Annotated in this window: 107 protein-coding genes, 1 tRNA gene, 12 pseudogenes and 1 riboswitch (1 of these 121 only partly in view); of the genes and pseudogenes, 50 read left to right on the top strand and 70 right to left on the bottom strand. The window is 60.7% G+C overall.

What is annotated here, in order from left to right:
* From A9K71_RS12745 to A9K71_RS30320, 6 genes are all read right to left on the bottom strand, one after another.
* On the bottom strand, positions 1–154 hold the 5' portion of the coding sequence (locus A9K71_RS12745) for a DUF982 domain-containing protein (protein WP_066995584.1). 98 nt of this gene lie to the left of the window's left edge; only the first 154 of its 252 coding nucleotides appear in the window; it begins with the start codon at positions 152–154; its stop codon lies off the left edge, out of view.
* Positions 155–234: 80 nt separating this feature from the next.
* Complete coding sequence (locus A9K71_RS12740; protein ID WP_066995581.1) at positions 235–510, bottom strand: DUF1488 domain-containing protein; 276 nt, start codon at positions 508–510, stop codon at positions 235–237.
* Positions 507–827, bottom strand: a complete 321-nt coding sequence (locus A9K71_RS12735; protein ID WP_066995579.1) for a hypothetical protein — start codon at positions 825–827, stop codon at positions 507–509. The genes A9K71_RS12740 and A9K71_RS12735 overlap by 4 nt, the downstream gene beginning before the upstream one ends.
* Entirely contained in the window at positions 778–1,065 is a 288-nt protein-coding gene (locus A9K71_RS30330) for a hypothetical protein (protein WP_343221323.1), read from the bottom strand. The genes A9K71_RS12735 and A9K71_RS30330 overlap by 50 nt, the downstream gene beginning before the upstream one ends.
* A 30-nt stretch (positions 1,066–1,095) precedes the next feature.
* Entirely contained in the window at positions 1,096–1,233 is a 138-nt protein-coding gene (locus A9K71_RS32045) for a hypothetical protein (protein WP_197092118.1), read from the bottom strand.
* Positions 1,234–1,513: 280 nt separating this feature from the next.
* Positions 1,514–1,777 carry a hypothetical protein gene (locus A9K71_RS30320; protein WP_082980486.1) on the bottom strand — a complete coding sequence of 88 codons (264 nt, stop codon included), beginning with the start codon at positions 1,775–1,777 and terminating at the stop codon, positions 1,514–1,516.
* 26 nt (positions 1,778–1,803) lie between these two features.
* Here A9K71_RS30320 and A9K71_RS31410 point away from each other — a divergent pair, with 26 nt between their 5' ends.
* The 4 genes from A9K71_RS31410 (at position 1,804) to A9K71_RS30315 (ending at position 3,061) form a co-directional block, all read left to right on the top strand.
* Positions 1,804–2,178: a hypothetical protein gene (locus A9K71_RS31410; protein WP_156319993.1), complete on the top strand. Its 375-nt coding sequence runs from the start codon at positions 1,804–1,806 to the stop codon at positions 2,176–2,178.
* A 146-nt stretch (positions 2,179–2,324) separates the two neighbouring features.
* On the top strand, positions 2,325–2,537 hold the full coding sequence (locus A9K71_RS12725) for a hypothetical protein (protein WP_156319992.1): 213 nt from the start codon (positions 2,325–2,327) through the stop codon (positions 2,535–2,537).
* 46 nt (positions 2,538–2,583) lie between these two features.
* Positions 2,584–2,775: a hypothetical protein gene (locus A9K71_RS12720; RefSeq protein ID WP_066995571.1), complete on the top strand. Its 192-nt coding sequence runs from the start codon at positions 2,584–2,586 to the stop codon at positions 2,773–2,775.
* Positions 2,776–2,878: 103 nt separating this feature from the next.
* A complete protein-coding gene (locus A9K71_RS30315; protein WP_082980485.1) occupies positions 2,879–3,061 on the top strand; it encodes a hypothetical protein in 183 nt (60 codons plus the stop codon).
* Positions 3,062–3,525: 464 nt separating this feature from the next.
* On the opposite strand, the gene A9K71_RS12715 is transcribed toward A9K71_RS30315, so the two are convergent.
* The 4 genes from A9K71_RS12715 to A9K71_RS12700 form a co-directional block, all read right to left on the bottom strand.
* Positions 3,526–4,098 (bottom strand): hypothetical protein, encoded by a 573-nt coding sequence (locus A9K71_RS12715; protein WP_245299607.1) that lies wholly within the window; start codon positions 4,096–4,098, stop codon positions 3,526–3,528.
* Positions 4,099–4,286: 188 nt separating this feature from the next.
* Complete coding sequence (gene istB / locus A9K71_RS12710; protein ID WP_066995568.1) at positions 4,287–5,015, bottom strand: IS21-like element helper ATPase IstB; 729 nt, start codon at positions 5,013–5,015, stop codon at positions 4,287–4,289.
* 200 nt (positions 5,016–5,215) lie between these two features.
* Entirely contained in the window at positions 5,216–6,520 is a 1,305-nt protein-coding gene (locus tag A9K71_RS12705; protein WP_082980484.1) for a three-Cys-motif partner protein TcmP, read from the bottom strand.
* A gap of 30 nt (positions 6,521–6,550) precedes the next feature.
* Positions 6,551–7,306, bottom strand: coding sequence for a DUF5131 family protein (locus A9K71_RS12700; protein ID WP_066995561.1), 756 nt, complete (start codon positions 7,304–7,306; stop codon positions 6,551–6,553).
* A gap of 104 nt (positions 7,307–7,410) precedes the next feature.
* On the opposite strand from A9K71_RS12700, the gene A9K71_RS12695 reads away from it, so the two are divergent.
* Complete coding sequence (locus tag A9K71_RS12695; protein WP_066995559.1) at positions 7,411–7,998, top strand: hypothetical protein; 588 nt, start codon at positions 7,411–7,413, stop codon at positions 7,996–7,998.
* A gap of 160 nt (positions 7,999–8,158) precedes the next feature.
* Here the strand turns inward: A9K71_RS12695 and A9K71_RS12690 are convergent, their stop codons facing one another.
* The 3 genes from A9K71_RS12690 to A9K71_RS12680 form a co-directional block, all read right to left on the bottom strand.
* Entirely contained in the window at positions 8,159–8,788 is a 630-nt protein-coding gene (locus A9K71_RS12690; protein WP_245299606.1) for a hypothetical protein, read from the bottom strand.
* 553 nt (positions 8,789–9,341) lie between these two features.
* Positions 9,342–10,232 (bottom strand): ImmA/IrrE family metallo-endopeptidase, encoded by an 891-nt coding sequence (locus tag A9K71_RS12685; RefSeq protein WP_197092117.1) that lies wholly within the window; start codon positions 10,230–10,232, stop codon positions 9,342–9,344.
* Between the two features lie 11 nt (positions 10,233–10,243).
* Positions 10,244–10,570, bottom strand: coding sequence for a helix-turn-helix transcriptional regulator (locus A9K71_RS12680; RefSeq protein ID WP_066995555.1), 327 nt, complete (start codon positions 10,568–10,570; stop codon positions 10,244–10,246).
* Positions 10,571–10,706: 136 nt separating this feature from the next.
* Between A9K71_RS12680 and A9K71_RS12675 the strand changes: the two genes are divergently transcribed.
* From A9K71_RS12675 to A9K71_RS12650, 7 genes are all read left to right on the top strand, one after another.
* Entirely contained in the window at positions 10,707–10,928 is a 222-nt protein-coding gene (locus A9K71_RS12675; protein WP_066995618.1) for a DUF2188 domain-containing protein, read from the top strand.
* Between the two features lie 17 nt (positions 10,929–10,945).
* Positions 10,946–11,218, top strand: coding sequence for a multiubiquitin domain-containing protein (locus A9K71_RS12670; protein WP_082980491.1), 273 nt, complete (start codon positions 10,946–10,948; stop codon positions 11,216–11,218).
* Positions 11,178–12,368, top strand: a complete 1,191-nt coding sequence (locus tag A9K71_RS12665; protein ID WP_245299605.1) for a ThiF family adenylyltransferase — start codon at positions 11,178–11,180, stop codon at positions 12,366–12,368. Before A9K71_RS12670 ends, A9K71_RS12665 begins: the two co-directional genes overlap by 41 nt.
* A complete protein-coding gene (locus tag A9K71_RS12660; protein ID WP_066995548.1) occupies positions 12,365–12,766 on the top strand; it encodes a DUF6527 family protein in 402 nt (133 codons plus the stop codon). Before A9K71_RS12665 ends, A9K71_RS12660 begins: the two co-directional genes overlap by 4 nt.
* 171 nt (positions 12,767–12,937) lie before the next feature.
* Entirely contained in the window at positions 12,938–13,204 is a 267-nt protein-coding gene (locus tag A9K71_RS12655; protein WP_156319991.1) for a hypothetical protein, read from the top strand.
* Positions 13,205–13,278: 74 nt separating this feature from the next.
* Positions 13,279–13,446, top strand: a complete 168-nt coding sequence (locus tag A9K71_RS31405) for a hypothetical protein (RefSeq protein WP_156319990.1) — start codon at positions 13,279–13,281, stop codon at positions 13,444–13,446.
* Between the two features lie 23 nt (positions 13,447–13,469).
* Complete coding sequence (locus A9K71_RS12650) at positions 13,470–14,075, top strand: hypothetical protein (protein ID WP_156319989.1); 606 nt, start codon at positions 13,470–13,472, stop codon at positions 14,073–14,075.
* Positions 14,076–14,104: 29 nt separating this feature from the next.
* Here A9K71_RS12650 and A9K71_RS12645 read toward each other — a convergent pair whose 3' ends face one another.
* A complete protein-coding gene (locus A9K71_RS12645) occupies positions 14,105–14,305 on the bottom strand; it encodes a hypothetical protein (protein WP_066995541.1) in 201 nt (66 codons plus the stop codon).
* Positions 14,306–14,734: 429 nt separating this feature from the next.
* On the opposite strand from A9K71_RS12645, the gene A9K71_RS12640 reads away from it, so the two are divergent.
* On the top strand, positions 14,735–15,322 hold the full coding sequence (locus tag A9K71_RS12640; RefSeq protein ID WP_197092116.1) for a helix-turn-helix domain-containing protein: 588 nt from the start codon (positions 14,735–14,737) through the stop codon (positions 15,320–15,322).
* Between the two features lie 6 nt (positions 15,323–15,328).
* Positions 15,329–15,436, top strand: a tRNA-OTHER gene (locus tag A9K71_RS12635).
* A gap of 6 nt (positions 15,437–15,442) precedes the next feature.
* Here the strand turns inward: A9K71_RS12635 and A9K71_RS12630 are convergent.
* From A9K71_RS12630 to A9K71_RS12580, 11 genes are all read right to left on the bottom strand, one after another.
* Positions 15,443–16,714, bottom strand: a complete 1,272-nt coding sequence (locus A9K71_RS12630; protein ID WP_156319988.1) for a hypothetical protein — start codon at positions 16,712–16,714, stop codon at positions 15,443–15,445.
* Positions 16,715–16,725: 11 nt separating this feature from the next.
* Positions 16,726–17,433 (bottom strand): hypothetical protein, encoded by a 708-nt coding sequence (locus A9K71_RS12625; protein ID WP_066995531.1) that lies wholly within the window; start codon positions 17,431–17,433, stop codon positions 16,726–16,728.
* Between the two features lie 2 nt (positions 17,434–17,435).
* Positions 17,436–17,903: a DUF1403 family protein gene (locus A9K71_RS12620; protein ID WP_343221320.1), complete on the bottom strand. Its 468-nt coding sequence runs from the start codon at positions 17,901–17,903 to the stop codon at positions 17,436–17,438.
* Between the two features lie 61 nt (positions 17,904–17,964).
* Positions 17,965–19,923, bottom strand: coding sequence for a relaxase/mobilization nuclease RlxS (gene rlxS / locus A9K71_RS12615; protein ID WP_066995616.1), 1,959 nt, complete (start codon positions 19,921–19,923; stop codon positions 17,965–17,967).
* A 179-nt stretch (positions 19,924–20,102) separates the two neighbouring features.
* The gene (locus A9K71_RS12610; RefSeq protein ID WP_066995527.1) at positions 20,103–20,786 is read right to left on the bottom strand and encodes a lytic transglycosylase domain-containing protein; all 684 of its coding nucleotides are present in this window, start codon (positions 20,784–20,786) and stop codon (positions 20,103–20,105) included.
* Positions 20,774–21,322 carry a S26 family signal peptidase gene (locus tag A9K71_RS12605; protein WP_066995524.1) on the bottom strand — a complete coding sequence of 183 codons (549 nt, stop codon included), beginning with the start codon at positions 21,320–21,322 and terminating at the stop codon, positions 20,774–20,776. The genes A9K71_RS12610 and A9K71_RS12605 overlap by 13 nt, the downstream gene beginning before the upstream one ends.
* Positions 21,319–21,579: a helix-turn-helix domain-containing protein gene (locus tag A9K71_RS12600; protein WP_066995517.1), complete on the bottom strand. Its 261-nt coding sequence runs from the start codon at positions 21,577–21,579 to the stop codon at positions 21,319–21,321. Before A9K71_RS12600 ends, A9K71_RS12605 begins: the two co-directional genes overlap by 4 nt.
* Positions 21,580–21,731: 152 nt before the next feature.
* On the bottom strand, positions 21,732–22,055 hold the full coding sequence (locus tag A9K71_RS12595) for a DUF736 domain-containing protein (RefSeq protein ID WP_066995514.1): 324 nt from the start codon (positions 22,053–22,055) through the stop codon (positions 21,732–21,734).
* A 537-nt stretch (positions 22,056–22,592) separates the two neighbouring features.
* Positions 22,593–24,323: a ParB/RepB/Spo0J family partition protein gene (locus A9K71_RS12590; protein WP_066995512.1), complete on the bottom strand. Its 1,731-nt coding sequence runs from the start codon at positions 24,321–24,323 to the stop codon at positions 22,593–22,595.
* A gap of 78 nt (positions 24,324–24,401) precedes the next feature.
* Complete coding sequence (locus A9K71_RS12585; RefSeq protein WP_066995510.1) at positions 24,402–24,821, bottom strand: DUF2958 domain-containing protein; 420 nt, start codon at positions 24,819–24,821, stop codon at positions 24,402–24,404.
* A 143-nt stretch (positions 24,822–24,964) separates the two neighbouring features.
* Positions 24,965–25,927: a zincin-like metallopeptidase domain-containing protein gene (locus A9K71_RS12580; RefSeq protein WP_066995507.1), complete on the bottom strand. Its 963-nt coding sequence runs from the start codon at positions 25,925–25,927 to the stop codon at positions 24,965–24,967.
* Between the two features lie 1,379 nt (positions 25,928–27,306).
* On the opposite strand from A9K71_RS12580, the gene A9K71_RS12575 reads away from it, so the two are divergent.
* Positions 27,307–30,132, top strand: a complete 2,826-nt coding sequence (locus tag A9K71_RS12575; RefSeq protein ID WP_066995613.1) for a molybdopterin cofactor-binding domain-containing protein — start codon at positions 27,307–27,309, stop codon at positions 30,130–30,132.
* A 23-nt stretch (positions 30,133–30,155) separates the two neighbouring features.
* Positions 30,156–30,674, top strand: coding sequence for a (2Fe-2S)-binding protein (locus A9K71_RS12570; RefSeq protein WP_066995504.1), 519 nt, complete (start codon positions 30,156–30,158; stop codon positions 30,672–30,674).
* 422 nt (positions 30,675–31,096) lie between these two features.
* Here A9K71_RS12570 and A9K71_RS12565 read toward each other — a convergent pair whose 3' ends face one another.
* From A9K71_RS12565 to A9K71_RS32890, 5 genes are all read right to left on the bottom strand, one after another.
* Positions 31,097–32,185, bottom strand: a complete 1,089-nt coding sequence (locus A9K71_RS12565) for a low specificity L-threonine aldolase (RefSeq protein WP_156319987.1) — start codon at positions 32,183–32,185, stop codon at positions 31,097–31,099.
* Between the two features lie 71 nt (positions 32,186–32,256).
* Positions 32,257–33,132 (bottom strand): AraC family transcriptional regulator, encoded by an 876-nt coding sequence (locus A9K71_RS12560; RefSeq protein WP_066995501.1) that lies wholly within the window; start codon positions 33,130–33,132, stop codon positions 32,257–32,259.
* Between the two features lie 875 nt (positions 33,133–34,007).
* Positions 34,008–34,913 (bottom strand): LysR family transcriptional regulator, encoded by a 906-nt coding sequence (locus A9K71_RS12555; protein WP_066995498.1) that lies wholly within the window; start codon positions 34,911–34,913, stop codon positions 34,008–34,010.
* A gap of 119 nt (positions 34,914–35,032) precedes the next feature.
* A complete protein-coding gene (locus A9K71_RS30300; RefSeq protein WP_280940550.1) occupies positions 35,033–35,437 on the bottom strand; it encodes a hypothetical protein in 405 nt (134 codons plus the stop codon).
* 17 nt (positions 35,438–35,454) lie between these two features.
* Positions 35,455–35,598 carry a hypothetical protein gene (locus A9K71_RS32890; RefSeq protein WP_280940549.1) on the bottom strand — a complete coding sequence of 48 codons (144 nt, stop codon included), beginning with the start codon at positions 35,596–35,598 and terminating at the stop codon, positions 35,455–35,457.
* A gap of 123 nt (positions 35,599–35,721) precedes the next feature.
* Between A9K71_RS32890 and A9K71_RS12545 the strand changes: the two genes are divergently transcribed.
* The gene (locus A9K71_RS12545) at positions 35,722–36,669 is read left to right on the top strand and encodes a LysR family transcriptional regulator (RefSeq protein ID WP_066995491.1); all 948 of its coding nucleotides are present in this window, start codon (positions 35,722–35,724) and stop codon (positions 36,667–36,669) included.
* A gap of 14 nt (positions 36,670–36,683) precedes the next feature.
* Here A9K71_RS12545 and A9K71_RS12540 read toward each other — a convergent pair whose 3' ends face one another.
* From A9K71_RS12540 to A9K71_RS32530, 3 genes are all read right to left on the bottom strand, one after another.
* A complete protein-coding gene (locus A9K71_RS12540; RefSeq protein ID WP_066995488.1) occupies positions 36,684–37,496 on the bottom strand; it encodes a TIM barrel protein in 813 nt (270 codons plus the stop codon).
* Between the two features lie 811 nt (positions 37,497–38,307).
* Positions 38,308–38,967 carry a chitooligosaccharide deacetylase NodB gene (gene nodB / locus A9K71_RS12535; RefSeq protein WP_066995485.1) on the bottom strand — a complete coding sequence of 220 codons (660 nt, stop codon included), beginning with the start codon at positions 38,965–38,967 and terminating at the stop codon, positions 38,308–38,310.
* Positions 38,964–39,305, bottom strand: a complete 342-nt coding sequence (locus A9K71_RS32530) for a hypothetical protein (protein ID WP_245299604.1) — start codon at positions 39,303–39,305, stop codon at positions 38,964–38,966. The genes nodB and A9K71_RS32530 overlap by 4 nt, the downstream gene beginning before the upstream one ends.
* Positions 39,306–39,795: 490 nt before the next feature.
* On the opposite strand from A9K71_RS32530, the pseudogene A9K71_RS32525 reads away from it, so the two are divergent.
* Positions 39,796–39,965: pseudogene (locus tag A9K71_RS32525) on the top strand (LysR family transcriptional regulator); the annotation flags it as partial.
* A 16-nt stretch (positions 39,966–39,981) separates the two neighbouring features.
* On the opposite strand, the gene A9K71_RS12530 reads toward A9K71_RS32525, so the two are convergent.
* The 7 genes from A9K71_RS12530 to A9K71_RS12500 all read right to left on the bottom strand — a co-directional run bounded on the left by A9K71_RS12530 (position 39,982) and on the right by A9K71_RS12500 (position 48,585).
* Entirely contained in the window at positions 39,982–41,451 is a 1,470-nt protein-coding gene (locus tag A9K71_RS12530) for a PLP-dependent aminotransferase family protein (RefSeq protein WP_066995481.1), read from the bottom strand.
* A 973-nt stretch (positions 41,452–42,424) separates the two neighbouring features.
* On the bottom strand, positions 42,425–44,464 hold the full coding sequence (locus tag A9K71_RS12520; RefSeq protein WP_066995610.1) for a carbamoyltransferase: 2,040 nt from the start codon (positions 44,462–44,464) through the stop codon (positions 42,425–42,427).
* Between the two features lie 274 nt (positions 44,465–44,738).
* Positions 44,739–45,527 (bottom strand): ABC transporter permease, encoded by a 789-nt coding sequence (locus A9K71_RS12515; protein WP_066995475.1) that lies wholly within the window; start codon positions 45,525–45,527, stop codon positions 44,739–44,741.
* 2 nt (positions 45,528–45,529) lie between these two features.
* Entirely contained in the window at positions 45,530–46,522 is a 993-nt protein-coding gene (gene nodI, locus A9K71_RS12510) for a nodulation factor ABC transporter ATP-binding protein NodI (protein ID WP_082980490.1), read from the bottom strand.
* A 67-nt stretch (positions 46,523–46,589) separates the two neighbouring features.
* Positions 46,590–47,864: a chitooligosaccharide synthase NodC gene (gene nodC / locus A9K71_RS12505; RefSeq protein WP_066995472.1), complete on the bottom strand. Its 1,275-nt coding sequence runs from the start codon at positions 47,862–47,864 to the stop codon at positions 46,590–46,592.
* Positions 47,861–47,995 carry a hypothetical protein gene (locus tag A9K71_RS32885; RefSeq protein WP_280940548.1) on the bottom strand — a complete coding sequence of 45 codons (135 nt, stop codon included), beginning with the start codon at positions 47,993–47,995 and terminating at the stop codon, positions 47,861–47,863. Before A9K71_RS32885 ends, nodC begins: the two co-directional genes overlap by 4 nt.
* A complete protein-coding gene (locus tag A9K71_RS12500; RefSeq protein ID WP_066995469.1) occupies positions 47,992–48,585 on the bottom strand; it encodes a NodA family N-acyltransferase in 594 nt (197 codons plus the stop codon). Before A9K71_RS12500 ends, A9K71_RS32885 begins: the two co-directional genes overlap by 4 nt.
* A 392-nt stretch (positions 48,586–48,977) precedes the next feature.
* Here A9K71_RS12500 and A9K71_RS30285 point away from each other — a divergent pair.
* Positions 48,978–49,371 (top strand): annotated as a pseudogene (locus A9K71_RS30285) (transposase); the annotation flags it as partial.
* Between the two features lie 383 nt (positions 49,372–49,754).
* Here the strand turns inward: A9K71_RS30285 and nifH are convergent.
* Positions 49,755–49,930: pseudogene (nifH, locus tag A9K71_RS12490) on the bottom strand (nitrogenase reductase); the annotation flags it as partial.
* Between the two features lie 72 nt (positions 49,931–50,002).
* Here nifH and A9K71_RS12485 point away from each other — a divergent pair.
* Positions 50,003–50,770 (top strand): annotated as a pseudogene (locus tag A9K71_RS12485) (FAD-dependent monooxygenase); the annotation flags it as partial.
* Here the strand turns inward: A9K71_RS12485 and A9K71_RS31400 are convergent.
* From A9K71_RS31400 to A9K71_RS12475, 4 genes and pseudogenes are all read right to left on the bottom strand, one after another.
* Positions 50,766–50,861: pseudogene (locus A9K71_RS31400) on the bottom strand (transposase); the annotation flags it as partial. The pseudogenes A9K71_RS12485 and A9K71_RS31400 overlap by 5 nt on opposite strands.
* A gap of 84 nt (positions 50,862–50,945) precedes the next feature.
* Positions 50,946–52,118, bottom strand: coding sequence for an MFS transporter (locus A9K71_RS12480; RefSeq protein WP_066995461.1), 1,173 nt, complete (start codon positions 52,116–52,118; stop codon positions 50,946–50,948).
* Between the two features lie 419 nt (positions 52,119–52,537).
* Entirely contained in the window at positions 52,538–52,651 is a 114-nt protein-coding gene (locus tag A9K71_RS32520; protein ID WP_245299603.1) for a transposase, read from the bottom strand.
* A 397-nt stretch (positions 52,652–53,048) separates the two neighbouring features.
* On the bottom strand, positions 53,049–53,831 hold the full coding sequence (locus A9K71_RS12475) for a sulfotransferase domain-containing protein (RefSeq protein ID WP_066995460.1): 783 nt from the start codon (positions 53,829–53,831) through the stop codon (positions 53,049–53,051).
* A 575-nt stretch (positions 53,832–54,406) separates the two neighbouring features.
* On the opposite strand from A9K71_RS12475, the pseudogene A9K71_RS32515 reads away from it, so the two are divergent.
* A pseudogene (locus A9K71_RS32515) lies at positions 54,407–54,633 on the top strand (LysR family transcriptional regulator); the annotation flags it as partial.
* A gap of 92 nt (positions 54,634–54,725) precedes the next feature.
* Here the strand turns inward: A9K71_RS32515 and ubiM are convergent.
* The 3 genes from ubiM to A9K71_RS32510 form a co-directional block, all read right to left on the bottom strand.
* A complete protein-coding gene (gene ubiM / locus A9K71_RS12470) occupies positions 54,726–55,907 on the bottom strand; it encodes a 5-demethoxyubiquinol-8 5-hydroxylase UbiM (RefSeq protein WP_066995459.1) in 1,182 nt (393 codons plus the stop codon).
* Positions 55,908–56,324: 417 nt separating this feature from the next.
* Positions 56,325–57,299, bottom strand: coding sequence for a hypothetical protein (locus A9K71_RS12465; RefSeq protein ID WP_066995452.1), 975 nt, complete (start codon positions 57,297–57,299; stop codon positions 56,325–56,327).
* 328 nt (positions 57,300–57,627) lie between these two features.
* Positions 57,628–57,837 carry a hypothetical protein gene (locus tag A9K71_RS32510; RefSeq protein ID WP_245299602.1) on the bottom strand — a complete coding sequence of 70 codons (210 nt, stop codon included), beginning with the start codon at positions 57,835–57,837 and terminating at the stop codon, positions 57,628–57,630.
* 113 nt (positions 57,838–57,950) lie between these two features.
* Between A9K71_RS32510 and A9K71_RS12455 the strand changes: the two genes are divergently transcribed.
* Positions 57,951–58,193, top strand: coding sequence for an aldehyde dehydrogenase family protein (locus A9K71_RS12455; RefSeq protein WP_066995446.1), 243 nt, complete (start codon positions 57,951–57,953; stop codon positions 58,191–58,193).
* Here the strand turns inward: A9K71_RS12455 and A9K71_RS32880 are convergent.
* Positions 58,174–58,308: a hypothetical protein gene (locus tag A9K71_RS32880; protein WP_280940547.1), complete on the bottom strand. Its 135-nt coding sequence runs from the start codon at positions 58,306–58,308 to the stop codon at positions 58,174–58,176. The two genes, A9K71_RS12455 and A9K71_RS32880, sit on opposite strands and share 20 nt — an antisense overlap.
* Before the next feature lie 55 nt (positions 58,309–58,363).
* On the opposite strand from A9K71_RS32880, the pseudogene A9K71_RS12445 reads away from it, so the two are divergent.
* Positions 58,364–58,873, top strand: a pseudogene (locus A9K71_RS12445) (transposase); the annotation flags it as partial.
* Between the two features lie 893 nt (positions 58,874–59,766).
* A complete protein-coding gene (locus A9K71_RS12435) occupies positions 59,767–60,534 on the top strand; it encodes a hypothetical protein (RefSeq protein WP_343221330.1) in 768 nt (255 codons plus the stop codon).
* Here A9K71_RS12435 and A9K71_RS12430 read toward each other — a convergent pair.
* Positions 60,509–61,153 (bottom strand): sce7726 family protein, encoded by a 645-nt coding sequence (locus A9K71_RS12430; protein ID WP_066995438.1) that lies wholly within the window; start codon positions 61,151–61,153, stop codon positions 60,509–60,511. The two genes, A9K71_RS12435 and A9K71_RS12430, sit on opposite strands and share 26 nt — an antisense overlap.
* 376 nt (positions 61,154–61,529) lie before the next feature.
* A pseudogene (locus A9K71_RS32505) lies at positions 61,530–61,677 on the bottom strand (IS481 family transposase); the annotation flags it as partial.
* Between the two features lie 258 nt (positions 61,678–61,935).
* On the opposite strand from A9K71_RS32505, the pseudogene A9K71_RS12425 reads away from it, so the two are divergent.
* Positions 61,936–63,164: pseudogene (locus tag A9K71_RS12425) on the top strand (IS110 family transposase).
* A 95-nt stretch (positions 63,165–63,259) separates the two neighbouring features.
* Here A9K71_RS12425 and A9K71_RS12420 read toward each other — a convergent pair.
* Positions 63,260–63,961: pseudogene (locus A9K71_RS12420) on the bottom strand (DDE-type integrase/transposase/recombinase); the annotation flags it as partial.
* A 91-nt stretch (positions 63,962–64,052) separates the two neighbouring features.
* On the opposite strand from A9K71_RS12420, the pseudogene A9K71_RS12415 reads away from it, so the two are divergent.
* Positions 64,053–65,088: pseudogene (locus tag A9K71_RS12415) on the top strand (IS110 family transposase).
* Positions 65,089–65,953: 865 nt separating this feature from the next.
* On the opposite strand, the gene A9K71_RS12410 reads toward A9K71_RS12415, so the two are convergent.
* The gene (locus tag A9K71_RS12410; protein ID WP_066995432.1) at positions 65,954–67,549 is read right to left on the bottom strand and encodes a hypothetical protein; all 1,596 of its coding nucleotides are present in this window, start codon (positions 67,547–67,549) and stop codon (positions 65,954–65,956) included.
* A 184-nt stretch (positions 67,550–67,733) separates the two neighbouring features.
* Here A9K71_RS12410 and A9K71_RS12405 point away from each other — a divergent pair, with 184 nt between their 5' ends.
* The 4 genes from A9K71_RS12405 to A9K71_RS12390 all read left to right on the top strand — a co-directional run bounded on the left by A9K71_RS12405 (position 67,734) and on the right by A9K71_RS12390 (position 69,210).
* On the top strand, positions 67,734–68,066 hold the full coding sequence (locus tag A9K71_RS12405) for a hypothetical protein (protein WP_066995429.1): 333 nt from the start codon (positions 67,734–67,736) through the stop codon (positions 68,064–68,066).
* A gap of 385 nt (positions 68,067–68,451) precedes the next feature.
* The gene (locus tag A9K71_RS12400) at positions 68,452–68,625 is read left to right on the top strand and encodes a hypothetical protein (RefSeq protein WP_156319984.1); all 174 of its coding nucleotides are present in this window, start codon (positions 68,452–68,454) and stop codon (positions 68,623–68,625) included.
* A 45-nt stretch (positions 68,626–68,670) separates the two neighbouring features.
* Entirely contained in the window at positions 68,671–68,883 is a 213-nt protein-coding gene (locus A9K71_RS12395; protein WP_066995425.1) for a hypothetical protein, read from the top strand.
* Between the two features lie 21 nt (positions 68,884–68,904).
* Entirely contained in the window at positions 68,905–69,210 is a 306-nt protein-coding gene (locus A9K71_RS12390; protein WP_156319983.1) for a hypothetical protein, read from the top strand.
* Positions 69,211–69,240: 30 nt separating this feature from the next.
* On the opposite strand, the gene A9K71_RS12385 is transcribed toward A9K71_RS12390, so the two are convergent.
* The 6 genes from A9K71_RS12385 to A9K71_RS12355 form a co-directional block, all read right to left on the bottom strand.
* Positions 69,241–69,453, bottom strand: coding sequence for a hypothetical protein (locus A9K71_RS12385; protein ID WP_066995421.1), 213 nt, complete (start codon positions 69,451–69,453; stop codon positions 69,241–69,243).
* Between the two features lie 503 nt (positions 69,454–69,956).
* Complete coding sequence (locus A9K71_RS12375; protein WP_082980480.1) at positions 69,957–71,633, bottom strand: RecQ family ATP-dependent DNA helicase; 1,677 nt, start codon at positions 71,631–71,633, stop codon at positions 69,957–69,959.
* A 42-nt stretch (positions 71,634–71,675) separates the two neighbouring features.
* Complete coding sequence (locus A9K71_RS12370; RefSeq protein WP_066995419.1) at positions 71,676–72,200, bottom strand: M48 family metalloprotease; 525 nt, start codon at positions 72,198–72,200, stop codon at positions 71,676–71,678.
* A gap of 72 nt (positions 72,201–72,272) precedes the next feature.
* Positions 72,273–72,797: a hypothetical protein gene (locus tag A9K71_RS12365; RefSeq protein WP_066995409.1), complete on the bottom strand. Its 525-nt coding sequence runs from the start codon at positions 72,795–72,797 to the stop codon at positions 72,273–72,275.
* Positions 72,798–73,154: 357 nt separating this feature from the next.
* Entirely contained in the window at positions 73,155–73,943 is a 789-nt protein-coding gene (locus tag A9K71_RS12360) for a UDP-N-acetylmuramyl pentapeptide phosphotransferase (RefSeq protein ID WP_066995406.1), read from the bottom strand.
* Complete coding sequence (locus A9K71_RS12355) at positions 73,940–74,953, bottom strand: NAD-dependent epimerase/dehydratase family protein (RefSeq protein ID WP_197092114.1); 1,014 nt, start codon at positions 74,951–74,953, stop codon at positions 73,940–73,942. Before A9K71_RS12355 ends, A9K71_RS12360 begins: the two co-directional genes overlap by 4 nt.
* A 404-nt stretch (positions 74,954–75,357) precedes the next feature.
* Here A9K71_RS12355 and A9K71_RS12350 point away from each other — a divergent pair, with 404 nt between their 5' ends.
* Together A9K71_RS12350 and A9K71_RS12345 are read left to right on the top strand one after the other, a co-directional pair.
* The gene (locus A9K71_RS12350) at positions 75,358–77,370 is read left to right on the top strand and encodes an acyltransferase family protein (RefSeq protein WP_156319982.1); all 2,013 of its coding nucleotides are present in this window, start codon (positions 75,358–75,360) and stop codon (positions 77,368–77,370) included.
* 52 nt (positions 77,371–77,422) lie between these two features.
* The gene (locus tag A9K71_RS12345; RefSeq protein WP_082980476.1) at positions 77,423–79,432 is read left to right on the top strand and encodes an acyltransferase family protein; all 2,010 of its coding nucleotides are present in this window, start codon (positions 77,423–77,425) and stop codon (positions 79,430–79,432) included.
* A 19-nt stretch (positions 79,433–79,451) separates the two neighbouring features.
* Here the strand turns inward: A9K71_RS12345 and A9K71_RS12340 are convergent, their stop codons facing one another.
* From A9K71_RS12340 to A9K71_RS12330, 3 genes are all read right to left on the bottom strand, one after another.
* On the bottom strand, positions 79,452–81,482 hold the full coding sequence (locus A9K71_RS12340; protein WP_066995385.1) for a hypothetical protein: 2,031 nt from the start codon (positions 81,480–81,482) through the stop codon (positions 79,452–79,454).
* Positions 81,483–82,745 (bottom strand): glycosyltransferase, encoded by a 1,263-nt coding sequence (locus A9K71_RS12335; protein ID WP_197092113.1) that lies wholly within the window; start codon positions 82,743–82,745, stop codon positions 81,483–81,485.
* A 140-nt stretch (positions 82,746–82,885) separates the two neighbouring features.
* Complete coding sequence (locus A9K71_RS12330; protein ID WP_156319980.1) at positions 82,886–83,644, bottom strand: hypothetical protein; 759 nt, start codon at positions 83,642–83,644, stop codon at positions 82,886–82,888.
* 191 nt (positions 83,645–83,835) lie between these two features.
* Between A9K71_RS12330 and A9K71_RS12325 the strand changes: the two genes are divergently transcribed.
* Positions 83,836–85,698 (top strand): ABC transporter ATP-binding protein, encoded by a 1,863-nt coding sequence (locus A9K71_RS12325; RefSeq protein ID WP_245299601.1) that lies wholly within the window; start codon positions 83,836–83,838, stop codon positions 85,696–85,698.
* Here A9K71_RS12325 and A9K71_RS12320 read toward each other — a convergent pair.
* A complete protein-coding gene (locus A9K71_RS12320; RefSeq protein ID WP_066995377.1) occupies positions 85,695–86,534 on the bottom strand; it encodes a class I SAM-dependent methyltransferase in 840 nt (279 codons plus the stop codon). The two genes, A9K71_RS12325 and A9K71_RS12320, sit on opposite strands and share 4 nt — an antisense overlap.
* Positions 86,531–87,775: a glycosyltransferase family 4 protein gene (locus A9K71_RS12315; protein WP_197504225.1), complete on the bottom strand. Its 1,245-nt coding sequence runs from the start codon at positions 87,773–87,775 to the stop codon at positions 86,531–86,533. The genes A9K71_RS12320 and A9K71_RS12315 overlap by 4 nt, the downstream gene beginning before the upstream one ends.
* A gap of 122 nt (positions 87,776–87,897) precedes the next feature.
* Here A9K71_RS12315 and A9K71_RS12310 point away from each other — a divergent pair, with 122 nt between their 5' ends.
* From A9K71_RS12310 to A9K71_RS12290, 5 genes are all read left to right on the top strand, one after another.
* The gene (locus A9K71_RS12310) at positions 87,898–89,175 is read left to right on the top strand and encodes a nucleotide sugar dehydrogenase (protein ID WP_066995367.1); all 1,278 of its coding nucleotides are present in this window, start codon (positions 87,898–87,900) and stop codon (positions 89,173–89,175) included.
* A gap of 32 nt (positions 89,176–89,207) precedes the next feature.
* Positions 89,208–90,227 (top strand): NAD-dependent epimerase, encoded by a 1,020-nt coding sequence (locus tag A9K71_RS12305; protein ID WP_082980474.1) that lies wholly within the window; start codon positions 89,208–89,210, stop codon positions 90,225–90,227.
* A 50-nt stretch (positions 90,228–90,277) separates the two neighbouring features.
* Complete coding sequence (locus A9K71_RS12300) at positions 90,278–91,072, top strand: class I SAM-dependent methyltransferase (RefSeq protein WP_066995361.1); 795 nt, start codon at positions 90,278–90,280, stop codon at positions 91,070–91,072.
* Positions 91,073–91,160: 88 nt separating this feature from the next.
* Positions 91,161–93,131 (top strand): asparagine synthase (glutamine-hydrolyzing), encoded by a 1,971-nt coding sequence (asnB, locus tag A9K71_RS12295; RefSeq protein WP_066995359.1) that lies wholly within the window; start codon positions 91,161–91,163, stop codon positions 93,129–93,131.
* Positions 93,132–93,390: 259 nt separating this feature from the next.
* Positions 93,391–94,599 carry an O-antigen ligase family protein gene (locus A9K71_RS12290; protein WP_245299600.1) on the top strand — a complete coding sequence of 403 codons (1,209 nt, stop codon included), beginning with the start codon at positions 93,391–93,393 and terminating at the stop codon, positions 94,597–94,599.
* 680 nt (positions 94,600–95,279) lie between these two features.
* On the opposite strand, the pseudogene A9K71_RS12285 reads toward A9K71_RS12290, so the two are convergent.
* Positions 95,280–95,510 (bottom strand): annotated as a pseudogene (locus tag A9K71_RS12285) (FMN reductase); the annotation flags it as partial.
* Between the two features lie 110 nt (positions 95,511–95,620).
* Between A9K71_RS12285 and A9K71_RS12280 the strand changes: the two are divergent.
* Together A9K71_RS12280 and A9K71_RS31395 are read left to right on the top strand one after the other, a co-directional pair.
* Positions 95,621–96,172, top strand: a complete 552-nt coding sequence (locus A9K71_RS12280) for a hypothetical protein (RefSeq protein ID WP_156319979.1) — start codon at positions 95,621–95,623, stop codon at positions 96,170–96,172.
* Positions 96,169–96,429 (top strand): hypothetical protein, encoded by a 261-nt coding sequence (locus tag A9K71_RS31395; protein WP_156319978.1) that lies wholly within the window; start codon positions 96,169–96,171, stop codon positions 96,427–96,429. Before A9K71_RS12280 ends, A9K71_RS31395 begins: the two co-directional genes overlap by 4 nt.
* A 132-nt stretch (positions 96,430–96,561) precedes the next feature.
* Here A9K71_RS31395 and A9K71_RS12270 read toward each other — a convergent pair whose 3' ends face one another.
* Positions 96,562–96,924 (bottom strand): hypothetical protein, encoded by a 363-nt coding sequence (locus A9K71_RS12270; protein WP_066995352.1) that lies wholly within the window; start codon positions 96,922–96,924, stop codon positions 96,562–96,564.
* A 292-nt stretch (positions 96,925–97,216) separates the two neighbouring features.
* Between A9K71_RS12270 and A9K71_RS12265 the strand changes: the two genes are divergently transcribed.
* The 7 genes from A9K71_RS12265 to metE all read left to right on the top strand — a co-directional run bounded on the left by A9K71_RS12265 (position 97,217) and on the right by metE (position 106,445).
* Entirely contained in the window at positions 97,217–97,477 is a 261-nt protein-coding gene (locus A9K71_RS12265; protein ID WP_245299599.1) for a hypothetical protein, read from the top strand.
* Positions 97,478–97,989: 512 nt separating this feature from the next.
* Positions 97,990–98,682 (top strand): OmpW family protein, encoded by a 693-nt coding sequence (locus A9K71_RS12260; RefSeq protein ID WP_066995348.1) that lies wholly within the window; start codon positions 97,990–97,992, stop codon positions 98,680–98,682.
* A 199-nt stretch (positions 98,683–98,881) separates the two neighbouring features.
* A complete protein-coding gene (locus A9K71_RS32500; protein WP_245299598.1) occupies positions 98,882–99,022 on the top strand; it encodes a cytochrome P450 in 141 nt (46 codons plus the stop codon).
* A gap of 56 nt (positions 99,023–99,078) precedes the next feature.
* Positions 99,079–100,005, top strand: coding sequence for a cytochrome P450 (locus tag A9K71_RS12255; RefSeq protein ID WP_245299597.1), 927 nt, complete (start codon positions 99,079–99,081; stop codon positions 100,003–100,005).
* A 286-nt stretch (positions 100,006–100,291) separates the two neighbouring features.
* A complete protein-coding gene (locus A9K71_RS12250) occupies positions 100,292–101,767 on the top strand; it encodes an NAD-dependent succinate-semialdehyde dehydrogenase (protein ID WP_066995346.1) in 1,476 nt (491 codons plus the stop codon).
* Positions 101,768–102,263: 496 nt separating this feature from the next.
* Positions 102,264–103,037, top strand: a complete 774-nt coding sequence (locus A9K71_RS12245; protein WP_066995345.1) for an HAD-IIA family hydrolase — start codon at positions 102,264–102,266, stop codon at positions 103,035–103,037.
* 764 nt (positions 103,038–103,801) lie between these two features.
* A riboswitch (cobalamin riboswitch) is annotated at positions 103,802–104,002 on the top strand.
* Positions 104,003–104,090: 88 nt separating this feature from the next.
* Positions 104,091–106,445 (top strand): 5-methyltetrahydropteroyltriglutamate--homocysteine S-methyltransferase, encoded by a 2,355-nt coding sequence (gene metE, locus A9K71_RS12240; RefSeq protein ID WP_066995344.1) that lies wholly within the window; start codon positions 104,091–104,093, stop codon positions 106,443–106,445.
* Positions 106,446–107,157: 712 nt separating this feature from the next.
* On the opposite strand, the gene A9K71_RS12235 is transcribed toward metE, so the two are convergent.
* Positions 107,158–107,406 (bottom strand): DUF982 domain-containing protein, encoded by a 249-nt coding sequence (locus A9K71_RS12235; protein WP_066995338.1) that lies wholly within the window; start codon positions 107,404–107,406, stop codon positions 107,158–107,160.
* Positions 107,407–107,681: 275 nt separating this feature from the next.
* Complete coding sequence (locus A9K71_RS12230; RefSeq protein ID WP_066995336.1) at positions 107,682–107,984, bottom strand: DUF982 domain-containing protein; 303 nt, start codon at positions 107,982–107,984, stop codon at positions 107,682–107,684.
* A 246-nt stretch (positions 107,985–108,230) separates the two neighbouring features.
* On the opposite strand from A9K71_RS12230, the gene A9K71_RS12225 reads away from it, so the two are divergent.
* Positions 108,231–108,695, top strand: a complete 465-nt coding sequence (locus tag A9K71_RS12225) for a MucR family transcriptional regulator (RefSeq protein ID WP_066995333.1) — start codon at positions 108,231–108,233, stop codon at positions 108,693–108,695.
* Between the two features lie 163 nt (positions 108,696–108,858).
* Here A9K71_RS12225 and A9K71_RS32875 read toward each other — a convergent pair whose 3' ends face one another.
* Positions 108,859–109,527, bottom strand: coding sequence for a cold-shock protein (locus A9K71_RS32875; protein ID WP_280940546.1), 669 nt, complete (start codon positions 109,525–109,527; stop codon positions 108,859–108,861).
* A gap of 88 nt (positions 109,528–109,615) precedes the next feature.
* The gene (locus A9K71_RS31385) at positions 109,616–109,786 is read right to left on the bottom strand and encodes a hypothetical protein (RefSeq protein ID WP_156319977.1); all 171 of its coding nucleotides are present in this window, start codon (positions 109,784–109,786) and stop codon (positions 109,616–109,618) included.
* A 599-nt stretch (positions 109,787–110,385) separates the two neighbouring features.
* Between A9K71_RS31385 and A9K71_RS12210 the strand changes: the two genes are divergently transcribed.
* Entirely contained in the window at positions 110,386–110,976 is a 591-nt protein-coding gene (locus A9K71_RS12210; RefSeq protein ID WP_066995332.1) for a NodA family N-acyltransferase, read from the top strand.
* A 224-nt stretch (positions 110,977–111,200) separates the two neighbouring features.
* On the top strand, positions 111,201–111,447 hold a 247-nt coding region (locus A9K71_RS12205), incomplete at its 3' end, for an acyl carrier protein (protein WP_066995331.1).

Here is a 111,447-nt window from a genome sequence, read left to right as displayed (position 1 = left end):
AGCACTTCATCGCGTCAGTCCACGCCGGGCTGTCATTTCCAGGCCAATGGTCAAACAGGAAATCCGAGGCCTGTGCAACGGATTCAATCAGAGTGAAGCCGATCGGACCGGCGACATAGACAACCACGGGAACCCGGAATTTTTTGCCAGCCATCGTGCACCCTACGCCCAATTGTATGGAAAGACGAGCGCGGCGGGTCGATTGTTCACCCGCTTTGACCGCAACCGATGCTGCTACCTGAAATCGGCGGCGGTCAAAGTGTAGGAGTCGCGGCGGTGGCGCGCATAAACCTTGCCTGCCACGTGCTGGATGGAGGTTCGCAGGCCATCGAATGCCGAAAGATAGGCCGTCTCCACGCTAGCCTTCCCACCCAGGACAATGCCGTTTTTGGCCAGAGCCTCGGCCTCGATGAAGAAACGGATTTGAAACATGCCGTCATGACCGATGAAGTAGACGCCGTTACGCTCCTGATCGAAACTTCGGGTGGGGTTCGGGAACGCGAGCGTCATGACTGATCTGCCGGTGTCTCGGGAGCAACGAAGAAGCGCGCGGCGATCCTCTGCTTGCGGCGCTCCCTGTTGCAAAAGTTGAGGGACAGCATGCTTCTCGTCGCTTCCGAACGGCTGAGCCCGATCATGGAGGCGCCGTTCACATGCGCTGGAATGCCCGTGAAGACGTGATAGACGGTCCAGGAACGATCGACTTCGACGCGGCGGCCATATTGATGATCCCCAAAGTCGCATGCCTGCGCGCCGGCCGCATTGTCCTCGCCTGGATTAGCGGATAATTCGCGAGCTGCATCGGTGCGATGGTTGCTGGCGTTCATGATGCCGGCCCTTTGTCCATGTCACCCTGCGCAGCAATAACGCTGGAATAGACCGTCGCACCCTCGGCGTCGGCAATGGCGACGGCATCTGGCCATTGGGCATGTTCAGTGTCCTCGCCAGAAGCCGCGCGATCTCGATCGCCGCGTCGAGGTCGGCCGCGTCCACGGTCTCACGGCCGACAACGGCGTGCGCGTCGTCGGCAACGCGCGTGCGATAGAATTGGATCACGACCTTCATCCGAGTTCGTCGCGCACGATCATCCTGCCGTCAGCCCTTGCTCTTGCTTTGGGCGTGGGTGCCGCCGGCGCCCTTGATTTGGCCGAACGCACTCTCAGGCTTCAGCGGAAGCTTTTCCTGCTTCGGCTTCCTGATCTCTCTGTTCGAGCGTTTCTGTCCCTTGGCCATGTCCGAACGTCCTTTTGATGAGTTATGCCGCCGTGCGATACTTCGGCGACCGGTTCCAGCCTGTCCTCCGTGACAACCCGCTCGTGCGGTTCGGCGTCGCTGCGGATGCGATATTGCGGCGAGTTTCCCCTCGGAGGCAGGGTACGAGTGACACGGTAGACTTCGCCGGTCTTTGGACCGACGCCGAGACCGCCCTTCAACCGGACCGCCTGTCCGATGTCAAAAAGGCGCGCCGGGGCTCCGTGCTGGATGGGTCGTGCTTTGCGTTGCATGAGGGTGGTCATGGTTGTCTCCGGTCCTTGTCGAGCGCCGCCTCGAGTAATGCCGGCTCAATCTGCACCATTTGTTCCTTGGACCCCCTCAAGGAGATCGCTGGCAGGTGAATGAACGCGGCCACGCGGCACCAAGCGGTGTGGGAAGCGCTTTCGAGAGCCTCCTCATCAAGATCGACACGATACTCTCTAGCCGGTTGCGGCGCATCGAAGCCGGGCAGCAAAAACGCTGCATTGAAGCGAACGACGGTCGACGTAGTGCGAGTGGTCACTTGCGGCTCTCTGCGGAAACGTGCGCATGCGCCGACTGCTTCAGTTCCAGCCAACCGGCGAAACAATCTCGGATGCCGCTCGTACATCCTTGGTCAGCGCGGGATCATCTTCAGGGTACGAACGTAGCGAGATGCCGCGCCGGGAGCAGCGCAATGCATTCGCTATCGAAAATTCGGATACGGATGGCGAGGCTTCACGCATGACCTCGACAAAAATCAACGGACTTATATATGCGCCCCAATTGCGCTGGGAACAAGGTGCTTCCGCGTCTTTATTTTATTGGTCAAATAAAAACTCAAATGCATCGCTCAAAAAGCGGCAGAATTTTTCCTCGTTCCACGCAAAATTTTCCCCGTTTCCGCAATTATTTCGACGAATTATCTGCGGGGTTGGCAAATAATTTCGCTTCTCCTATCTATCGCTAGGAAAGCAGTCTATAGAAAGGGTATGCGAACCCGTTCCGCCACGCGAAAGAAATTGCCGTTAAGGCTTGGTCGCCCGACAGCCGCGCCAACCACCAAGCCTGGCATGTTGAGCACATCCGGAGTGTCCTCCAAGCATGAACTGCACCGCGGTTTCGGCAAGCTTGGCACCAAGGCGCAGCTGAGTGTGGCGACGGCGCGGACTAGCGCAAATTTGATGATGGGGACGCGCATGGGTGCGGCACTCTCTTCATATGGTCCATTCGCCTTAAAGGTGTGTGTCGCGCTCTGGATTACCGCTTTGCTGGCCTCGGTTTTTGTCATCTTAAAAGCCTGAACTCGGTCGGCATTCGTGGAGAGGCGAAAACGAGAAGGATGCGAGCATGGCAAACCGCTACGCGCTTCGGATGGACGAGCCGAACAGCTGGACCGTTTTCGACATCTTCACCGGCCAGCCCGCCGAGTTCGAGAAGAAGATGATGGTCGGCATCAAGACGCGCCGGGCGGAAAAGATTGTTGGCGAAATGAACATTCAGGACGCCAAGCGGCGGGAAGTGGCCGGCCGGGAATCCTAATTGGCAGGCCCACAATACGGTTCAGGGCTTCTGGGCCGGTCATGTGGAGCAACCGCCGAATGTCGACTGCTCCTGCAGTCATTCAGTTGAAAGGATAATACCAATGAGAACCTTGAAAACACCGGATGCACCGCCCCTGGTGATCGAGGCGGTCACCAAGTCACCCAAGATTATCTCAGCTCGGCTGACGATTAGAACCGACGAAGCAACAAGGCGCAGGATCGCTGACACCGACGGCACTCTGAGGCGGGCACGCGAACTCGCGGAACGCAATCGCCTGATTTGAACGAGCCCCTCGTTGGCCCAAGGTATCGACCGAACTAGAGCCGAAAAACTGCAATTCCCAGCCAACCGAGGTGAGGGATTCGGGTGACGAGTGGGAGAGTAACAATGGCAACTGTCGAATTGATAACAGTTGAGGAGCGGCCCGGTGGCCAGCTTTTATTTAATGCTCGCGTGACCTCACCCGCCGGCAAAATAGAACTGCCGATCGCTATCGAGGGCCAAGGATCTGTCGCTTCGAATGAAACGACGGTTCTTCAGTTCGCGCTTGGTTTTGCCAAAGACCTAGGCTTCGGTCCGGCTTCGCCTTGGAGTGCAAAAATAGGGTCTTTAGCAGCGACGAGTCACCACGCCAATGATTTGGTCCGGACACGATGCAGACCTAGCAGGTTGCTTTGGGGGCCGTAATTCTGGACGGCACACCAGTATGCCGTTGTGCCGTCCGGAATTATTTGTCGCTGTCCGGAATTAAGCCGGGCTGCGGAGGTCGTCTGCGGCGTCGTTTCGGCGCTCGTGCAGAAGCCTGAGCACATCGCTGCCGCACGACATGCCGTGAAGCGTGGTCTCGATCCGGGGAAGTCGAATGCTGCCGAAGCCGCTGGTACCGGCGGTGCAGTTCTGGAGGAGGTGGCAAAGCGCGCGAAGGGAGGTGTTCTCACCATAGGTGACAATCGCTTCGTAGGCGTCTGCTCCCTCAACGTTGTGTTCGGCGCCGATCCTCACGCAATCCTCACGCGTCGGCTGCCCGATCTCGAAACGCATCCCGATACGGCTTTCGATCTGATCCACAGCGTGGGTATCACGCCTCGTGCCCGCTAACCGATGAGTGTTGCCGGCGAGCAGTAAAGCGAAGCCGCACCGCTCCTGAAGATGCAGCAGCTCCCGCAAAACAGTGGGTGTGAAGTTCTGATATTCGTCCACTAGCAACGGACGCGTCGGGCCGTATCGGGCGCCCAAAAAATTCATGCAATCCTTCGCAAGATCGTATGTGTGCTTGCTGTCCCTTTGGACGCCGTAGGCGTCATGCAGCATCAGGAACATGGGCCTGATAGCCTTGGTATGCTGCGCAACCTCACTGTCAAACGGCTTCCAAAACTGACCCTGGATCGGCGTCCAATTTTGACCCCCCCCGTTTGTAGTGCGCAGCGGTCAGCGTTCGCCCGGGCGGAGCTGGTCAGGGTTGCGCAGCCCGGGCGAACGCGGATTGCGCTTGGCAGCTGATGGGGTGATCAGGCGCGGTTCTTGAAGCGCCAGGACTCGTTTCCGGTCTCGATGATCTCACAATGATGGGTGAGACGGTCGAGGAGCGCTGTCGTCATCTTGGCATCGCCGAAGACGGCGGGCCATTCGCCGAACGCCAGGTTGGTGGTGACGATGATCGAGGTCCGTTCATAGAGCCTGCTGATCAGGTGGAAGAGCAATTGCCCGCCGGCTTGGGCAAAGGGCAGATAGCCGAGCTCATCGAGCACGACGAAGTCGAGCCGGGTGAGGTAGTCGGCGATACGGCCCTGCTTGCCGCCGCGGTGCTCGGTCTCGAGCCGGTTGACGAGATCGACGACGTTGAAGAAGCGGCCACGTGAGCCGTTGCGGATCAGGGCGCGGGCAATGGCGATTGCCAGATGCGACTTGCCCGTGCCGGTGCCGCCGATGAGCATGGCGTTGCGCTGGTCGGCGACGAAGGTTCCGTTGGCAAGGTCCCGGACCAGCACCTCATTGACCGGCGTGCCGTCGAAGTCGAACTCATCGATGTCCTTGGCGATCGGCAGCTTGGCGACGGTGAGCTGGTATTTGATGGAGCGAGCCTGCTTCTCGGCGATCTCGGCCGACAGCAGATCGCCGACGATCCTCGGCGGCTCGTGCTGGCGCTTGATACCTGTCGCCATGACCTCGTCATAGGCTCCTCGCATGCCATAGAGCTTCAGCGTTCCCATCAGATCCAGAACCTGCGTGCGTTCCATCAGCTTGCCCTCCTGAGGCTGTCGTAGCGGGCGCAGTCGGCCTGCGGTTCGTGCTGCAGGCGAAGTGCGTCCGGGGTGAGGATGGTCACGGCCGGCGGCGGCAGAGCGATGCTCGGTACTTGGCACCAAATTATCGGTCGCAACAGTATCCAGCCCAGGTGTCGTCCCATTTGGCCTTGAGCAGTTCCAATGTGGCCTACTCAGCGTTTGGTCTCGGTCGAGTGCCGAATGAAGTGGAAGGAGCTTTGTGGGTGTATGCCGATGAGGTCGCGCCGACCCGGGCGCCTGCCACGTCGACTTTGCCCATCTGCGGTCGCGAGTTTCAATTGCTTTTCATCCACCAGAAGGGAAGCAACGTGGTCAAAGTCGGCCAACCTAGCGGGTGTTTCGTTCGCAGCCTCTCGCAGGAATGTGAGGTATTCGACGCTCTCTGAAGCGTAGCGGTCGCGCAACCGCCTGAGCACTCCGTCTCTGAGGCGCTCACGCATAAGTTCCTGCTCGTAGTCTCCAAACCAGAAATCTGGGGTGCTTGCTGGGTCTAAATGAGGATCAAAGCCCATCATCTCGAAATCGCCGGTTCCGAAATGCAGCGAATTATTCTTGATCAGCCAATGCCCTTCCACCATCACGTTCCGTGCAGTTACATGGTTTGAGAGGTGAATAATCCACAGGTCCTTATTGGCTTCAGCTGACCGAATGAAAAAAGGACTCGAAAAGGTAGCTCCGGTTTCTCGGCGGAGGTGTTGTTGAAGCAGACGCTCTATGACGATCCGTCCGCCCCTTTGGTCCTTCAGCTGCAAATATTCTCGAATCTGACCCTCCGAAAGTCCGAGGGGTGCGACGGCCTTTAGGGTCTGAGGCTTGTCACTCAGGTAGTCAATCAACCAACCGACCGCGAACGTCAGGATCACCTCGCAACCGGAGAAGCTCTCAAGGATGTCTTTGACCAAGGTCAGCGGCGCGTCGGTGTATCCCTTTTGATCCAAAACGAAAACCGAGCGGCCTACGTTGCCCCTAGTCCTCGCTTTGATTGCGGCCTTGATATCGGGAAAGGCCCGTTGGAATGGGGCTCTTGTGAGGTGAATATCATGGCCGAGCCGGGTTAGGTGCCCTGCCTTTGCCAAGTTTTCTCGCAGAGCCTCGATGGCTGTCTGGTCACTGTCAATGAAGTAGAATTGGGCGTCGATGTTTATCGGCTTCGTCCGCCCCTCATTAAGTGCGCTCCGGGCCTTTTCAACCGCGCCAAGCAGCACTAGCGGCGAGCCTTCGACGGTCGTACCCCGATCGCTGTAGGCTCCACCACCGCAGAACCCATCGACAAACGTGACCCGCAGCACATCCATGGCGGGATTGACAGCGACCGTTTCAAAGTAGCGCTTGAGATAAAAATCAATGAGGCGCAGCTTCGCTAGGCTATGCGCGCTTGCGCCCGGCAGCGTCCCATCGGTATTCCAAACGAAACGTGGAATAGATAAAATCCCCAAAAGCCGCCGGAATTGCAGCAATTGAAGAGCCGGAAGTCAAGCCCACCTGGCCTAAAGCTGATATCCTGCTGGCATTTCATCGAAAATCTCGCCGTTAAGCAGCCGGCCAGAAGCCTTTTTGTTCTTGCCGCCCCACTGTTTAAAAAAGAAGGCTGTGCCAGTAGCTCGGCACATCGTTTCAATTTCATCCACCCAGACGACGTTCATCGGACGGGCATGCGGGCCGCTCTCCCCGCCAACAATGGCCCAGTCAATCTTGTCCAAGTTCACCCCATGCACGGACCCGATCAGGGGCTCAAAGGACACGAAACGGATGAATGCAGGTGCGCGCCGCAAATCATCGAGCCTCGATGCCACGCGACGGTCTTCGATGCTGGTGCCCAACCAGACGTTCGGGAGCACCGGCAGATTAGAAGAGCGCAGCATGTCAGCCATCTGTGCCGGCCGCTTTGTGAGTATCTGATAGGTATGATGCGGCGTCTTGGTCATCGTCGCCCAAACTGCAGCGACGAATACAGCTGGAACGCTCGGATGGAAGAGATCCGACATTGAGTTGACAAACACCCGACGCGGCTTTCTCCACTTAAGCGGCGCCGCAAGCGCCTTTTCGTCTAGCGATATCTTGCCAGTCCATTTGCTGCGACCGCCACTTTTCCTAGTCAGTCCCCGATATTTTTCGACGCCCATAGCCTCAAGGCGGGCAGCCATTCGCATCGCATAACAGAATTTGCAGCCGTCCGATTCGATTGAACAGCCTGCGACAGGATTCCATGTTACATCTGTCCACTCGATAGAAGTCTGCGCCATGGGAATAATCTCCTCACACACGTCGCATCTATGCACGCTGGCGATTCAGGCGGCAAGTTGGATATCACTGCTACAGCCGATTTGGTTACGCGGAGATTCCAGCGATGCCGGTGAACATAACAAACTCGCAAAGCAACGAAGTGCATACCAGCGTGCCCTATCCAGCGTTCTTCAGCTCAACACGGAGCAATAGGGGCTTTGTGGACCTGCGCGGCCGACCAGAGTTGGCTGCGAGCATCGCAGAGGCCGAGACTTCAAAGGCCCTGCGAGCATTTTTGGTTCGGATTGCCACCACGCGGACGACCTTGTTTTCAATCGGTTGTGACCTAGGGCACCACGTTGATCCCACGGCACCAAAGGGGCGGCGCCGCGTTGCAGGCGGATATATCCAATTGACGAGTAGCCACTATGATATTGTTAGACCGCAAGATTGGGCTCGTCTTTGCAACGGTGTCTCCGATACACTTCAGCAATCCGCCCACACGGACGAATGGGACGTGCACTTCAAACTTGAGCCGGTTTGGATAGACTTCGACGAAGTAGACCAAGCGACTGGAGCGGTGCACGTCGCCTTTTACGCCAACGCGAAGACCCATCATGACGCCTTGAGATCACGTGAGCGGTTGATAGCGGCGATCGACCGCGGTTTCTCTGACGAAGCAATAGATGCGGGTCTGCGCTCTGATCTTTAATGCGCGCTGACGATCAGGCCGGAGAATAGCAACAACGCGACGCAGTGGTGCTCGCTCTGTCTCACAATTGCGCGCGGCCAAAGCCGCGCTCGACATTGCGCTAACAGCAGAGAAACATGAGCGACTCTGACGACCCATCCCTCAGTCTCGCCGTTACCGTTTAGTCGAGGTCCGTCGCTCCGATGTCGAGTGCCCGTTCGACCAGCGTGTTGTAGAGTTCATGCCTGAAGCCTGGGGTATTCTGATCGCGATGATGCTTGACAGCGCGGTATGGGTTCCAGAGCTGCACGTAATGCAGGTTGCCCGAGACGCCCGGTTTCGTCATCAGGAATTCGAGCTCTTCAAGCCTTCTCACACGCTCTTTCCAGGTGGAAACCGCCCTCTCCCCAGAAAAGCCCGACGCGTATGCCGTCTCGGCCTGCTTGCTCAGCGTGACGAAGCCGTCATCATTGCTGCGGCACCAGAGCTCAAGGTAGACCGTCGACAGCGGTTTCCCTTTGCCGGAGAGGCCGTCCATGATGGCGCCGAGCAGCGGCATCGTCCGCGGAATCGTCGTGAATCCCTTGGCCGATTTGCGGTGCCAGATCAGGGCGGGGTCAAGCTCGCCGAAAACCTGCTTACGCATTTCGGCCTGTTTCTCAAGGATGGTCTTTTTAGAGACAGGTTTTATCGTCATAGCGATCCTCGTTAAGGTAGCGGCCGCGGGGTGGATCCCGCGGCCTGTCACTTCGATCGACCGGTTTTGGACGCCGGCAGCATTCCCGCCGCGGTTTGGACCCGTGGCTGTCAAAAAAGCGACCGGTTTTGGACACCGCCCGCATCGGGTAGCCGCGGGTTTGGACCCCGCGACCTTCACGCTCTTCGATCGGGTTTGGACGCCAATCGGGTGATGACAATAAGTTAGTATAAAAGTATAAAATAATCAATGACTTAAGGTATAGTATAGACGATTTCGAATCGGCATATGTTGGCGATCCGTAAGATATCACCGCGTTATATGATGTCAACTCGCTGACTTTTGTGAATTGCGCTGGTTTGAGATATCCGGGGAAATCAGTGGCTTGGCTCGGCCCGGTAGTGCTCCCGGTTATCCGGTAACCCCATTGTGCTCAACAGTGCTCTCGGTGCTCCCAGAGGGGGTGCGGGGGAACACCCCCGCATTTCACGTCCCATACGGCGCCGATCGACAATCCTGTGCGAGGTCCCGCGCGAGGCCGGCACGACAAGCCCGAGCATCTGCGTCAGCGCGATCTGGCCTCGGGCGGCGGGCGGTGGGCGATCTGTTCGGTGGCCGCTACAAATAGCCGCCCGTGACGGTGTGGTCTCAGCACACCCCAGGCACCTTACCGGTCCGGATGAAGGCGACGTTTCAGCCGCTCGGCCGAGGTCATCTCCGCTTCCTCGTCATCGTCCTCGTCGTCGGCGGATGCCAGGTCGCGTGACAACATGACTAGGGCAAAGCCGTCGCGCTGCAGGAGCACCTGCTCATAGAGCTTCGCCGGCTGTTGACCTCTGCGGATGTCGAGCCACACGCCGGCGTCGGTCTCGTCGATCTCGCTGGCCACACCAAGCTGATGACGACGGCGCCTCAGCAGCGAATAGTCAGGAACTTGGGCTCCGGCTGGCACCGACAGAAAAGGAAACGCCGGGCCGCGGTAATCACGCAGGACCTTGCCGTTGTGCGTCACCAGGATCGCAACGGGCTCCTCGCGGAACCGTACATACACCCGGCCGGCCGCCTCCTTGCTAACATCGTACTTGTCGGCGACGGCCACCAGCTGGCGGAGATCCGGATCGCGCCCTACCGCCACGTCGACCCGGAACTTCGGCGGCGGCATCAGCAGCTGAGAGGCAAAGCGGTTTGCTTCGACCTCCATTTTCTCGCGCCGGTTCGCTTCCCCGTCCTTCAGATTCCGCATGTCCTGCAGCGTGCACAGAAAACGTCCGTCGGCCGACGGCAGATGGGACGGGATTAGGAAATGCCCGAGTTCATGGGCAATGGTGAATCGCCGCCGCTCCGGCCGGCTCCCCTGATTGAAGAGGATCGTCGCATTGAACTTGTCTGGCGTGGTGATCAAACCGCCTTCGTAACCTTTTGTGGTCAGGGGCACGATCTCAAGAATATCCAGCCTCAGGCACAGCTCTTCGATCGGAACCGGGATCGCCAGGTCCGGCTCGAGTTTCAGAATTTCTAGGACGAGGCGTTCGGGACTGGCCGCATCGGCCAGGTCCATCCGAGTGATCTTCATGGTTTGCGGCTGGCCTTCAGCCGCTCCGCGATCATCGCAATGGTCTCGCGATCCTCGGGGTCGAGCTCACTCAAGTTGCGATAGAGGGCCACCAGCTCAGGTTCGTCGGTCCCCGCATCCGGATCTTCGCCGACCAGCTCGGCGATGCCGATCTTGTAATAGTCGGCGAGGCCCTTGAGCAGGATCAGGGAGGGGTTCTTGCTGGCGCCGCGCTCAAGGTCCCAGATATGCGCCTTCGAGGCGCCCACCGCGTCGGCAACCTCCTGCAGGGATTTCCCGCTGCGCATGCGCAGCTGCTTCAGCCTGACCGCCAATTCTACCATTCAGTCTTTCTCCAGAGTTACAGCGGCGCGCCGTCAGATCAGGCAGTACAAGACCATACCGCTGGCATTGACGCAAGCCGGCCCGTCAGATATAGTAGTACGCGTTTGTAGCAAATGAACCTTAATGGAGACTTTCATGGGCAAAAATCAGCATGTTGTGCGTCGTGACGGTCAGTGGGCGGTGCTCGGCGCCCGCAACAACCGCGCGACTTCGCTCCACCCGACCCAGGCTGCGGCGATCGCATCCGCTCGCGGCATCGCGATCAACCAAGGCAGCGAAGTCGTGATCCATCGCCCCAACGGGCAGATCCGCGACTCCAACTCCTACGGCAACGATCCCTACCCTCCCAAGGGCTAACAGAAGGAAATATGGAAATGGCTGAGAACGACGACAAGAAGGGCGGTCACGACAAGACCATCACCATCGTGGTGAACGGCACCGCGCACCAGGTGCCGAAAAAGGACGATCTGACCTATGTCGAGGTGGTGACCTACTTCGACCCGACCTACCCGCAGCATCCGCAGACGATCTACTCCGTGACGTACACCCGCGGCGACAAGCCCAAAGAAGGCACGCTCGCTCCCGGGGGCTCGGTGAAGGCGAAGGATGGAATGGAATTCCATGTTATTCCAACTAGCGAGTCATAATCCCGACATCCAGAAGCTGATCGACCGGGGCTACGCGCTCCGGCTCGACAGCGACCATCTTGTCGTCAGGGATATCCCGTACCTCGATGCCGGCGGCAACCTCTGCTGGGGCGCGATCGTGACCGCTCTCAAGGGCATTGACGGCAAGCGCGTACAACCTTTCGATCACCAGGTGTTTTTCGCCGGTGGCGTGCCCTACGGCCTCGACGGCAACCCGATCCCATCCCTTGCCGGCGGCCCCGCGACAGTTCCGCTCGCCAAAACCGACGTCGTGGTGCAGCGGTCGTTCTCCAACAAGCCGCCTAGCGGCCTCCCGGACTTCTTCACCAAGATCGAGCATTACCTGTCGATCCTGTCCGGCCCTGCCCGTCACCGATACCCGGAAGCCAACCCGTTCACCTTCAACGTCGACAAGGACGCCGGCCCCGACAGCGTCTTCCATTACAGCGACACGTTGACCAGCCGGGCGCTGATCGGCGACCTCGCCGCCAAGTTCGCCAAGGAAGTCGTGGCGATCATCGGCTTGGGGGGCACCGGTGCCTACGTGCTGGATTTTCTGGTCAAGACCAACGTCCTCGAGATCCGGGGATATGACCCCAAGCCCTTCCACGTTCATAACGCCTTCCGGTCACCCGGCCGGCTGCTGGACGAGGAGCTCGGCAAGTCGAAAGCAGAGGTCTATCAGGCGCGGTACGAGAATTTCCGCAAAGGGCTCCGCCTCGAGACCAAAGCCATCGACGGCAGCTCCGAGGCGGACTTCGTTGGCGTCACATTCGTCTTTGTCTGTGTTGACAGCGGCACTGCCCGCGCGGAGATTTTCGATCTTCTCATCCGCCTTGGCATTCCGTTCCTCGATGTCGGGATGGGCCTCGTCCGCCAGAACGGACCGCTCGCCGGCATGATCCGCACCACGGTGTTGAAACCTACGAATGCAGCCGAGATCTGTGCGAAAGGGTTGGTGCCCCTCACAGACCCGCCAGGCGATGAATACCGGGCTAATATCCAGATCGCCGAATTGAACGCCCTGAACGCCAGCTTCGCCATGCTCTGCTACAAGCAGCACTGTGGATTTTACGCTCAGTCGCTGCCGGCCTATCATCTGTTAATGAACACTGCCCTGCCCCGCCTGTTTGTGGAGCCGGACGCGTGAGTACCTTGCGGCTCGAGGCGGTCCACTACATCCCTGCAGCGCTCGAGCCGGGCGTCCTCTATGTATCCGACCAGTACAAGATCGCGATGCATCTCTGCGCCTGTGGATGTGGCAGCAGGGTTCCGGTCTCGCTCGGCCCTGCCGGGTGGACGGTCACGGTGCGGAACGGCAAGCCGACCGTCCGGCCGTCCATCGGCAGCGGGCAGTTGCCCTGCAACTCCCATTACTACATCACCGACGGCCGGGTGGATTGGCTGCGCCCAATGACGGCCTCCCAGACCGTGGCCGCCCTCCAGTTCGACCACCGCCGCCGTGAGGACCATTATCGTGGACAGCAACGCGGCTTCTTCGCAAGCCTATGGCACCGGATCCGCCGCTTGCTGGGATACGGCAACTGACGCAGCAGGAATACCCCCACCCTATGGCCATCCCTCGACGACCAATGCTTAAGGGATGGCTCTCCGTCGCGCCGCAAACGCCCAGGAGACATTCGCAAGTGAATTGCGGTGTTTGACTGTCGACAACCGCCGTCCTTTCTGCTTTTCTTCCATCGGCTTGGGGCATTTCATATGTTCAAATCAGTTTTGGCGGCATCTGTTGCCGTCATGTGCAATGTTTCGCCGTCGCTGGCCTGGCAGGCCAACACGGAAGGCCCCGACGTTTTTGGTATCACTAAAGTCATCGCAACCGAAGGCAGCCTCAGAGACTCTCTGGTTGTTCAATGCGACAGTAAAGACACGCTGTTCGTCGCGTATATCATGCGCAAGAAGGAATTCGACGAGGTGCCCGAAGGTCCGGCGACCTGTTCCTTCAGGGCAGTGGTGCGGCGCCCCTGAAGCTCGAGGCGTCGGTCCGCGCCTGGAACGACAACTACGCTGGCATCGTGGCCGTCGGGAGGGTGCCGGAGGTGATGGCCGCCATCCAGGAGATCAAGACCTCCAAGGGCAAGGTCAACGTCGGCTACGACATCGCCGGCAACCGGGATTCGGCGTCATTCAGCTCCCGGGGCTCCACCTCGGCGATGCAGCGGGTCATCGACGGCTGCAAGCTCTCCGCGATTCCGCTGCCGCCGGCGTGAGGGCGAGCATGATGAGGGCTCGGTTGCCGGCTCTGGTGGTCGCCCTGATGTCGCTCACCGCGTGCGGATCGGTCACCCTTCCGGCAGCCGTGAAGCTTTCGGACGGCACATCGATGGTGGGAACGACCACTGCCGCGGTCTCCGGCGGCACGTTCAAAGTCGCCACCGCCGATGGGGCCCTCACCTGCAGCGGCACCTATGACGCCCTCGACACCACGCCCATCATTTCCGTGCCGGTAACCTGTTCCAACGGCAAACTCGGCAGCGCGGTCGTGACTCGCGCCGCTGACGGCATGAGCGGATCCGGCTACATCGAAACCTCGGACGGCCGAACTGGCCTGGTGGCGTTCGGCAACAACGCCGATAGGGTTCTGGGAAACCTGTCACCAGCCACGGTCGGCGCCGGCGCAGCTACGCCCGTAATTGCTTCAGCAGCGCCGCAAGGCCCAAGTGCGGTGCCGTCGGGTACTTACACGCCGTCGACCGGGGGAAGCCCGACCGGATGCGTATCGCCTAACCAATATGGCGCCATCAGCTGCATCACCGGGCTGCCTAAAACCAACTACGTCCGTGGCTATTTCCGCAAGAACGGGACCTATGTCCGTCCCTATTACCGAAGCCACCGCTAGAGGCCCAACGCTCCCCGTGGCCAGTTTGGCTACTTTTTCTTCAGAAGCTTGCTCAACGACGAGACGCCTTCCCGCTTGAGCAGTGTCGACAGCTTGGCATCGCCCCGGATCCCGGGGGCGAAGTCCTCGCCGTAGGTCTGACGCAGCGTCTCGACCTTGGTATTTCCATGTTTTTCGCTGATTCTTCCGTCCTGGTCGCGGTGGCGGCCGTCAAGTCCCGGTTCACGCATGTGGCATACTCCATCTAGTAGATGAATGAAATAAAAGCACACAATATAGTGCCACAAACCTGCCCGAAAACGCAATATTGCCGCCCGCCGGCGCTCTGACTGTGGTCGCACTTGACGCAGCGGCCCTGCAAGATTCTTGCCTTAAGAGGCGTCTGGTCAAACGGCTGCGGCCTAAATCTGGTTCCCGTAGCACTTTTTCCAAATCGCAGCATCAGCAATTGACGCGTTGCGGCCGGCACCAGCAATCTGCGCGATATAAAGGTCGGATGGCTCAAGCTTGTCTGACCGGGCGAACCTTGGGACAGGGGCGCTCCTGTATCGCTTGCATATAGTACGCTTTGGCTAATCATCAGTTCGTATTATCAAGTCCTCTTCTTTGGGCGAAATCGGCATCACCGGCCCCCGATCTTGGATTCACGGGCCGGGCGCATGCTGGATCGTGCGCCCCCCGAACATGGGTTCACCCTTGGTCCCCTTGCCCGAGCGAGAGGTCGCGCTGATAGTGTGCATTGTCAAAACCTCGAGGAGCCATCCATGGCCCAGCCCGTAGCCGCCAAAGCCGACGCAGAAAAACTGCGCACCAACGAGAAGAAATGGACCAGGGCGCTGATGGCCACCGGCTGGAGCGCGTTCCCGAACATCATCATCGAGAAGCAGCAGGCCCTGGGCCTGGACGCCCTCGACATGAACATCATCATCCACCTGGTGCAGTACTGGTGGCTGCCGGAAAATGTTCCACACCCGTCCGTGGAAACCATCGCGAAGGCGATCGGCGTCACGACGCGCACCATCCAGAAGCGTATCGCCGCCTTGGAGGCCCACGGCCTCCTTGAGCGGGAAGAGCGGCGCCACACGCCCAATGGCAGCATGACCAACAAATATCATTTTGACGGCCTGATCGCGGCCGCCAAGCCTTACGCCCTCGACAAAGCCGCCGAAATCAGAAAGGCCGCCCAGGAAAGATCGGAACGGCTGCGGCGCAAAAAGCCGAAACTGGTCGTGGACAATCAGGCGTAGGTACCTCGTGGCGTAGCTCAGCGGAAGAGCGCCTCGCTGTCGACCTGGGTAGTGCGTGACACCGCTATCCTAGGGGCGAGGAGGTGGCAGGTTCAAGTCCTGCCGTCACGCCCATCCTGCTCAGCCAGCGACTGGCAGGGTGGCGAGGTTACCAGCAAAAGTGCGCCGCTGCAGGCGGCGGTCCTGATACTTACCCCGGTAGCCGAGCAAGGCCAGCAGCTGGACTTCCAGCAGCCACTGGGAGGCGTCCCATGCATCGTAGATGTCGAGATCATAGGTGAACGGTGTCGAATGGGTGACGCCGTTGCGAAAGTCGGTCAGCAGCGAAAATCCATCCCGGGCCTGCTGACCCTTCTTGGGTTCCAGCCGCTTTTGCAAACGCGCAGATTGGTCGGCCGGATCGCCCTCGATCTTGAGCAAACGGGTGCAGGCCCGGATCTGCTCGGCAAGGCTGATGTTCCTCAGCATCGACGTCGTCCAGCCGCCCGCCGTTCCCAAAACGTGACCTGCCACTGTTTCCAGCGCGGCTGCAGACATGATCATCGCGGTTTCCACCGCGTCGGCGCAGGACAGGTTCGCGATCTTGTAATAGGTCAACGCCCGGCCGAGGTCCCGGCTGGCCCCTGACGACTCGAACGCGGTCGTATAGCCTGCGAAGAGAGCCGGCAGTTTGTCAGCGATCTCCCAATGATACCAGTTTTTCACCCCCTCCAGCCGATCGGCCTTGGTGAATCCCAGACAGCGAAAGCCGGCCCGGGCGCCGTTGCGGACTTCACCGTAACCGACTCTGGTTCCCTTGATGAACCCGAGAAACCCGCAGACATGATCCAAAAAGACATAAAGTTTACCGGCTTTGAGAGCTCGGCCGTCGAGTGTCCGCAACTCAACACGGTGGGAGGTCGTGGGCGTCAGCGGCAAACGTAAGCCTCCGCCTATGATGGACTGGAAGTGCGCAAACGGCCGAATGCTAGCGGCCATGTTGTCGAACTGAAGGTCGAGCGCGCCGAGTTTCGGATGGATCGAGGGGCCGCCCAAGATGACGGCGTCTGCAATCGCCTTGGATTTGCCGCCCAATTCCAAGGGAACAACGCGCGACACGGCCGTGAAGTCTTCGCGCCCGGCAACGTGATACCGATGGGACACTATGGCGAACTCGGCCACCGTGCCGCCTTCGAAGGTCACGATGAGCTCTTGATCGATCTTGCCGAGCCCGGGCTTGAGGCTCCCTGTCCATTGCAATTGAAGGTCTAGATGCTCATCGAGCCGAAGCGTCGGGTTCCGGACGTCACAGGGTTTGCCGCCCAAGGTGATGGACACGACCGTATCGGCCAGCGCGACCGGCCCGTGGGGCTTGCCTTCGTAGTCAGAAGCATGCGGTTCGTTTGAGCTCAAATCCCCCTCCCCTACGGCGTCACCCCCGGCTCAGGCTGCGTGTCATCGCTGTCGAACTCGCTGGCTTCCATCCGTCGTCTCATCGCGGCATCCTTGAAAACAAGCCCGATGAACATCGTCCGCTCATAGAACCGTAACAGCCAGGCCGTCTCGACCCCATGAACGTCGTCGATTGGGCCAAAGCGGTAATCGAGAACGTCAGGCTCCGCGTGGGCGGCCTGGAGGCCCATCATGACCTCTTCAGGGACGTCGACCGTCAGGACGTCCACAAACACCTGATCTTCTGCCACTGCCGTCCTTAAACCATGATGGTGGCTCAATCCCCTGATGATTTTGCGCAGCGTCCGCAGGACCCTGGGATCACGACCAGGATAGACCTTGTAGCGATCGGCGCCCTCGTGTTTGACGGGTTGCATCAAGGCGAACACATCGAAAGCCCGCCTGCGCCCGTCGACCTGATCGAAGCTGCGTCGAATCGGTCCATCCCAGAGTTCCCGGACTGCTGGGTTCGCGTCACCGGCGATCGCGACGACATTCCGAAAATGTGCGTCATCGTCCGCGGTCCCGTTGTTGCAAGTCCCGCAGGTCGCGATCACAATACGCTGGAAGCGGCTGTCGCCCTTCGAATTCAGATAGAGCCCGCGCGGAACTACGTGCTCCCTGGTGACCAGCCGCAGTTCTCCGCAAAGGGCACAGTGAGCCGGGCGTCTCTTACCCATCGTCAGATCCCTGCAACAGATCCAGTCAGTCTTGCCCTGGCTGGCGGTCGACGCGGTAGCTGTTGGCGGCCGCAACTGCAAGCTCCCTCTAGATTTGGTTGTCTCCAGCGCCGATCCGCGCTGACCGCCGGCGGCTGCAGCGCCAGCTGGCGCCAGGCGCCAAAAATGGCGCCGGCGGGACCGGGATCGGCGCCGGCCGGGCAAAGCTGCCAGGCATCGCGCAGGGCGGCTTCATCCTCGGCGCGGCCGGCCAGCCGCATGCTGGCGGCGGCGCATTTCAGCGCCATCCGCTGGCGCCAGGCGCCGACCCAGCCGGCTTGCGCGCGGGCAAGCGTGTCAAGCGCGCCCAAGGCGGCGCCGGCCAGAAAGGCGGCGTCACAGTCGCTCGGCGTGCTGGCGCTTGCGAGCGCCCAGGCCGGCACGGTGGGCAGCGACGCAGACGCTGCGGTCGCGGGATCGAGGCGAATCATGCTTTGGAGGTTAAAGTGACGGTGCGCTTTTGGCGATGCAGCGGGCAGCTCGTGCAATAGGTCACGAAACACTCGGGCCGCTCCGTTTCAGCCCGATGGTCCAAGAAATCGCCTCCCCACCCACGACTCCGGAGACCTCCTTTCCAATGTGGCGATCCAGCACCGGCCGCCACGGCAGGAGAGTGAACTCACGCGATTTCTCAATGACTGCATATTTCCCGCTGGCGAGTTCGATCGACCGGACCATCTTGCCCTCCAGTCGATCTCCAGGCTTTGCTTCGAAATAGGAGAGTCCGAGCTCGCTCGAAAGCTGACGGGCAATCCGATTCAGCTCGCGCTGGCGCAAGATCGAAATCATATCTGCGCGATAGGCGATCCGGCCCTGCTCTTCGTGCGCGAGTCCTTGAGCAACGAGCCACTGCTGCCGTCGGGTTTGCGCGTCCCGCACCTCGCGGCCAAAGCCGGAGTCGCGCAAGGCTGCCGGTTCATTGGAAACCAATTCTCGGTCCAGCCAGGTGGCGCCGTCGAAATCGACCAGCTTTACCATCGGTACTGAAGAGAGCTTCTCGACAACGACAGGCTCCGTCATCGCCCGCTGGCGCTCGTAGTCGGTGATCCGATCGAGATGATCCGGTGCGATTGTCCAGGTGCCATCCGGCTGGCGCACCAAGCCGCCGCCGGCTCGCCGGATCGCTTCCAGCCGACGGACATGCATCTCCGCAAAGCGTTCGGTCGCGGAAGGGTCCTGCCTCAGATGAATATCGACATTGTAGCGCCCGCCATTCGCTGCAGCGATTCTGGCAATGGTCCGGTCAACTTGCCTGGGCTCCGTGTTCCGCGGCGCGACCCGCACTATGCTGCCCTCCGGCGTAGGCTCCGTTGCCTCGCCTCTCCCGATATCGATGTAATGGCTCTTGCCGTCCAAGCCATCGACGACAACGTAGTGGCGGTCATTGATTTCGTCTGCCAGCCCACGCGCGACAACGCGGCCGACCACGGGCTCGAACGCATCGTAGACCACACAATCGGCGGCACTGCGCGCGAGTCCCTTGCTCGCCAACGCGCGATGCATGGTCTTGATGATATCGCCGCGCTCCCCCAACCGACGCAGCGTTGCTTCGAGCTCGTTATCCAGGCGCCAGCGGTCGGAGCCGACCTCCGCAGCCAGACCCATCCGCTCGAGCTTCCGCAGCCTGCCCTGATGCAGGGTCTGGCGAAATGCGTCGCGGCCATTCGGCGCGACAAGCCCATCGTCGTCGCGCATTCGTTGCAGTTGCCGGTCGATGCTTGTGAAGCGTTCCTGCTCCATCTCCTGCCGAAGGCGCTGCTCGATCTCGCGATCGGTGCGGGGACCGAGGTCAAGACTAACCAGCTCAGCCGCCCGCTCTCGCAAACCAGAGGAGATGTAGTCGCGCGCGATAACGAGATTCTCGCCGCGATCATCCTTGCCGCGAACGATGATGTGCGTATGCGGATGGCCGGTGTTGAAATGATCGACGGCAACCCAGTCGAGCTTTGTGCCCAGGTCCTCTTGCATCTGTGCCATGAGCCGGCGGGTGAGAGGCTTGAGATCCTCGTACTCGATGCCGTCTTCGGGTGCGACGATGAAGCGGAACTGGTGCCTGTCACCGCCGGCACGATCGATGAACGCCTTGCCATCGACGCGGTCACTGTCGGCACCGTAGAGCTCGCCGGGCTCACCTTGCCGAGTGACGCCATCGCGCTGGAGATAGCGCAGGTGCGCACGCGCTGCGTCGACACCCTTGCCGGCGAGCTTGACGAGGCGCGCCTTAACGACGACACGCCGCGACCGAAAGGCCGCATGGCGATCGCGCGATCTGAGGACCGCGGCAGCCGCGCCGCCGCGCCCCATGCGGCTTCCGGTGAAGCGGCCACCACGCGTGGCCTTGCCGCCGGCGCGGTTGATCGCGGCGCGGAGCTGACCGGCATAGCGTTTGCCTGCTTTCGATCCGCGCGACCCGATCTTGCCGAGCTTCGGCCTGAATTCATCGTCCTGCATGCCGGCCTCCGGGTAATCCAAAGCCAGATCAACCGTTTAGGCGCTGCAGCCTCCTGGCGCCGCCAGCTGCCTCCTGGAAAAACGATGTGCAGACAGACACTTGGACGCCTCCGGGAGGCGGTGCCTTTATCTTGCCTTACGCGCCCTGCCCTTGTCGCGCGCGCACCGCCTCCAAACTCCTAGCCATCCGGCTCCTTCGGCCGCATGTCATCCTTGCGAAGCGGCACGAGCAGATCGCGGTTTTGCGCGCCGGCGCGAACACCGTCGTGGAGGAAGAACAGCGAGCGCCCCGAGGGTGCGTTTCGCCTCGCCGGAGCGACAGATTTGCCCTTGAATTGTATCATGTCGGTGGCCGAAACCCCGGCCGCCCTGAGCTGATCGAGGTAATCGACGGTCTCTTTCGGCAATGGCTTGCCGTGCATCAAATGCCCTTCGTAGCGCTCGGGGCCTGCGTTGTAGGCGGCGAACAGGCCGGGGAATCCGAAGCGGTCATACATGGCTCGGAGATAGGCGGTGCCGGCGAGAATATTGTCGCGCGGATCGTGCGGATTTGGGCCGAGACCATGGGCCACGCGCATCTCCGCATAGGTGGCGGGCATCACCTGCATGAGACCAATGGCGCCGGCGCCAGAGGTGATGGGGCGGCCGTCGCGCATGGTGTTGCCGCCGCTTTCGGCATCCATGACGGCGTAGATCCAGGCCTGCGGAACACGAAAACGCCGGCTCGCTTCCGCTACGAACTGCTGCCAGTTTCGAAGCTGCGGATTTTGGGAGATGGCGACCGGCTCGGCGCCGGTCGAGGTGGAACAGGCGCATGGCGCGGTGGCGATCATGCCCAACATCAGGAGGGTCACTCGGTCCATAGCGGCACGAGCCTCCCGATGACATTGGCGGCCGGCACCGGCCCGAAATAGCGGCTGTCGAAGGAGCGACTGGTCTCGCTGCCGAGCAGGAACACCTCGGACTTCGTCAGTGCCCGGCAGCCATCCCACCATGGCAAGGGCCGGCCTTGCGCGTCGATCTTGAGCCGGCGCGCGACGATGTCGCCGCCTATGATGATGGCGTCATGGAAGGCGCAGACATGCTCGGTCGGGACCGCTGCAAGGCGTTTGACCAGCGCCACATTGCGAGGCAGATAGCCGCGTTGGGCCGCCAGATACGCCACGTAATCAGGCGGGCGGACGAGCACCAGATCGCCCAGCGCCGGCGTCCCTGGAGCGATGCGATAAAGCCCGATCGGCGCGCTGGCCGAGGCGTTCCAGACCAGCCATGGCGTTGGTTTTGCGAGTACCGTGAAGGCCAAAAGGCTCAGGCCAATCGTGGCAATGGCGATCGTCTTGCGGGCGCGAACGCGGCGCAGGCCGGAGCCGATCATGCGCAGAAATGGACGCCGGCTCATGAGCGGCCTCCATCGTCGGCCGGCGTGGAACCGGCTTCGGGAGCGCCGTAGTGCGGATGGCCTTTCGACCATTCGTCGAGCTCGTCGATGTGATAGCGGACATAGCGGCCGTGCTTGCGGAATTTCGGGCCGCCGCCCTTGAGCCGCATCTTTTCGAGCGTGCGCTGGGAGAGGCCGATATAGAAGGCTGCTTGCGCGGTATTGAGAAACGGGCTGCCCTTCTTTGCGCGGGCGGCGCGTTCGTTTTCGTCGTCCATGATTGTCCTCGTGTCGCTTAAGGAGAAGCGACGGAGAGGATGGGCGAGCGAGGTCGCTGCGGGGACGGGCGAAGAGTCGGGGGCGAGTTTTCGCCGCTCTTGTCAGATGAGCCCCGCGCCGGTCGCGACGCGGGGCCCGGAGTTCCGCCGTTTTAATCGGCGGGGTTCCAGATGATGGCGTAGGTGTCGTCATCGTCCTGGCCGGCGGCGCGGCCGAGATTGGCGTAGAGCTTGCGCGGACCGAATTCCGGGGCGGCGATCGACAGGCTCACATAGTCCTTGCCGGAAGCCTCGCCGATGCGGATCCAGCCGGCGCCGACTTCGACGCCTTGCGTCAGCACCCGGAAGTCTGGATGATTGTCGGCGCTCTTGGCCTGGTTGGGCACGATGTCGATGTCGGCGCGGACGCTGAGCGTCTTGAGCTGGCCCTTGTAGCCGCCGTTTTCCTGCTTGGTGACGTATCCGATCGCGGTCATGTTAGTCTCCTGTTTTGCTGTCGCCGGGGACCATTCCCCTGCGATGGCGGACCGTGATGGGCGCGTCCGGCCCGCCCGAACCCGAAGGGCCGCAGCGGCAGCGGAGGACCCGAGCGGGCGGCTTTTTTGGAGCGAAGCGGGCGCGAGGAGCCGCCGCAGGCGGCGGGGAAAAAAGCTGCTGGCCGAGGGTTTCGGGCGGGCCGGAACCGCCCATAGGTCGACAAGCCAACCGCAGGGAAATGGTCCTGAAAGACGCTTGGGAGACTGATCGCGCGATCGGCTGACACGATCTCCAAGCAACATGGCGGGTACCGGGCTCGGCACGGGTTCAGACACCGCAGCCAGCGACGACGTGCGTAGCCGCGTGGCGCCTCGGCGAACGATCCGGCGTGGGCACAGGGCTGGCGAAGGGCATCGTTTTGCGTCGGACCACCGCGTGCAGTGCGCGCTTCAAAAATCGCGAAAGTGCAACCGGTTCTGCCCGAGAGGTGCCCCAAGCGGCGGCATTCGAAATGCCGCCGCTTGAGGCTTGGCCGGTCACTCCGACACGAACAGGTGCCGGACCTTGGCCCACTGATCGGCGGTGCGGAAGCCGCCGCGCGCTGTGTAGCTTTCGGCGGGGAATTTCATCCAGCGCGGCAGCCAGCTTTCCACCTTCTCGCGGCCGTTCTCGCCGGCAAGGAAGTCGCGGATGATCTTCTTTTGCGTCTTGACCTTCTCCGAAACATTGCCATCGGCGACAGGCTTGCCGCCGATGTCGGCGAGCATGGCATTGGCGACTTCCTTGTCGCGCAGAAGCTCGAAAAACGCCTCGTCCGCCTGCCAGAAAGCAGCCATGTCGACGTTCAGATTATGCCCAAGCGACTCAATGACGGCGCTGCCGGCCTCGAGCGTCTCGGCCATGACAAGGCTGAGAACGCGCAAGACATCGTCATCGGAGAGCGCCAGCAAGCGGGCAAAGACGCTGGCGAAAGCAAAGGCGTCGCCGTGGCCGCCGGTGAGCGAGCCATCGTCGTCCGCTTGCCCAATCAGCGCCAAAATTTCGCGCCGCTTCTCGGCGAAGGCGGCTTCGGCCTTGCAGGCGGCGAGGCTGGCGGCGACCGTCTCGTTCGCCGCGCGCTGCGGCTCGCGGCGCACCTGCCACAGGCTTGAGCCGGCAATCGCATGCGCCACCATGAGGCGCATGGCGATGGCGGGATGATCGAGCAAGGCGGTGCGCACGGCACCGTGGCGGTGCAGATCGACATAATTCTGCATCGGGCCAGTGAGTTCAGGCCGCGACGGCTTGACGACCTGTTCGTCGTGCTCGCCGCCCTCGTCATCGGCGCGGGCGCGGCGCGCTTCCTTGCGCGACAGCCAGCCCTCGTGACACTCGACCTCGCCGCGATGGGAGACGGTGATGACGACCTTGCCGCCCTTCTTCTTTGGCGTTTTCTCGTGATCCCATGAGTGGAAATACTGCCCGGGTTCGAGCACGGTCACTTCGCTCCATCCGGCCTCGATATAGGCGTCGCGCTTGGTCGCGATCGCCTCGTTCTGCTTGAGCCAGAACAGGTCGGCATCGGCAAAATAGCTGTCCTCGCCGAACAGGTCGGAGACGATGAGGCCGGGATAGTCCTCGATGGCGAACAGCGCCACCTTGGTGGAAATCGACTGGCCGCCGAACAGCCATTGTTTCAGCTGGTAGCCACGCGGCGCGTATTGCTCGGGGTCGGCATAAAGCGCCAGCCAGTCCTTCTGCTGCGCTTTCGAAGCCATGGTGAGATAGCGCGCCGTCTCGGCGTCGATTTCCTCGCGGCGGTAGGCTTCGCGGATTTTGGGCAGAAGCTCGCCGAGCGCCAGACTGCGTTTCACCTGAAGCTCGGTGATGCCGAAGGTGGCGGCGATGTCGGCAAGGGTGCGGCCTTCCCGGATCAGCCGGGAGAAGGTTTCCCATTGCGAGACTTCGTCGGGGTCGAGGCGCGCGATGTTTTCGATGAGCGAGGCCTCGAGCGCATCGGCGTCGTCGCCCTCCTCCATGATGGCGCAGGGCAAGGCGTCGCTCTCGCCGCGCTCCTCGGCGAGCGACTTGGCGGCGAAATAGCGTCGCCGTCCGGCGACGATCTCGAAGCTTTCCGGCGTCCCGTTGGGCCGCACCAGAAGCGGCACGAGAACGCCGCGCGCGCGAACGGAAGGCAGGATATCGGAGATATCCGGCGCGCGTTTGCCGTGGCGCATGTTGAGGGCGGAAATGTTGAGCCTATCAAGCGGAATATGAGCAAGCTGCATGATTTGTGTCCTTCGGTTTGGTTGAGGTTCTCCCGCCGCAAAGGCCACAGGGCCGGCGCGGCGGGACGGTTTTCGCGCCTAGCGGCGCGTCTGTTCCGCCGTGTCAGGCGGAAGCTCGGGATGGGGTTTTGCAAGCGCATTTGCTGCCTGCCGCAGCAGCCGCTCGTCCTCGGTGATGCGGCAACACAGCCGAGCGGCCTCGGCGTAGACGGAGAGCGGAAACCGCGCCTGAAAAAAGAGGTCGCGCTCGATGCCGAGGCCAAGCCGGCCCTTGACGCTTTGCAGTTCGGCAAGGCTTACGCTGCCGAGTTCGGGAAAGCCGAAGCCGAGATCGCAAAGGCCGAACAGCGTGTCGCCGTCCGCATCGAGTTCGCTCAAGAGCCAGGTCGCGGGGCCGGTCGGATCGAACAGTTTTACGACCGGAAGATGGTCGGTTTCGGTGTCGGTTGCGCCATTGGCGAGCAGCCGGGCGTAAAGGTCGTCGGTGATCAGGATCATTGCGGAATTCCTTCAAAACGGTTGGGCTGATTGAGAGCGGTTTTTCTGAAACAGTCGGATACGAGCGGCCTCTGCGCCGAGCGCGGGCGCATCGGCGCGCCGTCAGAAGCGCAAGGCGGTCGCGCATGGCGATCGGAGCGCGCTCATGCGGCGATCTCGTCATGCGGCTTACCTTTGTCGTCGGCGTTGAGGCCAAGCAGCAAATCGGCGGCTTTGGAGGCTTGGCTGGCGGCGCGGAAAATGGCGCGGTTGTCCTGGCGCAGCACGCTAAGCCATGAGCCGATGTAGTCGGCATGGCGTACGGTCGGCTCGATGCCGAGAGAGCTGCAGACGAAGGCTGCGCAGATTTCGGCGACCAGTTCCTCGCGCGCATAGGCCTTCGAGCCGAAGGAGCCGGAAAGGTCGCGCGCAAGCCGGGTTGGATGGCCGGTCCAGTGGCCAAGCTCGTGGAAACAGGTGCGGTAATAGTCGATCTGGTGAAAGAAAGCGGGCTGCGGCGGCACCTGAATGAAGTCGCTGCCCGGCATGTAAAAAGCGCGATCGCCGCCGATCCTGAAATCCGCGCCGCAGTCGTGAATCAGCGCCTCGGCCTGCGGGATGGCCTGAAGCTCGGGCAGCGGTTCTGCGGCGGCATAGAGATGTTCCGGCAGGTCGTCGCATTGCGCGACATTGAAGACGGTGAAGCGCTTCAGAAAGGGCACGGCGTGCGGCTCATCGCCGTCGGCCCTGGCGCGTTCCATTTCGCCCTTTGGGACGAACCGGTCAGCATGCACTATTGTTGTGCCGTGCTCGCCCTTCCTGACATTGCCGCCAAGGGCAAGCGCCTGCCGGAAGGTCAGCCAGTTCTGGCTGGCATACCCGCGCTCGAAGACAGCGCCCCAAAGGATCAGGATGTTGATGCCGCAATAGCGGCGACCGGTGGCCGCGTTGCTGGGCAGGCCGAGGCCGGCCTTCGCACTGCCCCATGGCTTGACCCATGGCACAGTGCCGCGCTCCAGCTCGGCGATGATGCGATCTGTGATTTCCTGATAAAGGCTGGCGCCCGTGCGCCCGCCCCTGCCCGCGCCCGCCTCTCGGCTACCGGAACGCTTGTCTTTTGCACCCATCGTCTGGTCCTCCGCTCTTCAATCCCGCGCCCTCCCCGGAAGCGGGGTGGGCGGCGAAAGCGACCGGAAAGGCCCGACGTCCAAGGCGGACCGCATCCGAAGGACCGGAACGAAGAGGAGGACCCGAAGCGTCAAGCGAAGGGTTGCGGGACGCCGCGGCGGGCCTAGAAGGGAGTGCCGCCCACCGCGCGCCACTGGGGAAGGCCAGTACAAGAAACGACGCCGGCCCATGGGCCGGCGACCGTCAGCAGCCGAGAGGCTGCCCGGCGCCAGGGGGCGAAGCCGCAGGGCCGAGACCGCCTGAGCTTGCCGAAGAAAAGCGGGCTCGGTTCACGAGCACCCGGCGCGCGCCTTCAGGCGCGCGGGCGCTGAGCAGCGCCGATGGCGTCAAGTCGTCCGCTGCGAATTCGACGCCCTTGACGGCTTACTGGGACTTGCGGATTGTCGGCGAGTGGCGAAGCGGGGTCGTTGAGGAGTGGGGCGCGAGTTGGCCAGCCGCTCCCGGCCGTTCGCGGCGCGGGCAATGTTCATGCGTGAGCCGGGATTTGTGAGCAAGCCGTGAGCGTCATTGCAATCGCTATTGCGCGCAATTGCCCACATGGCCGGTAAATGGACTGATTTTCTGGTTTTCCAGATGGCGGTGGAAAGCCGCCATCACGCCAGATCTCTCGAGTAGGTCTGTCGGCTTTGCAACAAAGTCAGAGGTCCGACCGACATAGGGCGGCTCACAATGTTGTAATTGAAAGCTTTTTCCTTTGGCACGCTTCGTGCAACAGATGATTCTCGAAACGTTGCATGGAACTGCGACACACCGACATGAAAAATGACAGATATCATTTCGTGGGTCGCACTGCCGTTTTGGGTGGCGGCCAGACGTAGGAACAGATGGAAGCAGGCCAATATCATTGCGAGGTCGACCATACAAAGCGGCATTTCACGTCTTCGGGCTAACCCGATGCGGAGAGCAAGACAGAGCGTGTTTTCACGTGGGAAAGGCTGAGCCCCGGCTGGAGCGCGGTTCCAACGTTTAGTGCCGGCCGGCGGGGAAAAGGCAAGTCTTGGCTGCGAGAATAAGACCGGCCAGGAAGCGAAAAACTCGCAATGTCGATTCCGCGGGGCTGAAGAGCGACACACCACTGCGAGCCAGCCGGCTTGGCTCGACCGCATCGAACTCGACCATGTCCTCCGGAAGGACTCACAACGGAGGACAATGTTACCAAACCTTCGGATCCGAAGCAGAACCTACGCGCCTCAATGTTGTTATACAAAAGAATTCCTGTGATTTTGATGATCTGGTGGGACTGTTCTGTTTTTCAGCGACGCCGGAAGGCGAGCCGGCCGAGCGTGGGGTCGGGCTCTGGACCGTTCGGGAAGACGGCATGAACGGCAGGGTTTCGCGGCGCCAGTTCATAGCGGCGGCTGCCGGCGCGGGGATCTCGGTCAAGATCGGGTTTCTGGGTCGGCCTGCATCGAAGGCGCTCATTGCCAATCGGTCGGACGGTTCGCCGAGCTGGATCGGACCGGATGGTCGGCCGCGCTTCCGGATCGACGCGGTAGCCAAGGTCACCGGCGACAAGACTTTCACCCGCGATTTTCGCGCCCGCGACGTGGTCGGGTGGCCGCAGGAACAGAGCCATGCTTTCCTTATTCGTGGAACTCGGGCCAACGCTCCGTTCGACGGACTAGACCTCTCATTGCTCGGCGAGAATCTCAAACCCGACCGGCTCGTCCTCGGCGAAGACCTTGTCCGCGATGGCCTTGTGCCGCCGGAAACAGCGGCCGCGGGCTTTTACGGCGACATGTTCCTGGTGCCGAAGGGACGTACGCCGCGCCTGCTCGGCCAGCCCGTTGCGCTCTTGATCTACAAGGATTTCGCGCGGTTCGACGCGGCGAAGCGGCTGGTCCGTTTCGCCGATGGCGTGGTGCGCTGGGGCGCGGTCGGCGGCTACGACACGCCGCCGCATTACGGCGCCGGCCGTGTCGTGCGCATGGTCGGCGCGGTATCGGACGATCCCGACAATTATGCCCCGCTCGAAAAAGGCACGACGATGTATGGCGATTTCGACGCAGACCAGGTCGTCTGGCCGAAGCCGGATCAGAGCGGTGATGCCGAGGCCCGTGCCATGTGGGCGGCTGGCGAGATCGAGCGCGAGATCGCGGCTACCGGCGACGATGCGTTGGTCCTGAAGCGAAGCTATTTCTCGCAGTCGACCGACGCCTCCTCGATGGAAGCCGACAACGGCAATATCTGGTTCGAGCCGGGCAGTTCGACGCTGCATGCAATCATCGCGACTCAATCGCCTTACGAGGTGGCGAACTCGACGCTGGAAATGCTGTCGAAATCGCGGTTCGCAGTGAAGGCGCTCGACCTTTCGATCGGCTATACGGTTGGGTACGGCACCAAGAATCATTCGATCTTCCCTTACTACGCCGTCCTGGCAGGCCTCTACGGCGACGGGCGGCCGGTGCGCCTTGCCAACGATCGGTTCGAGCAGTTCCAGATGGGGCTGAAGCGCCATGCCTTCTGGATGGAGAACACGCTCGTCGTCGATCGCTCCACGCACGCCTTTCGCATCATGAAGGGGAGCTATCGCACGGACGCCGGCGGGCGGCGCAATGTCTCACCCGATGTCGGCAATGTCGGGGCCAGCGCGGCGCGCAATATCTACTACCTGCCGAAGAGCGATTTCTCGGTCGAGGTCCGCGCCTCGCGCGCCGTTGACGCCGGCTCGACGCGTGGATACGGCGCGCTGCAGACCATGGCGGCGACCGAGATGATGGTCGACGAGGCTGCCGAACTGCTCGGCATCGATCCGATCGAGCTTCGCCTCAAGAATGCGTTCAAGGCCGGCATGAAGAACGCGCAGGGCGCCATTCCCGGCGGGGCCCTGAGGACGGAGGAAATCCTGGAGCGCGCCCGTGCCCATTCGCTCTGGAAGGATCGCGCCGCCAAGAAAACAGCGTTCGACACCGCCAATCGGGGCAAGCGCTATGGCGTGGGTTTCGCGCAGGTGCAGAAGGATTACGGAACCAGAGCCGACGCAGCGGTGACCACACTGTCGCTGGATCCGAACGGTCGGTTGACGATGCGGCAGAACGGCAACGATATCGGCACGGGCCTGACCACGTCGCAGGCGGTCGTGGTCGCCGACATCATCGGCCGGGTGCCGGACGAATGTGCCTTCGGCGTCGTCGACTGGCCGGAAATGCCGCTCGTTTCTACCGAGAAGCCCTATACGACGCCACAGGAGGAGGAGGATGCGCTGGCGCAGAACCCGCGCTGGACGCCCTCATTCATTTCACCGATGAGCGCCTCCAGCAGCGCCTATTTCGTCGGCCACGCAACGCGGACGGCAGCTCGCGCACTGCTGCGCCTGTCGCTCTGGCCGGCGGCATTCGCGCTCTGGTCGAGCGGGCCGGGTGGCGGGCAGGCGCAGCCGCGCGCGAACGATATCGCCGATGCGCGAGTTGTCGACGGCAAATTGACGGCAGATGGAATGGAGCCGCTCGGACTGGATCAGCTCGCGGCAGTGGCGCACAAGCTCGGCCTGGTCACCGGGGTCAGCATTCATGTCTTTAACCGCTGGCAATGGGCGGAGGCGGTGTTTGACGTGCCGAATGTTGGTGTGCTGCGGCTGCCCGCCGATGCACTGTCGGTGCGTTATGGCCAAGGGGCGCCGGCTGAATTGCCTTCGGACGGCTTCCATTTCCTCGCCCGGCGCCGGGTCTTCTATCCGCCGGTGCAGCGACTGAACGCCGCCGTCACCTATAGCGGGATGGCGACGATCGCAGAGGTCGCCGTCGACACCGCCTCGGGCGAGGTGAAGCTCCTGTCACATCATTCGATCCTCGATTGTGGCACTCAGGTCGTACCGGAACTCGTCTCCGGCCAGATCCAGGGCGGCCTGGCGATGGGAGTCGGCCATGCCTTGCTCGAGGAGTTGCCGCTCTATGAGGACGGCCCCGGCGACGGCACCTGGAACTGGAACCGCTATCGCCTGCCGCAAGCAACCGATGTCGCGGTCTGGACGCAGACGTCGGAGGTGCTGCCGCCACTTTCCGAAGCCGATCCGCCGAAGGGCATGGCCGAGGTCGTGATGATCGCGATCGTTCCGGCGATTGCCAACGCCGTAAACCATGCCATCGGTAAGCGCTTCTATCAGACACCGATCACGCCAGAGAAGATCCTGGAGGCCCTGCCGTGAGCCTCGCCACGCGACCACTCTCCATGATTGTCAACAATCGCAACATCGGCCCGGTCGATGTGCCGGACGATCTGATGATGATCGACTTCCTGCACGAATATCTGAACCTTACAGGCACGCGGCTCGGCTGCGGCGAAGGCATGTGCCACGCCTGCGCGATCATTCTCGATGGGCCGGACGGAAGTTCCCGCGAGATGCGGACCTGCATCACCGGCGCGCATTTCTTCGAGGGAAAGTCCGTCCGCACCATCGAAGCGCATGCCGAACGCGACGCGAATGGCGATGTCATCCGGCTTTCCGCGATTCAGCAGGCCTTTGTCGAACATTTTTCGTTCCAGTGCGGCTATTGCACGCCGGGTTTTGTCACTGGTGCAACCGTGCTGGTTGAGCATCTCAAAGAGAAGCCGGTCCGCAGGGCCGATGTTGAACGCACGATCGAGCAGGCGCTTGCGCAGCACATTTGTCGTTGCACCGGTTACGTGCGTTATTATGAGGCGGTTCGTGACGTGATCCTGAGCACGCCGGGACTGGTAAGGGGCTGAGTTCCGGCGATGAGGCGCGCCTGGCGATTTCGCCTGCGGCATTTTCTCCTTCTCTTGCAGCCCTGGCCGTGTTCCTCGGCCTGTTCGAAACGAGCGCCGTCGCTGCGGTAACGAACAAACGGTAGTTGACAAGCCGCTGTCCGTCGCTGAGATGCAAAGATTGGCGCCGCCGGGTCCCTGTTCACATTTTGATGCTGGGGTCGAAATCCTCGCCATATTGCGCAGTAGGTTCGCGTGGAACGAAACCGATCGTCTCGGCGTGATCGAGGAATTCCGAATGCGCCGACTTGCTGATTCGATAGCCGCGACAACGGACTGATATTTTCCAGTGGCCTTCGCGAGGTCCGCTTGGCTGAGAGACCGTTTGAAAACGCCTTGAACGGTCGGCGACGCGCGGCGAGAGTGCTTGACGGTCTCCACACTCATTCGGCGCCAGCCCGAACACGAGCCGAGCCGATCGGTGCGCAGAGGCTGGTCGCCGCGCCGATCAAGTCGGACACGTCGGCCACGGTCGTCGCGAAAGAGGTGACGAACCTCACGATTCCCGACTCCCAGCGATCATGGTAGAAGCGGAATCCCATGTCGAGAAGCCCCCGGATAAGGGGCATGGGAAGCCGGCAGAACAGTATATTGGCGTCGGGACGCTGCTGGATCTTCACAGCCGGCACGGGGGCCAACCCCTGCGCGAGCGCCGACGCCATCGCATTGGCATGGGCCGCGTTGCGAAGCCAGACACCGTCTCTCAGATAACCGTCCATTTGCGCCGCCATGAAGCGCATCTTGGAACTCAACTGGCCGGCGCGCTTTCGCCGAAAGGCGATCGTGCTCGCGAGATCCCTGCGGAACGAGACGACCGCATCGACCCCAAGGGTTCCATTCTTCGTAGCGCCAAACGACAAAAGGTCGACGCCGGCCTTCCACGTCATCTCAGCCGGCGAACAGCCGAGAGTGACGAGAGCATTGGCGAAGCGGGCACCGTCCATGTGGAGCGGCAGGTTCGCCGACCGGCAGATATGGCCGATCGCCTTGATTTCATCGAGCGCGTAGACCGATCCGACCTCGGTCGCCTGCGTGATGCTGACGCTGGAGGGCTGGACCGAGTGGACGTCGCCCACCATGCGCGTCGTATTGGCCGCCAAGGCATCGATGTCGATTTTGCCGGCCTCACCCGGGAGCTTCACCAACTTTGCTCCCGCAGTATAGAACTCCGGCGCGCCGCACTCGTCGCGGTTGACGTGTGCGTCGGCGTGCGAGAGGATGCTGCCCCATGGCGGCGTAATCGCCGCGAGCGCCAGCGCGTTCGCCGCCGACCCCGTCGAGACGAGGAACACGTCGACCTCATGCTCGAACACCTCGGCGAGCTGGCGCTCGACGGTGTGCGTCAGTTCATCGTTGCCGTAGGGAAGCGCCTGACCCGAAGCGCATGCCGTGATGGCTGCGATCACCTCGGGGGGCGCCGGCGATGTTGTCGCTGGTGAAGCCGCGGGGCGGGTTTGCTTGCCGTCGTTCATGGTCCTGACGCTCGTTTGATCCATTGAGCGTCCAAGTTAGACGGTTCGCCGAGCGCCTTATTGAACGATATTCAAGCCGAGAGGTAACGTGCCGGCGTCACCCCCAGCACGGCCTTGAAGTGTCGGGTCAGGTGGCTCTGGTCTGCGAACCCGACCGCGACAGCAACCTCGGCGACGTTCTGACCTCGCCTCAGCAGCCGCCGCGCCTTGTCGATACGGACCTGGATCAGGTAGCGGGTGGGGGGCACCCCGAAATGCGCCTTGAAGCCATCGATCAGCGTCGTCTTGGAGCATCCCGCAAGGGCCGCGAGGGCGGCGAGTTGGAGGACTTCGTCGGAGTGGGCATGGATGAAGTCGCGCACGTCGCGCAACCTCGGTGGCAAGAATTTTCGCTCAGCAACGCGCGGCCTGCCGACTTGTGCGAAAACGTGGGGCAGAAAACGGATCAGATGCTCCTCGATCTCCAGTGCCGAGCTATGCTCATGTTCTAGCAGGCGCCAAAGCGCGCTGAGGCCGTGCGCAACTGCGGCATTCTCCTGGAACGGGCTCTTGAAGTCGATCGTTCCGGGTCCGGTTTGGCCGCTGTGGCCAAGGACTTGCCGGATAAGGCCGTCGGGCAGGTAGAAGATCTTCTGGCTCCAGCCAAGGTCGTGACCAGAACCCCCGAAATGCGGTTCGCCGGGCGCGAAGGTCGCGATGGTGCCGCCGCCGGCATGCCACGTCTCACCCCGGCACCAGACATCGTGGACGCCCCGCTCGATCAGGCCAATCAGATACTCGCTGTGGACGTGCCTGGAGAAGTCTTGCCGGTAATAGTCCGCTGCCAAGTAATCAAGCCCGCCAAGGACATCGGAGTGCTTCATCACCGCACGATTGAGCGGCGGCCGACCTGGAAGTTCGGAACGGCCACGCGCCTTGTCCTCGCATTCGATGGCGGTATCGGCCACTTAGTGATCAATCCAGGTTGGTCATCATAATGATATCGCGTCCTCGTAGGGAATTTCAAACCGAAGCAGGCTCAATTGCCGCCCGAAGAGTGGGCTGCTGCAGTGCGGACAGCGGATTGGCGGGGTTGTTCGAGCGCGCTCAGAGACCGATTGAAAACGCCTTGAACGGTACGATCGGTCGTGATCCAAGCTTGGATGTGGACCCGAGCGACGCATGGCCGGATGGCCGATATCGAGAAGAAGACCAAGCGTCATCCCTTCGATATGACGGATGGGGAATGGTTGCTGATATAACCGTTCCTGCCGGGCGCGGCCAAGACAGGGCGGGCGGCTCGTGGGGACGGACCTGCGCGAAGTCTTGAACGCGATCCGCTACATGGGCCGATCGGGTGGCGGCTGTCGTAGGCTGCCAAAGGATTTCCCGCCCTGCAGACGGTCTACTGGTGGTTCCGCGGCTTCGTGCGCCGTCTCATGTTTCAGATGGGCACGGCGTCGACCACCTGCGGCCTCTCAGTCTCAGGACTGTCGCCGGCCCGATCAAGGTGCGCCAGTCGAGCTAAGCCGGGTGACGTCGAGCAAATGCATGCTGACCTCGCGCGGCGTGTTCGAACCGGAGCATTTTCTTACCGTCGCGATCGCCCTCCTCCCAACGTATGGACGCGCATCGCGCCGAAGCGTCCGCCATCGGATCAGTCGCCGCCTGAGAATGCCAGATGACGTGCTTTCCGACGACGACATCTCCGGCTCAAGGAAAGGGCCATCGATATTGCGCGCCGCAGCGTCACAACATATCGCGAAGCGATGAACATCCCCTCCTGCGTGCAATGCGGCAGGGAAAGGCAAAATCCAGAATTAGACCAGGAGCGCCCGCGACTTCACATGCGGGATGCCTCCTGCAACATTATCTGCCGCATCCAGGTGCTTGCCGGATCAGTGTTGTGAAGGGTGGGCCATTGGACGGCCTCGGTGAACGTGGGTAGTGGCCGCGGAAGTTCGATGATCCGCAGGGGGAAAGTCTTTTTGAAATGCTGAACCAGCCGGAACGGCATGGTCGCTATACGAGATGTGCCTGAGATCATCGGCGGGATCATGCTAAAGGCCTGAACGATGATCTCGACACGTCTCTTGAGGCCATGCTCAAGCAAAAACCGTTCCTCGATGGATGGCATCTGCGCACGGCCGCGTCTGAACGCAATGTGCTTCATCGACACGTACTTTTCGAATGTAAGCTGCTGTGGCAGCTGCTTGTTCGTGGGGCAGCCTACGCACACGAATGTCTCGTCGAACAGCGCCGCTCTTGGATGGGCGCTCGACATGAACAATTCCGGAAGGATCAGAAAATCGACGTCGCCGCGCCGGAGAAGCTCATCGGGGTCGTCGTCGAGCGGCAGCAATTCGAAGCTGACGGCGGGTGCTTCGCGTGCAACGCGCTCCACGACCTTTTCAAAAAACACGAGTGTGACGAAATCCGAAACCATGATCCGGAAGCGGCGATCGGATTGAGCCGGATTAAACGGCTCCCAAGAAATGATCGAGCACTGGATGTGCAGGAGTGCACCGCGAACTGCGGGAGCGAGTGTTTCCGCACGCGGGGTTAGAACACGTTCGCGGCCGCTCATCGTAAACAGTTCATCGTTGAAATAATCGCGCAGCCGGGCGACGGCCGCGCTCATGGCCGGCTGACTTAGGTTGATGCTGCTTGCCGCCGCCGTGAGATTGCGCTGGGTCAGCAGTGCGTCGAGCACGACGAGAAGGTTCAGATCAAGGCCTTTGAAACGCATGCCTCATCTGTCCGTAACGTGGTTGCTTGTCCGTGCCTCGATACTGGGCGCGAGCCGCGTCCCTTCGCTCCGACTGTTATTTGTTCAAGCATCAGACTCCAGCTCATCTGTTGCGGTTGCTACTTGCCGTTTCTAGGCACGGCCAGTGCGAGTTTCGATGCAAAGGATCGAAATTTGCGCGGATCGCGGCGTGGTATCGAGGGCCGACTGGCTGCAACCGAGCGGACAAAAATCCCAGTGCCTAATGGCAAACCTGGAGCGCAGTGGCGGTCCCGATCATGTGTGGCGACGCGAAGGCCTGGCACCATGGTAGCCAGGGCGTCTCTGCAGAACCTCTCAAGACGGTTCCGCAGCGCGTGCCGAACCGTGCCAAATGCGAATGGAATGCCAAGCTGCTGCTGCACCAGACCCATGACGCGGGTAGAATGGCTCATTCCGGGTCTCTCAAGATCCGGATGCACACTGTACAATCCGAGTTCGCCTACCAAGAAATCAACCTCGCCAACCGGGATGAAACGGCGCATCTGGTCCAAGCGAGCCGCTACGCTGTGCATATAGAGCCGATTGCGCGACGCTCCGGCCGTGCGCCGCCCGACCACCTGAAAGCCCCTGTCAGCCCATAGGCTTTTCGGAACAAGGCGGAGAGGTCGATATGATCGGCTATTTGCAAGTCATTTCCCAGCACAAGCTACAGAGCAGTGGCCTGATCGGGTGCATCTCAGGCGCGGTCATCTATGCAGCGTCCTGGAAGTTTGGTAAAATCGATAGTTTAGATCGCAAGCATCCACGCTATGGATAAACGAAGGCGATGCGCTTCAAAGGCCTTGATCTGAACCTTCTCGTCGTGCTCGACGCACTGCTGACCCAGCGCAATCTCACGGCGGCGGCAAGCAGCATCAACCTAAGTCAGCCGGCCATGAGCGCGGCCGTCGCCCGGCTGCGCGATTATTTCAACGATGAACTGTTTACGATGAGCGGCCGCGAACGTGTTCTAACCCCGCGTGCGGAAACACTCGCCCCCGCAGTTCGCGGTGCACTCCTGAAAATCCAGTGCTCGATCATTTCTTGGGAGCCGTTTAACCCGGCTCAGTCCGATCGCCGCTTCAGGATCATTCTTTCCGATTTCGCCACACTGGTGTTTTTTGAAAAGGTCGTGGAGCGTGTTGCACGCGAAGCACCCGCCGTCAGCTTCGAATTGCTGCCGCTGGACGACGACCCCGATGAGCTTCTCCGGCGCGGCGACGTCGATTTTCTGATCCTTCCGGAATTGTTCATGTCGAACGCCCATCCAAGAGCGGCGCTGTTCGACGACACGCTCGTCTGTGTAGGCTGCCCCACGAACAAGCAGCTGCCACAGCAGCTTACATTCGAGAGATACATGTCGATGAGGCACGTTGCGGTCAAGTTCGGGCGGACGATGAAGCCCTCCATCGAGGAACGGTTTTTTCTTGAGCATGGCCTCAAGAGACGTGTCGAGATCGTTGTTCAGGCCTTTAGCATGATCCCGCCGATGGTCTCGGGCACAGCGCGTATAGCGACCATGCCGTTCCGGCTGGTTCAGCATTTCAAAAAGACTTTCCCCCTGCGGATCATCGAACTTCCGCTGCCGCTTCCCGCCTTCACCGAGGCCGTCCAATGGCCCGCCCTTCACAACACTGATGCGGCAAGCATCTGGATGCGAGAGGTATTGTTACAGGAGGCGTCTCGAATGACTTCTCTGCAGGACGCCAAAAAGGGTGGTCGCAGGCACTCCTAATTTACCCCCGCGTCTCACGCCGCCACTCGCGTCAATAGCCCGTGTCGGACTAGATCAATGCTCGCGGCAAGTGCGCCCGCGAGGTCGTCCAGCGGGTCGACTGCGTCGACAGACGGTGCGAATGAGAACGGGCCCTCATAACCGCCATCAAGCAGCGCCCGGATCTGGCTGCCATTGTCGGAACCGACTAGGACGCGATCCGGGTAAATCCAGTGGATCGGATCGTTCACTCTTGAAATGTGCACGAGTCCGGTCAGGTCGCAGGAGAAGAACGGCTCCCCGGCGAGCGTATGATGAAACGTGTCGTGCACGAGGCGGAAGACGGACTGGCCATCAATGGCGGCAATGGCCTTAGCCGCTTCGTTCTTCGATCGAAGCGAGCAGGTTTGGAAGCCCAGCGGCTCGATGAGACCGATCAGGCCACGCGACTGGAGGATCTGCTTGAGCGCCTGCAAGGCGAGACGGAGATCGCCCCGGCGCTCGCCATGGGCGGGCCAGGAGCCGTCGTTGACCGGCACCAGCATGAGCGTCTTGGCTCCGCATGCCGCCGCATAATCGGCGAGCTTGCTCGCCTCGGCCTTGCGGGCGGGAGTCCACTCGTTGAAGCGCTGCAGGGCATTGATGGAAATAATTCCAACGCCTGCTTCGGCAGCGGCAGACCGGACGTCCGCCGCCGGCATGCCGCGTGCAATAGCATTGCTGTACGGTTGGCTGCGGATCTGGACATCGGTCAGGCCCTGGTCACGGGCAAAAGCGAAAAGTGCCCTCACGTCAAGTCCGGGTGTTGCCATATGATCGAGTGCAAAGCGGGGCGATGCTTGGCGCATGGGTTGGTTTTCCTTCCATCAAACGGGTGTCATTCCGGCTGACTTGGCTTCTACCGTGCGTTGATTCACGGGGGCCGAAATGGTGAGCATGAGGGAGGCGAGTCAGTCGACTCACGCTTTTCTCCCTGTGCTGCCGCACCCGCCGAGACAACGCCTGGATAGGTCCAATGACCGAACTGGCTCGCGGCCATCCATCTGCTTCCGCAAACTAACGACTAACTGCGCGGGGCTGCCTTCCTGGCCAGCGGCATCCATACGGCGGGTAGCGCGTCCCGGGGTTGATCCGCCGCCTCAGGGAAGCGTCGGGCGGCGCGATGATCGCGCTGGGCGTCGGCCCCGCTCTGGCGAAGCACCCTGCTGCCTGAACTTTGAATCCGATCGGTTGGGCATCCCTCCGTGTTGGCGGCGCGCAGGCACCCCTTGTGCTCGTCGCGGAAAGCGGGAGGGGTACACGGCGAAACTCCTTGTGTTAACAGTCACATACCGGCAATCTGGCCTGCTGAAAACAGCCAGTCAGAAGCGATCGACGTGGTCCAGTTTGTGCGCCGGATCATCTGACGATCAAGGAGCAGATCCACAGCGGTGTGCGAGTCGGAGGACGGCCTGGTCCTTCGCAGCCGAGCGGTTAGGCGAATCCCCGCATAACGGCAACGGCGGCTTAGTTTGTCATGAGGGAGTAGTCCGCGATCCCGGAGGGTCGCGCGATAAGCCTCCGGCAAGCCCTAATCTAAGGCGAAGTGAACCATATGGAAGCCTTCATAAGCTAGACCACTCGGTATTGGCTGGGAAAGCAGGCATAGGATCTCGCATTTCAGTGATGTTCTGGAAGCGAGCGAATTTCATATCCGCAGGCATCTAATGCCGGAATCAGACTGGACAGCGCCATAACGGTCTGGTGGCGCAGACTGGCTTGAGTGCTCCGTCTGGACTCGTCGGGAGGGCAGCCGTCATGCAAGAGCACGATAGCGCCGGGCCGAACCGAGGCTAGCACTGCATCGACGATCGCGTTGGTGCCGGGGCGCGACCAGTCTCTTGGGTCTATCGACCAATGAAGGGGCGCCAGCCCGGCGATCTCTGACGCAGTGAACACTTCTTCGCTCCAGGCGCCGTATGGTGCGCGAATGTAGCGGATGGAGGCCTGCGGGCATGCCCCCATGATGGCACGGTTCGCCTCAAATACCTCACGCTGCACTTCGCCCAAGCCGCATTTGGACAGATCTGGATGAGACATCGTGTGGTTGCCCACCTCATGTCCTTCTGCGATCATTCGCTGGATGAGATCCGGGTGCTCTGCGGCGTAGGCACCAATGACGAAGAAAGTCGCTGGCACCCCATTTTGCGCCAGCACATCGAGTATCTGTGGTGTGAAAAATGGATCGGGACCGTCGTCAAACGTCAGATAAACGCTCCGACGGCCGGTTCCATCAGCGCATTCACTCTGCACCTCCCATCTCCCATCAAGATGTTTCATAGCTCCAGATCCCGATGGCCAATTGTTGTACCGGTTGGCCATTCGCTCATCGGCCGCGCAATCGGCATGATCACGAGGAGCACGTCCTCCACACGCGAGGCGGCGGGTCGAGATACAGCACTTCTAAATGGGACCTTACGCGAACGTCGATACAATGGTCGCAGGGCCGTCTCTGCAGAACCGCTCAAATTGGTGCCGCAGCGGGTGCCGAACCGTGGTGAAAGCACTGGATGCATCATGCAGAATGAAAGATTGATTCCGAGTCTCTTGTGATGGCGGCGCACCGCGTACAATCCGAATCCGCCTCCCAAGAGATCAACGTCGCCAACCCTGATCACGGCGCAGTAGCCCAAGTGAGTCGTGACGCCCGGCGCGTCTTAGCCGTTAGCCCGAAGCCCCAGCCCAAGTTCGAACGCGGCGAATAGCTTTCCATTAAAGGATCAGTCCCTCGATGGGTTTTTTTCGGAAGAAGTCGGAGAGCTCGACATTTCGGCTACCTGGTTTCCCCAGCACAATCCCCACAGTCCTTGGGCGCCCTTGGGAAAACCTCAACTTGTTGTTGGTCCTTGAGGTAGGCGCCCACGCTACCTGAGGGAGCTTGTGGCGAAGAGCCGATGCGATGCAGCTGGCGCCGATCACCGACGAACCTGGTCGAAAAGCGGATCGGCTCGCTTGATGTTCGGCGCAGACCAGGAGGCACACACCAGAAAATGGTCCTCGGAGCCAACGCATATATCGACAATCCCTGTGGGGCTGCATCCTTGAATTCTTCCATGCGAGGTCCTTTCCAATCCGAAAAATCGATTGTTTCGATGACAAGCATCCACGTTGCGGATAGACCTTGATCTGAACCTCCTGGTCGTGGCGACACCGCCCGAGCGCAACCTCACGGGGCAAGCGGCATCAGCCCAAGTCAGCCGGCCATGAGCGCGGCCGTTGCCGGGCTGCACAATTCCTTCGACGATGAACTGTTTACGACGAAGACCCGCGAATGTGTCCCACCCGGTCAGCGTCTCAGAGTTGAGCGACGACGTCCCGCAGCATCTCGACGCCTTTTTCGATCTGCCGGATGCTCAAGGCGGAATAGCCCATGACAAGCCCGACGCGATCGGCCTCGCCTGCTCCCGACTGCCCATGATAAAGCGGCGAAATGGGGTGCAGACCCAGACCCGCGTATTGCGCGGCTTCGACCAAGGCCGTTTCACGCGATCGCGGCAGGTCGTTGAACCATATGACGACGTGCAGTCCAGCCTCTGCCCCCTGGACGGCGATCCTGTCTAGAAAACTCCGTTTCATGGTGGCCAGCAATACCTCCCGGCGCTCGCCGTTAAGGCGGCGCACACGGCGCACATGGTTTTCATAGCTGCCGCTCTCGATCAGAGAGGCCAATGACTCCTGCTCCGCCACCGGAGAATGCCGGTCGGCCAACTGCTTGGCGGTTTCGAAAACCTGCTGCAATTCCGCCGGGACGACGAGATAGCCGATGCGCAGCATCGGCGAGAGCGTCTTGGAGATGGTGCCGAGGTAGATGACGGCCCCATGATCTTCCAGGCTGTGCAGCGGGGGAACGGGGCTGATATCGTAGCGATATTCGCTGTCGTAGTCGTCCTCGATGACGTAGGCGCCCTCGTCCCGCGCCCATTCCAGAAGCTGATGCCGCCGCGCGACCGGCATGACGCCGCCAAGCGGAAACTGATGCGACGGCGTCGCATAGGCCAGCCGGGCCGCGATCCCCGCCAGCTGCTCCGTCTGCATGCCGTGCTCGTCAACCCCGACGGGAACGGGCGTGGCACCTGTACTGGCAAAGACCTGGCGTGCCATCCTGTAGCAGGGGTCCTCGATGACGAAGCTGTCGCCTGGGTCGAGCAGCAGGCGCGCGCACAGATCGAGCCCCTGCTGCGAACCATTGACGATGACGATCTGCTCAGGGTCGCAGCGCACAGTTCGGGCGCGCCAGAGATAGCCCTGAAGTGCCTGGCGGAGCCGGCGCGAACCGCACGGATGCTCATAGGCGAGACGTGCCGGCCGCTGCGCCATCGTCGCGTTCATCGCGCGCTTCCAAACCGGTGCCGGGAAATCTGAGGGCGCCAGGTCGCCATATCGGAAATCGATCTTCAGCGTGTTCGGCCGGTAATCCGGCCAGGGCGGGCTGCCACGCAGCCGTTCGCCATAGCTTGACAAGTGATCCGGGCCGGCCCGTTTTGGGGGACTGGCGGTTAGCTCATGTCCGAGCAGTGAGGATGCGACACGATGGCGTGCGCCTTGACGGACGTCGATGAAACCTTCCGCGGCCAGTTGCTCGTAGGCGACGGTGACTGTCGTTCGCGAGACTCCAAGTTCCTCGGCGAGACCACGGGAGGACGGCAGTTGGCTGCCGGTGTCGTATACGCCTCTGAGGATCTGCTCGCGAAGCGCTTGGTAGATCTGGCGCGCACCCATGCCGTACGAGCGGGTTGAGCCACCGGGACCTGGAGACTGGACCATTTCTTTTCCTGCCAACTGGACCAGTTTGCAGCTACTCTTCCCGAAAGCCAAGAGCACATCCGAAGCAGATGCCCACCGATCCACGACCGGCACAGTTTGCGAACGGCCAATTCGGCGACCCGCGCGCATTGCTGCGATCCGGCTGGCTTTTCCAGTGCCGTTCAACCATCCGTCTTCCTGAACTATTCTAGACCTACGGATTCGAAAGCGTTGCGGCGAATGAGGCCGCTGCCGCTTTGGCGGAAGGCTCTACGCGCGGGCAATCCAGCGACCGAGATCCTTGAAAATGCGGCTGGCCAATCTGGAAGGAGCCGAAGGCGGATTGGAAGGACAGCCCATCTTGTTATGGACCGCTCCAGTCCAGGTGGAGTCTATGATTGGGTTGGCCTAATCTCACTTACCCAGACAGGTCGCGAAATGCGGTCGCTTTTTGATGCTGGAGCCTCACAAGGACTATACCCCCGCTTTGATGAATGCCTGTACCAGGATTGGCGTCACGACGACCGTCGATCCCATTCAGCCTCCGAATGATCGCGCTGCCAAACCCGTCCAAGGCTCGCGTCGAAGGTGGGTTGTTTGACGGAGCCGGCAGTTGGAGCCGCGTCGAGCGGGTCATCGCCCCTGTCGAGGTCAGCGAATCAGGGGGTGGCCAAGGCTGTTGGATTCTTCAGGAGCATTGGAGGTTGAGGATAAAACCGAATTTGACCTTCGGACTTGCCCTCGCCGACGCTTCGAAGCGCACCATCGCCGCTGGGCTCCAGATCCGCGACATGCCTTGCGCGAGGTCGTGGTGAGCGCCAGGCCGAGGATGAAGTCGATATTGTTGGCGCGGCACCAGTCGATGACCTGCGGACTGCGATAAATGGCTGTCGGCCTGGATCAGGATCCGGGTGTTCGGCCATGCTCCGGATCCCCCGCACCAGCCGGCATGTCATATGAAGGTGCTTAGACAGACCCGTGTTTAGGTCAGCTGTTATCGGTCCTCCAGGCGTTGGGCATCAGTTTTGGGCACGCGAGCGGCTTGCGAGGGATGCATCCGAACGTGGCGCTGCTCCCACAATCGTCGCAGCTCTCCTGTAAGAGCCTCGCGCTGGGCTTGATCCAGCGAAATTGTGTCGAGGAGATCCGCGAGCACGGCTTCGCCTTCGATCCGCGTCAGCAGATCGAACAAGTCATGTGAAATACGCGCACCGTGACGGTGATCCGTTCGGATTTCGCAGACGGTCTCCTGGCGATCCTGCGCCGTGTATGCGCGGACTTTATGCAGGGATACATGAGGCGGCAATGAAACAGCGAGCGCGGTCCAATCCTGCAGCGCTGCGGCCCGTTTTTTGACGAGGTAAGGCCCGACCACAAGTCCATCCAGCTCTGTCGTCAGGAACGTGGCAATTGAGTCTGCAACTGAATCTACGATCGGCTCGGCATTGTTGTTAAAGGACGTGTTGAGCAGAATTGGGATGCCTGTCCGCTGCTTGAAGGCATTGATGACGTCCCAGTAGGCCGGACTGGCCTTGCGCGATACTGTCTGCAGCCGAGCCGTACCGTCGACATGCGTGATGGCGCCGAGCAAATCACGCTTGGACTCACGCACTCGAACTACGAAATTCATGAAGGGAAATTCGCACGCACTACCCGGGAGGTCGAAAAATTCGCGCGCATCCTCCTCCAACACTGATGGGGCGAACGGGCGATATCCTTCCCGCTTCTTGACCATAGCGTTGATCCGGTCCTTGTTTGAAGCGGGCCTGGGATCGGCAAGAATGCTGCGATTTCCGAGCGCTCGCGGCCCGAACTCCGAACGACCTTGCACCCAGCCGATCACGGCGCCACCGGCCATCCACTCGGCTGCCCTATCCGCCACTTCCTCAGTGCGTTCAAACTCCAGGTGCCCAGACCATGCCTTTAGTTCCTCTTCGACAGCGTGATCGCTCGCGAGATCCGGCCCCCAATAAACCTCCTGCAACCGCGCACGCGGCGCGGGGCGGCCCAGCTCGTTAGACACGATTAGTGCAGCGCCTAATGCGCACCCAGCGTCATGCGATGCGGGCTGCACGAAGATGTCTTCGAAAAGTCCTGAATAGAGCAGCTTGCCGTTCATGGAGCAATTGTGCGCAACTCCGCCGGCCAGGCACAACCGCGTCATCCCGGTGGCCTCACGATAATGCCGAAGAATGTGAAACACTATGCGTTCGAGCGCTTCCTGTAACGACGCACTCACATCCTTATGCTGCTGGGTGAATGGCATTCCTTTTTGCCGAACCTGAATGCTGCGGAGCAAAGTCGGACCGATGCGGTCCAGGTGGACGCGATACTCGCCATTTGCAGAGAGTTCATAGAACTGCTCGAAAAGCTCGCGATAGGGAACGGGATCGCCGTAGGGGGCAAGCCCCATTACCTTATATTCATCGAACAAGCCGTAGCCGAGATACCGGATTGTCTCGAGATAAAATTGCCCAAGGGAATTGTTCTCTGGGAAAGTCGCGAGTTGCGTAATGTCAGTACCAGATCCCATCGCCATAAGGCCCGACAGGAAATCACCAGAGCCATCAATCGCGAAAACCAGACTTTGCTCGAAGCCCGACATTGCAAATGCACTCACGGCGTGGGCCTGATGATGACTTACGAATGAGATACGCGAAGCGTCGAGCCCGGTGCCGAACTCCTGCGCCAACAGCTTCTGCACCAACACTTTAGCATCCAACGGAATGGAGGCGTCCGCCTGGGAAACACGCATGTTTTCAAGCATGGCATTCGAGTAGGCTTCGGTAGCGTAAAACGCTACACGATCGATTTCGCTGAGCTGAACTCCGGCGGCTGAAAGACAGTATTGAGCCGAACTAACTGGGAGCTTGTTGGAGTGTTTGATCCGATTGAGGCGCTCCTCTTCTACTGCCGCGATGACCTGTCCATCTCGGACGAGCACCGCAGCGCCATCGTGCATGAATGTGTTGGGAATCTGAAACCTGTTTTCATAGACTTTGTCTAATCCGCCGCTCAATCCTAGACACAGCATCTTGCTCTCCATTCATCGTACAGGAAGGCTAAATTGGCCTGCCTCAAGGCCGTTCGACCATAAACGCAGGCTGCGTTGTCGTTCGCGTCACGAACGCCAGTCAAACATCACCTACCTCAAAGAAACTCTCTTAGGACCACCGGGATCAACATGAGATCCTGTGCCCCAGGCGCCGGCGCATCACGCTGGATGTACCGAAAACCCTTCGCGGCACACACTGGCGATGCGTTCTATTGGCGTCCATAGTGCATGGTTTATCTCCTTCTCTTTCGCGTCAGCGCATCAATCGGCGGCGCAACAGCGCCATCGAGAGGAAGAATGGCAACAGCGCGTACAGGCCGAGCACGCCGATGTGCAGGGCGATGCCGCCGATCGGGCGATCAAGCATAACGGGACGAATGAGGTCGATCGCATGTGACAGCGGCGTGGATCGCGCTATCTTCTGAAACGCGTCTGGCAGCTGATTCAATGGGAAAACGGCGCCCGACAGGAACAGCATGGGTGTGAGGACAAGCGTCTGGTAAAATACGAAGTAATCGTAGCTGGGCGAAAGTGCGGTGACGACCATCGCGAGGCTGGCAAATACGCACCCTGTCAGAGCAATGAATGGCAGCGCATGAAGGACGGACGGCCAGGCTGCATAGCCCAACGCTGCAGTGACAATGGTAATTGCCGTACCGGCCAGGAAAGCCTTAGTGGCTGCCCACGCCAGTTCACCCAGAACGATGTCGCCGAGGGTAACGTGCGTATACAGCATGGCTTCCCATGTGCGTTGAGAATGCATGCGAGCGAAAGCCGCGTACAATGTTTCGAGGGTAGAGGCGGTCATCGCACTGACCGCGACCATGCCGGCCGCCAAAAAGGCGATATAGGACGAACCGTCGACGCGGCCGACCATTATGCCGAGGCCGGTGCCGAGGCCGAAAAGGTAGATCATTGGATCGGCGAGGTTACCGAGAATCGCCACGAATGCGACTTTCTTCCACGCCAGATAGTTGCGGCGCCACACCGCAACCCAGTTCCACGCATTGGCCGGCAGCACCGCCGCAAAACCTTCAATCATGTTCACTCCTCCATCTCGCGCCCGGTCAGCCGCAAGAAAACATCCTCGAGATTGGCTGGACGCAGTAGGAGGCGCAGACCTGCTCGGCCCTGCAGTTGCCTGCGCACCTTGTCAGGATCTGGCGCATAGCAATAAAGGGTTTCGCCGCTGACCTCGATGCGCTCCGAATGCGGCTTGACCAGCGAATGCAACTCGTGCGGATCACCGCCGTAGATCTCCATGACCTGGCATCCGATATGCTCGTCGATAAGCGCCTGCGGGCGGCCCTCCGCGATGTAGCGACCCTTTTCGAGGACGCACAGCCGATCGCATAATCGCTCAGCCTCTTCCATGAAATGCGTCGTCAGGATAATCGTCTTGCCGCGTGCCAACAGGGCGCGCAGCCGCTCCCAGATCAGGTGCCGCGCGTGCGGATCGAGGCCGGTGGTCGGCTCGTCCATCACAATGAGCTGCGGGTCATTGATCAACGCCCGCGCCATCGTCAGGCATCGCTTCATGCCGCCGGACAGTTCCGAGACGCGCGCGTCCGCCTTGCGCTCGAGGCGAGCGAATTCGAGAAGCGACGGGATGACCACTTCGCTCTGACGTGTGCTCATGCCGAAGTAGCGGCCGAACACCAGCAGGTTCTCGCGTACGGTGAATTCCTGGTCAAGATTGTCAAATTGCGGGACCACGCCAATGCCCCTACGTGCCAGCCGAGCGCGGGCCGGCACCGGGACGCCGAGCACGGTGATCGTGCCCGCGTCAGGGCATGTCATGCCGAGGAGCATCCGCGCAATCGTGCTCTTGCCCGCCCCGTTTGGTCCTAGGAGTCCGAAACACTCTCCCGATGCAACGGTGAACGACAGTTCGTCGACAACGACCTTGTTCCCATACGACTTGGTTACGCCGGCGAAATCGACTGCCACGGTCGACAGAGAGTCAGGCACGGAGCTTTTCGCGCTTGTCTGCCCGTGAAACTCCCGTTCGATCGGACCGGTCTCGGACCGCGGCAAATCCTCTAGGTCCAACCCTTGATCTTTCTGGTCTTGGCTCAAAACTCTTCCACCTGCGATCACGTGACTATTGCTGTTCTCTGTAAGTTGCGTCAGATCCGACCAAGTTGAGCTTTGGAATGGCGCCGCCGGTGTTTGGTACCTTTGCCGCAGAGCTTCGCGACAACCAATCGCTATTGCTCAATGTACACAGCGCGTATGCTTTCAATGGGAGCAAGAGAAAGATGTTGATGAGTGTGTGAAGCGAGAATCCGAGAAATCGAAGTTGGCGCGCACGAAACGCAGCCACGCTGCAGCGAATTACAGTCATGACCGCAATCGTCAGGCATGCCGTCCAAGGCACAGTACCTGTCGCTACGAATTGCGCGAGGCCCGCCAGGAGAGACAAAGAGAGCAATAATGGGCCAAGGTTCTGCCCAATGACGTCCAATGTGAGATAAATATTAAGGCCGCGCAGTAGTTGGAGCGCCAGCAATGTGTCACGGAACGTGCTCCGGGCCCAGCGAAGCTGTTGACGCAGATAGGGACCCATGCTGTTGGGAACGACTGTTGCCGCGACGGCCTCCGGGACATACTCTGTTCGAAAGCCTGCTTTCAGCATCAGGATCGTAAGGTGGCGGTCCTCACCGAAGTCGCTCGGCTTCCCTCGAAAGCGCTGCGTCTCGTACTGATCCAGCAGCGAAACAAGCGCGGATCGCCGGTACATGGCACACGGACCGCAGCAACACATGACGGCACCGAACTGAGCCTGCGCTGCCCGCTCTTCGTTGCAGGCGAGCCAGTATTCCATGTCAATCAACCGCGTCAGCCAAGTTTCACTGCGATTGCTAGCCGCCAACTGGCCCATGGCGGCACCGATCGCTTGATCTTGCATCTTTAGCGCAAGCCTTGTGATGACGTCCGGCGCAAGTATCGTGTCCGAATCTACATTGAGCACCAAATCTCCGCACGAGCGGCGAACCGCCGCAATCTGTGCCTTGCGCTTTCCGACATTCTTTGGGAGCGCAATGAAGTTGAACCTCGGGTCGCGCGTGTATTCCTCGTGTACACCTACGAGGGCATCGCGGTTTCCAGAACCGTCATCAACAACATAGACCTGCAGTTCTCCGGCATAGTCCTGACTTGCAATGGAAGCCAGGCAGTCCGCGAGGGTGCGAGGTGCCTCGTTGTAGCAGGGGATAATGACATCGACGCTCGGCCAAAGCTCACAGCCAGCCGGTTCGCCCGAGGTCGGCGGTACGTTTGCGGGCAACGTATAAAACACCTGCGCGGTTTTATAGATGGTCGACAGCAGCGCATAAGAGCAGACGGCAATAGTACTAGCTGAGGCGAATAGGCTCATGAGATGTCAGGCTTTTCAATGAATTTGAGAAAGCGAGCGGACAATAAATCCGCGGTCAATGCTGGATTCAGGCCGATCAATGCTATGGGTGGCGGGTCGCGCTGACCGATATCATTGCGGGTGTTCTTCATAGCTCTGGACCGTTCCGATCGATCAAGGTGCCGGCCGGCCACTCGCTGATTGAGCGTCCAATTGGGAGCACCATGACGAGTACGTCGTCGTCGACTCGCGTGGGAGGCAGATCGGGGTACAAGTCCGGGAGGGTTGAACGCACGCGAACGCCCGACAAAATGCTCCCCAAGCCTTTGCGGCAGAACCTGCCAACATGGTTCCGCAGCGCGTGCCGAACCGTGCCGAAAGCGAATGGAACGCCAAGCTGCTGCAGCACTGGATACATCGCGCTGATCGAACGGGCGATTCCTAGCCCCTCAAGATCCGGACGCACCCCGTAGAGACCGAGTTCAGCGACAAGCAGATCCGCGGCGCCAACTTTGATGTATCGGCGCAGCAGGCCCAAGTGAGCCGCTACCCCGTGCACATCATAGGAGATTGCGCGCACCTCCGGCCTTGCACCGGCCCAACTTCGACCGCCAGCGAATTGCTTTCCACTAAAGGCTCCGACAGGCTCGTAGGTCTTTCGGAAGAATTCAGAGAGTTCGAGGTGATCCGAAAGCCGCAACTCATTTTCCCAGCACAACCTCCACTGCACGTCAGAGCGCATGCGAAGACTTCCTCTTTTTCGGGTTCTTTTTTGGTGCCTCACGCGGTGGTGCAACGGCGGTGCACGTCATGTGGGCGGTCTATGAACGACCCGCTCGGATTGGTAAAATCGATTGTTTAGATCGCGAGCATCCACGCTATGGATGCTCAGCCCATGTGTTTCAAAAGCGCTGATCTGAACCTTTTCTGGTCGTGCTTGATGGGCCCATAATGCGACGGCACCGATGGCGGCTGTCGGTGACACAACCTGCCTCAAGAGCGGCCGCCAGCGGCATGTCTGCGCCTCGTGCAGAAGCGGCGATCAAGTGGAGGATGGACCCGACTGTTAGACGTCAGCAAACGCGAGCGACCGTTGACCTACGCTTCGCGACGCAGCTCTGGATGGAATCGAGAGCTCAATTGATGAGCGACGAGTGGAAAGCATTCATGGCCGTTGGTGAGAGCGTTGCCAAGCACGTGACACTGAAGCTTTCCAGTGGTGAGGATGTTCGTGACGCCGTCCACGTCAATTCGGTGGAGGGCTTCAACGCCCGTGTCCGCGGTCCCTTCGCTGGAGTCTTTCATCATATCGGCCCGGAGCAGCCGACCTGAGGAGATTGGCTTCCGATGGTCGCAGCGCGTGGTGTCTGGGAGCGCCGTTCGGAAAACCCGGCATGGTCGAGAAGTCTCGAGAACGATCTGGTCGCGCGTGGCGCCGGCGCTGCAACTGCTGACCGTCTTTCGCGCCGCCACGGGCCGTCAGATGCGCCGAAGCCCGGATGGAGGCATCATCATCAAATCAACCGTAGTAGCTGCATTGGTTTATAAAGATGGTTGCAACCAAGTTCGATTGTCGCGCCCTCAGCAAAGTAGAAGTGTCGCCAAGTCCTTTCAAAGGGCAGGGCACAACAAGTTAGAAATGGAGACAGTGACCCGCTTCCCTGGCTCCAGCATCAGCGCCCGATTGGGCGTCAGCTGGTCGGGGTTGCAGAGCCCGATCAGGTACGATCCAGTAGATCTCGGTCGGCTTAGCTTTGAGAGACGCGTGGCCCGCTTGAGCTACAACCCGACTTCCGTTGTCGTTTGAGCCTTCAGTTGATTGGAAATTCGTCCAGCACTCGACCGTCGAAGCCTACATTCGCGGGGGCTGGTCTCCTTCTCCGGTGTCAAGATTCATCCACCTATTTGCAACTCCCCTGCCTGTTTGGAGTCCGGCGCATACTGGATCCCTGACATCTTCCTGAGTTCGGCGTGCTGGATGATGTTGTCGCGAGGCACGAAGTGGATGAGCTTGGAATTGAGCCTGGATGCCAGTGCGTAGGCGAGTCGAGCTCGCGGTCGGTTTGACGCTCGTTGCAGATCAGTCCGCTCGACGCACGACATGCGGCTCGACGCCAGCGGCGTCTCACGAAGAGAGCCGACGCGCTGGCTGCCCGTTGATGGCCAGCTGTGACGACAGCTTCGACATCATTGTCGTTGGCGCCGGGCCGGTCGGACTTTCCTTCGCCGCATCGCTTGCCCCCAGCGAGCTCAAACTGGCGGTTGTCGAAGGGCAATCCCTGGAAAGACTGGCAAGTCCGGCTTTCGACGGTCGCGAGATCGCGCTCACCCACGCCTCGATTGGCATCCTTCGCGAGCTCGGCGCTTGGAATGTTATCCGCGCTTCGGACAAGTCACCGCTTCAGGGCGCACGCGTCCTCAACGGATCGAGCCCTTTTGCGCTGTGTTTCGATTCCCCCGACGAATCCGCGGAACCACTGGGCGTTCTGGTCCCGAATTGCCGGATCCGCGATGCCCTTTTCAAGATCGTCCGCTTCCAGGGCCATGTCCGCCTGCTGTGCGGCCACTCGGTCGTGCGTGCAACAAACAGCCGCCAGGGAGCAGTTATAACGCTCTCCAATGGCAGGCAGCTGACCGCTCGGCTTCTCGTTGCCGCCGATTCGCGTTTGTCCGCCACCCGCAATCTCCTCGGCATCGGCGCCGATATCAATCGGCTCGGCAACTCGATGCTGATTTGCCGGGTGAGGCACGAGCAGCCCCACCATCAGATCGCGATTGAATGGTTCGATCATCATCAGACGATAGCGATGTTGCCCCTCGCGAAAGGCGTGTCGTCGCTGCTTTTGACTTTGCCCTCAAACGAGGCCGAAAGACTGCTTGCCCTTGATGATGAGTTGTTCCTGATGGAGCTGACGAAGCGCTGTCGTTCTGTTCGAGCAGGATTGCACCGACCAGGCGCACGATCGCATCGTCGCTCGGGAAGTTTCCGACGACCTCGGTGCGCCGCTTGATCTCGCGCATCTCGGAATGTTGTCGCATCGCCTTACCCTTCCTATTCAGCCCAGAATTTCGGTGGTCGCCGACTTACCATGCGCAGAGCGGCTATTCCGCTGGCCGCGTCTGCAGGACAGTACGGCGGTCGACTGACTGCAGCAGCACAGCGGCGGCGACGGCTAGCAGCGCGAGCGCCGCACCTACCAGCGGCAACTGGGCGTAGGACATGCCCCAGGAGATAGCGAGGCCACCGATCCAAGCGCCACCGGCATTGCCGACATTGAAGGCGCTCTGGATGAGCGTGGCGGCAAGGTTCGGGCCCTCGGCAGCCGCCGCGACGACGCGGATCTGCAGCGGCGGCACGACGATGAAGATCAGCATACCCCATAGGAAGACGATGGCGATAGCAACCATCGCTATCGCACCGAATTTGGCGAAGACGACGAACATCAAGGTCATGGCGAGCAGCGTGCCGATTACCGTGGGCATCAGCTTCCAGTCGGCCAGCCTGCCGCCGATGATGTTGCCGATGGTCATGCCGGCGCCGAAGAGCAGCAGGACCCAGGTGACGGTCGCCATCGACAGGCCGGAGACGTCGGTGAGATACGGTTTGATGTAGGTGAAAACAGCGAACAGGCTGGCGGAGGCGAGCGAGGCGATCAGCATCGCCAGCCAGACCTGTAGCTTGCCGAGCACGCGCAATTCGCCGAGCAGGCCGCCGCCGCTTGGCTCGGCGACATCCGAAGGCACCAGGCAGGCGATGGCCGCGACCGAGACCAGCCCGATGCCGACGACGGCAAGGAAGGTAGCGCGCCAGCCGAAGGCTTCGCCGAGCGCGGTGCCGGAGGGGACGCCGAGAATGTTGGAGAGCGTCAGCCCGGCGAACATCAGCGCGATCGCGCTCGCCCTTTTGTTGCGCGGCACAAGGCTCGCGGCGACGACTGAGCCGATGCCGAAGAAGGCGCCATGGCCGAAAGCGGTGAAGACGCGCGCCGCCATCAGCAGCCAGTAATTGGGCGCAAGCGCGCAGAACAGATTGCCGATGACAAAGAGCGTAGCGAGGCCCACAAGCACCGGCTTGCGCGGCAGGCGGGCCGTCGCCGCGGCGACGATCGGTGCGCCGATGACAACGCCCAGCGCGTAGCCGGTGACGAGCAGGCCGGCCGATGGAATTGAAACGCCGAGGTCGGCGGCCACCTCCGGCAGCAGTCCCATGATGACGAATTCGGTGGTGCCTATGCAGAAGGACGCAATGGCAAGCGCAAGGATCGGCAAAGGCATGGTGTCCAGACTCGCTCGGTAATGACTCGCGGACAACCAAGCATGTGCCGTTCCGAATAAAAGGTCATTCTGGAACAAGCAGATAGCCTAAACAGGTACGTCGCATGTCCGACATTGTCGCCCCGTCTATGTCATTTTCTGCACTGCTGGCCGGGAAGCCCATTGCGCGTTGAGGGAGTTTTACGGCTACCTTCTGAGCATCGGGTGTGAATGCTCCACCGGCTACAGCCGGTGGCTTCAGGTTACGGCTTAAAGCCGGATCGGTCCGCCGTCCGGGCGGACAGGGCGTGAACTCACGTCACGTTGAAATTGTTGTCAGGCTCGGGCGGTGTCTGGTTCTTGATGTACCCCACCCACATTTCGTCGGTCACATTGCCGCTTGTGGCAATCCAACAGCCCCTCGCCCACAGATGCTGGCCCTAGTAGCGTTTGCGCAATATCCCGAACTCGCTCAGCAGCTTGTGTGAACTGCGTCGCTTCAGGTGCTGCACCGCACGCGATACCGACAGGTTCGGCGGGACCGACACAAGCATGTGCACGTCGATCCGGCGTGAATGACCATTTCGTGCGCCCGCGCCGTCTCACGCAGCAACTCCCGGCATCGCAATACCAATGCGCATGTTCGTGCTGCATCCCGGTGTTGCCAGCTCAGGACGCCGTTCGAGCCCTTATTGCCATTCCGGCGCTGGCTCTCGCCGGCGGAATCTTGTTTCGCTCGGCCTGGAATGTCTTACGCCATGGCCGTATGAACATGGACGTGCCAATCGCGGGAAGCGGTGATGGTGGTGCCGGTGCCTTGCTGGTGTGTCGGTCTCTAGGTTTGGATGCCCATGCTTGCCCTTTATCGTCGAGTTGCTTTTTCGCCCTGAATTCAGCGCTGCGCTGTTGTTGGAAGGGCGAGCGAGCTCGTCGACGTCGGTATCCCGGAGCCTAAGGAAGGGCAGGCTGTCGCTTTCCGCTGTGGCGACTATTCAGGCGGTCACCAACCTCAAAGAATCGCGCGTAAGGTCCGCCTGCGAAGTGACGCCGCAACTCTCCGAAATTCTCAATCGTTTGGTCCAGGGGGCGCGCTTCCTGCCGCTTAAGGATAGGGGCACCAGAGAGCCGAGCCGCTGGAATCCCCAGGAAATCCCAAATTGTTGCCAAGCACGCAGAGGGTTCGCCAAGAAGGCTCTCGTACTCGACCACATGCAAGTCGGTGGACGCGAAGGAGCGCGCGACGAGATTGTGGAATTCATCGGCGGTCTTGAAATAAGCCTCGCAGCAGGCGACTGTCAGTTCGACGCTCGGATTCGCGTCGTTGCCCGAAGTGTACTTAAGCCATTGGCGGGTTTGCCTCGCCTGTGTCAGCGATCGCAGCGATTCCAATGTGTTTCTGCGAACTAGAAGGATGACCTTCAGGCATGGCCAACGAGCGAGCTCAGCAAAAAAGCCCGGACGCTCGCGAAACTGAGGTTCGTTGATCTTGCAACCAACGCGCGTCACCTTCTTGTTGGTTGCGTTGGGATAACGCAAGTAGGCAAGCTCGAGGAGCTCGCGATCGCTGCCTAGCAAGCGGTCCTTATCGAGCCAGTTAGTATCATAGGGGTTGAGCAACTCACCATTGCTCAGTACGCTCGGATGCTCGTTCAGCAGTTCTTCCAAGTAATGCGTACCCGCCCTCGGCATCGCAAGGATCACAAATGGGCTAGGCGAAGGCATTGGATGGGTCATGCAAGTGTTTCCGTTCTAAGGTTTGTTCGGCTGGGTTGACCTACGATGTCAGCCTGGATGAAACGGCGCAGCAACTCTATGTAAGCCTTCATGCTAAAATGGCTTTTCGAAAGAAATCGGCGAATTCGACATAGTCTGCAAGTCCCAGCTCATTTCACAGCATAGTCTCCCGGCGTACTTCGGAAAGCGCAGAATGACTTCCTCTTGCCGTTTCCTGAGGTACGCGTCACGCGATCCGATCTCAAACAGTCTGGAAAGCGTACGGCGCTTTGGCGGTGGTATGCCCCCAAGCGGCCCTTGGGGCTTGATTGCGTCAGCCAGATCGATGAGCTTGCGCAACGTCGAAGAACATGGCTGGAGTGAGCATGGCCTCGTTTGATGCTCGACGTATACTTCAGAAAACAGGGCAATGAACAGCCATACTTATATGTCCGAAGATGACTCTCGCGGCTCGCATTTTTCTATGCGGCACTCCATAAACGTCGTAAAATCAATTGTTCGAATACTTCACATCCACGCCGTGGATGAATCGACCCTGCGCTTCAAAGGCCTTAATGTGAATGCTCCACCGGCTAATGCGCGACTTTCTCCGCGATGAGGTATTTATCATCAGAGGCCGTGGACTTGTCCCAGCACGCCGCGCGGAAGGGCTCGGCCCCGCGGTCCGCGAGGCTCTGCTGCACATCCAGCTCTCTGTCATTCCCCTGAGATAACTAACCAATCGGCGCGTCGCTTCAGGATCGGCATTTCCGATTTCATGACGATCGTATTTTTTCAAGCGGTCGTGGAGCGTGTCGCACGGCCGACGCTTCCGCGCAGCCGCGACCGCTCACATCGAACCACACTCGCCAGCCTGCTAGGCCGGCGCGCGGACAATGCCACTGTGACTGGGGTTCACCGCCTCAGCATGGCCGCAATGCCATGACGGACAAAGGGAAGATGTTGTCCGAGGCGCAGCCCCACATGCCTTGCAAGCCGTGCCGCCGGATGCTCGCTTGAGTAGAGTCCGACGAGAATATTCGTAGCATGGTAGAGCGGCGCCGCCGACAGGCGCAGTCGGCTTTCATATCTGTGGAGCATGTCGGGATTGGCAATGTCTCGACGGTCGCGCCATGCTGTCTCAATACCACGGGCGAGCTGCTTCTGGCCGCCGAGGCCGATGTTGAAGCCATGCGCGGTTACCGGGTGCATGCCGATGGCAGCGTCGCCGATCAATGCGGCGCTCGGCGCCCGGAACCTATGCGCCCAGGTCGTGACCAACGGATAGACATGGCGTTGGCTTGCCAGGCTCATCTTGCCGAGGCGCCCTCGACAGCGCTTCGTCAGCTCCATCAGGAACAACTCGTCATCAAGGGCAAGCAGTCCTTCGGCCTCGTTTGAGGGCAAAGTCAAAAGCAGCGACGACACGCCTTTCGCGAGGGGCAACATCGCTATCGTCTGATGATGATCGAACCATTCAATCGCGATCTGATGGTGGGGCCGCTCGTGCCTCACCCGGCAAATCAGCATCGAGTTGCCAAGCCGATTGATATCGGCGCCGATGCCGAGGAGATTGCGGGTGGCGGACAAACGCGAATCGGCGGCAACGAGAAGCCGAGCGGTCAGCTGCCTGCCATTGGAGAGCGTTATAACTGCTCCCTGGCGGCTGTTTGTTGCACGCACGACCGAGTGGCCGCACAGCAGGCGGACATGGCCCTGCAAGCGGACGATCTTGAAAAGGGCATCGCGGATCCGGCAATTCGGGACCAGAACGCCCAGTGGTTCCGCGGATTCGTCGGGGGAATCGAAACACAGCGCAAAAGGGCTCGATCCGTTGAGGACGCGTGCGCCCTGAAGCGGTGACTTGTCCGAAGCGCGGATAACATCCCAGGCGCCGAGCTCGCGAAGGATGCCAATCGAGGCGTGGGTGAGCGCGATCTCGCGACCGTCGAAAGCCGGACTTGCCAGTCTTTCCAGGGACTGCCCTTCGACAACCGCCAGTTTGAGCTCGCTGGGGGCAAGCGATGCGGCGAAGGAAAGTCCGACCGGCCCGGCGCCAACGACAATGATGTCGAAGCTGTCGTCACAGCCGGCCATCAACGGGCAGCCAGCGCGTCGGCTCTCTTCGTGAGACGCTGCTGGCGTCGAGCCGCATGTCGTGCATCGAGCGCGCTACGATCCATGGCCCGCCGCGTCGCCTCAAGCGCGTTTCTCACGTCGGTTCCTGGCTGGTGAAGCGTCATTTGCCTGCCGTATGGTCCGGATTTTCCAGATGATGGGAGCGACGACCAGGCTGCCGGTCAGCACATGCGTTTTTCCACTGAAGAACTGGCCGATTAAACCACGACGATAAGGACATGGCCTTGATCTGGGTCAGTCGAGGCCAACCGGCGTCGGATGACCTCGATCCAGTCATGTGTCAGCTGACCCCATGACGAGGCCATGGCACCAGCTTGCCCAAGGGAGAACCAGGCGTGTGACCTGGGGAAGGCTGTTTTCAGGACTTTTGCGAGATCAGCGAATAACAGGCTCGCCATGGAAGCGCCGGCGCGAGGGCGGCGACACGCCGAAGCCGACTTCCATCATCAGCCGTGGCGTGCGCGAAGGCACGGTGCCCATATGGAAGCCAAACGGATCCTCGACAAAGCCGAGGCCGGCTTGGCCGGTCAGCGTGACGGGGCTGTCATCGCCATAGACGTTCAGAACCTCTTGCGCCGGATGGCCGACGAGCAGCGTCAGTTGATGCTTGAGGATGCGCCGCATGTGGCTGCCCCGGACATAGACATGCGGGCCGGTGCCCTCGTCGACCGGCGTCAGATAGAAGAAGAATTTCAGCATCCGCCAGTCATCGAGATCGAAATGATACTTCCCGAGCGAGGCACGGTTCTTGTCGGCGTCGGAAGCCTGGTCGGTGGGAAAGCTCCACCACACGCGTGTGGTGATCAGTTTCGCCTGAGCGCCCAGATAATGCGCGGCGATGTCGAGCAGCAGCGGGTCGTTCTGGATGGCGACCGCTGCCTTGCAGTCGAGGATGCGCTCGAAATAGTGGCCGCTGAGCAGGGAGCGGCCGAAACGCTTCTCGGCCTCGGCATGGTCCTCAGGCATGAATTCGAGACGGCGATCGAAATTGCCGAAACAATGCGTGCACCGGGCGAAGGCGGCGATCTCCTCATGGATGAAAGTCGGCAGGAGGAGCCCGCAAAACAGCCCGTCCGACCGCAGCGCCTCGACAACGTCCTGGCGATTGACGCCGGCAAACATCGTGTCGTGGACTTTTTGCGACATGCGAACCGGCTTTGCCCCACGCCAGTGCATCCTGCGGACCGACATGGTGCGGGCGAGCACGAACATCGGCAGCCATGCCGGGTTCTCGCGAATGTCCGACAGATAGGTCGGAATGCGCGCGGCGATGCGGCGCAGTACGCTGCCGTTTCGCGCGATGGCCTCGAGACTGGCGGCGCCGGATTTGTCAGGGCTCGAAAGGGTCATGAAGGTCCTCAGCTATGAATGCGATATCGACGAAGCATCGGTTCTCACTGCCTCGCCGCTGGTGTCCAAGCCCGATTCCCGCAGCGGAAGACCGTTAGCCGCGCGTCGGATTTTGTGCAACGCACAATAGGCTTGCGCAGGCCAAGGCTGTTCGGATCCCTGTTTTTCACATCTGACAAGATTCCAGCGGCAGGCAATAGGGGCGGCGGCACTCGAAAGAGCCGCCGCCCGGGTTGGCACCTATTGGCGGACGAACAGCGGCTGGACCCTGGCCCATTGATCGGCGGTGCGGAGCCGCCGCGATCGGTGTAGCTTTCGACCGGAAACTTCATCCAGTTGGCGGCCCCGCCTCGACTTGTCTGCGGCCGTTCTCGCTCGACAGGAAGTCGCGGATGATCTTCTTTTGCGTCTTGACCTTCTCGGCGACATTTCCGTCGGCGACATGCTTGCCGGCGAGATCGGCCAGCATTGCATTGGCGATCTCCTTGTCGCGCAGCAGGTCGAAGAGGGCGTCGTCCGGTTGCCAGAAAGCAGCCATGTCAACACGCAGATAGTTGCCGAGCGGCACAATGACGGCGCTGCCCGCCTGGAAGCCGAAGGGCCCTCGCCTCTATGGCGAGACGATCTCCCCCGCCCTCGACCGACCGGCGGATGCTGGTAGCCGATCGGCGTTGCTGGCACGATCACCCGTGGAATTTTCTCGTCTTCAATGGTCGCGCGCAAGATCTCGCCGGCGCTGGCATCGGGCTGCGCGTCATCGTCAAGCCTGCGGAACAGACGCGGCTTGTTGCAGGGGCAATGGTTGCGTTCGCGGCGGAGGCCGGCTTTCCCGAAGGCATCGTCAATCTGATCTGTGCTTGCATTGGCGATGCCGTCAGCTGCAGGTTCCAATGAACTTGGTCCACAGGCGCTTGAACCAGGCGAGGATGGCCCTGAGCTTCTTCGGCTGGGCGCCGCGCTTGAGAAGGCGGTCATAGGCGCGGCCGGCTTCGATCTGCTCGCGACACATCTTGCCCGCCCAATGGATTCGGCCACGTTTGATGATGTAGTGTGAGCCACAAGAGCAGGCGCAGGTCGGCCGCGAACTCGACAGGCTCGAACTGCTGCTGGAGCAGATCAAGGCGGTCGAGGCCGCGCGCGATGCCATGCTTGCTGGCGTGCCGGTCGTCTCGCCAGCACCGGCGATGCTGCTCGATCTGAAGGGCATCGGGCCGGAGTTTGCCGCCGTCTTGTGGTCGGAGGGGCTGTCGCGTCACTTCGACACCGACGACAGGTTGCCGCCTATGCGGGCCTCGCGCCGACACCCTGGCAGAGCGGCTCGGTCGATCACGACCAGGGGGTATCGAAAGCCGGCAATCCAAGGCTGCGAACGACGCTGATCCAGACGGCCTGGCTGTGGGTGCGCCATCAACCGCGATCAGCGCTCACCTTGTGGTTCCAGGACCGAGTCAAGCAGAACGGCGGCCGTCTCGCGAAGACGACGATCGTCGCGCTCGCCCGCAAGCTGCTCGTCTCTGTGGAAATACGTCAATGCGGGCGTGGTCATCGAGGGGGCGATCGTGAAGACTGCCTGATGCGTTACTCATCAAACTGAATTCCATAATCTTCCAGGACCCGATCAGTCCTGGCGGATCCAGGTGGGACGAACCGAACAAGAGTCTGGCTTGAAATGCCCGCGCTTCAGAATGGTCTCGTCCTGCTGAGCCCTTGTCCGCCGCAAGCGGGATGTTGGTGCCGCTGTCTCAAACAGCGACCGTATATAAGTTGGATCTGGCTTGGCAACGAGCCGCGTCTTGCAATCGGGCTCAGACCATGGATGCCGCAACAACCGACGGAAAGCAAAAATGTCACCCTGACGACAGTTCCGTATTGACGCTCCTCATATAAGCTCTTGTCGTTGTTTGTCAGCGGTTTTCGAACGTCGTCGACAGACTTTTGGATAACAAGTTAAGGTCCGAGAGTTTGCAATCGTATCCCGCTCATACACTGCCCTTGGAAGCGCATGCCTATTGCGAGACAACAAAGGCTTGGTTCTGGAAGAGTTTCTGCTATTGATCAGAGTCACGGCGCGACTCACGGGGCTATTGCAAGGCATGTTGTCAAAGCATTACTTTCCATCCTTCAGTACGAGGCCATTCGAATTCAAGGCATACGCTCACTGCACGGAGACGATAAAGGATTCGATCATCCGGATAGTGACGTTGACGCGCCAGACCCGGGCCGACTCGTTTTCAGACTCGATCGAACTCGTGTCCGATGCGTCGCAGGGCCGTCCTGTGATCGTCGACTTCGACAAGACTCCGCGCCCCCTTACTACCGAGGCAGAAGCAGCGGACAAAAGGCGCCAGAAGGCTGAAAACGCGGTACGCCGTCGCGCGACCGATCCGAAAAGGAACTTGCTCACTATGCCGAGTTGCGACGTGAGACCGAACAGTTCAACGCGCACCTGAGCGGCTTGAAGGATCCGGTGACCGGGTCTGTCTCATGGATACGCATGGCAAGTGCGCATGCAGGGATGGTGCCGGTTGTGCGTCTAGTCTCGGCAGAGGCTGTCACGGCTCAGATTGAGGCAGCAAATGCCAGCGGCATCGCCGTGGCGTTCCGGGTCGACCCCGAAGATCAGCTACAGGTCGGGCTGGCTGGCCGCGGCCTTTCGGCGCTTCGGCAACCCGGCAGCGCGTTCCTAATCTTGGATGCCGGCGCTGTCCGAAACCGTGTCTCGTCAGCAAGCGCCGCTACGGAATCTGCACTTCGCTCCCTCAGGAATGCATCTGGCGAGTCCTTCCAGCATGTCCGAAAGGCGCTCGTCAGCGGGAGTTTTCCATCGTCGTCGCTGCGTGATCTGCCCCGGCTTCTTCCGATGGAGGAGCGACTGTCTATGAACGCGTCTCAGGCTCATGGGCAAGTCGAGTACGGTGATCATGCGTCGCTGCCGAAGAGATCGGCCAGAAGCGGCAGCAACGGCTGGTTCCCCCATGTCGACCTCACCCTCGACGGCCATTGGCGCATCGAACTGGAGGAACGGAACTCCGACCGAACTGGGTACGGGCGATGCGCACTAGCAACGGTCGCGTCTGGCGAATGGAAAAGCAGGACTGAGTGCTGGGGCACATCTGTCGTCAAGAAGGTTGCGGATGGATCGACGACCGTCGACGGCGTGAAATTCGTTGTCCCTGCAGCGTGGCTCTCGGTCAGGGCAAACCAACATATCAGCCGCTTCGCCCGCGACAGATGACAGCATTCTTGCCGAAGGCTCCGGTCTGATACCTGGAACAGAGCTCCGCCCTTCGCTTCAGAAGACGGCGTACTCCGGCCGCAAGGTCCTTCTGACCCAGCGCCGCGGTCGCCCGGTCTGCCAAGTCGTCATAGCAGGCGGTCCGGAAGCCCTTATCCAAGCCGAATCCTTCAAGCAGCGTCACCAGCTCGTCGCGCTCAAGCAAACGTGCCAGAGCCTCGCTTTGCTGATCCTTGTTCAATCGGCCGCGTCTTACGGTTCTCAAAATGGTGTGCCCTCCCGAAGAAACCGTGGCGCTGACCAAGGACCACCAGTCAGGCACTCTCGCCGTCGCCTCTGAAAGGTGGCGCTCCCCGGCGACCAATGTCATCCTGTCAGCGGCCGCGCCGAAAAAACCGATTTGCCTTTCCAGCCGAGAGAGCGTGTCGAGATCGCTCTTGATCTCGATGCCCTCGATCCTGCCGTTAATGACTGCAAGGTCGAGCCGCCCGGATCCCCGGGCTGTCTTCAGTTCCTCCACCACAACGGCGTCGGCGCCAGCATGCCTTGAAACCAGCGCCGCCTTCATTGCGTCGCGGATCATGCGGTCGTTGGTTGGGATTCGGCGATCGTTCTTCATGGGCACACAAAAGATGATTGCCCGAGACTCGGCAGATATCAAATCCAGAATCCCGGTGACGATCGAAGATGCCGTGGCCGGGTTAAGAAATCAGCCGCGGCGGGTCAGATGCCCCTGCCATATAGGCAGGAGCGGCAAAGATCGAGACACGGCGTCGCTGGAGCCGGCGGGCCAAAGCCCTCGCCTGGATGATGTCTGCAAAACGAGCACCTGATCGTCGAGCCCGCGCTCGACCGGATCTCGATACACGAATTGATTGAAGGGCGGCAGCGCTCCCCGGGATTGGGGTGCACGCCAGCAACCGCGGCATCCTCGAATGCCACGTTGGACTCAGTATTTTTTGGGGAGAAGCCGCCCGAAAAGCGGCCCTGCATTGCTAGATGTTTAGTCCCGGCATTTGCTGGAGCGGATTTAGCCTGAAGCGTTCGGGTTGAGTGGCTGCGAAGCTGGTCGTGGCTCTCGTAGTAAAAGCGCTTGACGGTGGCGTCCTTGATGGTGCGGTTCATCCTTTCGACCTGACCGTTATCCGGTATGTGATCCGTGGTGCCTGCATGTCCCGCTGTTCTTGTTTTGGAACGGCCTTATGGTGAGCCCATCCGGGACGTGGGGCACCGGGAGCACGAAGGTGCAGGCAGGCCGTCAATAGACCGTGGGCTGAGAGCCCGAGCTCGTTACATGGCCGCCCCTCGCGACTTTCCCGGATGCGCTGCGAGCGCGGATCAGTAGATGTCGTGTTGCCCGCCAGCTCCCGTCTTTGACCGAGCCAAGAAGGAGGAACGGGCATGCGCATCATCGGACTGGATATCCACCGCGCCTTCGCCGAGGCGGTAGCTTGGGAGGACGGCAGGCTCAGGCGGCTGGGTCGTGTCGTCATGCGGCGCGATCTGCTGGATACCTTCGCAAGAAAGCTGTCGTTGGATGATGTCGTGGTGATCGAGGCGACGGGTAACGCATCCTCGGCCGCCGCGGTTGTCGCGCCGCATGTGAAGAAAGTGGTGATCGCAAACCCCAAGCAGGTGCGCATCATCGCCTATGCCAAGATCAAGACGGATACGATCGATGCCAGCGTTCTGGCGCAGCTCTATGCCAGCGGTTTCCTGCCGGAAGTCTGGATTCCGGATGAGCCGACGCAGGCTCTGCGTCGACAGGTGACACGGCGCAATCAGATTGTCCGACAGAGATCTCGATTGAAGAACGTCATCCAGTCAATCCTTCATAGCCACCTGATACCGTCCTGCCCGCATGCCGACCTGTGCGGCACTAAGGGCCGTCATGGTTGAGCGAGCAGGTCGTACCGCAGGACGAGCGCCTCGCGATCGATCGGCATCTGCGCGAGTTCGACCGGTTGGGCGAAGACCTCCAGGTCATCGAACGCGATCTTGCCCGCTCGGCTCTCGCGGATGAAGGCGTGAAGCGGCTGATGACCATTCCCGGCGTCGACATGACCGTCGCGCTGGCGATGAAGGCGGCGATCGGCGACGTGTCGCGCTTCGACGATCCGCAGAAGCTCGTGAGCTATCTCGGGTTGAACCCAAGCGTCCGACAGTCCGGGCCAGGTCCGGCCTACCATGGGCGGATCACCAAGCAGGGCCGTGGTCATGCGCGCGGCATGCTCGTCGAGGCGGCCTGGGCGGCCGCTCGTGCTCCCGGACCGTTGCGAGCCTTCTTCCTGCGCGTGCGAGCCCGGCGCGGACAGCATATCGCGGCCGTGGCGACCGCACGCAAACTCGCTGTCGTGATCTGGCATCTGTTGATGAAGGGCGAGAGTTACGCGTGGGCTCGACCCTCCCTGCATGCCAAGAAGCTGCGCGATGTGGAACTCAAGGCCGGGAGCAAGGCTGTGCGCGGCCAAAAGGGGGCCGCGCACGCCTACAACATCAAGAGCCACCGGGAAGAAGAGCGCCGCTGGGTGGAGCAGGCCGAGGGCGCCTATGCACGCTTCGTCGCCGGTTGGAACCCGCGAGGCCCGAGAAAGGCGCGCACGGATGCCGCAAACGAGGTGCGACGATAGAAGCTGCGCGGCAGGGCTCTCACCTCGGACCCTGCTCTTCGCCACGCGGTCGTCCGTGCGCGACAGGAGAATAGCGCAGATTTATCAAAAAGGCTCTTGTCGATCACATCAGTGGTCCACGGGTGCCTGGCCTTGGTGGTCCGGTGTTCGATCTCGTTTGTGGCGCAGGCATATTCGAAAGCATGCGCCCGGAAGCGCTCGCCATTTGCGATGGCCTCCTTGATGAGGGGAACGGCCGACCCTCCTGCACCAGGCGTGGTGAACTGGATGCCATTGTCGGTGAGCACGGTATGGATCTTGTAGGGGACGGCCGCGATCAGGCGCAGCAGGAAGTCTCTGGAGACGGCGGTGGTGGCCTTCTCGTGCAGCTCGACGAAGGCGAACTTCGAGGTGCGGTCGATAGCGACGAACATATGCAGCTTGCCCTGTTCGGTTCGCACCTCGGCAACGTCGATGTGGAAGTAGCCGATCGGGTAGCTCCTGAACTTCCTCTTCGCCGGCCTGTCGCCCTCGACATCGGGCAGACGGCCAATGCCATGGCGTTGCAGGCAGCGGTGCAATGAAGATCGCGTCAGGTGCGGAATCGTCGGCTGCAACGCATAGAGGCAATCGTCGAGCGGCAGTAGCGTGTAGCGCCGGAAGGCGACGATGACCGCCTCCTCCTCGACGGAAAGAACCGTCGACCGCGGCTCTTTTGGCCCCGTCCGCAGGTCGGCTGTTGAGGTTCGCTCCCGCCACTTCGCGACCGTCTTCTGGTTGATCCCATAGCGCTTGGCCAGGGCTCTCAGGCTCTCTTGATGGGGTGGACGGCGTCCGCAACGGCATTATCCTCGTGAGAGGCGTGCCAAGATGGCTGCTGTCGAGCACTCATCTGAAGGAGCACCGTCCATGGAAAAGACTACCATCGAACTCAATGCTGTAGCCACCATCGGCCTCGATCTGGCCAAGCATGTCTTCCAGGTCCACGCTGTCGACGCTGCCGGCCGTGTCGTCATGTCTCGTGCGCTACGGCGCAAAGATGTGCTGGCATTCTTCGAGCGTCTGCCGTCGTGCCTGATCGGCATGGAAGCATGCGGCTCGGCCCATCATTGGGCTCGCGAACTGGCAAAGTTTGGCCATGATGTGCGGCTGATGCCGCCAGCGTACGTGAAGGCCTATGTCCGTCGCCAGAAGAATGACGCCGCTGATGCAGCGGCCATCTGCGAGGCGGTGACGCGGCCCTCCATGCGCTTTGTACCGGTACGATCGGTCGAGAACCAGGCTGCGCTCATGCGCCATAAGGTGCGCGAACTTTTGGTGGCGCAACGCACGCAACTGCTCAATGCCCTGCGCAGCCATCTGGCTGAGATCGGGCTCATCGCCGCGCAGGGACCGAACAATGCCCGTGCTCTGGCGGTTCTCATCATGGAAGGCAACGACATGATCCCGGCGATCGTACGCCCGGCGCTGTTGCCTATCGTGCGTCGGCTGAATGAACTCGATCATGAGATCGGACAAAGCGATCAGGCCATTCTGGCTCTCGCCAGAGCCGATAACACCGCGCGCCGTCTAATGACGATTCCCGGCATCGGTCCCGTCACCGCCTCTGCGCTTGCCGCAAGTATCCATGATATCTCCGCGTTGCCCGCGGGAGTTTGCGGCCTTCCTCGGGCTAACGCCCCGGCAAAGTTCATCAGGCGGCAAGGAGCGGCTGGGGCGCGTTTCCAAGATGGGAAACCGATATCTGCGCAAGCTGCTCGTTGTCGGCGCTCACGCGGTCCTCTTCCATCGCAAACGCTGCAGCGACGCGTTGAGAAGCTGGGCCGATCGCCTGATGGAGACCAAGCCGTTCAAGCTTGTCGCCGTGGCGACCGCCAACAAGCTTGCCCGCATCGCCTTCGCGCTCATGCGTGATGACGCACGCTATGCCGAAACACCGGAGTAACAGCAGAAGCGGCTGAGGCCGTGAGCCGGAATCGAGGGTGACAATGACGTGATGGGAACAGACGAGGACACATCCCCAAGCCTGCAGCATAGTCGGAGCTTCGAGCTCGTTCTCTTGATCAGGCCAAAGAATCAGCGGACACCATCAGGGCCAGCGGTCACAGTACCGCAACAACAGGCCGGAGACATGACCGCACCCGCGACCGTCCCATCGCCGAAAAAACAACCCTTGATCAGCGGGCGCCGTCCAGACATGACTATGTTGTATCGCTCGACGGACCGCCTCTGTCGTCGTGGCGCTGCCATGGAGAACCTGGCCCATAGTGCCTCCTTCGATTCGGAGGACAAGGATGCCCCATCAAAGCCTGGCATCAAACATCTAGGAGAGCGTGCCCGGGTCGACAGGCAGCTCGGACCAGTCGAAGACCTCGCCCGCCTTCTGGTAGCGGTCGCGCTCGCGGAGATAAAGCACTTCCCAGCGCTAGCCGGTCCGCCGGCGGAAGCGAGCCAAGGCGCTGAGGGAAGCGTACTCCAAGATTTGGTTCCTTTCTTTGCACGATAAATGACGTCGCTCACCGGATGGCGAGGGTCATATGCGTGCGAAAGAAAGGGCACTCGTGACCATGGCCGCTCACGTACGTAAGCGATCCAGGGGAGTCGACATCCCCTGCAAAAAACGGAGCCATCTGAACCGTAGGTGAATCCGCTGGAAATGCCTTCGCTACTTCTACAGAACTAGGTCGGGTCCGATCTAGCCTTCCCATAGCAGCGATCACAGCCGCGGTGGTGGGTTCTCGACAACATTTTCGACGGCGGTGCTCCACGCCGGGAAAACATTTCCCAATCCGCGAGGCTTGGCGCCGGCGTCAGCCTTCAAGTTGCCGTGCCAAGCGCCTGATCGCAACGCGATCGGAATCGGCTAACAGGAAGTATGGTGTTGGATATCCCTCGACCCAGGCATCAGAGACGCGCCCCTCGCCCACCTTCGAAAGAATTAGCCCGACGGCGGGGTTGAACCGACGCAGCGGCAGGCCGCTCTCCGCGTGGAGTGCGGGCACGTCCACGGAATCCTTTGGCAGGATGAGCGGAATGAGCTGTCGCGCATCGGCGACAGGATCGCTCCCCATGCAAGTCGGGTCGAATGTCAGGAATAGCTCTTCGCTAACATCCACTCGGGGCAACCGTTCCGAGATAAGGTGGGTCAGTGTCACGAAGCCATCCTCGGCGAGGTCGGCGGCCGCCTCGGCTAGTTGATCCATCGACAGATTCGGGAAGGCCTCGACCAGGGAGTTCTCGTCTACGTGACCGGGCAGGCCGTCGGTTGATGTCATGCAGATCCATTTGCCCACGGCCGTGCCTTCTGGGCTCAGATCGCCGATGGTCTCGGTGGGCGAAGCCATCACTTCCTCTCCGGTCTGTATCGCAGGCAACGGCAATGGCAGGCCCGCCAGCATGTCATCGATGCGACGGACGACCTTGCAGCAGAGATTGGCAAAGGACCGGATGTCGGCCGCAACCAACTCGACGGTCTCGCCCAACTTTGCCTCCTTCGCATGCTGGACGAACTTTGCGTCCACCACGCCGAGATTGTGCCCAATCAAGTGTCGCTTTTGAATGTTGAGAGAAAGCATCGCCAGCTCCTGCGCATCGAGCTCGGCGAAGGGATCGAACGAGAACTCATCGAAGCGCTTACGGCCCTTGTCGACGTTCTGGAAGTCGTTGCCAAGGGGCTTCACGGGCGCCGCTCCTGGAGGTCGATTCTGGATGCGATAGGCGTACGCGACCTTGAGTGTCGCCTCGAAGGCGGTGAGCACGTCCTCGTGCGCATTTCCAAGCAGTCGGTAGGCCAACTCCTGGCGATCCTTGCCCAAGGCCTCCGCCAGATCTACCTGCTGTCCGACCAGTTCGGCTTCGCGGGCGAAATGAAGCGCCAAGTTGAGGGCTCCGCAATCGGGGCAGAAAAGCGCGATCGCAAAGACCCCGTAGTCTCGTCCGCAGCAGTCGCAAACCAGCAGCCGCATCAAGTCGCGGCGTCCAAACCGCGGGCGTGGACGATTCCTCCGAGGAGCAGGCTTATAGGACAACGACTTGCTGCCGCGCGCGACCCCAACAAACATGTCCGAGATCGCGTCCTGAATGTCCTCGAGCGCCGCATGCTCCACCATCTTGATGGCCGCCTTTCGATCGTCCGGATGCAAGAACTCCGCATCCTCCGCCCTGACGCCGCTGTAGGGGCAGACTGTGCCCGGAGTGCCGGGCGCATGCTTCATACGCGTAACCTTGTTTGGATCAGCTACGAAGCCGGCGACTCGTTCACCCAGCACGAAGTGTCTTGGATGGGCAGCAAGGTTAGGCGAATACCGATAGACCCTACCATCCGGCGTCTTAGGCGGCTGGATAGTCAGTTGCATCTTGCTACCGGTGCCGCCCACGCGCATCTTCTCAAGTCGTTTCATCTTCATCGGCGTCCCCAAGCGACTCGTCGGTCGTCACCATTCTATATGATTTCGGCCCCAGTACCTCAGTGCGGTCGCCGCTCTGATTTGCCATTTGCAGCCAGGTCCTGGAAGCATCCGAAAGGGAACGAGTACATCCAAAACAGCGGCGAGCACAATCGCCACTACACCCGTGTCCTTAGGGCCCCTGATGCCCAATTTCGAAAACGCATACGGCGAGGTCGAATTCGGCGTTGCCTTGTGGCAAACCATCGATCTGCTGAAATCAATCGCGGCAGACGAAGCTATGGCGGGTGCGGCCACTGAAGAGGAGACGATCTCGACTTTCCTCAACCCGCCCGAGGGAAAGCTCAGGGGGCTACCACGTGGCCAGGTTTCCCGAAGAAGACAGGTGGCCGGCCATTCTTCAGCTTCGCAGACGAGACCTTTCAAGACGGCTGGAAACGGTTTTCGCTATACGCCGCTGCAGGCTACCAGGACATTCCGGTTGTCTTCTATCCTGAAGAACGGCACTACAGACTGAAATCTGGCCCCGATTTCGTAGCCGTCGCACGGGCAGAAGGCACTTTTGACAGGCAACCATCGCAAGTCGCGGCAATCTCTCGCCTTCGAGCTCGTGACGCACAAAATCGGCGCCATGACTGAGCGCGGTCCCTACATCGGTGACGATGTCCTCCGTCGAATAGCGGCCCGGCTTGCGATCGACCACGCGGTCGTTGCTCTGATGATGCAATGATGCATGCCTATATGCCTATACGGTTTTCCGGCATTAGGCAGCAAATGCCGGACGTGTCCACCAAAGCGTCGGGGATCGCCTGCAGCTGATCCTGCGTAAAATGCATGTCCCAACGGTCCGAGCTATCGGGCCGCCAAGCCGCTTCATAACAAAGCGCGAAAGGATTCGCGAGTTGCGCGACGTTATTAGTCACGACCTGATGCTGCGGCCAGAACGTTCAAACACCTCACGCGAGGAGATGCCGCATTTGTTCGGCGGCGCAATAATACCCGCGACATCATTGAACGGAAAGCTGTCGGCGCTCAGATGGATGATGGGCGATGACTGGGATATGCTCGACACCTAAGTACATGAGCATCATCGGAGGGGATTTCATGGCAGGTAGGATCAATTGGGCCTCGTCATCTCGGCAGGCGTTTTCTTCATAGCGCTTTGGCTTCTGCAGTCGGCGCTGGGCACCCTCTACGAACGGGTGGAGACGACGTGCGGGATAGCGACCTGCGGAGAGAAGATCGCCGTCGCCTACCAATGTTTGTCGCTCTCCACAGTAGTGTCCGCCGTGGCGGTCGCGATGCTGTTCTATCGCTATAGCAGGCGCAGCTGACAAAGACGGCTAGGAGTGCACTTGATACGGAACATCTTGATCCCAGCGGTGGCCACGGCCGTCGGCGCGTTGGTCGGGTTAGTCATCATCGGCCTTCCGGGCGTGAACATGATCCAGACGCTGGATGGCAGCCCTGTTCCGGGAGGCATTCCCGCGGAACAGGTCGGCGCCATCATCGCCGATGGCAAACGCATCGGCAGCTATGTCGACTTCTACGGAGTCAGCCTCCCTGGCGAGCCGCTTTACTGGGCCATCGGGACCATCGCCGTCATGGCGTTCGCCGGGTACCGGATTGGGGCCTTGACGAAGGTGAAGGCTGGTCGATAGCAGATAATGAGCCGTTGATGGAAACGCGGGTCAGCGCCCTCCCGCGGTTTCGCACCAAGCGGTGGACCGCTCCTGTACCTGATCTGATGACATCTGCCCTGCGATCCCATCCCGCAGCTCGATGGTGTCGGGATTCGCCGACCCACGCGCCGCATAGGCGTTCAACCAAGCGTACGCGGACACCAGGTCGCCCGCCTTCCTGCTGGCGCTGCCGAGCGGATAGAGCGCGGTCGCGATAGCCATCCCTTACCGCCTTCTCGTACTTCTTGAACCACCGGGCAGCGCTCTGGAAGTCTGGCCCGGCGAGATCGTGCAGGACCCGCACCCGGACAGCTGTATGAAGTAGTCGCCGCACGCGTCAATTCCGCTGTGTGGGAAGGACACTGGATTTGGCTTCGCCCGGCCGAGGCAGCCGTCGCACTAGTTTTGCTTCGAGCATCGTGCAGAAGGAGAGGAATTCCTATGATCTCCCCTCCCCGCCGATACGGCGAGTATGCCGACCGCGAGATTGATTGCCAGGAAGCGATGGAACCCGACTTCCAGGCAATCGTACCTGCATGCTGAAAGCTGGGTGGCGGCGCGGCGAAGTAATGCGTGCCGTTCGTCGCCTGATTGCTTCCGACAACATGGCTCAGAAGGAAACCGCCAAGATCGAGGCCGAGCTGGCGATTGCCAAGGCGATGATCCGAGCGGGAAGATGATCAGGCGCGGTCCGCTGCTATTCACGGGCTCGTCGACCCGTAAACCTAGCCGGCAATGACACGGGCAACGTAGCCCGCCATTCCGTGCCGTTTGATCTCCGCCTTGTCGCAATGATCGCAACAGGATTGGAACCGCCTAGACTTCGTTCGGGTGCCGAATGCCCAATTTAGAATCCTGACCGAAAGGCTAGGCCGCCGAGTAGTCTTCGGGCCTTGGAAATATTCCGAGATTGCGGCGCGGATGCAGGACTGGGTTCTCATCAGCTCGTTAACCTCGTCGATTTGATGATACCGCTGCTCCAGCATTTGCTTCGGATCGAGCGCAGAGACCTGTGCAGCCTCCACCGTTTTCTCGGCCATGAAACGCAGCCTTGAGATATCGCGACCAACGCTCGAACCATTGTGGAACATGACCGCCACCGAAGGCTTCCCATCCCTTCCGGCGCGGCCGAACTCCTGTAGCTGGTCTTCAACTGATGCCGATTGCTGCCAATGGATCACGAGGCGGACGTTCGGGACGTCGAGGCCCATGCCAAAGGCGTTGGTGCAGATGATCTGGTCGACGACCGGCTTGCTTTGCCCAAGGAAGCGCTTGACGAGTTCCTGTCGTTCCCATGCGTTCCCGAGCTTGGAATGGTAGAGTGGCACCTCGAGCCCCAGATCGCGGACCGCCGCTTGCAACTCTTCGCCGACGTTCGTTGACGGCACGAAGACCATCGCCTTCTGTCCCTGAAGCTGAGGTGTCCGCAACAGAGACGCGATTTCCCGTGCCCGCTGGTCGCCTGCGCATCGCCACCGGAGGAGCGCGATGTTCGGTCCGTCGACGTTGCGCACGAATATTTCGGCATCTTCGATGCCGAGCGATTTCAGGATGCGTTGCTGCATCTCCCGCCCGGCCGTCGCGGTGAATGCCAGAACAGGTGGCGAGCCCAGCTTCTCGCGGACCTCCCTGAGGCGGCCGTATTCCCGCCGGAAGTCCCTGCCCCATTGATCGACACAATGGGCTTCGTCCACGACAATGAACGATGGCTTGGTCTGCTTCAGGCGCGCGCGTTCGTCATCGCTCCTGACGAAGAAGCGTTCGGGAGCCAGATAGAGCAACTTGATCGCGCCCGCTCCCAGCAACGAAAATCGGGCCTGTTTCTCCTCGACGCTCAGATCGCTGTTGATGAAGGTGGCGGGGATCTTCCTGGCCAGCAGATCGGACACCTGTTCGGACATCAGCGTTTTCAAAGGGCTGACGACCATAGTCAGTCCATGGCGAAGCACCGCAGGCAGCTGTAAGCAAAGAGTTTTGCCCGATCCGGTCGGACTGACCACCAGGACCGATTTTCCAGAGAGAGCAGCCAGCACGATCGGCAGCTGGCCTTCGCGGAATCGGTCCTTTCCGAACAGGCGCAGGACCGGACCGAAATTGCCGACAGCCTCAGAAACCCTGCCCTCAGTATCCAGCCAGCGAACAAGCCTGACAGCCCATCGTTCGATAAGCCGTCTCGCAAGGCCGCCAGTCAGGTTTGGGTGATGGACTGCATGGCAGCCATCGCAGAGGGTAATCAAATTCGAGAGCTCGTCCGTTCCGCCCATCGATCTGGGCAGCAGGTGATGGACATCGGCTTCGGCTGATTTCACCGGCGTAGCGCACGAGACGCAGCGGTAGTGGTCACGATCGATAGCCTGAAGGCGTATTTCGTGCCACGAATCGGCGGCAATAGGTCGATCCATTTCTGCTCGCGTCCCCGATCTTCCGAAGCAACGGTGAAGGAGCTAGCGCCGGCAGTCTTTTGCAGAGATCGGATTCTTCCAGCCAGCTTTGATCGCCGCGACTCGGTCGCCCTTCGCCGGATGAGTTCGCGATGGCCGTCCGTCGAACAATTCAGCCATTGCCAGAGCGTTCTCCAGCGACATGCCGGCGTTTCGCATTGCCGCTCCGGCGAACCGGTCCGCTTCCAGTTCCTTCAGCGGATTCGGGGGTGATCCGAGATGCCGGCAATAATGATGCCCGAGTTCGTGCGCCATAATCGCCATGGCCCCTTCATAGCCTACCTTCTGTGACAGTGTACGATCGTAGACGATGACGGGGTTGCCGCCGAGAATGGTAGCGATAGCATTCCCGTCGAGGTCGGCATTCATCGGGAAAATCGCGCACTCGCCGCCAGTCAGGTGCATCGCGTCACACGCATCAAACATCATGAAGGCATAGTCCTCGAAAGCAGGAATGACAGCTACGGATTTCCCATTCGCACCAATGGGAAAATGCATCGACGGCAGCTTGTCGTAATCGACGGTCATGCCGCGGTCTTCGGCAACTGATGCCAAGACGGATGCGACTAGCGTAATAAGTGCAACCGCATTCGCTCGCATTCAGTACATTCCGCGGGCGAGATCGTTGATGTACCAGCGACGGTGCATCTCGCTGTGATCTTGCATCTGTCGGCTCACCACGCCTAGCAATCCGCCCGTCCATGTTTCAAAGGCTGGTCGTCCCGCTGGGTCCTCCATGTGTTCTGCCATCGTCCTGATCGTGTAGACGGGATTTTGCCATGCCCGCTCCTCGCCCAGTCGCCGGAAATACCAGCCCTCGAACTGAAAGCGCGCCTGGCTACGGAAGGCCAGTTGCACCTTTGAGAACGAGCGGTCCTTGAAGGCCTCCGCGGTATCGAGCAATACCCGATCCACGTCGGCCATGCTTGCTGTCGGCGCGATGTTCCAGACGTCGAGAACCAGGGTCGAAGGGTCCACGCCCCACTGGTAGTGCACATAGAGAGAGACGCTGCTGTTTCTTGGATCGTCAGCCTTCGCCCGAAGAGCTGGCCAAGTCACAAACAGCCCGTTGGCTACAACGGGCACGCCGATGACAATGACCGCCCCGATCAGAACCTTTTTCACGATGCCCCCAGACCCGCGTCCCGGCGAAACTATACCGGGTTGACGCGACTGTTGTCACTGCCATCATCGCCTGAAACCCGTTGTCACTGTCATCATCGCCTGAAACCCGAACATCCCGGCGAAGCGAATATCCGTATTGCCTCAACTGAAAACCCGCAGACCACGGTGTTCGGCTCTGCGACATACACCTTGCCCGTGGGCTGGCCGCAATGCGTCCGAGGTGAAGGCGCAGAGCTGTCATCGTTGCGAGGACGAACGCCCGCGCAGCTTCGCGTCCAAATGCCAATAGCTGGCATCCAGCCGAGTCGTCGGGGCTTGGATCCGGCACTGAAATCTAGTTCGCAGATCATTCGCGGCTTACTGATTTTGCCAGGCAGTAAACGCGAGCCCCAGCGCCAAGGCCATTGCCGCATACAGGACAGGCAGAGCCTTGCTGCCAACGCCGATGCGCAACAGAGCATGACCAAGATGGTCAGTGCCGCCGATCCACGGCCGCCGTCCCTCGCGCAGGCGGCGGATAATTACGAACGCCGCATCGATCAATGGAACCGCAATCCACGCCAGTGAAGAGCCTGGCCCTCTTTCTGACGCGAGAAGGATAATCGCTGCGCCGAGCAGAAGGCTGCCACTATCGCCCATGAAGATACGCGCAGGCGGATAGTTGAAGCAGAGAAAGCCCATGCAGGCTCCCGCGCCGGCCATTCCGATATCCCCACCGAGGCCGAAGAACGCGGCCGCGGCCGCGCCGGCAGCGAGTCCGTCGGCGTGATCGAGCATGTTGACCGCATTGCAGGATACCCAGACGACGATCGGTAGCCACCACACACCTGTCATGACCCCGGCAAGTATAGCTCCCGCCGCCAGCGCCGCCGCCTTGGAACCTGCGGAAAGCGACCTGACATCATCGAGAGCGCCGAGCAGGCAAAAAAGGGCCAGTAGGATGATATGGCTGACCGGAAGCCACGGTGACATGGCTATCAGCAGCGCAGGGCCCGCAAGACGCGGAACCTCGCCTGATGTATGCCATCGGTCGACCTTCACCTTCGAGACCGCCCCGATACGCCTGGCAAGACGAGCGAACAGCCAAACACAGGGAATAGCGAGGAGCAGCGCCCCGATGAACGGGACCAATGAACCAAGCGTCAAGCAATCACTCGTTCGGTACGCATGTGCTCGATGCAATCCATGATCGTCTGCTTCGTGCTTCGCAGCGCACGCCATCCTGTCATCGCGGTCAATAGACCTGTATCCGGAACGCGGTCATACGTTGCAGCGAACCTGTCCCCATAGACCGCGTTGGATGGCTTCATGATGATCGGCGCGTTCGTCTCGGTGGCTTCAACGACCATCCTCGCGAGTTTTCCGATCTGAACCGCTTCGCTGCCTCCCAGATTTACAGGCCGCCCCTGCAGCGAGCGACATTGCATAACCAAGAGCAATCCATCGGCGGCGTCGGCCACATGCAGGAATGCCCTCCTCTGCTCGCCGTCGTCGTGGACCACTAGGGGCTCGCCCCGTAAGGCAGCGTTGACAAAAACTGGCAACACGAGACCTGTCGCCGAACGCTGCCGCGGCCCAGCCATGTTGAATGGTCGAACAATCCAGGCAGGGATGCCGAAATCGAAAAGCAGGCCGGCGACCAGATGCTCGACCGCTGCCTTGGCGGCGGCATAGCCCCATCGAGGTCGAATGTCTGTCATCACAGGGTCAGACTCGGTGATGGGACGGTCACGTCCTGAGCCGTAGACTTCCGAACTCGACGTATAGAGAAGGGGGCGCCTGTGCAGCCGGCATGCCTCGACAATCGAACAACCGGACTCGAGAATGCCGCTGGTAACGGCAAAACGTTCCTTGTGGGCGCGCTGAACCCCGATCGGGCTCGCAAGGTGGAACACGGCGTCTGCCTGCCCAACCTCGTCCCGAACCGCCGCGTTGAACGCCGGATCGCCAACCCTGAAAGCGCGAACGGTCAGCCGGGGATCGCCCACGGGCAGATTGCTGAGCAGGCCGTTCGAAAGATCGTCGATCACCGTTACGCTGCAGTGGCGCGCAAGCAAGAGATCGACCAGTGCCGATCCGAGGAACCCCGCGCCGCCTGTCACCAGGACATGCGTCCGCGGGCCGAATTCAACCAGGTCCGCGCTATGGCTGTCCATTGTGCCGCCCTCCAGTATGGCCCTGTCCTCGCTCCGCATGGGCCATGCCCTTCTATACAGTCAAGGACACCGTAAACAACTTGTTTTTCTAGCGGCCAACAGAGTTTTAGCAGTCATCGGGATGTCGACGGACAATGATGCCGCCCGCGTTACCCCGAGCCGGATGCCCCTGCCCGTATGGATACAGCTGATGCCAGGTTTCCGCGCTCTTGTGCGGGTTCTTACAGGAAAAACAATTGTGGCCGTTCCCACGTTTCTCATAGTTCGGCACTGCATTATCTATTGGTAATATATGGATTTATCTGTGGGGAATCACACGGTGGGCTGCGCTAACGCGAGCGACCCCTCGACTCGGGCGGTTTAGTCAGGTTACGACGTGAAGCGGAGCGCCGCAGGGGGACGTGGTGGAGTCTGACTATAGGCCCGACATCGACGGCTTGCGCGCAATTGCGGTGATCGCCGTAATCCTTTTTCATTTCGGCGCGCCGGGGTTCCCCGGCGGTTTCGTTGGCGTCGACATATTCTTTGTGATCTCGGGCTACCTGATCACCCGGCTGCTGCTCGCCAAAGGCAGCGAGCTGTCGATAGTTGAATTCTATGGCCGCCGCATGCGGCGAATTCTCCCGGCTCTGCTGGCGATGATTTGCTTTTCGCTGGTTGCAGGCTGGTCTCTGCTGCTCCCCGGCGACTACGCCAGCCTCGGGCGCAGCGCTGCGTTTTCGGCTGGCGGCGTGGGAAACTACTATTTCCTCTGGAACACCGGCTATTTCGACCGCGACGCGACGCTGCTGCCCCTTCTGCATCTTTGGTCGCTGGGCGTGGAAGAGCAGTTCTACCTCCTGTGGCCCGCTTTGATGCTGTTTGCGAACAGGCTCCCGCGCGGCGGCCAGTCGGCGCCCGTCACAGTGATCTGCCTCGTCGCGCTGCTCAGCTTCCTGACCGCCCTTCACCTCGTCACGGTCGATCCAAAGCAGGCATTCTACGTCCCGTTCAGCCGAGCCTGGGAGCTGGCCGTGGGTGGCCTGCTCGTATTTCTGCCGCCTCTGCGCCGGCGTGCTTCGGAGGTTTTCGGTCTGGCCGGCCTTGGTCTCATAGCCGCCAGCGCGGCCTGGCTGTCGCCGGACCAGCCGTTTCCCGGAGCCAACGCGGTCATTCCAGTGGCAGGCGCTGCCGTTCTGGTCTGGCCGCATTCGCGCTCGTTCGTGTCGCGATTCCTTTCGACCGCTCCGCTCCGCCTGACGGGAAAGATTTCCTACAGCCTCTACCTGTGGCATTGGCCGATTCTGGTCTTCTTCCGTCACTACGCGGGCACCGCGAATCCGACAGCCGCAGAGGCATCGGTCCTGATCGCAGGCAGCTTTCTGACGGCCTATCTCTCCTGGCGATTTGTCGAAGAACCTGTGCGCAGTTGGCGGGCACCGCCGATGAGAAGCGTCACTGCCGGCGCCGCCGCAGCGCTGATGGTTGGTCTAAGCGGCAATTCAATCTCCGAAGCCGGTGGGTTCACCAGCAGGATTCCGAAAGAGGTTGAGGCCCTGCGCAGTCTCGAAGTCATGTGGGATTGGCCTTGTCCGCAGATGGTCAGGATACCCGAACTGGGCAGCACGTTTTGCGCCTTTGGCGCGCCCTGGGATAAAGCGAAGCACCGCGGCATGCTTTGGGGCGACAGTCATGCAGAGCATCTTGCGCCGCTGCTGGACGTCGTCGGACAGCGGGAAGACACCGCTTTCTTCCTGTACCGGGCTTGCCCGGCGGCTTTTGGGAAGGGCGTCAACCGCGCCTACCCTGGGCAGCCCCGCTATCAGGAAACCTGTGCATCGTCCCGGCAGGCGGCGGTCGGCATGCTGGGTCGGCGCTCGGACGTCGACATTGTCGTGCTGTCATCCGCCTGGACCAGCCTTGCCACCACCGATGTCCGAGCTGACGATGGGCGCAACGCCGACAAAGTGCTGTTGCTGCGCGACGGTTTGCAAAGCCTCGTCGCGGAGATCACCACGCATCATCGACGAATCGGGATTGTCGGCCAGGTTCCGGGACCGGGTCTGGATCTCACCTCGTGTGCAGCGATGCGGGAAACCAAGATTTTGCGGCGTTGTTCAACGGAGATGGATAGCGAAAGAATACTGAAGATATGGGCGCCGACGGTCGCGGCGCTCGGATCCCTGGCCAGGAAGGACCGGGTATTCTTCCTGGATCCGGTGAATGGCATGTGCCCGAACAGACATTGCACCACCTACGTCAACGGCGAGTTCATCTATCGCGATGCATCGCACATTCGCAGGAATCTTGGACCCGTCACAGACGGCGAGCTCGCAAGAATGATCGGTTTCTTCCCGGCTCTTGCCGCCGACGGAGGCCAGCTCCGGATGTCAGAGACCGTCAACCCGAAGCTTTTGGCGCCGCATCGCAGCAATTGATGACGATGAGGAACGGCACGGCAACAATGGCAGTGGCGGTCCAGCCTTGAGGATGGACACGGCTTCTCGATCGGATGAGGTGCCGGCTGGCCCGCAGCCGTTGCCTCGAGGTGCCACAGCGATCGCACCAATCGTTCACCGGGCGGACGTAGACGGGCTTAGAGCTCTCGCCGTCCTGGCTGTGCTTTTCTTCCATCTGAGAATCTCAGGGTTCACCGGCGGCTTCGCCGGCGTCGACGTCTTTTTCGTCATCAGCGGCTTCCTGATCACCCAGATCGTGGCAGCCGAGATCGAAGCGGGCTGTTTCAGCCTCGCTCAGTTCTATTCGCGCCGGGCGCGGCGGCTACTGCCAGCTTTTTTCATGACGCTGGCGGTCTCGAGCGTCGCGGCGTTTCTTCTGTTTGCGCCCCAGCATATGGAGAGCTTCGCCGGGTCTCTTCTGGCCGCGACGTTCGGCGTTTCGAACGTCCTCTTCTGGCGCGAGTCCGGCTATTTCGATCTCGGCGCGCGCATCAAACCGCTCCTTCATACCTGGTCGCTGAGCGTGGAGTGGCAGTTCTACCTCGTCTGGCCGCTGCTGCTGACACTTCTTTGGATCGTCTCCCGGCGGCGCGTGTTCTGGCCTGTTCTGGCCATGGCGATCTCAGGCTTCTGCCTTATCCTGGCGTTCCAGGACGGGTCATTTTGGCTGCTTTCAGGAACGCGGGCGGCGGACTGGATTGCGGACGGCCGCGCCACCGTCTTTTACAACACGCCCTTTCGCGTTTTCGAGTTCGCTTGCGGAGCGACATTGGTCTGGCTTCGGAAGCCCCCCTCCGTCATAGCTCACGAGTTTATCGCCTTGCTGGGGCTGGCTATCATCGGGGGCGGCATCTTTCTCGATGGCGTTGCGGCACCCCCGGCCTGGAACGTGCTTCCCCCGACCCTGGGCGCAGCGATGGTGCTGCATGCCGATCGCTCGCAATGGGTAAGCCTTGTCTTACGCAACAAGCCGACAGTCTATTTCGGACGCATCAGCTATTCGCTCTACCTCGTCCATTGGCCCGTGATCGTATTTTGCGAGTACGCCCTGCTTCGGCCGCTGTCGCCAACGGAAACGATGCTAGCCGGTTTCCTGGCGTTCGCCCTGGCCGTCTTGATGTTTCACCTGGTTGAACAGCCCTGCCGGGCCGGCCGCGGATTCGTCTCGCCTCCCAGGCTTGCCTTGGCAGGCATTGTCTCCTTCGCGCTGGTCAGCTGGTCGATGCGGGATGGCCTGCCCTGGCGTGTGCCATCGGTTGCCGCAGGAACAGAACTGGCCGATAGCGTGGCATTGAAAGCGATCACCGGTTCGCTGGGCTGCCCGGACTTCTGCGAATTCGGAAATCTCAAGAGCCCAAGGAAAATCCTCGTTGTCGGGGACTCGCACGTCGACCACTACACGCGCGCTCTGGAAGAGCTTGGTGGGAAGGACTTTCATTTCCTGCTGGCGCAAGCTGGCAACTGCTATTTCGGAGCGGATCTTCAGACCCGGACCAACGGCGCGGTCACGCAACATTGCCGCGTGGCGACTGATCAAGCCGCTCGGTGGCTGAAAGCGGGAGGGATCTCCGCCATCGTCCAAGCCGAGCGGTGGCCCGGATACCGCAACCTGCTTGAGCGGAAGACTGACGGCGTGGCTGTCGACGCTCCTGATCTGGGCAAGCTGTTTCCGATGATGCTCATGGACGTCGCGAAGCTCTATGCCGATTTCCGCGGTCCGGTCATCCTGATCGGGCACGCTCCAAACACCAACCTGATCTGCGACGTGAGGCCTCACTATTTTTCGTTGCCATGCCCGGCGCCGTCGCTCTCGGAGCATGTCGCCTTCGAGGCTGCGTTTCGGGCGTTCGCGAGCCATTCCAGCTTTCAGCTGGTCGACCCTGTGCAGACCGTCTGCTCCACGACGGAGTGCCGCGCGACGGACGGCGCAGGACATAGCCTCTACGTCGACGACCATCATCTGTCGGTCTTCGGCGCAAGGCTGATCGCGCCGAAAATCATCGGGAAGCTGCGGGACGATCTAGCCGTGGCGTCGCGGTGAACAGCAGTGGGTCGGTGAATCAATCTGCGCGCGGCGGACATCCTCGACACGCAGCTGCCGTCGCGACCGACCAGGCCAGGATCGTCCCCAGAACGATGAAACAGAGCGCGCTGACCGCAAGCGGGACGGCGACCTCGTAGGTTCGCCCATTTTGGCGCGGATCGCTTATGTCCGTGGCGGCGAACAGCACCGTATCCCGTTGGCGAAACGTGTACTCGCCCTGCCGGACGGCGGGCCACGAGTGCGCAGACCAGTTCACGCGTCGCAGCGGTGTCCCGTCCTCTCGCAGATAGGAGGCTTGCGAAGCAGGAAGGTCGTCAAAATGGAACAGGCCCGGAAAGCTAGGGGCCGGAAGGCGGGCTCCGTATCCTCCTCTGGAGGTGAACATTGCCTCGTTCTGCAACCGCCCCCCGGACAGCTGCGGCGTGAGGGCGAGTATGGCGACGCAGCCGGCGACGAAGAGAGCTGCGCCCCCGACGGTTCCCGCAGCAAAGCTCCAACCCGTTCGCTGGTTCTGAGCAGGCTCCACCTTCACGGCGAGCATGCCGCCGATCCCCAGCGCGACGGGCAGAAAGAGGCTCGGGGTCAGCAAGACGTCATGTGACGTGAGCATGACGCCCAGGACGGCAACACCAAGAGGAAGGTCTCTCGCATCGCGGACAAAGCAGAAAGCGAAGCCGACGAGACCGATCGGAATCAGCCATCCGAGGTGACCGAAGGCGATCGCGAACAGGACAAAACTGTTGTGGGGCGCGAGAGCCTGCGCCTCTTCGAGGCCTCGGCCGAAGAAGCCCCCTTCCCTGTAGGCGAGCAAGCCGCGTTCCAAAAAGAGAGCGCGTGCCGAGATTGAATTTCTTACGCCTTCATCCGTGAGCCGCTCGCCGAGTGCCTGCATCTTGCTAGCGCTCGGAGATTGGCCCGAATTGGATGAGGATGCCGATGAGGGCATCGCGTTGGATGCCGGAACTGGCATCGCGCCAGTGTCCGACGGAGCTTTAGGAGAAGCTGGCCCCCCGCTTTCCAACGTCCTTGCTTCCGGCTGCCGTGAAGAAGGTCTGTTGACGGCGTTGCCAGGGAGGTCGGCGTGGAACGAAGCCGCTGGAGTCGTCGGCGGCAGAGTGCCGGGCCTGGGTGGGGATGCGGCTGTGAGCGGAGTGTCGACGGCCGCCGACGCTTCGTTGAGCGCCTCGTTCAGCGAGAGTACCCCTCCGAGGGACTCTCCCACGGCAACGCGGAAATAGTTATTGGTCAGCGAGGCAATGCCAATCGCTCCCAGGAGCGCAAATGCGACAGCGATCGCGCGTGCCCAATCACCAAGGTCGATCTGGAATTGCCGTCCATTGCGAAATCGTTGCCAGAGGCGAACGGCAATGGGCGCCGCGACGGCCGCAAAGGCGGCGAGAAGGGTCGAGCGGGAAAGAGTGGCCAGCAGTGCCGCCCCCACAAGAACAAGAAAGCTCGCACGCCATTTTTGCGTAACCGCGCCGTAGCTGGCTGCCGCGCCGAGCAGCAGGCCGGCCGCTGCGACGTTCGGGTTGATCGCCAACCCGGCAGCTCTGCCCGGAGCGTTGGTGAAGCCGTTGGCGAAGCACAGATCCAGAAAGCAGATGACAGCGCTGAGAGCAGTGGCCGACGCCGACAGCCGCAACACAGTTGCGGGGGAGGAGGCAAGCATCGTCACGATCGCTGCGCCACCGAGAAACAGGGTGATCAGATAGCATTTGGCGACGATCCCGACCGGATGCAGCGCAACCGGAGCGACTGCCATCGCTGCGGCGATCGCAAGCGGCACGATCGCCTTTCGCACGTCACGACGCACCACCAGGACAGCGAAAGAAACGATCAGGACGCTGCCATAGAGGGCGTGGAAAACCAGCCTCGCGAATTCATCCCTGCCCGTAAAGAACGGCAGAAAGAACGGCATAAACCACGACTGGTAGAGCGCCACGGCGAGCGCGCAGAGCCCGGCCGAAAGGTTCGCCAGGATCGGCCTCCACCGATGAGCCGCACTCGAGGAGCGATCCTGGGGGACATGACCGATCCCGCTCATTCATCCTCCCGCGAGATAGAGGCGTTCATAATCGTCGACCATGGCTGCGATCGAATAGCGCTGCCGCATCGTCTGCTGCCGAAACTCCCGGTCGGCCAGCGGCTCAGGCATTCGGTCGAGAACGGCAAGAAGCCCGCGAGCGAGATCAGCAGGGTCACGAGCTTCCACCAGGACACATCCTGGCATGCCGGACACGGCTTCCGGATTCCCGCCGACGTCGGTGGCGACGACCGGAAGGCCGGCGGCGAGCTTTTCCATCAAGGCGTTGCAGAAACCCTCTTCGTGGGAAGCGATCACGCCGATGTCCATGCCCGCGAGCAGGACCGGGACATCGGTCCGGCTTCCCAAAGCCTGCACTTTCGATCCGACGCCTAGCCGGGCAGCCTCTTCCAGCAGAGCCTCGCGGATGCCCCGATCCTGTCCGGCCATGAACAACCGCAGGCCCGAGCGCCTTTCGGAGGCGAGCGCGAACGCCTGGATCAGATCTCTGTGCCCCTTGTAGGGTATGAGGTTGGCAACGATTACGATTCCGGTTTCGTCCGGGCTGAGGCCCAGTTTCCGCCGGGTCTCGGCGCGGCCTTTTTCAATGTCGTCGAAGCGGCTTAGATCGAGGCCGTTCGGTATCACCTTTATCGCGTGGACATCGTAGCCGTCACGGGCGGCCATATCGGCCGCGACCGCATGAGAGTTCGCCACCACCACGTGGGAAAGCCTGTTTGCGATCCGGTCCATTCGTTTGAGCCGAGGCCATCGCTCCTGGTGGTAGCCCAGCCCGCGTCGCGAAGTGATCACGAGGCGAGCAAACGCGATCCGGCCCGCAACTGCGCCCAGGAAATTGGTCAGGGGCAGCAACGCGTGAACCGCCGTTGGCCGTAACAAGATGATGCGGGCGACCAGGGAGGCGACAGCAGCGGAAAGAACGAGCATTGCCTTCACGCTCGGTCGTGTCTTTGGCGCACTACTGGGTTCGACAGCCTGCTTCGCCGACGCCGCCGCTGCGGGCGCGGGGTTCTGTCGGTGAAGTCCGTATACGAGGTTTACGCCGGCACGGCTCAGGGACTCGGCCAGGACGCCGCCTTTTGAGAGCGAAAAAACTTCCACCCGCCAGCCTCGCCTTTTCAGCTCCTTCGCGAGCATGACGAGTTGGCTTTCGGTGCCCCCAAGGTCTAGTTGCCCGATAACGAAGAGCACCCCCCGGCGACGCATTTTTGCCAGTGTCGCCGCGGGTGCGGCGGCATGCTCCCGTCGCTCAGTACCACGCATCGGAATTTCTTTTCGAAGCCCCATCCTCTCGCAGCCCTCGCCGCTCGGGCCCGGCTTGCCATACGCGTGCACCGCCTGCAACCCAAAGGGTTCGTGAACCAGTCGGATCGAAGGCTCGCGAACAACTAATCCGGTCCGGCCTAAGCAATATTGCGACGCCTCAGAAGCGTGCCGAAAGCCGTGAGCAGGATACCCGCCGCCACAAGCATAAGCGGCGGCCACCATTTCAGGCGCTCAAACTTTGCCTCGTAGTTCCGGACGTCGTTGAAGCCTTGAGACGTCCCGAGGGGTTGCCACGATTGGCCATAGGCTTTGTGCAACAGGGGCAGCATCGATCCGAATTGCACATAATAGGGATCGATTATGGTGGGATCCTGCTGTACCTCGCTAAGCGAATGGGGGACGAAGACGCCGTAGTCAGAGTCCAGAATGCTGCCATTCGACTCAACGACCGTGTGCTCAGGCACCGTGTATATCGTGGCTTCGATCCTTTGATCTGCCAGGACGGAATACACAATCTTCGAAACCTGGGAGCAGAAGCCGTAGCCGCGGGCAAGCGCCTTGTGGGGAGTCACAAATTCATAATTCTGGAGGTTTTGCCGATACTGAGGAAGGAAGCTCTGCATCCAGAGCAGGTAATTGTCGAAAAGCCCTATCCTTGTGTAGCGGGTGTCTGCGAGGGTCCACTCGTCGCCTTGCGTCCAGTAGTGCACCATGCCGCGTGCCACCGCCTTTGTGAGGCGCTGGAGATAGGCCTGCACGGGCTCCTCCGGATCGCGGTAAAGGTCATAGACGTCTGCGACTTTCTCCTCGAATCCGAGGGGGCCTTCGGTTGCGGCCTGCGGTGGTGCCGGATAGGCGCTGATCAATCCAAGTGGGTAGGCCGAAACGAACAGCAAGAACGCAGTCCCGAGGCCAGCCGATAACAATCCCAGCGATCGCAACGGTCCCGCCGTTAGACGGATAGGTGACGTTCCTTGCCGCATTTTTAGGGCGCTATCCATGCTTATCGCCACCGCGCGGGCGCAGCCGCAGACTCATTTGCAGATCGAAGTTGTGGACGGCCGAGCTTCGACCGTCTGTGATTAAATTGTCAATCGGCACCGCATGCGGCTTGTCGCGGGCGGCTGAACGTGAGCATTGGGCATTCGTGAACGCGGACACGGCTTTGGCACCAAACGGAACACGCAACCCCGGCAGCACCACCGATACGCTTCGGCGCTTGTGGCAGCAGGTTTCGAAGCGCCGGAAACGACAGTTTTTCGGGCTTTTGGGCCTGATGACCTGCGGCGCTCTCGCGGAGGCGGCGACACTTGGAGCCTTGCTGCCGTTCCTCGCCCGCATCGCCAATCCCGAGGCAATCGGCGGCCAGTCCTTCCTCGCCCGTCAGCTGGCCGGCTTTCGACTGACCGATGCTTCGGACAGCCTTCTTGGCCTAACAGTTTTGTTTTCGGTGGTCGCCCTCACGGCGGGCTCCGTCCGCATTTTCCTGACCTGGGCCACCAACTCCTATGTCTTCTCGCTCGGACACGAACTGGGGGTCCAAGTCTACGAGCGCGTGCTGCACCAGCCCTATAGCTATCACGTTTCGCGCAACTCCAGTTCCGTGCTTGCCGCGCTCCGGCAGGTCCAGGCCGTCACCGCCGGCGTAATGCTGCCTCTGTTGCAGTCGATCAGCGGAATCATCATCGGAGCCTTCATTGTCGCCGCGCTGTTTGCCCTGAGTTCTTTCATCACCTTCGTCATCTTCGCGGGGTTTGGGGCGGTCTACCTCGCCATGTCGCTCGTCATCCGAAAACATCTCAAGAGGAACGCGAGGATCATCGCGAGCGTGCAGGCCGAGGGCATCCGCTCCGTTCAGGAGGGCCTTGGCGGCATTCGCGACGTCATCATCAACGACACCCAGCCCTACTTTCTCTCCCGTTACAGCAAACTCGACATGCACCTGCAGCGCGCCAATGCCACTAACGCGCTGGCGGCAGGCGCTCCCCGCTACGCGATCGAAGCCGCGGGAATGGTGATCATCGCGGTGCTTGCCTATTTCCTGATCACTCGTTCGAACAATGCCGGCCAGGTGCTTCCCATGCTCGGGACGTTCGTTCTCGGCGCGCAGCGTCTGCTTCCATCGATGCAGCTTGTTTACGGCAATTGGGCCCTCATACTCAGCAACCTTGCCGGGGCCGAGGTCGTGCTTGATGCCCTGGAGGCGCCTCTCCCGGCCGACTGGAACCATCCAGCCGCCGCCAAGCGGCTTCCATTCCATCGGGCGATTCTGCTGCGCGATGTGTCGTTCAGCTACGGTCCTGGGCAGGCGCCCATACTCGAGCGCTTCAACCTGACGGTCGCCAAGGGAACCAAGGTCGGCTTCATTGGCAAGACCGGCAGCGGAAAGAGCACGACGGTGGACCTTGTGATGGGGTTGCTCGAGCCAACCAGCGGCACGATCGAAATCGACGGACAGCGGCTGGACGGGCCCACCCGGCGCGCCTGGCGGCAACAGGTCGCCCATGTGCCGCAGAGCATCTTTCTTGCGGACGCCTCGATCGCCGAGAATATCGCTTTTGGCATAGATCCCGCCATGATCGACCTGAACCGCGTCCGCAATGCGGCGCAGCAGGCGGCCCTGTCCGATTTCATCGACAGTTTGCCGGAGGGCTACGAAACCAGGGTCGGCGAGCGTGGGGTCCGGCTGTCGGGCGGCCAGCGGCAACGGATCGGCATCGCGCGGGCGCTCTACAAGCAGGCGACCGTGCTCGTCTTCGACGAGGCCACCAGCGCGCTCGACACCGAGACCGAGGCGGCGGTCATGGACGCGATCAGGCAACTGCCCGCCGAGCTCACGGTGCTCATCATTGCCCACCGCCTCACGACCGTGGAGAATTGCGACGAAATCGTCACGATCGAGGACGGGCGGCCGAGCATATGGAGTAGAACCAACGGGCAGATCAACTAGTCCTGCTTGGACAGGGCCGCCTTCGGACTCTGGAAAAGAAACTCCGTGCAAGCCTCGCCGGTGGACATTCTGATGAGTTCGAATTCGAACCTGTCCATCAGGAAATCGACCACTGCCCGATCGTCGGCGAATTCCATCGGCCAGCCGCCGAGCCAGTCCCGGACATCGGTCATGTAGCTCATTCCGCGGCCTTTTTTCTTCTCGTAGATCTGCCTGAGAAGGCCGGGCAGCCGGAACGGATTGCCGCCGAGGCCAAAGCGCCAGATGTACCAGCATTCCATCCATCGCCTTTGGTGCAAGTTCGCGGCGTTGTACCGACGCTTCACGTCGAGCCAGAATTCAGCCGATGGACGGACGACGTTCGAAGAATACAGCGCGATAAAGAAGAGGCCGCCGGGCGCTACCCTGCGGGCGGCGTTTTCTACGGCTTGCCACATCGCGCCCGTGTGGTGAAGCACGCCCCATGAATAGACAAGGCTCCAGGTGCCGAGCTTCTCAAGATATCCGCCGTCGAGCACGTCGCCCCGTTCGACCGTCCAGTTCGCTGGCTCATCGGCTAGTTGGCGGAGCTTGCTGGTTGTGCTGACTGAGAGAGGGTCGAAGTCGAAGGAATGGATCCGGCCCGCCTTTGCGTCGAAGGCTGCAAGCGAGTGCAACCCGCTTCCGCTGCCTATGTCGAGAAAATCCATTCCTTCGAGGCTCTCCTTGCCGAGGAAGGCCAGAAGCTTGTCCGCCGCTGCCTGGCGGCGTTCAGCGGAATAGTGCCTGTCGACGAAAGAGGCCCAGTTGGCACCGAATTCATAGCGGGCGGGCGTGGAATTTTCTGTGTACGTCATTCTGCAGCCTGTTGTCCGGATTCGATGATTTCCATCATATGGGCCGTGACTTTCTGAACATCGTAGCGCAGTTCGGCGAGCGACCGACTGCTCTGCGCCATGCTTTTGGTCTGGTCCGGGTTGTCGATCAGGTGGATCATGGCTTCCGCCAGAGGTGTCGTAGCGCCCACTGGCACGAGGAGGCCATTTACGCCGGGAACAATTGGCGCACGGCAGCCCGGCGCGTCAGTCGTGATCACCGGGCGGCCCATTGCCATTGCCTCCAACACCGAGCGGGAAGTTCCCTCCCGATAGGAGGGGAGGACGTAGATACGCGAATTGGCGATGGCATCGCGGACGTCGCCCACAGCTCCATGATAGCGCACCGTGCCGTCCGCCACGGCCGCCTCCACCTCCGAGACCGGAAATCCCGCAGGATTCGGGTCTCTATCGCCGACGAGGTCGAAGCGAGCCTCCGGCCGGGCCGCCCTCACCTGCCGCGCCGCACCCAGGTATTCCGCAAGGCCCTTGTCGCGAAGCAGACGGGCAATCATAAGGAAGCGCGGCTCATCCGGCAGCGGCGCTACCTTGAAGCGATCCAGGTCGACTCCTGACCCGTTGACGACATTGGCCGGCGTCCGCCCAAGCAGCCCCTGGCGGCGGAAATCATCCCTGTCATCCTCATTCTGGAACGTTGCTGTGGTGGCGACGCGCAGGCTGGCGGCATAAAGAAGTCGCGCCACTGCATTGACGACCTTCCAGTGCAGCGACCTATGCCGGTCCGTGAACGCGTAACCGAGACCGGTGATCAGTGCGTGCCGACGAGGAACCCTTGCGGCCAAGGCCGCGGGAATACCGTAGACAATTGGCTTGATCGCACATGCCAGCACCACCCGGGGCCGAAGCGACCGCATCATCCTGTAGAGCCGCAGCGCCAGGATCGCATCGCCAAAAGGGGCTACGGCCGCGCGTGCCATGGGCAGATGGTGATAGTGGATGCCGCTTTCACCCAGCCAGCGAACGGTAGTCGCGTCAAAGGGCGCTGCAGCATGGACCTGATAGCCGACAGTGCGCAGCGCAAGAAGAAGATGTCCTCGGGTAGTTGCAAGGGACTTTGGTTCGCTCACGATGACCAGGAAACGGTTCATGCATCGATCTTCCCAGGCTGATTGCCGGCTGACTCGCCCTTGTAAGTCTTCTGGCCTTGCAAACCAATTCTGCGGCGGGTTTTCCACAGCATCGATCAAGACGTTCAGGGCCAAAAGCAATGTTGTCCGTCGAGTTTTAGGTGGAGACTTCTGTATTCATCACCGCGACTCGTTGAATTCGCTCACAGCCTGCCATACAAGCGCATCGAGCATAAGCGAGCCAAGGAAGTCGGTGCATGTCCGAACGCATTGCTGTAATCGGCCTCGGCTACGTCGGCCTTCCCGTGGCCGTCGCCTTTGGCAAGGTTTTTCCGGGCACGGTCGCCTTCGATATCAGCGAGCGTCGGGTCAGCGAGCTGCGCGACGGCATCGACCGGACTGGGGAGGTCGACGCATCGTCGCTCAGGGACTCCTCGATTGTGCTTACGACCGACCGCGAGGACTTGAAAGGAGCCACTTTCTTCGTTGTCGCCGTGCCGACCCCGATCGACGTCAACCGGGCCCCCGATCTTGCGCCTCTAGCGCTGGCATCCAAAATCGTCGGCGAAGCGGTAAGCAAAGGTGCGGTCGTCGTGTTCGAATCGACGGTGTACCCCGGCGTGACGGAAGACTTCTGTGGGCCGATCATCGAACGAGCTTCCGGTCTGCGGCACCCCGACGACTTCGCCCTTGGCTATTCACCCGAACGGGCGAATCCCGGCGACCGGGAGCACTCGTTGCAACGGATCATCAAAGTCGTCTCCGGAGAAAATGCCGAGACGCTGGAGCGCGTGGCGGCCGCTTACGGCCGGATCGTCGACGCCGGCGTCTACCGGGCCAGGTCGATCAAGGTGGCCGAGGCGGCGAAAGTGATCGAAAACACGCAGCGCGACCTCAACATCGCGCTGATGAACGAGCTTGCCATGATCTTCGAGCGGCTTCAGATTCGGACGCAGGACGTCCTTGATGCCGCGTCGACAAAATGGAACTTCCTTCCCTTCAAGCCCGGCTTCGTGGGAGGACACTGCATCAGCGTTGACCCCTATTACCTGACCGCCAAGGCGGAGGCCGAGGGCTACCATCCTCAGATCATCCTCGCCGGCCGCCGCATCAATGACGGCATGGGGGCCTTCGTCGCCCAGCAGGTCGTCAAGCAGCTCATCCGTTCGGACATGCCCGTGAAAGGTGCTTCCGTCGGCATTCTCGGGCTGACCTTCAAGGAGGACGTTCCGGATTTGCGTAACAGCCGGGTTTTCGACATGGTGAGGGAGCTGCGGCAGTTCGGCCTCGCCCCCAAGGTCCACGACCCTCTCGCCGATGCCGAGACCGCCCGCCGCGACTATGGCGAAACAATCCTGCCGATCGAGGACATGACCGATCTGCAGGCTCTTGTCCTGGCGGTACCGCACAAACATTATTCACGGGAAAAATCCCGTATCTTCGACATGATCAGGCCAGGCGGAACGCTGTTCGACGTCAAGTCAGCGATCAAGCCCGAGGAAATCCCCGAAAACATAAGGTACTGGAGCCTGTGAGCTCGATCTGAATCGAACATCGAGGAAATGTTTTGACATCAAGCAGGCCGATTCTGGTCACCGGCGCAGCCGGCTTCATAGGTTTCCATCTCTGTCAGAGACTGCTCTCCGATGGCCGGCAGGTCGTCGGACTGGACTCCATGAACGAGTACTACGACGTCAACCTGAAGCGGGCGCGACTGGATCGGCTGAACGGGTTTGCCAACTTTCGGTTCGAGCATGTCGATCTCACGGAACGCGACCGTATTTCAGCGCTGTTTTTGTCAACCGCGCCGGAGATCGTCGTCAATCTCGCGGCCCAGGCCGGCGTGCGCTATTCGCTGACCAATCCGCACGCCTATGCCGAAAGCAATCTCAACGGCTTTCTCAACATCCTCGAAGGATGCCGGCACGCCTCGGTTGGGCATCTGGTCTATGCCTCGTCCAGCTCGATCTACGGCGGCAGCACCCGCATGCCGTTCTCCGTTCACGATTCAGCCGACCATCCGCTCAGCCTCTATGCGGCAAGCAAGAAGGCCAACGAGCTTATGGCGCACACCTACAGCCATCTGTTTGGGACGCCGACGACGGGACTGCGCTTCTTCACCGTGTACGGCCCATGGGGGCGGCCAGACATGGCCCTGTTCATCTTCACCAGGGCTATACTCGCTGGCCAGCCGATCGATGTCTTTAACCACGGCAGCATGCAGCGTGACTTCACCTATATCGACGACATCGTCGAAGGCCTGGTCCGCGTCATGCAACATCCCGCAACAGCCAATCCGGAATGGAGAAGTGCGGCGCCCGATCCAGCGACCAGCAGCGCGCCTTTCAGGATCCACAATATCGGAGGGAACTCGCCCGTTCAGCTGAACAGATTGATCGAAGTGCTCGAGGACGCGCTGGGCAGAAAGGCAATTCGCAACCTCATGCCGCTCCAGCCTGGCGACGTTCCGGCGACATACGCCGACGTCAGCTCACTTGAGGAGGCGACCGGCTTCAGGCCTAAAGTGTCGGTCGAGGTCGGGGTTCCGCGTTTCGTGGAATGGTATCGGGAATTCTACCAGGTATGACCTGGAGCGAGTCTTCGATCTGCGAGCAGCATGGCCAAGGGGGAGCGCCAATGGACGCGCGCTATGATTTCGGCCGGAACTGGTCCGAGCTGGCCGCGCGGTTCGAGGAAAAGCACCTGGATCATGCTTGCGAGGACCTGCGCCGTCTTGTTGGCGACGTGAAAGGCCGGACTTTTCTCGACATAGGTTGCGGATCAGGCCTGCATTCGGCGGCGGCTCTCCGGCTGGGCGCGCGGAAAGTCTTGGCCCTCGATTACGACGTCGGTTGCGTCGAAACGGCGAATGCCGTCCTCTCCCGGTTTGCGCCCGACGGGAACTGGCGCGTCAGGCGGGGTGACGTTCTCAACAGGGGCTCCCTTCCATCCGAGACGTTCGACGTCGTGTATTCCTGGGGCGTTCTGCACCATACGGGCGACATGTGGGGGGCCATTCGCAACGCCGCTGAGTTTGTCGGCCCCAGCGGCCGCCTCGCCATCGCGATCTACCTGAAAACGCCTCTTTGCGGATTCTGGACGGCCGAAAAGAGGCTTTATTCCTCCCAGAGATGGTTGCGGCCGCCAGTGAAAGCGCTCTTCGTCTCCGCTTACATGCTTGCGAGGACGCTACGCCACCGGGACGCGTTCTCCTTCGTCCGCAATTACCGGGAACGGCGCGGCATGGAATTCCTGGCGGACGTCGACGACTGGCTTGGCGGATATCCTTACCAGTCAGCATCGGCTGCGGAGCTGGAGGCCATGGTCGAAAGCCTCGGTTTCCGAACGGAAGAGCGGTTCAACGTGAAGGCCGGCGTCGGCCTTTTCGGTACGGGCTGTGGCGAATGGTGTTTCGAAAGGACGCATTGCTGACCGCTGCGGCTTTCTTCCGGCTGCGTTCGCCGCACAGAGGATTGAAGGTGAGGACTCGCGCGTGGCCATGATGGAGCGTTGTCGCTGAATGTGCGGTATTGTCGGGATTGTCGGAGGAGCGGCCGCGACGAGCAGCGGCGCCTTCACCGCGCGCCGCATGGCGGACATGCTCCGGCATCGCGGACCGGACGGCGACGGCGTCTGGACCGACGCCGAGGCAGGCGTCGCTCTCAGCCAGCGCCGGCTGGCAATCGTCGATCTGTCGTCCGCTGGCGCGCAGCCGATGGCTTCGCACAGCGGCCGCTTTGTCATTGTCTTCAACGGGGAAATCTACAATCACGCCGACATGCGCGCGCTCCTCGACCGGAAGCATGGCGATCATGCCTGGCGCGGGCATTCCGACACTGAGGTCTTTCTGGCCGCGATCGAAGTGCTGGGCCTGAGGAAGGCCCTCGAACTATCCGTCGGCATGTTCGCGTTCGGCCTTTGGGACCGGCGCGAGAGGACGCTTGTGCTTGGGCGCGACCGCCTGGGAGAGAAGCCGTTGTACTACGGCCGTATTGGCAATGCCTTCGCATTCGCCTCGGAACCCAAGGCTTTTCATCCGCTGCCAAATTGGCGCCCCGAAATCGACCGGAACGCGCTGATGCTGTTGATGCGACACAACTACATCCCCGCGCCCTACAGCATCTATCGGGGCATCAGGAAATTGAGACCGGGTCACTTCCTGGTCCTTTCCGAAAGCATGCGGGAGCCGCGCGTCGAGCGCTATTGGAGCGCGAAGGAGATTGCGGAACAGGGCCGTCGGGACCCGTTTCAGGGAAGCCCCGAAGAGGCGGTCGATGAGCTCGAGCGCCATCTTCGCCGCTCGCTCGAAGGACAGATGATCGCCGACGTGCCGCTCGGCGCCTTCCTCTCGGGCGGCATCGATTCCTCTGCGATCGTGGCGGTCATGCAGTCGATCAGCCCGCGGCCGGTACGCACGTTCACGATCGGATTTTCCGAAGCTGGCTATAACGAAGCCCACCACGCCGAGCAGGTGGCCCGCCAGCTCGGCACCGATCATACGGAACTCTATCTAAGCGAGCGGGACGCGCTCGATGTCGTGCCGCAGCTGCCTGGCATCTATTGCGAGCCCTTCTCGGACTCGTCGCAGATTCCGACTTTCCTCGTTTCCAAGCTCGCGCGCGGCAGCGTCACCGTTGCGCTGTCGGGCGACGGCGGAGACGAGCTGTTTTCGGGATACACCCGATATGCGCTCGCCGATGCGTTCTGGAACAAGCTTTCGCGCATCCCGATCGGCTTGCGCCGCATGTCAGCGGGGCTGGCGACTCTGCCGTCGCCCAGTCTCTACAACAATGTAGCCGCCGGCATCATGCCCCTGTTGCCGCAACGCCTCCGCCGCGCGCGCGTCGGCGACAAGATCCATAAGGCGGCGTCAGTCCTTTCGCTGGGAAGCATGAACGACGTCTATCGTCGTCTCTGCTCGCATTGGGAACCCGCTGAACTCCTTCCGGGCGGGGTCGAGCCCCCCACCATGCTGACGGGACTCGAGCCGCTTCCGGTTCTGTCGGGCAACGTCGAGCAGATGATGTATCTCGACATGATGAGCTATTTGCCGGACGACATTCTGGTCAAGGTCGATCGCGCGGCCATGGCGGTCAGTCTCGAAACCCGAGTGCCGTTCCTCGACCACCGCCTCGTAAGCTTCGCACTGTCATTGCCTCTTTCCGTCCTGCGCGCGGGGAACCAAACGAAGTGGCCACTGAGGCAACTTCTTTACAAACATGTCTCGCGCGAACTCGTCGAGCGTCCCAAGATGGGGTTCGGGGTCCCGATCGACGCCTGGCTGCGTGGCGCGCTGCGCGACTGGGCCGAAGCGCTTCTCGACGAACGCCGGCTTCGGGAAGACGGGCTCTTCCGTCCCGATTCCGTCCGGCGCGCCTGGTCCGAGCACCTTTCGGGCCAGCGCAATAACCAGTATCTGCTTTGGGATGTTTTGATGTTTCAATCCTGGCGGGAAGCCCAGCAGATGTGCTCGACCGCTGCCGCGGCATAACCGACAACGAGGAACAATCACCGGAGCGTCGACCGCATTATCGAACTATCGAGCACTCTGCTCAGCCGCTATACCGTCCAATGCGAAGAGGCTGCAATACGAGACGGGAACCATTTTGAACGATCTGCGGACCGCCCATGAACTCCCAAGGCAGGCTCTAATCCGGTTTGCGACGCTCCGGCGCCGATTTACGCCCGCGAACATCAATATCTGCTTTTCGGCTGCCTGCTTCTTTTCACCGCCCGTCCTGGGATCGGTCGTGAGTTTCGTCTTCCATGGCGGCGCACTCTGGTCAGTGGTGCTGCTCGCGGCCAAGCGGCGACGCTTCAATTTCGATCGCCCGATGCTTGGGATAACGGCAGCCATCTATATCTACTGCGCAGCCATGGTGCTGGGGTCGATTGCCGGTGGTATGCTGAGGGCTGACCTGCCGCTACTGCCGTCGCTGGCCACCCTGCTGTTCTTTCCGATTTCCTATTCGACGTGGAGCATCACGGATAAACTCACCCTGGCGCGCATTGCAGTGCGCGCCAGCGCCGCTGCATGCGCCGGCGCGTTGGTGCTGGCCATCATCCAATATTATTGGATCGGAATGCTCAGGGCCGAAGGCGGCGCTGGAAATCCGATCGTCTTTGCGACGGTGACTTGCCTCGCAGCGATGATGTGCCTTGCGGGCGCTTTGTCGGGAATAGAAAAAGACCGGATGCCCTTGATTGCTGCCGCTCTCGCGGGCGTCCTGGCAATCCTCTACTCGGGCTCGCGTTTGGTATGGGTTGCCTTATTGATTGCCGCCGTCGCCGTCCTTCTAGTCAACCGGAACAAATTGACGCGAGGAAATATAAGAAAATCGCTGACGATCGCGGTCGCTTCCTGCCTCCTGACCGTGGCAATCACCTTTCCTATCATCGTTGACCGCACCGCTGTCCTGTTCAAGGACTGGGATGCCCTCGTCACCAAAGGCGACCACTCGACTCCACTCGGGCTCCGCGTTGGACTCTGGGACATAGGCGTCAACGCATTTCGTGAGACGCCATTCCTCGGCCACGGCGTCTCCGCCAGTCGGGCGCTGATAAGGCAAGGATTCAAAGACCGATTTGGAATGGACCAAGGTTTCAATCACTTTCACAATGGCTTTTTGACCGCGCTGGTAGAGGCCGGGCTGATGGGCGCCCTCGCCCTTGCAGCGGTTTTCGCCATAGCAGCCTGCCATGCCGCAAGGGTCTTGCGACGAAGCGCGGACCCATCGGAGCGCTTCGGTGCGACGATGGTCACCGTCGCAGTGATTACCTATCTGATCGGCGGCCTTGGCGGCATTCTGGTCGGCCACGACATCCTGAATTCGACCCTGATGGTTTTTCTGGTTTCCGGAACATACTTGGCGTGCGGAGAAACGGTGTGTCCCCGACCGGGAAAAGCTCGCATTGTCAGTCAGCGGATCATAACCATCGCACCGGCCGCCCAGGAATAATCGCTGTTGGTCCGCCAGAAAGCCCGTGAGTCTGGCAATACCGAGCTTCGCCTTTCGCCCGAGTACTATTGCTGCGTCCTTTAAGGCCCGGTTTCGCCAAGTGGGAAAAGACTTCACGTCGCCAGATGCACCAAGCAGCTTGTCATGAAGGTAGGCTTGCTCCTCAAATCGCGCTTTCCTTATCAGCAGTGGGGTCATCCTGGCTATGTGGCTGTTCCGAGCGCCGGATTGGGCCGCAGCGTTTGACTAAACGTGGATTTGAACTTTAGATTCTCGCTAAGGAAGCTTTTCGGGGGGAGAGCGGTGGCGGATTTTCGTAGGCTTACATGCCCGGCCTGCCAAGGCGGCGGGAAGGCGCTCATCTGTGGCCGATGGAAAGACACGGCTGGGACATGCTGTCCGCAAGGCGCCCGCAGGCCGGGCTGTCCGGGTCGCACCGTGGCGTGCACCTACCGGAATTCGGAGGCTTGTGGCCGAACCTATTCCGGCCACGTCCGCCTAGAGGTTCTGCACCATAGCGACCGCATGGCCGGGATCTGGTGACTATGCACCTGGGCCAAGTAGCCGTAGGGCGCCAGGAAACCATCATTAGCAACGTCTGCTTTCAGGCGGAGCCCCTTGATGCTCCGCCACGCTAACCTTTCCTGCGGTTCCCTGGTTGGCGTCGGGGCAGCTGTAATCTACTCCGCCGCCAATCTGACACCTGGCCTGTCGGCGAGCAGAACCGCAACGTGGTCAACAGCCTGCGCCGCCCGCTTCAGGATGAGTTCGGACCGGAGCACACCGTCGGTGAAATCCTTGTCGGTCGCGTAGACGGCTGTGGGCAGCGCGAAAGCCTCGAAGAAGCCGAACAGCGGTCTGAGCTGATGCTCGACGATCAAGGCATGGCGCTCGCCGCCTCCGGTACCTGAACGTTCCTCGTCCGCACGATGACGGCCTGATTCAGAGCGGACTGCTCAAGCCGATGATCGAGAAGCCACGGGGCAGGACCGGGATGCATTACACGTTCCGGAAGGAGGACTTGGACGAGCTTCTCGAAAAGCTCCTTGAGAAAGCCGACCCAGCGCTCAGCGGCGATCCCGCCTTTGAGACATTGCTGATGGCAGCCAAGCGATGCTGCTGCGCCGTGATGGATGTCGTGAGGGTTGTGGTTGACGGCAAGCTCGCACGCGTCGGTCGGAACCCGGCGGAACGAGGCTTCATGTCCGTCCTTGTCGATGCCACTGAAGTCCGGCCGCACGTGACCGGGCCTGCCTATGATGGGTACTCCTTGCGTGATGTAGAGAAGCTTCTTTCGAGTGGAACCTACGCGGTGAAGGCACTCGTCGAAAAGGGACTCCTCGCGACCGTGACGGTAAAGAACCCTGTGACCGGATGGATGCAGCCCATCGTTCGCAAGGAGGAACTGGAACGTTATCAGCGGGAATACGTCTCCCTCCATGCGTTGGCACGTGAACGAGGCGAGCATTTCGCGCGGGTGAAGAAGGCGCTCGTCGCCGCCGGGGTCGTTCCGGTCGGCGATCCCGACGAACTGAAGCAGACGCTCTACCGCAGGTCGGATATTCCACCATGAATGTCATCAGCAGGACTCGTGACGCAACTGAGGTGGCGATAGGGAAGGAATCGGATAAGACCCGCAAGCAATATGGAAAGCCTGAGCCATGGAAGCTGACCACCCCCAATTCGAACATCTTCCGCAGCCCCTTGGCCACAATGGAAACATCTCAGACGATCTCGCCAGGATGCTCCATCCCGATCAAGCTCGGTTGGTGCAGTGCAGGTTTCGTCGTTTCCGATATGATTCCCTTCCAAATGGCTACTCGATGCTGACCTTGGAAGACGAGACCGGACGCTACTACCTCGTTTTCGACAAAGATGGTCACCTCATCCCCGGCGTGTTCGATTCGCCGGGTAAAGCGAGGGGCGCGGCCGAACAGGACTGGGAGGAGCGGAGGCCCCGGCCTAGCCCGCAATAGGACTCGCAAAGCCGTTGCAGGCTTCGAAGGCGCGACGATCTCTTTCAGTCAACTTGATAAGGCCGATCCGGACCCATTCGATGTTGTCCGGATGGTTCCACTTCATGAGAGAGCGGCGGCCATGTTCCGCCTCGTATTCGAAGGCGCCCTTGGTCCTTTCGACTAATTCCAGATAAGCGGTTCCGACTCCTTCGTCCGGGGACTCCCTTAATCGCTGTCCATATCGATCGATGAAGCTCCCGAGTACGGAGTAAGAGCCGCGTTCTTCAGCGTGAAGCATTGCCTCCAGCGCGACGCCATCATCGTTTTCCGTGGTTTTGCCCCACATGCTATCGGCTGCCCTATCCATCCCCACTTCTCCCCTTCAACAGTACTAGCTTCACGATGCCTGATGGAGCTGCCGGCACAAGCGGAAACGGAACACTCCGACACGAATTTCTGAGCAGCCTTCAAGCGAGCAAGCGATGAGGCGCGATGAAGTAGCATGGAAAGATTGCAAGGAATTTCAAGGCTTATATGTTATGGTGAGTGAGAATTACTAACGCGTCAGGTGCGAACGCGATCCGGAATTTCCTGCCTTCGGCGTTGTCAGCCGGCATCCCCATCACAGAGATATCTGCGAGAAGGCGGGGAATGACAATGTGGCCTATTTCCCGAGATCGAAAGCGCTTGCTGAGCACTTTCCCGGCATCACCACCGAAGTCGCCTATGCCGCGATCTGCGATCACGCAACGAACCGCAAGCGGGGTCCGGTAGGCGAAGGCGAAAGCATCTTTTATGCGAACGGCGAACCTCACATATTCTGGTTGCACAGCTTCTCAAATACTTATGATTTGCTTACTTACTGCTTCTACCAGAAGAAACACCAACGCATTTTCCCCGTCGGCCACAGGGCAGCCTGATTACCAACAGACGGTTATTTCAAGTACCCGATGACCGCACGGAGGCGGCCGCTTGCGGCCCAAGGCTGCCGGACAGCCATGCGCCGCATTCCAGCCGCTCAGTTATGCGGTGCCGTCATGCGGCGACTTGCCAGTCGGGGTAGGTCCGCGGGCAAGCCATTCCGGTGGACGTCCACGAACCCGGTCTGCGACGGCATCGTGAACATACGCTGACGCAGTGGGCAAATTTCCGAGAGTTTTGAAACGTGCAGCCCGTTGCCGTCCCAGAACCGAGGCCACTGGGGAAATTCGGCTATTGGCGGCTACGGCTGCACTCGTTGTCGGATCTTCGACGAAGTCGGACATGAGACACAGCGCTCTCAGAGTGACCGCATTGTTCTGCAACGATTTTCTCATTTGGCACAACGCATGCGAGGGCTCTCCCGTATGAGTGCTCCGTCAACCTCGTTTGATGCGAGCAGGATTCAATCAAGGCGAAGTGCGTCGTTTCTGAAGATCAAGGAGAAAAGAGCATGGCGAGAGCGCGAATTGGGGTGACGCGGGCAGTAACAGCGGCTGTCGTCCTCATCGTTGCAGGACAGGCCGGCGCGGCAGATGTTCATAAAGCCGCGAGCGTGCCGCAGGCAGGAGCCCCGGTCGCGGAAGCGCCAAGCCCCTGGCAGATCCGCCTGAGGGCGCTGGGGGTGATCACCGAGGATTCGGGCTACGTCAACGCGGTGCCTGGCTCCGATCTTTCCTATTCGAACACGCTGACGCCGGAACTCGATATTTCGTATTACTTCACGGACAACATCGCCACCGAGCTCATACTGGGCACCACCTATGCCAATATCGAGGGCCAAGGTGCGATCGGCGGGCTAGGCAAGGTCGGCAAGGTTTGGCTGCTGCCGCCCACCCTCACATTGCAGTATCATTTTACCGATTTCGGCGCCTTCAAGCCCTATGTCGGCGCCGGCGTGAACTATACGATCTTCTATCATCAGCAAGCCGGCAGCGCCGATGATCTCAAGGTCAAGAACACATTCGGCGCCGCGCTGCAGGTCGGATTCGACTACATGGTGGACCAGCACTGGGGCGTCAACTTCGACGTGAAGAAGCTTTTCCTTAAGCCCGACTTCGACGTCACTGTCGCCGGCGCTAAGCTCACAGGCAAGGCTAGGCTCGATCCATGGCTGGTAGGCGCAGGTCTCACCTACCGCTTCTAAGGACGAAGCACCCTGAAGAGGCATTTTCAAGTCCGCGCCCGGATCGTCCGTGCCGAGAAGTGGCACCGCGATGGGTCTTAAGGAGTTGTTGGCATGCGCGTAGAAAACGATCATTGCGACGTGATCGGTGTGCCGGCCGCTCCCACGCAACTTGATGACCTGTCTTCTGCGATTCTGCAGCAGGGGGGGGATGGCGCGAGTGTCGCTGCCAGGCGATGTGGTGACCTGGGCGATAGGTGGTCACCAGACGCTCAGGCGGATGCTTTCCGACGAGCGTTTCAACAGGGACTGGCGACAGTGGCGGGCGCTGCATGACGGCGAGATTCCCGAGGATCGCTGATCGGGATGTGCAAGGTGGACAATATGGCCACGGCGCATGGCGCCGATCACCGGCGCTTGCGCGGCCTGCTGTCCAGGAGCTTCGCGCCCAATCGTATCGCCTCGCTGGCACCACGGATCGAACAATGCGTCGATCGACTCCTGACCGAGATGGCGCAGCGCGGCGGCAGTGCCGATCTGATGTGCGAGTTTGCCGCACCGCTGCCCATCAACGTCATCGCCGAACTGTTCGGATTGCCGGACGAACAGCGCGAGGAGATCGTCGCGCTCACCTACAGCTTGGCCAACACCTCCGCCACAGCCGCAGAGGTGCGACAGACGCGACAGCGCATCCCGGAGTTCTTCCGTCGCCTGATCGCGCTCAAGCGGGGACAACTCGGCGACGATATGGCTTCGGCCCTGATCGTCGCGCGAGACAATGGCGAGCTCGCTTCCGACACCGAGCTCATTGACATGCTGTTCATGGTGCTCTCCGGAGGCTTCGTCACCACGACCGGCGTCATCGGTAATGGCGTGCTGGCGTTGCTGACGCATCCGCAGCAACTGCACCTGGTGCGCAGCGGCCAAGTTCCGTGGTCCCAGGCGATCGAGGAGATCCTGCGCTGGGGCAACTCAGCGGCCAATCTGCCGTTCCGCTATGCCACCCAGGATATAGAGATCGACGGATGCATGGTGCGCCGTGGCGACGCCGTCCTGATGGCGTTCCATGCGGCGAACCGGGACGAAAAGGCCTTCGGTCCCGGCGCCGACAGGTTCGATGTCACCCGGCGGCACAACCCGCACCTGTCGTTCAGCGAGGGGCCGCATTCCTGCCTGGGCGCTGCGCTGGCGCGCCTGGAGTTGCACTGCGCCTTCCCCGCGTTATTCGGGCGGCTGGACGATCTGGCGCTGACCATCGCCGCGGAAGACGTCGTATACATGCCCTCTTACGTCATCCGCTGCCCGCAGAGCCTGCCGGTCACCTTCCGGCCTTCCATCGCTTAGAGAGTGCGGCATTCACCCCGGAAGGCTCGACCAGCTGTTCCGCGATTTGCCTGAGAAGCAGGCGATCGCCGCGGTAGCTGTTCGTCCCGAAGCTCGGGGGGTAAAGGTTGTCGCATACGCCCTGCCCCCAGACTTCCCTCCAGCTGGCGTTTCCCCGTATCGGACGCAGCGACCCCGAATTCGCTACCAGCCGTATGGTTGAGGTCCTATAAGGAACCCGCAGGTGCGAAGTACAAACCGGGGCCTGCCGACATACAACTCCGCTGCTTTTGAGAGGAATCCGGTATTGCCCCTGTGCCTGCCGATGATCCGTCACTTGAAGTCCCCTGACCTGTTTGGCGCCATCGATCGCCTGCCAGCGCTCGGCACGCCGGCTAGCGAGCAGATATTCGAGGTCCTCAACCCATCGAGCGGCGAAGTGCTGGCAGAACTTCCCGATATGAGCGTGGAGGAGACACGCGCTGCGGTAGACAAGGCCTACGTAGCGCAGGCCGGATGGGCGGCTCTGACCGCCCGAGAACGCAGCGACGTTCTGTGGCGATGGCATGAGCTGATCATCGACCACGCCGGTGATCTAGCCTCCATACTCACTGCAGAGATGGGCAAGCCGTTTGCCGAAGCCAAGTCGGAGGTTTCGCATGCGGCCGCGTATCTGCAATGGTACGCCGAAGAAGCCAACCGCATCTATGGCGAGACGATCCCCGCACCATCGATTGACCGTCGCATGATGGTGATCAAGCAGCCGATCGGTGTCGTCGGCACGATTACGCCATGGAATTTCCCAGCGTCGATGGTGGCGCGCAAGATCTCGCCGGCCCTGGCGGCGGGCTGCGCGATTGTGCTCAAACCCGCTGAACAGACGCCGCTCGTGGCGGGCGCAATGTTCGCCCTCGCGCAACAAGCCGGCTTTCCCGACGGCGTCATCAACCTGGTCTATGCGTCCGAAGGTGACGCCGTAGGACGCGAACTCTGCTCCAATCCCAAGGTGCGAAAGATCAGCTTTACGGGCTCGACCGAGGTTGGCCGGCTGCTCATGCGCCAGTGCTCGGACCAGATCAAGAAGGTCAGCCTCGAGCTCGGCGGCAATGCCCCTTTCATTGTCTTTGATGACGCCGATATCGACGCTGCGGTTGACGGCGCGATCCAGGCGAAATTCCGCAACGCCGGCCAGACTTGCGTTTCAGCGAACCGTCTTTACGTCCAATCGAGCGTTCACGATGAGTTCGTCGAGAAGTTCGTGGAGAAAGTCCGGCACTTATCGGTTGGCGACGGCTTCGCTGCTGGAGTGGACATCGGACCGCTCATCGACAGGCATGCTTTGGCCAAGATCGAGTCGCACATCGCAGATGCCGTTGCCAAGGGTGGGATTATTCGATGCGGGGCCGAACGCATCGGCAAGGATGGCACCTTCTTCAAGCCCACAGTGCTCACCGAAATTTCCAGCAGCATGGCTGTTGCGCAAGAGGAGACTTTCGGGCCGCTGGCGCCGATCATTCGCTTCGAAGGTGCGGATCAGGTTGTGCGTGAGGCCAACGACACGATCTACGGCCTCGCCGCCTATTTCTATGCCTCGAACCTCAAGCGTGTCTGGCGCGTTGCCGAAGCATTGGAATACGGCATGGTTGGCATCAACACGGGGCGTATGTCTTCGGAAGCGGCGCCCTTTGGCGGCATGAAGCAGTCGGGCATCGGGCGGGAGGGTTCCCGCCACGGGCTCGAAGACTACCTCGAAATGAAATATCTCTGCATGGGCGGCATCTGATCTCTAACTGGATGGACACTCGAGCGGCGCAGACACAACCAAAGGGATGATCGAGCGCTTGGCAACCTGTTGCGGATGGCTTCGGGCCGTTTCCGTGCCCCCCGGCGCCTTAAGTATGCATCTAGACGCCCGGCTACGTTGAGTCCCTCTAAAGCGAGGAGGCAAGGTGCCACCAGCGGACGGTAGGTTGCTCACTTATCCAAGCGCGGTACGTCTCCCCAGGCCAGTGTCTGCTGCAACTAAGAAGGCGATTGTGCATCAGGTGCGCTGAGACGGCGAATGTAGCCAACCCGACGGTGAAGGGCGTCCGCACGGCGAATTGGCGCCACCGAAACGTTTACGCCGCAACCTCCTTATTGCCGCACGGCTAACTGAGCCCCCTTCGCGCATCGCTCTGAATCGGTACAGTCGCCGGCATTCTCGCCTGGAGAAGATTCAGTGACACAAGACGTGCCCAGGCCGTGCATGCACGAAAGACATTGAGGGTTGAGATCCAATGATTACAGCGCATCTGCTCGACATGGACGGGGTCCTGGTCCGGGGCGGCCAACCGATTTCTGGCTCGGTCGGCTATGTCGCCGGGCTAGTCGCCAAGGGTGAGCCGTTTCAGATCTTCACCAATAACTCGCGGTTCACACCAGAAGATCATGCCGAGCGTCTAAGAGCGGTTGGCTTCGCCGTGCAGCCAGAGCACATCTACACATCGGCGCTCGCCACCGCGCGGTTCATGGCACTGCAAAAGCACGGATCAACCGCCTATGTCATCGGCGACCACGGTCTGGTCGAGGCCCTGCGGCAGGCAGGCTGCCGAATAACGGAGTTTGCCCCCGAATTCGTGGTCCTCGGAGACACCACTTCGTACCATTACGAGCAGATCGCAACAGGCGCCGAGCTTGTGGCGAAAGGCGCGCGTTTTCTCGCCACCAATCCGGATGCGACTGGCCCGACCGAGCGGGGCTCCCATCCGGCGTGCGGGGCTGTCGCGGCACTAATCGAGAAGGCCACCGGCCGTCAGCCCTATTTCGTCGGGAAGCCGAACCCGTTCATGATGCGCGGCGCGCTCGACCGGCTGGGAGTACGAGCTGTCGATACCATCATGGTCGGGGACCGCATGGATACCGACGTGCTCGCAGGGCTGGAATCGGGTCTGAGAACAGCCCTTGTGCTTACTGGGGTGACCAAACTGGCTGACATAGAGCGGTTTCCATTCAGACCGGACTACGTGGTCGAGTGCCTTGCCGATCTGGACCAGATCATAGTGAACCAATAAGCCGAACGCACCCCTACACGAAGACCGACGCTCCTCTACGTTCCGCATGCCGCCGTCAACCTGGGCAATGATCGGGAGGAACAGCCGGCCCGCATCCAGAAAAGAAGTGACAAGCGTGACAACTTAGTCGAAGTACACCCATGTAGGGCAAGCAAGTTCATTGCGAGCTTCACTGCTTTGGTTCTGGCGTGCCAGCGATCGCACCGGAGTTGATCCGGTGATTACCGGGTCGCCCGTTGTCGGATCTCGACGATGTCCGCGATGTGACATAACGCTTCCAGAGCGATTGCATTGTTCCGAGACGATTTTTCCCAGTTGCCACGACAGATGCAGTCCTGTGTGCAAGAGCACTGCGACGTCGCCGACCCGAGAAGGCCCACCTGATGATCACGCCGTTCCAACAATGCCGGCGCCGCCTCCAACTGAGCGCCGATCAGACGGAAGCCATCGCGCTTTCATTTCTCTGGTTGTCCCGGAAATGACTAATTCGAGTTTCGGGCCAACTGTGAATGCACCCGACGATGACCCCATCCTTGGCTTGAAGATGTGGGAGGCGAACGGGCACTTGGACGGCCGGTCAGTCGGCAAGCACCTGAAGCACTTCGGTGGAGCGCAGTTCGAGCGCGACGGGCGGCGCTGACCGCGATTTTCGACCGACCCGACGTCGTATGCGGCTTTGGGCGAAAGAGACCGATCAGCGCAAGGCATTCGCATAATCACATAAACATCTCGTTATATGGTATTGACAAGGAGCGAAGCGGCTGTGATTGTGCGCATGTCATGGTTCTCCGTGCGGCACTGCCGTAGCGGAGCTAAGAGGGAAGCCGGTGCGATGCCGGCGCTGCCCCCGCAACTGTTAGCGGCGAGCCAAGCCCATTGATGTCACTGAGGCGAACGGCCTCGGGAAGACGGGCAGAGGCTTTGACCCGCGAGCCAGGAGACCTGCCACGACGAACAACGTCCACGGGCGGGGGTCTGGTGGTCGCGGTAGCTCGGCTTCGTGCCGCCTATTCGCGGGTTCCTTTTCCCCCGCCCCAACCATCGGGGTATGGCATGACTGTCTCTCAACGAATTCCTGTAGCAACGCTCGGCGTGCCGCGTATCGGTCGACGGCGGGAACTGAAATTCGCGCTTGAAAACTACTGGTCCGGAAAATCTCCTGCTGCCGACCTGCTCGCGACGGAGAAGACGCTGCGTGCCGCTAGCTGGAGGGAGCAGCACGATCGCGGCGTGTCGAAAATCCCGTCCAACGATTTCTCGCTTTATGACCATGTGCTCGACACAGTCGCCATGGTCGGCGCCGTGCCGGCACGATACGCCTGGACTGACGGCGAGGTCCCACTCGATAACTATTTCGCCATGGCGCGCGGCAATCAAGGTCAGGCCGCGGATTGTGGACATGCCGGTGACGAGCCTGCGGCCAATGGGCATGGCCTTGCCGCGATGGAAATGACCAAATGGTTCGACACCAACTATCACTACATTGTGCCGGAACTCACGGACGATCAGAGCTTTGCGCTCTCGTCGGCGAAACCGGTCGATCATTTCCTCGAGGCCAAGGCGCTCGGCATCCACACTCGCCCGGTCCTGCTTGGACCAGTTACCTTTCTCAAGTTGGCGAAGTCACCTGAGGAAGGTTTCAACCCTATTGCGCTCCTGCCACGGCTGCTGCCCGTCTACGAGGAGCTCCTGCAGAGGCTGAAGCTCGCGGGAGCCGATTGGGTGCAGATCGATGAGCCGGCGCTCGTGCTCGATCTGATTCCCAACGAACGAGATGCGCTCCAATTCGCCTACTCCCGGCTGTCGAAAGCAGCACCCGAGTTGAAGATCATGGTCGCTACCTATTTCGGATCGCTGGGAGACAATCTCGAGACCGCAATTTCTCTGCCCGTGGCGGGACTGCACGTGGATCTCGTGCGCGCTCCAGGGCAGTTGGAGGCCGTCGGCCGGCTCGCGCAGAAGGAACTTGTGCTCTCGCTCGGGCTGATCGACGGCCGCAACGTCTGGCGCGCGAACCTGCCTGCCATATTTGACCGCATCAAGCCGATCGTCGCGGGTTGGCCGCTGGAGCGGGTGGAGATTGCTCCGTCCTGCTCGATGCTGCATGTGCCGATCGACCTGGACATGGAGACGGCACTCGATGCGGATGTGAGGTCGTGGCTCGCCTTCGCAGCGCAAAAGACCGACGAGCTGGTCGTGCTCGCCCGTGCCCTGGCCGAAGGCCGGGACGCAGTCGCCGCCGAACTGGAGGCGTCGGCTGAGGCTGCCGCCGTTCGCTCGACATCCGCGAAGGTGCATGATCCGCTCGTCGAAGGCAGGCTCGCCAGCATCAAGGTCGGCATGACGCGCCGGAAGAGCGCATTTGCCGTCCGCTCCAAGCTACAGGCCGACGCGTTTGACTTGCCCTCTTTCCCCACCACGACGATCGGCTCCTTCCCGCAAACAGCCGAGATTCGCAAGGCGCGGGCAGCTCATGCCAAAGGCCAGCTGAGTTACATCGACTATGAAGCGTTCCTGAAGAAAGAGATAAAAACCGCCGTTCGCTGGCAAGAAGAGATCGGACTTGACGTGCTGGTCCACGGCGAATTCGAGCGCAACGATATGGTGCAATATTTCGCCGAGCAGCTCTGCGGCTTCGCCTTCACGCAACACGGGTGGGTGCAGAGCTATGGCTCGCGCTTTGTGCGCCCCCCGATCATCATTGGAGATGTGTCGCGACAAAATCCGATGACACTAAATTGGTGGCGATATGCCCAGTCGCTGACGCTGAAGCCGGTGAAGGGCATGCTTACCGGCCCGGTGACGATCCTCAACTGGTCGTTCGTCCGAGACGACCTTCCGCGCTCAGCCGTCTGCCGCCAGGTCGCGCTTGCCATTCGCGATGAAGTGAGCGACCTCGAAAAGGCCGGCGCCAAGATGATCCAGATCGACGAAGCCGCACTGCGCGAGGGCTTGCCGCTGCGCCAGGTCGAATGGGAGGCCTATCTCGACTGGGCCGTCGAATGCTTCCGGCTGGCTTCAACGGCCGTTTGCGATGCGACCCAGATCCACACCCATATGTGCTACTCCGAGTTCGGCGACATCGTGGACGCGATTGCCGCGATGGATGCCGATGTAATCTCCATTGAAACCTCGCGCTCGCAGATGGAACTGCTCGATACGCTTCGAACCTTCAAGTATCCGAACGACATCGGTCCTGGCGTCTATGACATTCACTCGCCGCGGGTCCCGGAAGTGGGCGAAATTTCCAACCTCATCATGCTGGCGCGTGATCGATTGTTGGACGGCCAACTGTGGGTGAATCCCGACTGCGGCCTCAAAACGCGCAGATGGGAGGAGGTCCGCCCTGCCCTGGCGAACATGGTGGCTGCGGCACGCGCAATTCGGGAAAAAGCGCAGACGGCGTAAGGGCCGGGTGACACTCGCCGGCGGTGAGCAGCGACGCTGCACCCCGGGCGAAGGAGGTTTGAGTCTATCCGGCTCACCCAAAGAAATCGAGCTGCCGCGGACGAAGCGCCTCGGCAAGCTCGGTCTGGTCGGGGCATTGTTATGGCGCGTCCACGCCAGCTGTTCCAAAGGCGGGCGTTGGCGGGCGATCGAAGGAGGCCGGCCCTCAAATGAGCCGGCCAGAAAACAGACGGCTCACCGCCAGTCATTTTCGGATTATTTGGTATCGGGATAGTCCAGTATCACTATCATCTTTCCGATCATGATCGCCGAAGCCCCGTTCCCGACCATCGGGAGAGGCGTCGGCGATCACGCGGCGCCGGTCCGCGGAGCGTGTTCCGGGAAACCGGATGCAGCACTAACCTGGGGAACGTTCAAACAGCCCTTGTGGAAACTATTGACGCGGCATCGCGCTCTGCCATCTGCAGCGGACCAACTCCCGCGCAATGGCCCGTCTGCCTCTGTCTCCAACCGCCGCAGGCGAGCCGAGCGGCCGCAGCTTGGCTGGCGGACCCCTTGTGTTTTGATAGTGGGAGATCCGACGCGCGATCGGGAAAGCCATCGCGGAAAGTGCGGGGTTGGCTTGCTCCTGGCGGATTGCCGGCAGCGGTGTTCGGACCGCGCCAAATAGCGATGCGCAGATGGGCGAAATCCATGAGCAGCGTCATAAATCTCAATCGTTGCGTAGAATGCGGGCTTCGAGCGCGGCTGCGACGAAAGCTCGTCGAGCGGCTGGCGCATGGGTCTTACCGCGTAACACCTGCAGACAGGCGTCCATCGCTATTCTGCGTTTATCGGTCTCATGATGCAGATCCCGCAGCAAGATAGCGGCCGCGTCGTTGACATCGAACACGATACGCTCTGAGCTGCGGCGGCTGACCTGAACAACGACTGGCCTCTCAAATCTGATCAACCCGGTCATCCCCCCTCCTCCACAGCCACTATGCGGCAAACCGCCCGGGTCATACTTGTTTACTCAGTCGAACGCGACCGATGCACCCTGCACCACTGAGGCTGGCCTTTGGCGGGCAAGCGATCGACATGAGGTGCCTCTGGCCATGGTCAGCTTGCGTGCAATCTGCGCTTTTGTAGTCGGTGGTGAGGAACTGCTTCTCATTCGCGTGGTCTAGCTGTGGAACTTGAACATACTGCACACTTTGACGCGCCTCGCGCCAGTCTCAAACATGTCGTCGAAGTCTACACCTGCACTTTTCCACCGCCCGATCTGCAGGCGGCGATCCACTGCATCGCGGAGGTTGGATCTTCCAATATGGCGACACGCTTCGCAAAGCCGAAAAAGGCATTGCGCGCCGTGCTTACCGGCTTGCGTCCATCGTATGCATCGTAGCACGCCCTCAGGGCGGCTTCGTGGATCACGTCTCTGCGTTCTTCCGGCCATTCATTGAGAAAATCGATCGCATCCGCAAGACCGGCAATCTCTTGGATGATGTGCGTTGCGCGCTTCACGAAAAGGGGGTTGCGGAAAGCCTTACCGTTCATTCGTTTCTCCGAACTATCCGAATAACCAATTTGCGTGAAGAGGCGCCGCATCGACGCGGCCCAACCATGGCACAGCGGTGTTGTCAGGACGATGACTGTTGAAGAAGGAATATCCTGCGACTGCGGCCGGGTGTGTAGCGATCCGCCAACAGATCGTGCAATGGCTTGGTTGCCATCAAAGGCGGTCGTCACTATTAAGCTATGAATTGATTCTCCACCGCCTAGTCTAAGCCCGGGAGCGTTTTCATGACCGAAGAAACTGAGAGCAAAGCTGACAACCTCATCGAACTCACCGCCCATGTCGTCTCAGCCTATGTCTCGAATAATCCGGTTCCGGTCGGTGAACTGCCTGGGCTGATTGGCCAGATCCACATCGCATTGAAAGCCACTTCCGGTGGTGCCGCACCAGAAAGGCCGGAAGCTCTCAGCCCTGCCGTACCGATCAGAAAATCGGTTACACCCGATTACATTGTCAGCCTTGAGGACGGTAAGAAGTTCAAGTCGCTCAAGCGTCACCTGGCTACCCACTATGGCCTTACCCCCGCCGAATATCGCGCGAAATGGGGGCTGCCGGCGGACTATCCCATGGTGGCGCCGAACTACGCTGCCGCGCGCTCGGCATTGGCCAAGACCATGGGTCTGGGCCGCAAGCCGAAGGAACCAGGTGCGCCGGCCCCTGCCAAGCGTGCCCGTAAGAAAGCCGCTGCCTGACCGCATTTTTGAGGATCGACTAAGCGGTTGCGGCATCATTTCGCACCTGCGAGATATAATTTGTGCATTGCAATATCCGCGGCTATCCGTGATCATGGTGTCGGCCATCTACTCCTCCCAGATGTGGTGCCGACGCTGAATGGGGCGCACCTCCTCCCGTGTCTCATTCGAAATCGAGCCCGCTGCCACCTCCTCCCGGCAGCGGGCTTTTTCTTTGTCTAAGGCGCGAATTCGGTCTTGGGCCAACGCATTGGCTGTAAGCAAGGCGGATGCTCCGAACTTCGGGGCCTTTCTTGCCCTGCCCGCATTGGACAAACACCTTCTGCCCCTCCATCAGCATGCCTAATCCTGATCGGGTCAGCGCGGTAGCATGAACGAAGATGTCCTTCTCACCGTTTTCAGGAGCAATGAAGCCGAAGCCCTTTTGGGAATTGTACCAGTTGACCGCGCCCTCGCTCTGCAACTGGGGACTCGTCCCGGCGGCGGGCTCTTCAGCGCAACGCGTATGTCGCTGCGTTTTCGCGGTCTGATTACCGACCTCCAGCACTTGCGAGACCTGGTGACCTCTTGGACTTTTTTCCGTTGTGACCTTGAGACGCGTTGCCTCGGAAACACCGCAGCTCCCGTCTGCCTCCAGCACCCGGATGTGCAGACAGGCCTCGATGGCCTCCGGCAATTTGACAAAGCCAAAACCCTTGCGGGTGTTGAACCAGATCACGTCGGCCTCGACAGCGGGTGCGGTTACGGTCGACGAACGCAGAAAGTAGCTTGCCTCGGAAGACCGTTCCGCAAAAAACCTTGTCATCGTCATGGCGATGCCGGCGTGGCTCACGATGGTCCTTATGTTTGCCCATGATCGTCCGACTGGCGTGAACAGTTCACTGGGCTCCCGGCAGGATAATCTCAATCGGGCGACACGTTCATAGCTCAGCGACAATCAAATTGTTTTGGCCATGCGCGAACGCATACTGCGCGCGGTCAGTCAGGATGCTCAAGAGCGGGCTCTGCGGGATGAACTGAAGCAGCACCTGGACGATGTCGATGCGGCGATCCGCCTTACGAATGCCTTGGTGGCGCGGCTGCTGCAGCATGACGCGCTTCAGGTCATGGACAGCATCTTAGTTGCTTCTCCATGGAACTTGCGTGCATTGAACGCGAAGGGCGTAATCTTGAACATGGAGGGGCGGCATCACGCCGCACAGGTGCAATATCGTCAAGCTCTCAAGACGGAGCCAGGGAATGAGATGGTGCACCACAAATCTTCTCATTCTAAATGTTGGCGAAAGACGAATGATCCTAGCATTCGCGGTCATACGGATAGGGATTTCTTCAGCTGCGTTAGGACGCGGTTGTTGGCGAGCTATTCAGCCTGCTTCTTGATGACGTACCTGCTTCTCCACTCGCCTCCCCGTTCTACGGGATCCCTGCGTGGCCGATGACGTTTGGAGCTGGTACAGTCAGCGCCTTTTCTTCTTGTAAAGCGCAATCCCTATTGAAGCCTCCGGTGGGAACGAGGCAAGCCACGTGAATGGCATGCCTTCAGCTATCCATAGTGTGGATGCTCTCCATCGAAACAAACAATTTTATCAGACTTTCAAAATCTTGCATGGAAAGCACCTGACCAACGGACAATAGCCGCTTCTATGGCGTGACGAACGCCCCAAGGATAGCCCAAGGGAGATATTTTTTCATGTACTCTGCCGTGCAGTGGAGGTTGCGCTGGGAAAACGACCTGCAACTGGCCGACCATGTCGAACTCTCCGACTTCTTCCGAAAGACATATGGGCAAACTGGGGCCTTCAACGCTAAGCCTTTCGAAGGTGGCCGCAGTTGGGGCGGCGCGAGGCCGGAAGTCCGCTTAATCGCCAGCGACGCGCAGGGTATAGCAGGACACATAGCCATAATACGCCGTTTCATCAAGGTTGGCGAGGTCGACCTTTTAGTGGCTGAGTTGGGACTGTACGCGGTTCGTCCGGATCTTGAGCGTCTCGGAATCAGCTTTTCAATGCGGACCATGCATCCAGTGCTGCAGCAGATGGGAGTTCCATTCGCTTTCGGCACTTTTCGGCACGCAATGCGCACCCATGTTGAGAGGCTCTGCAGAGATGGCACATGGACGCTCATATCGGGTGTTCGCGTACGTTCCACTCGCGCAGATATGCGGCCCGACCTTCCGCCTACACGCCTGGAGGACGTCCTCGTCTTGGTTTCGCCGATTGGACGCTCGATGGACGAGTGGCCCTCCGGCACCCTCATCGAGCGAAACGGCCCGGAGCTATGAAGCGGGCCAAGTGGTGCGCCGACGCTGACTTTGACGACGGTCTCAATCCCCATTTCCGGCGATCTTCCTCGTCCTCGAACCCGGCGCCACCGCCGGAACTCATCCGGCTTTGATAAGCATCGGGCTTTGTCGGTTGCACAAGCCTTAATGGCATTTCGCCACGCGGCGCGCTCAGGGAAGTAGGGCCGCCCACGTCAAAATAGCTGAAATGGAAAGGGACGGAAATGAGTGATCAACTCACGACGGAAATCATTGCCATTATAAAGAAACGCGTCGAGTCAGAGAATGGTGAGGGGCCCAAGCTATCCGTCGGCGAAATAACGACTACGACGGAACTGACTGGCCTCGGCATCGATTCACTGGGGTTAGCGGACGTGCTCTGGGACCTGGAGCAGGCCTATGGCATCAAGATCGAAATGAACTCGGCCGAGGCTTGGTCGGGTGTCCAGAATGTCGGCGGCATCGTGGAAG

This window comes from Mesorhizobium sp. WSM3873 (genome assembly GCF_001672445.1).
Classification (GTDB): Bacteria; Pseudomonadota; Alphaproteobacteria; order Rhizobiales; family Rhizobiaceae; genus Mesorhizobium.
The sequence above is the reverse complement of the archived record's forward strand: the minus strand, read 5'-3'. Positions and strand labels throughout refer to the sequence as shown.

What these genes read in the sequence shown, in the direction of transcription:
- A9K71_RS12740 (WP_066995581.1), bottom strand. Translation starts at nt 510, where the DNA reads ATGACGCTCGCGTTCCCGAACCCCACCCGAAGTTTCGATCAGGAGCGT.
- A9K71_RS12735 (WP_066995579.1), bottom strand. Translation starts at nt 827, where the DNA reads ATGAACGCCAGCAACCATCGCACCGATGCAGCTCGCGAATTATCCGCT.
- A9K71_RS30330 (WP_343221323.1), bottom strand. Translation starts at nt 1,065, where the DNA reads ATGAAGGTCGTGATCCAATTCTATCGCACGCGCGTTGCCGACGACGCG.
- A9K71_RS32045 (WP_197092118.1), bottom strand. Translation starts at nt 1,233, where the DNA reads ATGGCCAAGGGACAGAAACGCTCGAACAGAGAGATCAGGAAGCCGAAG.
- A9K71_RS31410 (WP_156319993.1), top strand. Translation starts at nt 1,804, where the DNA reads ATGCGCCGACTGCTTCAGTTCCAGCCAACCGGCGAAACAATCTCGGAT.
- A9K71_RS12720 (WP_066995571.1), top strand. Translation starts at nt 2,584, where the DNA reads ATGGCAAACCGCTACGCGCTTCGGATGGACGAGCCGAACAGCTGGACC.
- A9K71_RS30315 (WP_082980485.1), top strand. Translation starts at nt 2,879, where the DNA reads ATGAGAACCTTGAAAACACCGGATGCACCGCCCCTGGTGATCGAGGCG.
- A9K71_RS12715 (WP_245299607.1), bottom strand. Translation starts at nt 4,098, where the DNA reads ATGTTCCTGATGCTGCATGACGCCTACGGCGTCCAAAGGGACAGCAAG.
- istB (WP_066995568.1), bottom strand. Translation starts at nt 5,015, where the DNA reads ATGGAACGCACGCAGGTTCTGGATCTGATGGGAACGCTGAAGCTCTAT.
- A9K71_RS12700 (WP_066995561.1), bottom strand. Translation starts at nt 7,306, where the DNA reads ATGGCGCAGACTTCTATCGAGTGGACAGATGTAACATGGAATCCTGTC.
- A9K71_RS12695 (WP_066995559.1), top strand. Translation starts at nt 7,411, where the DNA reads ATGCCGGTGAACATAACAAACTCGCAAAGCAACGAAGTGCATACCAGC.
- A9K71_RS12685 (WP_197092117.1), bottom strand. Translation starts at nt 10,232, where the DNA reads ATGGACCTGGCCGATGCGGCCAGTCCCGAACGCCTCGTCCTAGAAATT.
- A9K71_RS12680 (WP_066995555.1), bottom strand. Translation starts at nt 10,570, where the DNA reads ATGGTAGAATTGGCGGTCAGGCTGAAGCAGCTGCGCATGCGCAGCGGG.
- A9K71_RS12675 (WP_066995618.1), top strand. Translation starts at nt 10,707, where the DNA reads ATGGGCAAAAATCAGCATGTTGTGCGTCGTGACGGTCAGTGGGCGGTG.
- A9K71_RS12670 (WP_082980491.1), top strand. Translation starts at nt 10,946, where the DNA reads ATGGCTGAGAACGACGACAAGAAGGGCGGTCACGACAAGACCATCACC.
- A9K71_RS12665 (WP_245299605.1), top strand. Translation starts at nt 11,178, where the DNA reads ATGGAATGGAATTCCATGTTATTCCAACTAGCGAGTCATAATCCCGAC.
- A9K71_RS12655 (WP_156319991.1), top strand. Translation starts at nt 12,938, where the DNA reads ATGTTCAAATCAGTTTTGGCGGCATCTGTTGCCGTCATGTGCAATGTT.
- A9K71_RS31405 (WP_156319990.1), top strand. Translation starts at nt 13,279, where the DNA reads ATGGCCGCCATCCAGGAGATCAAGACCTCCAAGGGCAAGGTCAACGTC.
- A9K71_RS12645 (WP_066995541.1), bottom strand. Translation starts at nt 14,305, where the DNA reads ATGCGTGAACCGGGACTTGACGGCCGCCACCGCGACCAGGACGGAAGA.
- A9K71_RS12640 (WP_197092116.1), top strand. Translation starts at nt 14,735, where the DNA reads ATGCTGGATCGTGCGCCCCCCGAACATGGGTTCACCCTTGGTCCCCTT.
- A9K71_RS12625 (WP_066995531.1), bottom strand. Translation starts at nt 17,433, where the DNA reads ATGGGTAAGAGACGCCCGGCTCACTGTGCCCTTTGCGGAGAACTGCGG.
- A9K71_RS12620 (WP_343221320.1), bottom strand. Translation starts at nt 17,903, where the DNA reads ATGATTCGCCTCGATCCCGCGACCGCAGCGTCTGCGTCGCTGCCCACC.
- rlxS (WP_066995616.1), bottom strand. Translation starts at nt 19,923, where the DNA reads ATGCAGGACGATGAATTCAGGCCGAAGCTCGGCAAGATCGGGTCGCGC.
- A9K71_RS12610 (WP_066995527.1), bottom strand. Translation starts at nt 20,786, where the DNA reads ATGGACCGAGTGACCCTCCTGATGTTGGGCATGATCGCCACCGCGCCA.
- A9K71_RS12605 (WP_066995524.1), bottom strand. Translation starts at nt 21,322, where the DNA reads ATGAGCCGGCGTCCATTTCTGCGCATGATCGGCTCCGGCCTGCGCCGC.
- A9K71_RS12600 (WP_066995517.1), bottom strand. Translation starts at nt 21,579, where the DNA reads ATGGACGACGAAAACGAACGCGCCGCCCGCGCAAAGAAGGGCAGCCCG.
- A9K71_RS12595 (WP_066995514.1), bottom strand. Translation starts at nt 22,055, where the DNA reads ATGACCGCGATCGGATACGTCACCAAGCAGGAAAACGGCGGCTACAAG.
- A9K71_RS12590 (WP_066995512.1), bottom strand. Translation starts at nt 24,323, where the DNA reads ATGCAGCTTGCTCATATTCCGCTTGATAGGCTCAACATTTCCGCCCTC.
- A9K71_RS12585 (WP_066995510.1), bottom strand. Translation starts at nt 24,821, where the DNA reads ATGATCCTGATCACCGACGACCTTTACGCCCGGCTGCTCGCCAATGGC.
- A9K71_RS12580 (WP_066995507.1), bottom strand. Translation starts at nt 25,927, where the DNA reads ATGGGTGCAAAAGACAAGCGTTCCGGTAGCCGAGAGGCGGGCGCGGGC.
- A9K71_RS12575 (WP_066995613.1), top strand. Translation starts at nt 27,307, where the DNA reads ATGAACGGCAGGGTTTCGCGGCGCCAGTTCATAGCGGCGGCTGCCGGC.
- A9K71_RS12570 (WP_066995504.1), top strand. Translation starts at nt 30,156, where the DNA reads ATGATTGTCAACAATCGCAACATCGGCCCGGTCGATGTGCCGGACGAT.
- A9K71_RS12565 (WP_156319987.1), bottom strand. Translation starts at nt 32,185, where the DNA reads ATGAACGACGGCAAGCAAACCCGCCCCGCGGCTTCACCAGCGACAACA.
- A9K71_RS12555 (WP_066995498.1), bottom strand. Translation starts at nt 34,913, where the DNA reads ATGCGTTTCAAAGGCCTTGATCTGAACCTTCTCGTCGTGCTCGACGCA.
- A9K71_RS30300 (WP_280940550.1), bottom strand. Translation starts at nt 35,437, where the DNA reads ATGCGCCGTTTCATCCCGGTTGGCGAGGTTGATTTCTTGGTAGGCGAA.
- A9K71_RS12545 (WP_066995491.1), top strand. Translation starts at nt 35,722, where the DNA reads ATGCGCTTCAAAGGCCTTGATCTGAACCTTCTCGTCGTGCTCGACGCA.
- A9K71_RS12540 (WP_066995488.1), bottom strand. Translation starts at nt 37,496, where the DNA reads ATGCGCCAAGCATCGCCCCGCTTTGCACTCGATCATATGGCAACACCC.
- nodB (WP_066995485.1), bottom strand. Translation starts at nt 38,967, where the DNA reads ATGAAACATCTTGATGGGAGATGGGAGGTGCAGAGTGAATGCGCTGAT.
- A9K71_RS12530 (WP_066995481.1), bottom strand. Translation starts at nt 41,451, where the DNA reads ATGGTCCAGTCTCCAGGTCCCGGTGGCTCAACCCGCTCGTACGGCATG.
- A9K71_RS12520 (WP_066995610.1), bottom strand. Translation starts at nt 44,464, where the DNA reads ATGCTGTGTCTAGGATTGAGCGGCGGATTAGACAAAGTCTATGAAAAC.
- A9K71_RS12515 (WP_066995475.1), bottom strand. Translation starts at nt 45,527, where the DNA reads ATGATTGAAGGTTTTGCGGCGGTGCTGCCGGCCAATGCGTGGAACTGG.
- nodC (WP_066995472.1), bottom strand. Translation starts at nt 47,864, where the DNA reads ATGAGCCTATTCGCCTCAGCTAGTACTATTGCCGTCTGCTCTTATGCG.
- A9K71_RS32885 (WP_280940548.1), bottom strand. Translation starts at nt 47,995, where the DNA reads ATGAAGAACACCCGCAATGATATCGGTCAGCGCGACCCGCCACCCATA.
- A9K71_RS12500 (WP_066995469.1), bottom strand. Translation starts at nt 48,585, where the DNA reads ATGCGCTCTGACGTGCAGTGGAGGTTGTGCTGGGAAAATGAGTTGCGG.
- A9K71_RS12480 (WP_066995461.1), bottom strand. Translation starts at nt 52,118, where the DNA reads ATGCCTTTGCCGATCCTTGCGCTTGCCATTGCGTCCTTCTGCATAGGC.
- A9K71_RS32520 (WP_245299603.1), bottom strand. Translation starts at nt 52,651, where the DNA reads ATGCTTGTGTCGGTCCCGCCGAACCTGTCGGTATCGCGTGCGGTGCAG.
- A9K71_RS12475 (WP_066995460.1), bottom strand. Translation starts at nt 53,831, where the DNA reads ATGACCCATCCAATGCCTTCGCCTAGCCCATTTGTGATCCTTGCGATG.
- ubiM (WP_066995459.1), bottom strand. Translation starts at nt 55,907, where the DNA reads ATGGCCGGCTGTGACGACAGCTTCGACATCATTGTCGTTGGCGCCGGG.
- A9K71_RS12465 (WP_066995452.1), bottom strand. Translation starts at nt 57,299, where the DNA reads ATGACCCTTTCGAGCCCTGACAAATCCGGCGCCGCCAGTCTCGAGGCC.
- A9K71_RS32510 (WP_245299602.1), bottom strand. Translation starts at nt 57,837, where the DNA reads ATGGCTGCTTTCTGGCAACCGGACGACGCCCTCTTCGACCTGCTGCGC.
- A9K71_RS12455 (WP_066995446.1), top strand. Translation starts at nt 57,951, where the DNA reads ATGCTGGTAGCCGATCGGCGTTGCTGGCACGATCACCCGTGGAATTTT.
- A9K71_RS32880 (WP_280940547.1), bottom strand. Translation starts at nt 58,308, where the DNA reads ATGTGTCGCGAGCAGATCGAAGCCGGCCGCGCCTATGACCGCCTTCTC.
- A9K71_RS12430 (WP_066995438.1), bottom strand. Translation starts at nt 61,153, where the DNA reads ATGAAGAACGATCGCCGAATCCCAACCAACGACCGCATGATCCGCGAC.
- A9K71_RS12410 (WP_066995432.1), bottom strand. Translation starts at nt 67,549, where the DNA reads ATGAAGATGAAACGACTTGAGAAGATGCGCGTGGGCGGCACCGGTAGC.
- A9K71_RS12405 (WP_066995429.1), top strand. Translation starts at nt 67,734, where the DNA reads ATGCCCAATTTCGAAAACGCATACGGCGAGGTCGAATTCGGCGTTGCC.
- A9K71_RS12385 (WP_066995421.1), bottom strand. Translation starts at nt 69,453, where the DNA reads ATGGCTATCGCGACCGCGCTCTATCCGCTCGGCAGCGCCAGCAGGAAG.
- A9K71_RS12375 (WP_082980480.1), bottom strand. Translation starts at nt 71,633, where the DNA reads ATGGATCGACCTATTGCCGCCGATTCGTGGCACGAAATACGCCTTCAG.
- A9K71_RS12370 (WP_066995419.1), bottom strand. Translation starts at nt 72,200, where the DNA reads ATGACCGTCGATTACGACAAGCTGCCGTCGATGCATTTTCCCATTGGT.
- A9K71_RS12355 (WP_197092114.1), bottom strand. Translation starts at nt 74,953, where the DNA reads ATGGACAGCCATAGCGCGGACCTGGTTGAATTCGGCCCGCGGACGCAT.
- A9K71_RS12345 (WP_082980476.1), top strand. Translation starts at nt 77,423, where the DNA reads ATGGACACGGCTTCTCGATCGGATGAGGTGCCGGCTGGCCCGCAGCCG.
- A9K71_RS12340 (WP_066995385.1), bottom strand. Translation starts at nt 81,482, where the DNA reads ATGAGCGGGATCGGTCATGTCCCCCAGGATCGCTCCTCGAGTGCGGCT.
- A9K71_RS12335 (WP_197092113.1), bottom strand. Translation starts at nt 82,745, where the DNA reads ATGCGTGGTACTGAGCGACGGGAGCATGCCGCCGCACCCGCGGCGACA.
- A9K71_RS12320 (WP_066995377.1), bottom strand. Translation starts at nt 86,534, where the DNA reads ATGACGTACACAGAAAATTCCACGCCCGCCCGCTATGAATTCGGTGCC.
- A9K71_RS12310 (WP_066995367.1), top strand. Translation starts at nt 87,898, where the DNA reads ATGTCCGAACGCATTGCTGTAATCGGCCTCGGCTACGTCGGCCTTCCC.
- A9K71_RS12300 (WP_066995361.1), top strand. Translation starts at nt 90,278, where the DNA reads ATGGACGCGCGCTATGATTTCGGCCGGAACTGGTCCGAGCTGGCCGCG.
- asnB (WP_066995359.1), top strand. Translation starts at nt 91,161, where the DNA reads ATGTGCGGTATTGTCGGGATTGTCGGAGGAGCGGCCGCGACGAGCAGC.
- A9K71_RS31395 (WP_156319978.1), top strand. Translation starts at nt 96,169, where the DNA reads ATGAATGTCATCAGCAGGACTCGTGACGCAACTGAGGTGGCGATAGGG.
- A9K71_RS12270 (WP_066995352.1), bottom strand. Translation starts at nt 96,924, where the DNA reads ATGGATAGGGCAGCCGATAGCATGTGGGGCAAAACCACGGAAAACGAT.
- A9K71_RS12260 (WP_066995348.1), top strand. Translation starts at nt 97,990, where the DNA reads ATGGCGAGAGCGCGAATTGGGGTGACGCGGGCAGTAACAGCGGCTGTC.
- A9K71_RS12245 (WP_066995345.1), top strand. Translation starts at nt 102,264, where the DNA reads ATGATTACAGCGCATCTGCTCGACATGGACGGGGTCCTGGTCCGGGGC.
- metE (WP_066995344.1), top strand. Translation starts at nt 104,091, where the DNA reads ATGACTGTCTCTCAACGAATTCCTGTAGCAACGCTCGGCGTGCCGCGT.
- A9K71_RS12235 (WP_066995338.1), bottom strand. Translation starts at nt 107,406, where the DNA reads ATGACCGGGTTGATCAGATTTGAGAGGCCAGTCGTTGTTCAGGTCAGC.
- A9K71_RS12230 (WP_066995336.1), bottom strand. Translation starts at nt 107,984, where the DNA reads ATGAACGGTAAGGCTTTCCGCAACCCCCTTTTCGTGAAGCGCGCAACG.
- A9K71_RS12225 (WP_066995333.1), top strand. Translation starts at nt 108,231, where the DNA reads ATGACCGAAGAAACTGAGAGCAAAGCTGACAACCTCATCGAACTCACC.
- A9K71_RS31385 (WP_156319977.1), bottom strand. Translation starts at nt 109,786, where the DNA reads ATGCTGCAGCAGCCGCGCCACCAAGGCATTCGTAAGGCGGATCGCCGC.
- A9K71_RS12210 (WP_066995332.1), top strand. Translation starts at nt 110,386, where the DNA reads ATGTACTCTGCCGTGCAGTGGAGGTTGCGCTGGGAAAACGACCTGCAA.